A 110,677-nucleotide genomic window follows, 5' to 3' on the forward strand; every position below is an offset into this window, starting at 1 on the left:
CCACCTTGTAACACAATAATGCCGCTGCCAGTTACGGTATTATCGGAGCGATCAGTTATCACGCCAAGAGCTGTATACCCGGAACCATTTCGCACCCGGTCGCTCATCACCCCTCCCATGCTGGGAGTGACCACCGCCGATAAGCCCTCCAAGCCAAAAGGAGGGCTTATTTATGGAAATCCAAGTATTCGGCGATCTCTTGGCGGAATGGTGGGGGCGGTATCTGGCGCGAGGTTCGGCGAAATATGCCGCCGAGTGCTGGCGGCGTCTGGTGCGCGAAGTCCTGCCGACGCTGGGCGACAAGCCGCCCAAAAAAATCACGCCGCCCATGATCTTGCGCATCCTGCGCCGCATTGAGGCAAAGGGTACTTTTGCCTCGGCGCGCAAGATCAAGAGCCATATTTCGCAGGCCATGCGCTACGGTATAGCCTGCGGTGTGGTGGGCAGTGATCCCACCCGCGATCTTTCATATGCGCTCACGCCCCACAAGTCGCGCCCGCGCGCGGCCCTTACGGAGCCCGCGGCCATTGGCAGCCTCATGGCCGCTATTGAGCGCTTACGCCCGCGCAAGCGTTCCCTGTCGCTCAAGTTGCTCGCCCTGACCTTTGTACGGCCTGGAGAACTGGCTGCGGCGGAATGGGCAGAGGTCTCCTGGGATGCCGCCTTGTGGCGGATTCCGGCGGCGAGAATGAAAATGAAGCGGCCGCATATGGTTCCGCTTTCCCGCCAGGCGCTGGAGGTTTTACGCGAGCTCCACGGCCTTACTGGCGCATACGCCCATATGTTCCCAAGACGCAGGGATAAAACAATGCCCGAAAAGCCCCGTTGCCTTGGCTATGCGCTCCGCGCCCTTGGCTATGACGGCGCTACAATGACACCGCATGGCTTTCGCGCAATGGCCGCGACGACTCTTAGCGAGCTGGGCTGGCCCTCGGAAGTTATCGAGCGCCAGTTGGCCCATATTGACCGTAACCAGGTTCGCGCGGCCTACCAGCGTGGCGAGCTTATAGAGGAACGCCGCAAAATGTGCCAAGCGTGGGCCGACTGGCTCGACCTGCGCTGTGCGCGGGCCATTCTGGGCAGGTAGGCAAGACTTCGGCAGAGGCGGGGGCGCTCCCACGCCCCCACAGACGGCCCGCCGCAACGGGCCGCCACGGCCCCACGGACGGCAGTCTCACGTCCGCAGAGTATCCGCCTGCTGTTTGCCCCTTGGAGGGGCGCAAGCAGTTTAGCGGGCCGCGCATCGGGGCGCAACATGCAACGAGCCATGCGAGAGGAAACGGAGAAAGAAATCAGGTGCGGCCAGTGCCACAAGCTGCTGGCGCGAGGCTGGGCGCGCGACGCCCACATCGTTCACAAGTGCCCCCGGTGCGGGGCCTACAACACTCTGCGCGCGCTGCCGCCGCGAGCGGCGGAACCGCACAAGGCAGGATAGCCCTTTCGCCCATTGCGGGCCGCGAGCCCCAGTCCAGCAGGCCCGGAGCCTCCTCAAGGAGGTTCCGGCCGTGCGCAAGCCCTATCACCCCCCGGCCCTAAGCGCCTATTTGCCGCCCGAGGGCAACGCCCCAAGCTACCTCATGGGCGCAACAGGGCCGCAAGGTTTCGGCAGCGCCGCCCTCTATGTGGCGCAGATTCCTTTCGCGCTGGCCAGGCAGGTGATCCAGCGGCATCACTATAGCCACAGCATAGTTAATAACAGCTACCTGCACCTGGGCGTTTACCGCGAGGGGGCCTTTGAGGGCGTACTGCAATGGGGCTACGCACTTCGGCCTGCGGGGGCCGGGCGCGTGGTGGAGGGCCCCGTCCAGGGGCAATATCTCGAGCTCAACCGCATGTGGCTCTCAGACGACGCGCCACGCAATACCGAGAGCCGCGCCATAAGCTACGCTCTCAAATACATTCGCCGCGCCTGCCCCACCGTGGCCTGGGTACAGTCCTATGCGGACGAGCGTTGCAAGGGCCTGGGCGTTGTCTATCAGGCGTGCAGCTTTCTCTACTTAGGGGCGCATGTCTCGCCCTTTTACGTCCTGGACGGCGAGGTCTATCACAAGCTCAATGCCACGGCGCGCGGCCGCGGCGGCCGTGCCGCCTACCTGCGCGCCAACATAGACCGCGCCCAGGTGGTCCAGTGGCGGCAATTCCGCTATTTACGCTTTCTTAAAACGGATTGGCGGCAGCGCTTGCGCCTGCCCGTGTTGCCGTACCCCAAGCCTGGCGACTAGTGTTTACCACTGCGGGCCTTGCGCCCCAGCCGGGAGCCGCCTGACCGCCTACCGGAGCAGTTCCATGTTCAAGGTCTCACTTTCCAGCAACGTGACGCTGTTCCAGGGCGATGCCCTGGCCGTCCTTACCACTCTCCCGGATGCCAGCGTGGGCGCTATCCTTACCGACCCGCCCTATTCCAGCGGCGGCCTGACGCTTACCGAGCGGCAGGGCGACCCGGCCAAAAAGTACCGCGGCTCTTCCTTTAAACGTAGATTCCCGGCCATGCTGGGCGACGCCAAGGACCAGCATAGCTGGACCGTGTGGTGTATGCTCTGGCTTGCCGAGTGCTGGCGCATTGCCCAAGCGGGCGCGCCGCTCATGGTGTTTACGGACTGGCGGCAGCTTCCGGCCCTGGCGGACGCGGTGCAGGCCGCGGGCTGGATATGGCGGGGCATTGTTGTCTGGGACAAGCGCGTGGGGCGGCCCATGCTGGGGCGCTTCCGGCCGCAGTGCGAGTATGTGGTCTTTGCCACCAAGGGGGCTTTCGCCGCGGCCTCACGGGAGCACCTGCCGGGCGTGTTTGCGCATACCGTTAACCACGCGCGCAAGCTGCACCTGGCCAGCAAGCCCGTGCCCCTGCTGCTGGACCTTTTGGCCGTGACCTTCCCGGATGCCATAGTCCTCGACCCCTTCATGGGCGCGGGCTCGGCAGGCGAGGCGTGCGTGGCCACGGGGCGCGGCTATGTGGGCGTAGAGCTGTCCCCGGAGTATTTTGAGGTGAGCCGGGCGCGCCTTGAGGCGGCGCTTGCGGCGCGTGGCCACGCCGTCGTTTGACACGCGGCCCCGGATTGGCGAGCATCAGGCAGGAGGTGCGCCGCATGAGCGTGGACACTCTCAACAGGCAGCTTGCCAAGCTGGGGCTTGCCGGGCCGGACAATGAGCAATCCATAGGGGCCATGCAGACGGACCGCTGGGCGATTTTCGGCGACGCCAGCGGGGACAGCGTATTGATAGCGGACCGGGACGACGCGGCGCGGCAACTGCGCCAGATCATTCAGGGCGGCGCGGGCCTTTCGCGCGAGCGCTTCTGGGCAGGCGACTGGCTTGACGACGCCCCACATTTCAAGGCGCTCGATGCCCTCTGGGCGGCGCTTCCGGCGCTCCCGCGCGAGGCCACCGTGGCGATCCCGCGCAGTGCCGAGCGCCAGACCATAGGCCGCGTCAAGCGCCTGGGCAAGGATTGGCTACTGCTGGAGACGGAGACGGGCGAGTTTGCGCTGGTCCCGGCCAAGGATGCTGCCAGGTGGCGGCTGGACTAGTACAGGGCGTGCAGGCAGCCGATGACCACGCCCACAATGCGGGCATCCTCGCGCCCGGTGATATTGATGTCCGGGTACGCGGCGTTCTCGGGCCGCAGCAGCACACGGCCCGAGCGGCGATGCAGGCGCTTGACCGTGACCTCACCGCCCAGGGACGCAATGACGATCTTGCCCGAGGGCGCGTCCTCTGCCTTCTCCACCACCAGCAAGTCGCCGGGCATGATGCCAGCGCCCAGCATGGACTCGCCGGACGCGCGCAGGAAATAGGTTTTTTCCGGGTGCGGGATCACCAGATCGTCAAGGGTAAGGCATGGCAATTCAGGGGCGCTCATGGCCTCTTAAATTAAGGACGGGCTGCTCCACAAGCAAGCCCGTTTTTTTACGTTCAAAAATCGTGCCAATATCCCGCGAAACTCATTTTGAAATTTGCAAACTAAGTTTCGTTTTTTTGCAAACTAAATTTCGCTTTACAACGGGCTCGCCGTCAAACTCCGTCACATGGAAGAAGTGGAGCCGCACGCGGATGCCACGCGCAGGATACGCGTGCTCGGCCAAGCGCCAGAAGCGCGCCTCGCGCACCGTGAGGCCGAGTTCCTCCGCGAGTTCGCGGGCGAGGGCCGATTCCGCGCTTTCCCCGGCTTCGAGCTTGCCGCCCGGGAGTTCCCAGAAGCCGGCCAGCGGCTTGCCCCCGGGCCTTTGCGCGGCGAGCAGGCGCCCCCCGCGCCAGAGGATGCCCGCGGCCACGTCAATGAGCGGCAGGGCGTCGCAAGCGGGCTTTGCGGCCTCGGCCTTCATGCGTCCTTCTCCGCTCCGGCGCCATGACGGGCGCGGACTTCATCGAGCTTTGCCTCCAGCTCCGCCATTTCCTCCACCAGCGCCTCGCCACGGCCGCGGCATTCCTCGAAGCGCTTGAGCAGTTCGCCGGAGCGGGCGTGGTCGGCATAGACCTCGGGGTCGGCGAGCTGGGCTTCCGCCGCTCCCTGCTCCTCGAGCACGCGGGCGAGCTCGGCCTCCAGCTTTTCGTATTTCTCCTGCAGGGGCTTGAGCGCCTTGTGCAGGGCGTTGCGCTGGGCCGCCTCCTCGCGCTTGCGCTTTTTCTGGTCCTCACGGGAGAGGGGCGCCACGCGCGGGGCCGGCTGCGCCGCTTCCGCCGGGGCGTCCCCGCCGTCGAGGGTGAGGAGGGCGCTCGCGGAGACCCCGGCCAGCCGGGCCTTGCGCGCCGTGTCATAGGCCGCAAAATCGGGGTAGACCGTGATGCCGCGGCTATCCAGCTCCCACGCCTCGGCGCCCACCTGCGAGAGCAGCCAGCGGTCATGCGCCACCATGAGCAGGGTGCCGTCGAATTTTTGCAGCGCCCGCGCGAGGGCCTCGCGGCTTTCAAGGTCGAGATGGTTGGTGGGCTCGTCCAGAAGGAGGAAGTTGCAGCGCTTCAGGAAGAGGCTCGCCAGCACGAGGCGGCTTTTTTCGCCGCCCGAGAGCGCGCTCACCTGCCTGTCGAAATACTGCTGCCCCAGGAGGAAGAGCCCGAGCACGCTCATGAGCTCCTCCTCGGTGGTGCGCGGGTCGGCAAGGCGGCGTAGCTCGGCGAGCACCGTGGTGTCGGGCCTCAGCGTCTCCATCTGGTGCTGGGTGTAGTAGCCGAGGCGCGTGAGCGAGCCCGTGACGAGCGAGCCGCCCGTGCGCTCGAGGCTGCCGGCCAGGAGCTTGAGCAGGGTGGACTTGCCGCAGCCGTTGTGGCCCACGAGCGCGATGCGGGCCCCCCGGTACAGGGTGAAGGTGAGCGGCGGCCACATCGTCTTTCCGTCCGGGAAGTGGAAGGCCAGCTCCGCCGCCGAGAGGACGACCTTTTCCGAATGCGGGGCCTCGGGCCAGACGAAGTTGAGCTCCCGGCGCCTGGGCTCCGGGCGGTAATCCTCCAGCTCTTTTTCCAGTTTTTTCGCCATCTTCTGGCGTGACCCGGCCTGGCGGGCCTTGGTGGCCTTGGCGCGGAAGCGCTCAACGAAGGCCATTTTGCGGTCGAGCTCGTCCTGCAGGGCCTTGGCCTCGCGCTCACGCTGGGCGTTGTATTCCTCCTGGAGGCGCAAAAACTGGCTGTAGGTAGCCTTGCGGTAGACCGGCCTGGAAAGCCCGAGATAGAGGACATGGGTGCCCACATTGTCCATGAACACGCGGTCATGGGCGACAAAGACGAGGGCGCCCGAAAATTCGCGCAAAAAGCCCTCCAGCCACTCCACGGCCTCCATGTCGAGGTGGTTGGTGGGCTCGTCGAGGAGCAACACGTCCGCCCCGGCCACGAGCACGCGGGCGAGCTTGGCGCGCTCGCGCCAGCCGCCGGAAAGCTCGCGCAGGGTGCGGCCCCACTTGGCCTCGGAAAAGCCAAGGCCCGAGAGCACGGCCTTGGCGCGGTGCTCCGGGTTATAGCCGTAGACAGCCTCGAGCTCGGCCTGGCGTTCCATGAGGCGCGTGAGGCGCGCCTCGTCCCCGGCCTGGGCGGCCTGCTCCCACTGGGCCCAGAAGTCGTTCCAGTCGTGGAGCACGTCGAGCACATAGTTGAGCAGCGGCGTATCCAGCGCCTCGTCGGAAAGCTCCTGCTCCACATAGCCCAGGCGGCAGCCCTTGGGCAGCAGCACGCGGCCGCCGTCCGGCGCCTCCACGCCGGCCAAAAGCCGCAACAGGGTGGACTTGCCCGTGCCGTTGGGCCCGCAGACGCAGAGCCGTACGCCGGAATCCACCTCCAGCGAGAAATTGTTGAAGATGTCCCGGCCGCCAAAGGCCTTGGAGAGTTCCTGAACGGCGATCTTCACAGCCAGCCCTCGCGGCGGTAGCCGGCCACGGCCTCGGCCATGCCTGCTTCAAGGTCCATGCGCGGCGCGAAACCGAGATCGTCGCGGATGCGCCGGGCGTCGCAGAGCCAGCCGGGCGCCCGAGCCTCGCGGTATTTGTCAAGGTTCCAGTTTGGCGCGCGCCGGGGCGCCTGAAGGCCGCAGAGCCGCCCAAGTCGCGCGACGGCCACGCCCGCGAGGCTTGAGAGTGCCGCGGTCAGGGCCATGAGCGGCAGGGGGAGCTTCAGGATATGCACGCGCTCGCGGCCGAGCGCCACGCCCATGGCCCGGCAGAAGGAGGCCATGTCGTGGCTGGCTCCGTCATCAATATAATAGGTTCCCCGCGCGCCCTCCCCGCAGGCGAGGAGGACGGCCTGCGCCGCGTCGTCGGCATGGATGACGGAAACGGGGAAGCTGTGGAACAGTCCCGGACTCACGGCCACGCCACGGGCCACGCCCTTGAAGACCGGCAAAAGGCCCTTGTCGCCCGAGCCATAGATGATGGGCGGCCGGAGCACCACCAGCCGCTCGCCCAGCGCGCGCCCGAGGATCTCCTCGCCGAGGAGCTTGGACCAGCCATAGGCCGACACCGGGCGGCAGGGGGTGTTGGGCGCGCCGGGGCTGCCCGGGGCTTTCGCCGGGTCCGCCGCCGGGCCGGCCGCCGCGAGGCTGGAGACGAGCACGAAGCGCCTAAGCGCGGGGGAACCTTGCGCGGCCCGGGCCAGTTGGGCGGCCGCGCGGCCGTTGGCGCGCAAATAGTCCTGCCAGCCGAGCCCGAAGAGCAGGGCGGCCATGTGGATGCAGATTTCCTGGCCGGCCAGCGCGGAGGCCAAACCCTCGCCGCTGGCGCAATCGCCCCGGGCCACGGCCACGCCGGCGGGCAGCCGGCTCACGTCCGAGCCTGCGCGCGCAAGGCAGGTCACACGGGCGCCGGATTCGAGAAGCTGCGGCAAAAGATGGCCGCCAAGAAAGCCGGTGCCGCCGGTGACGAGCACGCGCTTGCCCGCGAGCTGCGCGGGGGCGGTATGGGGGGAGGGTGCCGCCGTGTCCGTCATGGCTCGTTGATCTCCCGGCGGTAGATGCGGTAGCGCTTGACGATGCGGCCGGAAAAATCCTCGATGAGGTCGTCGATGGCCACATTGTCCTCCAGCACCCACGAGCCCTCCACCCACTGGAAGTCGGGGCGCCGGCGCGCCGTCTCGAGCATGGCGTCGAGCAGCAGCAGCGGCAGGCCCAAAAGGCGGTACTCGGGCTTGATGCCGAAGAGCATGATGCGGTAGCCGCCGCGGATCTCCGCGCGCGACCGCCACCAGTGCCACGGCGCCGAAATGCCGATCTTGCCGTTCAGGCGCTTCAAGAGCGGGTTCATGTCCGGCAGGGCCACCATGCCCGCGGCCGGCTCGCCCTTGTGGAAGAAAAGCAGGAAGAAATCCGGGTCGAGGATGGTCTTGAGCTCCTTCACATGGCGCTCGGCCTCGCCGGGGGAGAGCGGCGAAAAGCCCCAGTTGTCCGCCCAGGACTCGCGGTAGATGTCGAGCATGGCGCGGATGTCCGCCGCCATGGTGGCCTTGCTCGAGGTGCGCGCCGTGAAACGGCCCTCGGCCTTGAGCCGGGCCACTTCTTCCTTGAGCCAGTCGGGCAGCTCGAGGCTCTTGCGCTCGATGAGGTAGGCGAAAAGGTCTTCCTCCTTGCGCAAGTGCCAGCTTTCCAGAAGACGGGCGTACCACGGCGGGTTCCACGGCATCATGATGGCCGGCGGCCGGTCGAAGCCGTCCACGAGCAGGCCGCAGGTGTAGTTGGTGGAGGGGTTGAGCGGGCCGCGAAGATAGGTCATGCCCTGGGCGCCCAGCCAGTCGCGCGCGGCGGCGAGCAGGCCGTGCGCGGCCCCGGGGTCGTCCTCACAGTCGAAAAAGCCGAAGGCCCCGCAGGTCTCGCCGGCGTAGGCATTGTATTTCTCGTCCACGATGGCGGCGATGCGGCCCACCGGGCGCCCGTCGCGCCACGCGAGGAAGAGCTCGCGCCGCGCCGTCTCCCAGAAAGGGTGTTTCCCGGGGGTGAGGAGGGCGCGATCCTCGCTTTTCAGCGGTGGCACCCAAAGCGGGAAGCTCCCGAGGATGCGCCAGGGCAGGTCGATAAAGGCGGAGAATTCCTCGCTCGTGCTGACGGGCCGGATGCGCGGGGCCATGCTAATCCGTCACCAGCGCGCCGGTAAGCTCGCGCGGGGATGCGGCGCCCGCGCGCTCGCAGGCGGCGGGGAGCTCCGCCACGAGGGCGAAGGCCGCGTCCGGCCGAAGGAAGTTGGCCGTGCCCACCTGAATGGCGCTCGCGCCCACGAGGAGGAATTCCAGCGCGTCGTCCGCCGTGATGATGCCGCCGAGCCCCACCACGGGGATGCGCACGGCCCGCGCCACCTGCCACACGCAGCGCAGGGCCACGGGCTTGATGGCCGGCCCGGAGAGCCCGCCCACGATGTTGGCGAGCGCCGGCCGCCGCCTCGGCAAATCAACGGCCATGCCAAGCAGGGTGTTGATGCACGAGACGCTGTCCGCCCCGGCGTCCTCCACGCTCCTGGCCATGAGGGCGATGTCCGTCACGTTGGGCGAGAGCTTGACCATGACGTGCTTGTCCGGCGCGCCCTCGCGCACGGCGCGGGTGACGGCGTGGGCGAGCTTCGGGTCCTGCCCGAAGAGGGCGCCGCCCGCGGCCACATTGGGGCAGGAGACATTGACCTCGAGGGCGGCGATGCCCGGCTCCCCGTTGAGGCGGATCGCGAGCTCGCGGAATTCCTCCGGGCTCGTGGCGTAGAGGTTGGCGACGATGGCCGTCTCGCGCCAGGGCAGATGCGGGAGCTTGAAGTTGAGGAAGGCCTCCACCCCGTCGTTCTGGAGGCCCACGGCGTTGAGCATGCCGGCCGTGGTCTCCACGATGCGCGGCCGCGGGTTGCCCTGCCTCGGCTTGAGCGACAGCCCCTTGACCACGATGCCGCCGAGGGAGGCGAGGTCGCCGTAGGGCGCGAACTCAAGGCCGCTCCCGAAGGTGCCCGAGGCCGTGAGCACGGGGTTTTTCAGGGTGAGGTCGCGGCACTGGCCCTTGAGGGTGACGGAAAGGTCCATATCAGAGCTCTACCTGGCTGGCCCAGAACACGGGCCCCTGGGTGCAGACCTGCACGGGCGTTTCGCGCGTGGCGGCCACGGGCCACGCGGCCGTGGTGCGCGTCACGCAGCCGAGGCAGGCGCCCACGCCGCAGGCCATGCGGTTTTCGAGCGAGAGCTGGGCCCGCGCGCCGAAGGTGGCGGCGAGCCGCTGCACGGTCAGGAGGAAGGGGCGCGGCCCGCAGGCGAGCACGAGGCCGTGCTGCTCCGCATTGTCGCGGATGCGCTCCTGCAGGGTGAAGATGAAATCGTCGAGGTCGCCGGATTCGGGCTCGCGCAGGGTGTCCACGGGGATGCGCTCGTTGATGCTGTCCACCGGGTAGCAGCCCAGGGGCTCGCGGTGCCCGAAGAGCATGGTGAGGTTCCACGGCTGCGGGTGCCGGTTCACATAGCCCACGAAGGGCACGATGCCCATGCCGCCGGCGAGCAGCAGGGTGGGCGTGTCCTCCTCCATGGCGAAGCCGTTGCCGAGCGGCCCCCAGACGCGCACTTCGTCGCCGGGGGCGAGCTTCGCCATGCGCTGCGTGCCCCGCCCGTGGACCTGGAAAAAGCAGATGAGGTGCCGGGCCGTCATGTGGCAGATGCCGAAAGGCCGCGCCCACGGGATCTCAAGCCCGAAGGAGAGCGGCCGCACCATGACGAACTGGCCGGGGCGCCAGCGGTTCCAGTCGGGCCAGTCGGGGCGGGAGAGGCGCAGGGCGAAGAAGCGGTGCTCCGGCCCGGTCTGGCCGAAGGGCACCAGGTCGAGGACCGTGAGCAGGCTCGAGGATGGAGTGGACATGGCGTTGCTATACTCCGGGAGGGGCGGCACGGTCAACCGAGGGCCGGCCGGCGCCTGCGGTGGCCGGGGCTTTCCCCCGCGGGCTTTGCGCGCTAGCATGCGCAAGCAGAGGAGGAGAGCATGGAAACACTGGCAGGCGAAGAAAGGGAAACGGGCGCAAGCCCCGAGGCGCGCGCGATGTATGCGGCGAGGCGCGACAGGCTGCGCGGCCTCATGGCCGAACGCGGGCTCGACGCCCTCCTGGTGAACCGGGCGCCCAACCGCTTCTATCTCTCCGGCTTCGAGCTCCATGACCCGCAATGCAACGAGAGCGCGGGCGCGCTCGTCATCACGGCGGACGGGCGCGACTGGCTGGCCACGGACGCGCGCTACACCGACGCGGCCGCGCGCCTCTGGGACGAGGACCGCATCTTCCGCTACGGCGGCGACGCCGCGCGTGACCTCGCCGGCCTGTTGCGGCGCTCGGGCGCGCGCGCGGGCTTTGAGGCCAAGGGGGTGAGCTTCGCCTTCGGGCGGGAGCTTATCACCCATGCCGGGCGCTTCCCCGCGCTTGAGGCGGCGGACGGCCTTGTGGAGCGGCTTCGGCGCCGCAAGGAGCCGGCGGAGATCGCGGCCATGGAAAAGAGTTTCGCCCTCAACCACAGGCTCATGCGCCATGTGGAGGAGGGCCTTGCCCGCGGCGAGTGGCGCGGGCGCGAGGAGCGCGAACTGGCGTGGGAGATCGAGCGCTTCTTCCGCGAGAACGGGGCCGAAGGCCTCGCCTTTGCGAGCATCGTGGCCGCGGGGCCCAACGGGGCGCTCCCGCACGCCATCCCCGGGAGAACGCGCATCCCGGCCGAGGGGCCGGTATTGGTGGATGTGGGCTGCCGGGTGGACAGCTACTGTTCTGACCAGACGCGCACCTTCTGGGCCGGGGACGCGCCGGGCAAGGAATTTTCGCGCACGCTTTCGCTGGTGCGCGAGGCGCAGGCCGCGGCCATGGCCGTGATGAAGCCGTGCGTGGCCTTCGCCGAGGTCTACGCGGCGGCGGCGGCCGTGTTCGCCGGCGCCGGGGTGGAAAAGCGCTTCACCCACGGCCTCGGGCACGGCGTGGGCCTCGAGACGCACGAGGCGCCGAGCCTGTCCCCGCGCGCCACGGGCGCGCTCCTTCCGGGCATGACCGTCACCGTGGAGCCGGGCCTGTACTATCCCGAGTGGGGCGGCGTGCGCTGGGAGCACACGGTGCTCGTCACGGAAGACGGCATCCGGGCTTTCTGAGGCCGGAGCCCCCCAACCCGGTCCCGGGGGCACCGCCCTACTGTTTCAGGCAGTGCACGGAGGCCGGGGGCAGCGGCAGCACGGGCGAGCGCAGGTCCTCGCGGAATTCGCGCCAGCTGCGGCTCACGTTGAGCGCGTCCTCGGCCACATCGCGCAGCGCCACATAACTTTCCGCCAGGGTGAGGCGGTCGGTGTCGATGACGGCGTCGGCGCGCAGCGGTTCGTCAAAGGCGTCGGCCACGCCGGTGAGGCGCTCGAGCTCGCCGCGGGCCGCGCGGGCGTAGAGGCCCTTGGTATCGCGGTCGACAAGGGTCTTGAGCGCGCAGCGCACCCAGATCTCGCGGTAAAGCGGGATCTGCTCGCGGTTTTTGCGGCGCATGCACTCATAGGGCGTGATGGCGGTCACGATGCAGACCTTGCCCTGGGCGTGCAGCTGGAGCGCGTGCTCGCGCATGGCGTCGATATTGCGGATGCGGTCGGCGGGCGTGAAGCCCGTGAACCCGAACTGCCGCCTGAAGGCGTCGCCGTCCACATGGGCCACATTGTGGCCCTGGCTTTCAAGATGCAGCCGAAGCAGGGAGCCGAGCGTGGTCTTGCCGCTGCCGGAGAGTCCAAGCAACCAGATAACGGGCATGATGCGAACCTCGTGTACGGCCGGCGGCGGGGCCGCCGGGCCATGGCTTTGCGCCGTTGATGTTTGCCTGGACATTTGCAAGAAGCCGGCCAAACCTTGAAACACAAGGCTTTTGCGCTGGCCGCGTGAGCTTTTTGACGCCGGCGCGGCTGGCGGGGTGCGCGGCTGTACAGGCGCGCCAAAGCGGGATAGGCTCGCCTTCCGCCCTGAGCCTGCGGGCGCGAGTGAAAGCCGGGAGGGACGATGCTCGCCATTGTGGATTACGGAGCCGGAAACCTGACAAGCGTGCGCCGCGCGCTCGAGCATTGCGGCATCCCCAGCGTGGTGACCGCGAGCCCGGATGAACTGCTCGCCGCGGAGGGCGTCATCTTTCCCGGGGTGGGCGCGGCCGGGCAGGCCATGCAGGCCCTTGCGGACGCCGGGCTCGAGGGGCCCCTGCGCGAGATCGTGGCGGCCGGGCGCCCCTTTCTCGGCATCTGCCTCGGCTGCCAGATATTGCTTGAGCGGAGCGAGGAGGGCGATGTGACGACCTTGGGCCTCGCGCCCGGCGTGTGCCGCCGCTTCCCCCCGGACATGCTGGAGGAGGACGGCACGCCCGCCCCGGTGCCGCACATGGGCTGGAACCGCCTCGACATGGTGCGCCCCTCGCGCCTTTTGGCGGGCATCGGCCCGGACGCGGAATTTTATTTCGTCCACAGCTATTATGTGGACACCGAGCCGGGCCTCGAGATCGCGCGCACGCGCTATGGTTGCGAGTTCTGCTCGGTCTACGGGCGCGACGGCTTCTGGGCCGTGCAGTTCCACCCCGAAAAGAGCGGGCGCCCGGGCCTTGCGCTGCTGGAAAATTTTTATGCCTATTGCCGGGAGGCCGCATGCTCTCGAAACGGGTCATAGTCTGCCTCGATGTGCGCGACGGGCGCCTCACCAAGGGCGTGCGCTTCACCGGCAACGAGGACATCGGCGACCCTGTGGAAAGCGCGCGCCGCTATTATGAGGAAGGCGCGGACGAGATCGTCTTTTACGACATCACGGCCTCGGCCGAGCGCCGGGGCATCTTTCTTGATGTGGTCAGGCGCGTGGCGCGCGAGATCTTCATCCCCTTTTCCGTGGGCGGCGGCGTGGCGAGCGTGGCCGACATGCGCGCCGTGCTGCTCGCCGGGGCGGAGAAGGTGTCGGTCAATTCCGCGGCCGTGCGCGACCCGGAGCTCGTGGCCCGCGGGGCCGAGGCCTTCGGCTCGCAGGCCATGGTGGTGGGCATGGACGTGCTCGCCGTGCCGCCCACCGAGACGGTGCCCTCGGGCTATGAGATCGTGGTCCACGGCGGGCGCAAGCGCACCGGGCTCGACGCTCTGGCCTGGGCGCGCCGCTGCGAGGCCCTGGGCGCGGGCGAACTCTGCGTCAATTCCATCGACGCCGACGGCACGCGCGACGGCTATGAACTCAGGCTCACCCGCGCCATCGCCGACGCCGTGAACATCCCGGTCATCGCCTCGGGCGGCGCCGGCGAGCCCGGGCACCTCCTCGCCGCCGTCACCGAGGGGCGGGCCTCGGCGGCGCTCGTGGCCTCCATCGTGCATTTCGGGCAGTACAGCATCCGCGCCTGCAAGAAATGCCTCGCAGAGGGCGGCGTGCGGACACGCCTCACATGGTAGGGGCTCACATGGCAGAGGCTTGCGTGCCGGGGGGGCTCGAGGCGAAGGCCGCGCGCCTCGGCGAAGTGCTTGCCCAAATCCCGCGTATGGCCGTGGCCTTTTCCGGCGGCCTCGACAGCCGCTTTCTCTGCCACGCGGCGCAAAGGGCCGGTTGCGACCTCCTGCTCATCCATGGCGCGGGGCCGCACGTGCCGGGGGAGGAAAGCGTCGGCGCGCAGGAATGGGCGCGGGCGCGGGGGCTCAGGCTCATCACCTTCGTCCATGATCCGCTTGGCCTGCCGGAAGTGGCGGTCAACAGCCGCGAGCGCTGCTATGCCTGCAAGCGGGCGCTCCTCGGCGGCATGCGCGCGGCGCTTGTGTCCTGCGGGGAGGAGGAACTCGTCCTCTGCGACGGCGGGAATCTGGACGACCAGCGCGCCTTCCGGCCCGGGCTTCGGGCGGTGGCCGAGGCCCGCGTGCGTTCGCCGCTGGCCGAGGCCGGGCTTGCCAAGGCGGATATCCGCGAGCTCGCGCGGGCCACGGGCCTTGACCGCCCTGACCAGCCGGCGCGGCCCTGCCTGCTCACGCGGCTCGCCTATGGCATGGAGCCCACGGCGGCGCTTTTGGCGCGCGTGGCCAGGGCTGAGGCCGAGCTTGGCGCGCTGGACGCCGCCGACAGGGCGGACTTCGGGGCGGCGGCCGGTTTCGGCGAATTCCGCCTGCGCCTCAAGCCTGCGCCGGTCTTTCAGTGCAGCCGCGTGCCCGCGCGGCTCACGGCAGCCCTTGAGGAAATCATGGCCGCGCACGGCTTCACGCCCTTCAGCGTAGTGACGGGCGAGAAGGTGAGCGGCTTTTTTGACGCGGAAACACGCTGATATGCGGCCTCGCGGGCTGGACTTTCCCGCGGGGATGTCCTATTCATAAGCACTTCTGCTGCGAACGCAGTGCGCGCGGCACTGAAGATCATTTCTGGAGGAGAAAAGACCCATGGCCCACAAGAAGATCGAGCGCAAGAAAGAGCTGGACCGCCGCCGCAAACGTCGCGCCGAGCGCATGAAGCTCCGTTTCCGCGAAGCGCGCAGCGGCCTCAAGGCCTGAGTGCGTCCGCGCCGCTCAGGGGTGAGCCCGGGGCGGGCGCGGCACGGGTTTTCCGCCGCGGAGGGCGGCGGTTTTGCGTCAGTGGTCAAGAAGGACGGCCGGCGCGCTTTTGCGTGCCCGGCGTTCTGTGCGTTTTTCAGGCCGCGGGCCGCGAGCGTGGCCGGCGGCGCAACCTCAAGGGAGACGGCTTCCGGCGCCCCGCCGGGCCGCAGTTCTTCGCCATGCCGATTTACGAATATCAATGCCCCAAGTGCGGCAACATCTTTGAGGAATGGGCCAAGGCCTCCGAATCGCACAAGGAGGAACCGTGCCCCCAGTGCGGCACGCCCTCGCCGCGCATCATCTCGCGCACGTCCTTCGTGCTCAAGGGCGACGGCTGGTATGTGAGCGATTACGGCTACCGCAAGGGCATCACCGAGGACGGCGGCGGCGGCGCGGCCGTGCCCGCCCCGAGCACCCCCACCACGCCGGCCAAGCAGGGCGAGAAGGCCCTTGCCAAGGCGGACGCCAAGCCCGCCAAGGCCGAAGCCGCGCCCAAGGCCGAAAAGGCCGCCAAGCCCGCCAAGGCCAAGGCCGCGGCCAACGGCGCCAAGAAGGCGTGACCCGCCCCGCGAGGAAGGCATGATCGAACGCTATACCCGGCCGGAAATGGGCCGCATCTGGACTCTGGAAAACCGCTACCGGGCATGGCTCGCCGTGGAGCTCGCCGTGTGCGAGGCCTGGGCAGAGCTCGGCCGCGTGCCGGCCGAGGCCGTGGCCGTCATCCGCGAGAAGGCGGACATCGACGTTGACCGCATCCTCGCCATCGAGGAAGTGACGCGGCATGATGTCATCGCCTTTTTGACCTCGCTGGAAGAGAAAGTCGGCCCCGAGGCGCGCTTCATCCACTTGGGCTGCACCTCGTCCGACATCGTGGATACGGCCAATGCCCTGCTCCTCCAGCAGGCCGGGGCGCTCATCCTCGAGGACATCGACGCCCTGCTCGCCACCCTCAAGGACCTCGCCGGGCGGCACAAAGGCGTGCTCTGCATGGGCCGCACCCATGGCATCCACGCCGAGCCCACCAGTTTCGGGCTCAAGATGGCCGGCTTTTACGCCGAATTTTCCCGCCATCGCCGCCGCGTGCGCGAGGCGCTCGATAATATCCGCGTGGGCAAGCTCTCCGGCGCGGTGGGCACCTACGCCTTCGTGACGCCCGAGGTGGAAAAGCTGGCCCTGGAGCGCCTAGGCCTCAGGGTGGACCCGCACTCCACCCAGATCGTCCAGCGCGACCGCTATTCGCAATTCTTCTGCGCGCTCGCCATCCTGGGCGGCGGCATCGAGCGCCTCGCCGTGGAGCTCAGGCACCTCCAGCGCACCGAGGTGCTGGAGGCGGAAGAGGGCTTCGGCAAGGGCCAGAAGGGCTCCTCGGCCATGCCACACAAGAAGAACCCCATTTCGGCCGAAAATCTCTGCGGCCTCTCGCGCCTCTTGCGCGGCAACGCCCTCGCCGCCCTGGAGGACCAGGCCTTGTGGCACGAGCGCGACATCAGCCATTCCTCGGTGGAGCGCGTCATCATGCCCGATTCCACCATCATCACCGACTACGCGCTGGCGCGCCTCACCCGGGTGCTTTCGGGCCTCGTGACGCACCCGGAGCGCATGCGGGAAAATATGGACCGCTCCTTCGGGCTCTATTTCTCGCAGCGGGTGCTCACCGCGCTCATTGCCACGGGCATGCCCCGGCAGGAGGCGTACGAGGCCGTGCAGCGCCTCGCCATGGAGAGCTGGCGGAGCCGCCGCCCCTTCCCGGAACTCGTGAAGGCGGACGCGGCCATCGCCGGGCGCCTGGGCGCGGAGCTCGACGGCCTTTTCGACCCGGCCTATTACCTGCGCCACGAGGACGCCATTTTCGCCCGCGTCTTCGGCCCGGACGCGGAAAACTAGCGGAGGCCCCATGCAGCAGGAGCAAAAGCGCCGCCTCGCCCGCATCCTCAAGGAAAAATCCTACCGGGAGGGGGATTTCGTCCTCGCTTCGGGCCGCAGGAGCGACTATTATTTCGATTGCCGCGTCACCGCGCTCTCGGCCGAGGGCTCGTGGCTCATCGGCTCGCTCTTCAACGACCTTCTTTCCGACCTCGCCATCCGCGGCGTGGGCGGCATGACCCTCGGCGCCGACCCCTTGGTCACGGCCACCACGGTCATCTCGTGGGAGCGCGGCCGCCCGTTGCACGGGCTTATCGTGCGCAAGGAGGCCAAGGGCCACGGCACCGGGCAGTTCGTGGAAGGGCTCGGCAATTTCGCGCCGGGCGACGCCGTCGCCATGCTCGAGGATGTGGTGACGACCGGCGGCTCCCTGCTCAAGGCCTGTGAGCGCGTGCGCGACGCGGGCCTCGAGATCGCGGCCGTCTGCGCCATCCTCGACCGGGAGGAGGGCGGCCGCGAGGCCATCGCCGAGGCGGGCTACAACCTGCTCTCGCTCTTCACCCGCAAGGAGCTCGTCGACCTTGCCCGCTGAACGCGCCAGAGGGCCGCGTGCGCGCATGCTCATGGCGTGCGCACTTGCGGCGTGCCTCCTTTCCGGGGGCGCCCTGACCGCGCCCCCGGCCGCGCTGGCCGACAACTGGCAGGCCACCCTGCGCAACGAGGGGCTGCCGTCCAAGCTCGTGGGCGTGGACAAGAAGCACAAGACCTTCCATTATTTTGAAAAAAAGAGCCCGCTCAAGCTCCGCTATTCCTACCCCTGCGTGACGGGCCAGCTTGACGGCGACAAGCAGCAGGTGAACGACCTGAAGACGCCCGAGGGCGTGTACTTTGTGGAATACAAGATCGCGGGCGGCCTCGACTTCCGCGAATACGGCGGCATCGCCTATACCCTGAACTACCCGAACCCGGTGGACCGCCTGCGCGGCAAGACCGGCCACGGCATCTGGATCCACAGCAAGGGCTTCGACCTCGTGCCCACCAAGGGCTGCGTGGCCATCGGCCTCAAGGACATCGCCGAAGTGGGCCCCCTGCTCACGCCGGGCACGGCCGTGGTGCTCGCCGAGGAGTTCGACGCCGCCCGCCAGCCCGCGCCGGACGACGGCACGGCCGCGGAGCTTCGCGGCCTTATGCGCGACTGGAGCGACGCCTGGGCCTCGCGCTCCGACGCGCTCTTCGATTTTTACGACGCCCCTGCCTATTCCCGCGCCACCGAGGATTTCGGCGCCTTCCGCCGCAACAAGGAACGGCTCTTCAAGATCCTGAGCTTCATCAAGATCTACAACCGCGAGATCCACGCCCTCGAAGGCCCCGGCTACTGGGTCACGTGGTCGGAGCAGTTCTACACCGCCTCCAACCTTTCCACCGAGGGTATCCGGCGCCTCTACTGGCAAAAGGGCGGCGACGGCAAGTTCCGCATCGTGGGCATGGAGTGGACGCCGCGCGACGTGGGCATGCAGGCGGATTTCAAGCAGGGGCGGCTCGTGGCCGAGGCGCCGCGCAACGTGCGCACGGACGCCGGTGGCGCGGACCCGGAAATGCCCGTGGCCCCCAGGCTCGACATGCCCGAGGCCCCGGCCGTCGGCGCCGTGGCCGCTCCGGCAAAACCCGTTGCGGCCGGCGCGGAACAGCAGCCCAAGGCCGGCCCGGCCATCGCGGCGGCTGCCGCGTCGGCTGATGCGGGGCAGCTCGTCGCCATCAGCGACCCGCTCGTGCCGCGCAAAACGCCCGTGGCGCCGCCGGCGGAGATCACCTGGGGCAGCGGCAGGAGCATGGACGCGCGCCAGGGCGCGCCCGGCGCGGAGGCGCCCCCGGCCGTTCCGGCGCCCGGGCCTGCCGAGACGCCCGCGACCCCGCCGCAGGAGCCTGCGCCCGCTGCCGCACCCCCCCAGGCCGTGACCCCGGCCCCACAAGCCGCCCCGGTCCCGGAAGCGGCGCCCGCGCAGGAGGCGGCGCCGCAAGCCTTCACCGCCGAGGACAAGGCCGCGCTCGCCCGGGACGTGCGCGCCTGGAACAAGGCCTTCGCCGAGCGCTCCGCCGACATCGCCGATTTTTACGACCGCAAGGAATATAACCGCCTGCCGCATGCGCTGGGCGTGCCGCGCGGGCCTTCCTATGACAGCGCCATGCGCGCCCTGCAGCGGGAGTTCCGCCAGCCGTGGATGCGCGTGGTGGAGCGCGAGCCCGTGCTGGAATACCACTACCCGGTGGCCGTGAGCCGCTGCGAGCAGATGGTCGTGGGCCCCGAGGGCGCGGTGCAGGGCTTGCGGACGCTCTGGTGGCGCAAGGACGCCGATGGCGAGTTCCGCATCGTGGGCTCGGAGTTCAAGCCCGGCGAGTACGGGCTCGCGGCCGATTATCTGGAGCTCGTGAGCGGCGAGGTGAGCCGCGCCGTGGAGGCCTGGCGCAAGGCCTGGGAAGGCGCCCGGGTGGACGATTACATGGCTTTTTACACGCCGGACGCCGTGCAAGGGGGCCGCGCGGGCAGCCGCACCATCCGCAGCCAGAAGGAAGGCCTCTGGGGCCGCGTCAAGCCGACCATGGTCAATCTTTCGGGCCTGCGCCTCGCCATGGACAGGCGCGGCATCCGCGCGGACATGACTCAGGCCTATGCGGACAGCGCCGGCCGCAGCGACCGCGGCGTGAAGACGCTGCTTTTGCGCTATGACGGCAAGGACTGGCGCATCCAGCGCGAGGACTGGGCCCCCGAGGCCCCGGCGAGGTAGGCCGTGCGCTACCACGAGCAGCTTGGCATCATCCTCATGCGCGACAATGGCCCGCGCCGCAGCTTCCGCTTGAGGCGGAGCAGCTTTTTCGCGCTCGTCATTTTTTTTGGCTGCATGCCCGTGGTCTGCGCCGTGCTGGCGTGGCAGTGCTGGCAGCTCTGGCAGGAAAACGCCAGCCTGCGCGCCAACATGCAGCGCTTCGAGATGGACTGCCAGATGGCCCAGGCCACGGCCGAGCGTTTGCAGAATTTTGAGGAGTTGCTGCGCGAGGAGGGCGTGCAGGGCCGGGAGCTCCTGCTCAGGCGCCTTGCGCGCGCGGGCGGCGACTCCGCCCAGGCGCAGGAGGGGGCGACCGCCGAATCCGCCCAGGCCGCGGCCGCCTCATCGCCGCTGGGCGAAGGCCCGGGGCACGAGGACTTCCCCGAAGTGGATACGGGCCGCGTGAAAGTGGCCAATGTGCAGGCGCGGGCGCTTCGGGGCAACGGCCTGCGCATCGGCCTCGACCTGCGCAACACGGAGACCCAGAAACTCCTCGCCGGCACGGTTTCCGCCACCCTCGTGACGGCATCCGGCCAGAAGTGCCCGCTCGCCTTCGACCCCGAAGACGTGGGCAATTTCCGCATCAGCCGCTTCAAGCGCGCGGTCATGGTGGCCCGCGTGCCCGACCAGTACAGCCTTGTCAACGCGCAGGTCATCCTTGAGGTCACGGAGCCGGACTCGGGCCTCATCTACCGCAACATCTTCGCCGTGGAGCGCTAGGGGCGCCCCTCCGGGCGCTCAGCGCACGGGCTCGATGACCTCCACGCCGTCCATGTAGGGCACGAGCACCTTGGGCAGCACCACGCTGCCGTCCTTCTGCTGGCCGTTTTCGAGGATTGCCGCCATGGTGCGCCCGGTGGGGAGCCCCGAGCCGTTGAGCGTGTGCACCCACGCGGCCTTGCCGCCCTTGGGTTTGAAGCGGATATTGGCGCGCCGCGCCTGGAAATCCGTGCAGTTGGAGCAGGAGGAGATCTCGCGGTAGGTGTTCTGCGAGGGCAGCCAGACCTCCACGTCATAGGTCTTGGCGGCGCTGAAGCCGAGGTCGCCCGTGCAGAGGGTGATGACGCGGTAGGGCAGTTCCAGAAGCTCCAGCAGGTGCCGCGCATGGCCGGTCATGAGCTCGAGCTGGGCCATGCTGTCGTCCGGGTGGGCGAAGCGGACCATCTCCACCTTGGTGAACTGGTGCATGCGGATCATGCCGCGCGTATCCTTGCCGGCGCTGCCCGCCTCGGAGCGGAAGCAGGGCGTGGCCGCGCAGTAGGCGAGCGGAAGCTCCGCCTCGTCCAGCGTCTCGCCGGCGTGCAGGTTGGTGAGCGGCACTTCGGCGGTGGGGATGAGGTAATAGTCCCAGTCGCGCACCTTGAAGAGGTCTTCCTCGAACTTGGGGAGCTGCCCGGTGCCGGTCATGGTCACGCGGTTGACCATGTAGGGCGGCGAGATCTCGATATAGCCCTCGTGTTTCGTGTGCTGGTCGAGGAAGAAGTTGGCCAGCGCCCGGTCGAGGCGCGCGGCCCAGGCGCGCTCCACCACGAAGCGGCTGCCCGTGAGCTTCGCCGCGCGGGCGAAGTCGAGCCCGCCGAGGCGCGTGCCGAGCTCGCCGTGCTCCTCGGGGGTGAAGTCAAAGCTGCGCGGCGTGCCCCACCGCGCGACTTCCACATTCTCCTTTTCATCCGCGCCCTGCGGCACCGAGGAATCCGGCAAGTTGGGCACGGAGAGCAGCCAGGCCTCCTCCCCGGCCTTGACCCCGGCCACTTCGGCGTCGAGCTTCTTGATGCGCTCGGAAAGCTCGCCGAGCTCGGCGAAGCGGTCGCTGGCGTCGCCACCGGCGCGCTTGATGGCGGCCACCTCGTCCGAGGCCGTGTTGCGCTGGCTCTTCAGGCCCTCCACCTCGGCGAGGAGGGCGCGGCGCCGCTCGTCAAGGGCGCGAAATTCCCGCATGTCGAGCTTGGAATGGCGCTCCTTGAGCGCTTTTTCCACCACTTCCGGCTGCTTTTGCGCCAGCTTGAGATCGATCATCGCCTGCTCCCCATGTGTGCCCGGGATCTGTTCGGCCGCCCGCACGCCGGGCGCCGCCCCGTAGGTAGCATGGCGGCCAGCGCCTTGCAAGATGCGGCCGTTGCGTGTATCTCTAAACAGATTCTAGAATCAACTCCACATCCCGTGAGGCAGCCATGCAACACCGCCGCTCAATGCCCGTCGTCCTGCTTGCCCTCCTTGGGGCGGTTTTCCTGCTTTCGGCCTGCGGGCCGAGCAATACCGTGCGCCTCCTGCCACCCCCGCCGCTGGACGCCTCGGTCCTGCCCGCTCCCAACGCGCCCAGCGTGAGCGTGGTGAATTTTGAGGACAAGCGCGTGGACACCGCGTCCATCGGCGTGCGCCGCGACGGCAGCGCCTTTACGACCAGCGGCGACGTGGCCGAGTGGATCAGCCGGGCGCTGGCCGACGAGCTCGCCCGCAGCGGGTTCCAGGTGACGTTCGCCGCCAATGTGAACCAGGCCCGAAGCGGCAACCCCGACTATCTCGTCACCGGCCAGGTGGACGAGGTGTGGCTCAAGGAGAATTCCTCCATGGAGATCTCCTCCCAGATGCGGGTCAAGTGCGCGCTCGCCAACCGCAAGGGGCGCCTCTGGAGCGAGTCCACCAACGCGAGCCAGAGCCGCAGCGGGCTGCCCTCGGGCTCCACGGCGGACAACCTTTTGCTCGACACCCTGCGCGACCTCGTGAAGCCCATGGCCCAGAAGATCGTGCAGACCATCGACGCCAAGAAGAACTAGGCCGTGGGGCTCACGCCCGCAAGCGCGGCGCCCGGGCCGTGGCGCTTCTGGGCCCTGTGCGGGGCGATCTTCTGCCTGCTCGGCGGGGGCCCGTGCCCCGCGCTGGCCGGGGCGACGGCTGCGGGCGCATCGCCGGGGCCCTGCGCCGTGACCGAGGTGATGGACCGCCCCTTTCCGCTCCTCGTGCCGCTGTCCTACCGCTGGGCCCGGGGCGCGGCGTGGATGAGCGCCCTCATCACGGCCTCGCCCGCGCTTGAGGCCGGGGCGCGCCGGGCTCTTGCCGATGCGGGCCTTGCCGACCGCGGCGGCCTGCTCGCGCTCAGCGCGCGGCTGCACAGCATCGGCCACCTCACGCCCGACGATTCGCCGGAACTGGCCGTGGCCGTGCGCCTTGTGCCCGCGCCCGACATGCCGCAGGCCCTTGCCGGCGCCCTGCGCGAGGGCGAACTGCTCGCGCTGCTCAGGGCGCTCCTGCTCGACATGGAATCGACCCTGCTCGCCGTGCAGCGGTCGTGGCCGGCCACGCTTGCCGAAGCGCGCCAACAGGCCTCCGGGCTCGACGCGGCTTCCCTGCGCCTGGAGGCGCTCTGGCGCGGCGCCATGGCCGCGCAGCCGGCAGCGGGCGGCTGGATGTGCGCGCCCGGGGCGCTCCCCGCGCTGGAGCTCGCCGTCAGGGGCGCGCCGGACAATGCGGCCCTGTGGCTCCTGCTGGCCGAGGCGCGCCTTCAGGGCGACCTGCCGCAGGCGGCGGTGGGCGCCGCCGGGGAAGCCCTCGGGCTCCTCGCCGGGCGCGCGCACCCCGCGGACGCGCGGCTGGAGGCCCGGGCGCGCTATGTGCGCGGCCTCGGGCACTGGCGGCTCGGGCAACCGGCGCTGGCCGAGGCCGACCTTGATGCCGCCCTGGGGACTATTTCCCCAGAGAGCGGCGCACAGGGGGCGGAACGGGCGCGCCGCCTGCGCGCGCGGGGGGCCGTGCGCCTCATGCGCCGCCATGTGGCCGGTATGTGCGAGGATTTTGCCGCGGCCTGCGCCCTGGGCGACTGCGAGGGGCTGGCCGCGGCCCGGGCGCGCGGGCATTGCCGCGGGGACGCCGCAAGCGCGGACGAAGCGGGTGCCACGCCATGAGCCAGCCCGTGTTGCTCAAGGTCTACGGCAATCTTTTCCCGGCGGAGGAGGCCGACCGCGAGGCGCTGGCCCAGGCCTGCGCGGGCCGCGTGCCCGCCGGGGACGGCGAAGCTGTGCTGCGCGAGGGCGACCTTGTGCGCATCTCCTTCGAGGGGCTGTATTTCCCGGTGGAGGACGTGCTGGAGGCCATCGCCGCGCGGCTTCGGCCGGCCCAGCAGGGCAAGCTCGACGTGCTCGACCTCGAGGCCTGGCGGCTCACGCGCCACCTCTTCGCCGAGGGGCGCTTCACGTCCCGCACGGCGCCGCTCAACAATGTGCTGGACTTTTCCGGGCATTAAGCATTTCTTTTGCTGACGGCCGCGGGCGCCCCGCGGACGGAAAACCTTTCACCTTCTTTAGCACGGACAGGACATCCTCATGGCGGCAACTCCCGGAAAAGGCGGCGTGGGCAACTTTCTCCTCGGCAACGGCTGCATCCTCCTGGCGACCATCTTCTGGGGCATCAACGTGCCCGCCACCAAGGTGCTCATCCCGGAATGGATGACTGCCGACGGCGTCTCGGCCGTGCGCCTCGTCGGCGGCTGCATCCTCTTCTGGCTGGCTTCGATCTTCTTCAAGTGCGAGCCCATCCAGAAGGGCGACTGGCTCAAGATCATCCTCGGCGGCGCCGTGGGCCTGTTCCTCTTCATCTTCCTCTTCGTGACCTCGCTCAAGTACGGCAACGCCATCGACATTTCCATCATCATGACCCTGCCGCCCATGTTCGTGGTGCTCATGGAAGTGATCTTCATGCACCAGCGGCCTTCGCTCGCCGAGTACCTGGGCCTCGTCATCTCCTTCGCTGGCGCGGTCATCGTCATCGTGACCGGGGCGAGCCACACCCAGTCCGGCTCCAACATCCTGCTCGGCAACGCCATCGCCGTCGCCTCCACCATTTGCTACGCCTTCTACCTCGTCATCCTGGAGAAGCCGACCCACACCTACAGGCCGCTCTCGCTCCTGCGCTGGGTCTTCCTGTTCGCGGCCATCCCGGGGCTGTGCCTCCTGCCCGGCATGCAGGACATGCCCATCGTCCACGCCGAGACCGCCCGGCCCTGGATCTGGATCGGCTTCATCCTCTTCTGCCCCACCTTCATCGCGTATTTCCTCGTGCAGCCGGCCATCAAGAAGATCGGCTCCGAGCTCGTCTCGCTCTACCAGTACCTCCTCCCCGTGTGCGCGGCCATCGCCTGCGTCATCATCGGCATCGAGGAGCTGCACTGGACGCAGTGCGCGGCCATGGTGGTCATCGTCATCGGCATGGCCGTGACCAATTTGGGCAAGCGCAAGCGCGTGAAGAAGGCCCACGAGGCCGCCAAGACCGCGTAACAGGGGAAAGCCATGCCACGCATCCTGCCCGGCGAGACCGACATCTACGCCCTGACGGACAGCCGCCTCTCCCTCGGGCGCCCGGTGGCCGAGGTGGCCCGCGCCCTGCTCGACGCGGGCGTACGCCTCCTCCAGTACCGGGAAAAGCGGCTTGCGGCGGGCGCCATGCTGGAGGAATGCCGCGCGCTTCGGCGCATGACCCGCGAGGCCGGGGCCTGCTTCATCGTCAACGACCATGTGGACATCGCCATGCTCGTGGACGCGGACGGGGTGCACGTGGGACAGGATGACCTGCCCGTGCCCGAGGTGCGCCGGCTGGTGGGGCCGGAGATGATTATCGGCCTCTCCACCCACTCGCCGGAACAGGCGCGGGCCGCGCTTGCGGCCGGGGCGGATTATATCGGCGTGGGGCCCATCTTCGCCACGCAGACCAAGGAAGACGTGGTGGCGCCCGTGGGCTTCGCCTATCTCGACTGGGTGGCCGGGAACATGCGCCTGCCCTTTGTGGCCATCGGCGGCATCAAGGCGTGGAATGCCGCCGACGTGGCGGCCCATGGCGCGGATTGCTGCGCCCTCGTGTCCGCGCTCGTGGGCGCGAAAGATATCGGCGCGGCCGTGGCCGAGGTGCGGCAGGCCATCCGGGCCGGGAAGGCCGCCCGGCACTGCTGAGGGAAAAATCGCCAGCACGAAAAAACGCCCGCCATCCTCACGGATGACGGGCGTTCTGCTTCCCTCGCGGTCAAACTTGGGGCTCATTGCAGGGCATAGCCCACCGACTGATGGTAGCCGCGCATCCGGCGCTGCTCCTGCCGGGAGTGGTTCAGGCTGCGGCGCACTTCGTCGCGCGCGCGGCCGGCCATGCCGGTGAGCTCTTCCTGGAGCCGGGCCTGCTCGGCGAGACGGCTGCGGTATTCCCCGGCCGAGGCCTCGTCGAGCATGCTCCAGGCCATGTCCGTGAGCTCGCCGCGCCGCCCGGCGAGCTCGATGGCTTCCTCATAGTTGGCATTCTCCAGCGCGGCGCGCTCCTGGCGGGCGAGCACCAGCGCCTCGTCGAGCAAGGCAATGCCCTGGCACATACAAACCTCCCGCGGCCTACTGCTGCCTGAGGCCGGCCAACTGGCGGTGGATGGTCTCGCCGGCCACGCGCCATTCCTCGCAGAGGGGCGCGAATTCAAATTCCAAAAGGTCGGCCAGGAGCACCCAGTCCTCGCTCTCCATGACTTCGCTCATCTCCGAGATGAGGCTCGAGAGTTTCTCGCCCCGCGCCAGGAACTCCTCGTCCACGCCGCCGAGATAGCGGTCGCGCAGGTGCGTCACCATGCCCATGAAGTCGCGGGTCACGTCCAGCTCGTCCTGGAGCAGTTCCAGGGCGTCGGCGTCCTGCGCCTCGCGGAACAGGCGCGCCACGTTGCGCGCGCCGCTCTCGAGCATGCGCGCCACCTTGCCGAGCTCGCCGGACATCTCCACCGCGAGATCGGCGGCGGGCTGCGAGCGCACCTCCACCGAGGTGATGGCATCGCAGCTCATGTCCTCGGCCTGGTGCGGATAGATTTCAGAAAAGCTCTCGTTGTTGACGAAAACGTCGGTCACGATGCGACCGTCCATTTTCTCGTCGTCCATCACATTGGCGAGCACTTCCTCGAGATTGGCAAAATTGGAAATGTGCTGTTCGCTCCGGCAGCCGTCAACGATGATCATATGTCCCTCCTCGTCCCCACAGGGAAGTATTTGCTTGCGCCCTACGGCGTGTCCTGAAAAATGCAATAGCCATGCCAGAAAGATGTCTCACGCGCCCGTCACCCCGAGCCGCCCCGCGAAGGCGCGCATATGGCGGCCGAGGATGGCGAGCGAAGGCAGAAGCTCGTCCATGGCGCCGCCGCGCGTCTCACGAAGCTCGCGCCAGAAAGCCCCGAGGGAGGCGAGCGGCCTGCAGCCGTCCAGCACCTGCTGGAGGCGCTCGCAGTTGCGGAGAAAAAGTTGCCCGGCCTGCGGGCTCTTGCCCGCGAGGGCGCCGGCGGCCGTGAGGGCGTCCAGCAGGGCCGCGCCCTGCGTCAATACGGCGGCGGCCTGCGGCGCGTCGGCCAAGGCTACGACCGGGGGCGGCGTTGTGGCGACTGTTCCGGCCTGAGGGGCGACTTCGACGCGGCCGAGATCGTCAAGAAGCTGACGCCAGAAGCCGCGCAATTCCGAAAGCCACAGGCTGCGTGCTTCCTCCCCGTGGCCGGAAAGGGAACGCACGGTGGCGAAACCGTCCGCGTCAAAACCCGTTTGCCAGACGCGCACCTGCGCGCAAAGTTCCGCTGAAAGGCCTGCCTCCCAACTGCCCGAAATGAGGTAGCCGAGGGCGAGCCGCGCCACCGGGCCGGCCTCTGGGAGGCTGCGGCAGCGTTCGCCCTCGGTGCAGGCGCGGCCGAAGGCGCAGGGATGGCAGGCAAGCGCCGGCTCGAGGCAGCAGCAGTCGTCGAGATAGGGCCCGGTGTCCCAGGGCTGGGCCGTGGCGAAAAAGAAGGCCAGGGAGCGCACGCCGAGGCCGGCGGCGAGGTGCATGGTGCCCGTGTCATTGGTGACGAGCAGGCGCGAGCGCCGAAGCAGCGCGGCCAGCTTCGGGATGTCCGTGGCGCCCACGGCATTGGCGAAGGGGTGCTTTGCCGCCCGGGCATAGGCCTCGGCCAGCGGCGCCTCCGCGGCCGAGCCCAAGAGCAGGGGCCGGATGCCGGCCTCGCGCCAGAGGATGTCCCCGAGGGCCGCGAAGCGTTCCGCCGGCCACTGGCGCCGCGCCTCGCTGGCGCCGAGCTGGAAGGCCACATGCCCCCCGGACGGCGTGTCGCCCGCCGCGGCAAGGAAGCTGTCGGCCCAGGCAAGAGCCTCCGGCGCGGGTTCGCGCAGGGAAAAGGGGCTCCCCGCAGGGGCCGCGCCCCGCAGCAGGGGCTGGCCGGTCATGCGGAACATGTCCACAACATTAAAAGGTGCGTTGAGGCGCTGGCGCGTGGCCACGCCAAGGAAGGTGGCCCAGAGGCCGTGGTTCACGCCGAAGCCCTCGGCGTCCAGCCCGAAGCCCAGCGTGTCTTCCGGGCGTGCTGCGAGGAGGCGCGTCAAAAGGCGCGCGGGCAGGGTGGGCGTCAGGTTGAGCACGCGGGGGGCGCCGGCCTCCTCGCGCACCGTGCGCGCGAAACCGAGCAGGTCCCCCGCGGCCGCCTGCCAGGAGCGGTCGAGGCCGGCCATGAGGCGCGCGCCCGGCAAGGTCCACACGGCGTCCACATCCCTGAGCAGCGGCGTGGCGGGCGCGAAATTTTCCAGGCACAGCAGGCCGACCCGGTGGCCGGCCGAATGAAGGGCGCTCATGAGGGGCTGGCTTTGCAGAAGATCCCCGAAGCGCGTCAGGTTGCAGACGAGAACGTCAACGCCCATGCGTCAAACCCGCTGGCCGCGCTCAGGCGAGGCTCGCGCGTTCCGAGCCGCCGTCGAGCATGTTCAGGGCGAGCTCCCGCTCCTGGCGGAAGCGGTTGCGCACGGCCTGCTGCACCTGCGCGGTGGAGGAGCCGAACTGCCCGGCGCGGATCTGGTAGACATTGCTGATGAGCTTGCGCTCGTAGCCGGCGTCCTCGGGCTTGCCGCTCACGTCGTCGGCGCGGTCGAAGATGCGCGCGGCGCCCGCGGGCCCGTGCTGCACGGCCGTGCTCCAGATGACTTCGCGCATGGCGGGCGAGAGGCTGTCGGCCTCAAGGCCGGTGCGCTTGACGATGGCCTCGAGCGCCGGCCGGTAGTGGCTTTCGCGGATAAAGGATTCCTGGAGTTCCTCGAAGCGCTCGGGCTGCTCGGCGGCAATGGCGCGCCAGGCGTCGGGCATGCCGCCCTTGCGGCTGCCGGTGTCGGCCGGGCCGGCCTTGCGCAGGCGCTGGGCGATGTCCGGCGCCTCGCCGTCAAGGAAGTTGAGAAAGCTCTTCATGCTGCCCACGCGCGAGGCGATCTGGTACTTGCCGTAGGAGGTGCCGCCCGTGCGGTCGTAGCCGATGGCCGCGATGCCGTCCCCGCCGGACTCGAAGCGCGCCGAGAGGCGCCCCATGCCGGTTTCGGCGGCGGCCGCGCTCTTGCGGCCGCGCTTCACGCCCTGCGCCCCGGCCGCGCCATCGGGCCGCGTCACGTTGCGGGTGTGGATGAAGTCGGCGGAGGTGAGGGCGAAACCGCGGCCATTGTTGGCCGCCGCGCGGGTGAGCGAGCGCAGTTGCCGGGCCGCGCCCATGTTGCGGGCCATGTCCAGCGCGCTTCCGCCGGAAAGCCCCTGCATGAGGCCGTCCATGGCGCGCGTCTGGGCGATGTCGGCCTGGGCCTTGGTGAAATTCTGCGCGCGCAAAAGGTCGCTCGGGCTGCGCCCGGCGAGCACGGTGTTGCGCAGGGGGAGGGTGGTGTTGTCCTCGGGCAGGCGCGCCACCTGCGGCTGGAACTGCGCGGAGCGCGCGGCGTTGCCGGCAGCCTTCTGGGCGGCAGTGTTTTGGGCGGCGGCAGCCTTGCCGGCAGCATTCTGGCTGGCGGCCTGGGCCTGCGCGGCGTCCTTTTCCCCGGCCATGAGCGCGGCGAAGCGGGCCTTGTCGGGGCTCGCCTGGGCCTTCTTGCCGGATATGGGGCCAGATGCGGCGCCGCTTGCCGGGGCTTGCGTCTGCTGTTCGGCCGGGGGCCGGATAAGCCATGCGGAATGTGACATCTTTCTCCTCCTGGCGGCGCAGGGCCTGCCATGCGCCGAGGAATAAGCAAGGAAGATGCCAAGCGTGAAAACAGGGCAGCGGCGCGCTCTTGCGGGCGGCGGCGAAGGGCTTTTCGCGCCTGCGCCAAAATGCCGACGGGCGCGGCCCCCGGCCGGTCAGGGACGCCCCAGGGCCTCGTCGAGCTCGTGCGCGAGGGTGCGCGCGAAGGAGGAGGGCAGCGCATTGTGCCTCGGCTCCTCGTGGGGCACGAGCAGCCCGAGGCGCATCTGGCTCGAGCCCACGGCGTTGCGGCTCGTGATGTTCTTGAGCCTGGCGCGGCTCGGCCGGGCGTGGCTCGGCACCTTGCGCTGCACGAGCAGCACGTCGGCGAGCAGCCCGTGCGCCCCGCGGCCCGAAAAGCGCGCCGGCGCGCCGTAGCCCGCGTTCACGATCTCTTCCAGCGCCTCCGGGCTCACCGTGCCTTCGTCGAGCAGGGAGACCTGCAGGATATAGCCCGCCTCGCTCGGGTTTTCCACAAGGGTGACGCGCGTGCGCTCGAGATTGCGGCCGGCGCTGGCGGGCAGGCGCAGGGCGCGGCCGGTCATGTCGCGCACGTCCACATACATCTTGTCGGGCACGTCGTCGTTTTCCACGGGCGTGAGCTCGCCCGAGCGCAGCACGCGGATCTCCGCGCTTTCGGCCTCGCGCTGGCGGATGCAGGAGCAGGAGAGGATGACCGTGAGCAGGATGAGGCAGAGGAGGGGCAGTCGCGCGTGCATGGCAGTCTCCGTTCAAGGGGGCCGTCGCCGGCGCGGACGCCGCGATACGGGAGGGCCGCCCCGCAAGGCGGCCGCGCGAGAGGCCGGGGCCGGTCGCGCCACTCCCTCCATAGCCCGGAAACGGCCCCGCTGTCCACCTGCCCGCATTTCCGGCCCGCGCACTTGACGCGGCGGGCGTTTGACGTATCTTGCCCCTGCGAGTGATGAGGAAACCGCAACCGCAAAGGGCAGCAGCATGGCCAGGCAACTGATCATCGTGGAGTCTCCCGCCAAGGTGAAGACCATCAAGAAATTCCTCGGGCCGAGCTATACGGTGCAGGCGAGCGTCGGGCATGTGCGCGACTTGCCGGCCAGTTCGCTCGGCGTGGACGAGGCCCACGATTTCGCGCCGCAATACGAGATCATCGACAAGAAGAAGGACGTGGTCAGCGCCCTGCGCGCCGCCGCCGCCAAGGCGGACACGGTCTATCTCGCGCCCGACCCCGACCGCGAGGGCGAGGCCATCGCCTGGCACGTGGCCGAGCTCATCCGCGACAAGGCCAAGGACATCAAGCGCATCCAGTTCAACGAGATCACCGAGCGCGCCGTGCGCGAGGCCCTGGCGCACCCGCGCGAGCTCAACTCCCAGCTCGTGGACGCCCAGCAGGCCCGCCGCGTGCTCGACCGCCTCGTGGGCTACAAGATCTCGCCCCTGCTTTGGAAGACCATCAAGCGCGGCATTTCGGCGGGCCGGGTGCAGTCCGTGGCCCTGCGCCTCATCGTGGAGCGCGAGGCCGAGCGCGAGGCCTTCGTGCCCGAGGAATATTGGCCCTTCCACGCGTTGCTGGCCGCGGACGAGCCGCCGCTCTTCCGCGCGGAGCTCACGAAAATTTCCGGCAAGAAGGCGCAAGTGCGCAACGCCGCCGAGGCCGAGGCGCTTACGGCCTCCATCAAGGGCAAGCCCTTCGTGGTGGAAAAGGTGGAGGAAAAGGAGCGGGAGCGCGCGCCCCAGCCGCCCTTCATCACCTCCACCCTCCAGCAGGCGGCCAACCAGCGCCTTTCCTACGGCGCCAAGCGCACCATGAGCATCGCCCAGCGCCTCTATGAAGGCGTGGAACTGGGCGATCGCGGCCTCACCGCGCTCATCACCTACATGCGCACGGACTCCACGCGCATCGCCGACGAGGCCCGGGCCGCGGCCAAGGAATTCATCACCGCCACCTTCGGCAAGGACTACCTGCCGCCCCGCGCCCGCATTTACCGGGCCAAGGGGGGCGCGCAGGACGCGCACGAGGCCATCCGGCCCGTGGACGTGAGCCTCACGCCCGAGATGGTGCGCGGCGAGCTGCCGCCCGAGCAATACAACCTCTATAGCCTCATCTGGTCGCGCTTCGTGGCCTCGCAGATGGCCTCGGCGCGCTTCCACGACACCACGGCCACCGTGGCCTGCGGCCATACGCACTGGCAGGCCAAGGGCGAGCGCCTGCTCTTCCCCGGCTATCTCGCGGCCTGGCCGCGCGGCAAGGAGGAGGGCGCGGCGCTCCTGCCGCCGCTCGCCAAGGGCCAGGCGCTCCGTCTCGAAAAGCTGGAAAAGGAGCAGAAATTCACGCAGCCCCCGGCGCGCTACAGCGAGGCCACCCTCGTCAAGGAATTGGAAGACCGGGGCATCGGCCGGCCCTCCACCTATGCGGCCATCATCTCCACCCTGCAGGACAGGGATTATGTGCGCCTCGAGGCGCGCCGCTTCGTCCCCACGGACTTGGGCCGCGTGGTCTGCAAGCAACTGGTGGAGCATTTCGGCAAGCTCATGGACGTGGGCTTCACCGCGCATATGGAGGAAGGGCTCGACAAGGTGGCCGAGGGCGGCGTGGACTGGGTGGACCTGTTGCGCGCCTTCGCCGCGGACTTCAACCCCACGCTGGACGCGGCGGCGAAGAACATGCGCAGCGTCAAGGGGGGGCTCCCCACGGACGTGCCGTGCCCTGAATGCGGCAAGCCGCTGGTCATCAAGTTCGGCAAGGCCGGAGCCTTCCTCGCCTGCACGGGTTACCCCGAGTGCCGCTACACCAGCAATTTCGCGCGCAACGTGGACGGCAAGGTGGAGGCCGTGACGCCGGAAAAGCCGCAGTATGAAAAGGTGGGCCAGTGCCCGCGCTGCGGCCGCGACCTCGTCATCAAGACCTCGCGCACCGGGAGCCGCTTCATCGCCTGCACTGGCTACCCCGAGTGCGACCACGCCGCGCCCTTCTCCACGGGCGTGGCGTGCCCCAAGTGCGGCAAGGGCACCCTGGTGGAAAAGAGCACGCGGCGCGGCAAGGTCTTTTATTCCTGCGACCAGTATCCCCAGTGCGATTTCGCCCTCTGGGACAGGCCGGTGCCCGGCCCCTGCCCGCGCTGCGGATCAAGCTACCTTGTGGAGAAAAAGCGCCGCGACGGCGTCAAGGTGCTCTGCCCGGTCAAGGGCTGCGGCTATGTGCGTCCCGCCGGGGAGGGGAACGAGGACGGCGGCGCGCCGTCAGGGGACGGGGAGGGCGAGCATGGCCTCCGCTGACCGCAAGCCCCTGCTCGACGCCGCCCCGCTCTCGCTCACGCCCGATGGGGACGCGGCCCCGGCACCGGATACGGACATGCCCGTCCTGCTCCTTCTGGGCGACGGCCCGGAGGCCCGTGCGCTCGCCCGGTTGGCCGCGGAATGCGGCTTCGCGGTGGACATGGCCGTGCGGGACGCGGACGTGGCGCCCGATGCGCCGCTCCCGGCGGAAGCGGAGGCCGGAGCCCCGGCAGACGGCGCCCCGGCGGACATCCCGGGCCTGCGCCGCCATATCCGTCTTTTGCCGGGCGAGAGCGCGGTTGAGCGTTGCGCCGTGGGGCGCAGGCACTCCATCTGCATCTTCCCCAAGGACGAAGCCATGGCCGTGGCCGCGCTGGAAGACGTGCTGGCGAGCCACGCCTTCTTTGTGGGCCTGTGGGCCACGCGCGCCGAGCGCGAGCGCGTGTGGGCCGCGCTCAGGGCGGCTGGCGTGCCCGACGCCGAGCTCGCGGCCGTGCGCTGCCCGCTGGGCCTCGGCGACCTCGCCGACATGGGGGGCCCGGTGGCCTCGGCGGTGCCCGTGCTGGCGGAACTGCTGGCCGCGCGGGCCGGCAGCCGGCAGCGCTTCCGCCTTGAGGATTGACGCGGCGCCCCGGCCGGTTTAGTGATTAAGGAATGGGCCGGAAGGGGCGCACGCCCGCAACTTCCCCGGCCCTGCGAGGTGCGGATGGAGTACGCGCTCGGCGCCATATGCGTCATCTTCCTGATTTTCCTGCTCATGGAGTCCAAGCGCAAGGCCGCGCGCATCGTGCAGGCCGTGGCCGTGGAGAAGAGCAGGATCGCCGACGATTCCGGCATGACCGCGAGCCTCGGCGTCTTCACGCCCGACACGCAGACCACGGTCATCATCGGCGCCTCGGAGGAGCTCGGCGTCTTTTATTACCGCATGCTGCGCCAGAGCAAGGTCATCATCCGAAGCCGCATCAACCTCGCCAACCTCGCCCGCGTGGAACTGCTCGTCAACAGCCAGCCCGTCGCCATCGCCTCGGGCTCGGAACAGCCCACCACTTCGCTCCGCGCCACGGAGATCGCCGACAGGACCATCTCGCTCTTTTCCACCGACGCCATCCGCAACATGCAGCGCGCGGGCCTGCGCGTGGTCTTTTTTGACGAGAGCGGCACGGAAAAGAGCCTCGAGATCACCTCCCTGCGCGCCGAGGACGAGCGCCACAAGTTCGAGCGCGTGCAACTGCTCAAGACGACCATCTGGTGGGTGGCCTTCCTCCAGATGGCGAGCCGCCAGGCCCGGCAGGTGCGGGCGCGCCTTGCGCCGGACACGCCGGCCTGAGCCGCCGGCGCCTCGCCCCCCGCGCACGGGCCCCGTCCCCCCTGGCCTCGTCCCCGCACGGACTTAAAATTTTTTCTCCAAATATTCCGCATGGTTGCCGTATCGGAATACGGTAATTTATCCTGTTGGAATCATTCATGATTTCCAGAAGCAGCTTTCTGCCCCTTGCGGCGCGCCTTTTCTTGCCTTTTCGCCCTTGATGTGGTTAGTAACGGGGGTTCGCCCCGTCGCCAGGTGCCGGCGCCGACCCCGCGGCGGCCCGGGCGCCCTCCATGCCTTTCAACGCGCCAGCGCGTTTTTTTTCGGAGTGACTCATGACCCGAACCCTCCCTGCCAAAGCCGCCTTTCTTCCCGGCCTGGTGCTCATGCTTTCATTCGCCCTCGCGGCCTGCGAGGATTCCCAAAAGGCCGGCCAGGTCCCGCTGATGCCAGTGGCCGTGTATGAGGTCACGGTGGCGGACGCGCTCTGGCCCGCCGAATACCAGGCGCAGGCCTCGGGCTCGCGCGCTGTCGAGGTGCGCTCGCGCGTGGAGGCCATCATCGAGAAGCGCCTCTATGACGAGGGCGACTATGTGAAGGAGGGGCAGCTGCTCTTCCAGCTCGAGCGCGACCAGTATGAGGCGCGGATGCAGCAGGCTCAGGCGCAGTACATCAATGCCGAGCGCGAGTGGCAGCGCGTGCGCCCGCTCTACCAGAAGAACGCCGTCTCCCAGAAGGAGCGCGACGCCGCCCGCGCCGCCTACGAGACCGCCAAGGCGGAACTTCGGCAGGCGCAGATCAATCTCGACTACTGCCAGGTGACGGCCCCGGTCTCCGGCTACAGCAGCAAGGAGAACTATACCCCGGGCAACCTGGTCAGCAACAATTCGCTCTTGACCTACGTCAACCAGACCGACCCCATGTATATCGACTTTTCCATCGCCGCGCCGGAGCGGATGCTGCGCCAGCAGCTCGCCGCGGCGGGCAAGCTGGAATTCCCGCCCGACGGCCACTATACGGCGAAGCTGCGCCTCCTCGACGGGCGCATGTATGACGGCGAGGGCGAAGTCACCTTCATCGACAGCCAGGTGCAGCCCACCACGGGCGTCATCCAGGCGCGCGCGGTGTTCACCAATGCCGACCGCTCCATCATGCCCGGCCAGTATGTGCGCATCTACATGTCGGGCGACGTGCTGAAGAACGCCATCCTCGTGCCGCAGAAGTGCGTCATGATCACCCAGAAGGGCGCCACGGTCATGGCGCTGGATAAGGACGACGTGGTCCAGGCGCGCCCGGTGACCATCGGCGTCACCGTGGGCGACCGTTACCTCATCGATTCGGGCCTCCAGGCGGGCGACCGCATCATCAGCGAGGGCCAGGTGAAGGCCAGGCCCGGCGCCAAGGTGCGCGTGATGCCCGCCGAGGAAGTGCTCCACGCCCAACAGCAGGCGAAGCAGCCCGAAGGCCAGGAACAGGGTCAGAAATAACCGGCGAACGCTCACGCCCGCCGGACATAGGTACGCGCAATGGCAGTATCAGCCAAACCGAATCTCTTTCTCCGCCGTCCCATCCTTTCTTCGGTCATTTCCATCGTCATCACGCTGGTGGGCCTGCTCGCCATGACGGCGCTGCCCATCGCGCAGTATCCCGACCTCGTGCCGCCCACGGTCAACGTGAGCGCGAGCTATCCGGGCGCCTCGGCGGCGACCATCGCCTCCACGGTGCTCGCGCCGCTGGAAGTGAACATCAACGGCGTGGAAAACATGCTCTACATGACGTCCACGGCGGCCTCGGGCTCGGGCTCCGGCACCATCAACGTGTATTTTTCGCTGGATACCGACCCGGACATGGCGCTCGTCAACGTCAACAACAAGGTCAACCTCGCGCAGACGACCCTGCCCGAGGAGGTGCGCCGCCAGGGCGTCACCGTTGTCAAGCGCTCGCCCGCCGCGCTCATGTTCTTCTCGTTCTTCTCGCCCGACGGCCGCTATGACGAGGTCTATCTGCACAACTGGATGCAGATCAACGTGGTGGACGAGCTCAAGCGCGTGGCCGGCGTGGGCGACTGCTCGGTGTTCGGCAACCGCAACTACTCCATGCGCATCTGGCTCCAGCCGGACAAGCTCGCCAAGTACGGCATCTCCACGCAGGAGGTGGCGGCCGCCATCCAGGAGCAGAATTCCCAGTTCGCGCCCGGGCGCCTCGGCGAAATGCCCGCCCCTCAAGATACCCAGCTCACCTGGCAGATCGACACCCTGGGGCGCCTCGTGACGCCCGAGCAGTTCGGCGAGATCATCGTCCGCACCGGGCCGGACAGCGCCATGCTGCGCTTGAAGGACGTGGCGGACATCAAGCTCGGCGGCCTCGACTACAGCGTGTCCTCGCGCTTCGACGGCATGCCCGCCTGCATGGGCGGCGTCTACCTGCTCCCGGGCGCCAACGCCATCGCCACCGGCGACCGCGTGTCCGCGCGCCTCGCCGAGATCGCCCAGACCATGCCCGACGGCATGGAATTCCAGCTCGTGGTGGATACCAATGACTTCGTCATGGAATCCATCCACGAGGTCATCAGCACCCTCATCGAGGCCATGATCCTCGTGTTCATCGTGGTCTTCGTCTTCCTCCAGAACTGGCGGGCCACGCTCATCCCCTGCATCGCGGTGCCCGTGTCCATCATCGGCACCTTCGCCGGCCTCTACGCGCTCGGCTTTTCCATCAACACGCTCACGCTCTTCGCCATGGTGCTCGCCATCGGCCTCGTGGTGGACGACGCCATCGTGGTGCTCGAAAACGTGGAGCGCATCATGAGCACCGAGCACTTGCCGCCCAAGGAAGCCACGGCCAAGAGCATGAACGAGATCACCGCCCCGGTCATCGCCATCGTGCTCGTGCTCTGCTCGGTGTTCATCCCCGTGGCCTTCATGGGCGGCCTCGCGGGCCAGATGTACAAGCAGTTCGCCATCACCATCGCGGTCTCGGTGACGCTCTCGGGCATCGTGGCGCTCACGCTCACGCCGTCGCTCTGCGCGCTTCTGCTCAAGCCGCACGCGGCCGACTACAAGCCGCCCAAGGCCTTCGTCTGGTTCGACTACACCTTCGGGCGCATCACCCACGCCTATTTGCGCGGCGTGCGCTACCTGAAGGACCACGGCGTCACGGCGCTCATCCTGACGGCCCTCATGTTCGTCTGCATCATCTGGCTCTTCAGGGTGGTGCCCGGCGGCCTCGTGCCCAACGAGGACCAGGGCTACACCCTCGGCATGGCCATCCTCGACGACGGCGCCTCGCTCAAGCGCACCGAGACCGTGGGCGACGTGATCAACGATTACGGCCTCAAGATCCCGGGCGTGCGCCATCTCGCCAACATCAACGGCATCGACATCACCACGGTCTCGGTGAAGAGCAACTATTCCACCTTCTTCACCACGCTGGAGCCGTGGAGCAAGCGCAAGAAAAAGTCGGAATCGGCCGGTGCCATCTCCGACAGGATGAAGGCCGTGACCATGATGCAGCCCGAGGCGGTGGTGCTGGGCTTCTTGCCGCCGCCCATCAGCGGCATGAGCACCACCGGCGGCTTCGAGGGCTATATCCAGATGCGCGGCGACGGCACGCTCAACGACCTCGAGAAGCAGGCCAACGCCTTCGTGGCCGAGGCCCTGAGCAGGAACGCCGACGGGACGCCCAAGTACCCGGCCATCGGCAGCGTGCAGAACCTCTTTTCCACGGGCTCGCCGCAGCTCTACGCCAACCTTGACCGCGACCGCTGCAAGGACATGGGCGTGAACATCAGCGACGTGTTCACCACCATGAGCGCCACGTTTGGCGGCATGTACGTCAACGACTTCAACTACATGGGCCGTACCTTTCAGGTGCGCCTCCAGTCCGAGTCGCAGTTCCGCCAGCTCCCCGAGGACCTCTCCGACGTCTATGTGCCCAACAACAAGGGCGAGATGATCCCGCTCACGGCCCTCATGACGCTGGAGCGGCGCACCGCCCCGCAGGTGGTGGAGCGCTACAACGTCTTCCCGGCGGCGCATGTCATGGGCAACCCGGCGGACGGCTATTCCTCGGGTCAGGCGCTGGCCGCCATGGAGGCCGTCGCCAGGACGCTCCCCAACGACTATTCGCTCGGCTGGGTGGGCTCGGCCCTGCAGGAAAAGCTCGCGAGCTCGGACACCACCATGATCTTCGTGCTGGCGCTCGTCATGGTCTTCCTCATCCTGGCCGCGCAGTACGAATCGTGGTCGCTGCCGCTCTCGGTGCTCACGGCCGTGCCCTTCGGCGTGTTCGGCGCCCTGGTGGCGACCTATTTCCGCGGGCTGGAGAATGACGTGTACTTCCAGGTGGCGCTCGTGACCATCATCGGCCTCGCCGCCAAGAACGCCATCCTCATCGTGGAATTCGCCGTGGACGCCTGGCACGACGGCCGCAGCCTCGACGTTGCCGCCATGCAGGCCGCGCGCCTGCGCTTCCGGCCCATCGTCATGACCTCGCTCGCCTTCATCCTCGGCGTGGTGCCGCTGGCCATCAGCACGGGCGCGGGCGCCAACAGCCGCCACTCCATCGGCACGGCGGTCATCGGCGGCATGCTGGGCGCCACCTGCATCGCCACTGTGTTCCTGCCGTATTTCTTCAAGCTCATCATGCAGATCTCGCTCAAGCTGCGCGGCAAGACAGACCCCAATGCCGGCAAGGGCAGCCTGGACGGGGAGGTGGACGACCTATGAGTTTCAGCGCATCTACGCCGCGCACAGGGGGCCATGCCCTGAAACGCCTTGCCGCGGGCATCCTTTGCGCATGCCTCGCCTGCGCCCTCGCCGCCTGCTCCTTTGCGCCGCGCTATGAAAGGCCGGTGCAGGACCTGCCCAAGGAATGGCGCTCGGTGGATCTGGGCTCCGCCCCGCTGGACACGGACTGGTGGACGCGGTTCAATGATCCCGTGCTCACGGCCCTCATTGACGACGCGCTGACCTATAATCAGGATCTCGCCCAGTCGCTGGCGCGCATCGACTCGGCCGCCGCCCAGGTGGGCGTGGCCACGGCGGCCCTCTTCCCGCAGGTGAGCGGCACGGGCGCGGCCACGGCCCAGAGCGCTTCGGAAAAGGCGCCCAACACGGTGCCCTTTGCGGTGAGCGGCATGTCGCGCTCGACCACGCAGTACCAGGGCGCGCTTTCCGCCGGCTGGGAGCTCGACCTCTGGGGCAAGGCGCGCAACCGGCGCACCATGCTGAGCGACGTGCTCATGAACAGCGTCATCGGCCACGAGGCCCTGCGCCTCTCCGTGGCGGCGCAGACGGCCCAGGGCTATTTCGCGCTGCTCGCGCTCGACATGCAGCTTGAGACGGCCAGGCGCACGCTCAAGAGCCGCGAGGAATCCTTCGGCATCTACACGAGCCGCTACGAGCAGGGGGACATCACCGAGCTCGACTGGCAGCGCGCCCGCGCCGAGGTGGAGATCGCCCGCGCGCAGGTGCATACCAGCACCGTGGCCGTGGACCAGGCCGAGGCGGCGCTGGCCGTGCTCATTGGCCGCTCGCCGCGTGACATCATCAACCGCGCCATGCCCCGCGGCCATGACATCGGGAGCCTGCCCGCGCCGCCGGTGCTGCCTTCAGGGCTCCCCTCAGAATTGCTTATGCGCCGGCCCGACATCCGCGCGGCGGAATACCTGATCATGGCCTACAACGCCAATATCGGCGTGGCCCGCGCCCAGTTCTTCCCGTCCATCTCGCTCACGGGCGCCATCGGCACCCTGAGCGCAGCGGTGGCGAACCTGTTCACCAACCCCGCCGGCACGTGGAGCTACGGGGCCAGCGGCTCCATCCCAATTCTGGATTTCGGCAACAACTGGTACAACCTCAAGGACGCCGAGGCCCAGAAGCGCGCGGCCGAGGCCGCCTACCGCAAGACCGTGCAGACGGCCTTCGAGGACATCCGCACCTCGCTCACGGCGCAACGCGAGGCCGGGGCCATCGTGCGCAGCATGCAGATCGAGGTGGAGAGCCTGCGGCGCGCCACGGAGATCGCCCGCCTCCAGTACGACAACGGCTATACCGATTACCTCACCGTGCTCGATGCCGAGCGCCAGCTCTTCGCCGCCGAGCTCCAGCTGGCCTCGGCCCTGCGCGACAGGCTCAACGCCGTGGTCAGCGTGTGCATGGCCCTTGGGGGCGGCTGGTCGGATACGGGCGCCACGCCCTCCTTCCCCATCGTGGATACGGAAGCATTGCTGGAAGAAGAAAAAGCCGTGGGCCTGCCGGCCTCCCGAAGCGGCGCGGGCGCGCGGCCATGAATATGAGGAAACCCGGCCAAGGCCGGGTTTTCTTGTCTTGCGGGCGCCCGGGTGTTTTGCGCGGGCTCCTGCTCCCGCTGCTCCTGCTCGGGGCGTTGTGCGCGTATGCTCCAGAGGCGCTGGCGGCCACGGCCGCTCACCAGCCGGCGCAGAAGGGCAAGGCGCTGCACGGCCAGTCCTGGGCTTTCGGGCAGTCCGAAGACAGGAAGGCGGCCATCTGGCGGCGCGGCGTGCCGGCGCAGAGCCTGAAGCAGAGGGCGCTCACCGGCACGGGCGCCAAGGCCCAGAGCGGAAAGGCGGCGGCAAAGGGCAGCAAGAGTGCGGCTGCCGGCACGTCGGGGGCGGCCAAGGGCGCTTCGCAAAAAAGCGCCGCCAAAAAGAGCGCCCCGGGGCATGGCGCCATGGATACGGAAAGCGGCATCGACCGCGCGCTCGCCGCGGCCCAGGCCATGGCGGACGCCGAAGCGGCGGAAGCGGCCAAGGGCCAGCACGCGAAGCCCAAGGGTTCCCTGGGCATGAGCATGAAAAACTCGACCACCACCTGGAATGTGACGCCCATGCGCGAAGCCATGCGCCCGGACGAGGTGCTGGTGCGCGACAGGCACCATGTGCTGCGCGCCTTCGCGGATGTGGAGCCCACGGAAGACCTCAGCATCCGGGTCGGGCCCGAGCTCATCCTTAAAGATGAGCAGCACGGCGCCGAAAGCGCGGGCTCAAGCCAGCCGGACTCGGCCTTGGGCCTCGGCATGCAGTTCAAGCTGGATTTTTAGGCCGGGTTCTCCGGCGCACCCCACATTCATCACGTCCGCCGGCGGACAATGTAAAGGCGCCCATGCGGGCGCCTTTTTGGGTATTCTGCCGTTTTTACTTGGTTATGTTATAGCGTGTAGTTGACGGATCTTCCTTAAATCCGTCTGGAGCGAAGCGGAAGACGGGTGCTGCGACCGGATGGCGGCGCGCAGCGCCGTGCCCGTTGGCGAGCAACGCGAGCCCTACGGGCATCGACAGCAGCGATGGTGCCGGAAGAATCCTAAAAAATAAGATTTTTCGGTGCTGGCGCGCTAGCCGTTGGCGAGTCCGCGAGCCTTACGGATAGCGACAGCGGTTTCGTTGATTGGCTGGCGCGCTAACTAATTGCTGTCTCCATCCGTAGCTTCCTGCGTCGCAACGGCTGGAGCAAGGCTGTTTTTGACGGATAATTTCGGCATTACAGATGCAGCACAGACGACCACCCACTCAAAAGTATAACAAAGCCTTTTACTTCCGCACCAGCTTGAAGGGGATGACATGGGTCTCGGCGTCCACTTCCTCCGTGGGGCCCAGCTCCCAGACGGGTTCGCCCTGCCAGCCGAGGCGTTCGGCCACGGCGCGGGCCACGCCGGCCACATCGAGAACGGGATGGCGCTTGAACACCTGCGGCAGGCCATAGGTGAGGCTGCATTTCAGGCACTTGCCCGGGCGCTGGCGAAGCTCGAAGGCGAGGCGGGCCTCCGTGTCGGTCACGCCGAGCGGGACAAGGCGGATGTCATAGGCGCCTTCCTCGGCGCCGCCGAAGAGCGCGTCAAAAAAAGCGTCCGTGCGGGCGGCGGGAAAGATCTCATCCAGAAAAGGCTGGTCCAGTTCCGGCATGGGGGCTCCTTGGGGTGATGGCGGTTGCGGGCAGGGCGCGGACGGCTCAGCCGTCGTTCGGGCTCATGAGGCGCGCCATGTCTTCCTCCATAACCCGCAAATCCTCGCGCGGCAAGGCGGTGGGGGTGAAGCGGCCCACGAGCTCACGCGGATGCACTGGGACGCCCCCGGGATTGATGCCCGCAAGGCGTCCGAGATAGCCGACGACCACTTCCGGCCTCACGCCGGCAGCCCTAAGCGCGGCAAGCGACAGGCTGGCGTGACGCTTGGCAAGCCGCTCGCCCCCGCTATCCAGCAGGAGCGGGATATGTGTGTATCTGGGCGGCCTGAGCCCCAAAAAGCGCATGACGAGCAGCTGGCGCGGCGTGGAGGGCAAGAGGTCGCGCCCGCGCACCACTTCGGTCACGCCCATGAGGCCGTCGTCCACGGCCACGGCCAGCTGGTAGGCCACCACGCCGTCGGAGCGGCGCAGGGCGAAATCACCGCCAAAGGCCTCGGGGCTGAACGCTTGCGGCCCCTGGAGCATATCGCAGAAGCGCACGGACTCGTCAGGACTGCGCAGGCGCAGGGCCGCGTGCCTCCCGGCCGCAATGAGGCGCTGCCGCTCCGGCTGCGTGAGGCTGCGGCACGGGTCGGGCGCGGCCGGCCCCTCCTCGCCGGCATGGGGCGCGGAGGCGAGCTGGCGCAGCTCCTTGCGGCTGCAAAAACAGGGATAGGTGAGGCCGGCGGCCTCCAGCTTCGCGATGGCCCCGGCATAGATGTGCCCGCGCCGGCTCTGCGCCATGGGCCCGAGCGCGGGCGCGGCATCTTCCTCTTCCGGCCCGGCGTCCCAGTCCAGCCCGAGCCAATGGAGGTCGTCCACGATGGCGGCGGCAAAGGCCGGGCGCGAGCGCTGCGGGTCCAGGTCCTCCATGCGCAGCAGGACGCGGCCCCCCTTGCTGCGCGCCGAGAGCCACGCCAGCAGGAAGGCCCAGGCGTTGCCAAGGTGGAGCAGCCCCGTGGGGCTTGGCGCGAGGCGCCCAACCACGGGCCGCGCTTCAGGAGGGCCGGGCTCTCCTGTCGATCCTCTGTCGCTCATGCTGCTGGCCTTTTAGAAGTCCGGGCAATAGTTTCGATGTGGATACGAAAAAACGCGGCCAGGCCGCGTTTTTTCGCTGCTCCCCGGGGGAGGAAATTCCGGCCGCGCAAACTCAGGAACGGTTCCGGCTGCTCTTGCCGCTGAGCGAAGAGACGGTCTTGTGGCCGCTCTTGCGGGAAGCCGTGGACTTGGCCGCGGCCGGCTTGGTTGCGGCCTTGACGGGAGCCTTGCTGGCCTGGACACGGCTCTTGAGCGCGCTCTTGCCGGAGGCGGGCTTCTGCGCGGAGGCCACGGCGCCGCCCTTGCCCGACTTTTTGGCGGACTTCACGGACTTGCCGGATTTCGCGGACTTGGCCGCGGACTTCGACACCTTGGACTTGGCCGTCTTGACGGACTTGCCCGCTTTGGCGGCCTTGCTGCCCTTGGCGGACGCCGAAGCCACGGTGGCAGCCTTGGCGCCCTTGCGGGCCTCTCTCGCGTCGGCATAAACGGCGAGGCGGCTTTCGGCCTGGGCCACGAGATTTTCGCCGCTGCCGATGGAGACGCGGCGCGCGCCGAGCAGGGTCTTGCTGAAATAGGGGTCGGAGAGGGAATTGATGCGCACGCGGGTGCGCTTGCGGGGGCTGTGGATGAACTTGCCGTCGCCCACATAAATGCCGGTATGATAGCCGCGCTTGGGGTGGCGGAAGGCCACGATGTCGCCCGCGCGCATGTCTTCGATATTGCGGATGCCCTCGCCCACCACGGACTGCTCGCGCGCCGTGCGCGGCAGCTTGACGCCCACATTCCTGTAGGCCCAGTGGACGAAGCCCGAGCAGTCAAAGCCGCCCGGATTGGAGCCGCCGAGCACATAGGGCGTGCCGATGGCCGAGCGGGCGTGCTGGAGCAGCTTCTGGCCCGCCAGTTCCTGTTCTTCATTGAGGCTGGCTTCGTAGGAATGACGGAAACGCTCCACGCGCGCCTGTTCAGCGGCCTTGCCGCTTTTTTGCGCGGCGCAGCCGATGGCCAGGCCGCAGGCGAGAATGAGCGCGCACACTTTCAATCCCTTTCCCATCCTTTTCCATCCCCCTGTAAAAAGAACAGAATGCCGCGGCCGAAGCCTGGCCGCCGCGCAAAAGGTCAATGAAGACGAAAAGCCCGGATTTTCGCACGAGGGGCGCCCCGCCGCCATGCGGCGCGGGCGGGCGCGAGCGAAAAGCAGGCTCAGGCCTTGAGATTCAGCAAGGTGCCGAGCATTTCGTCCGCCGTGCGCACGGTCTGGGCATTGGCCTCATAGGTGCGCTGGGTGACAATCATGCCGGGCATTTCTCTAGCAAGTTCCGTTCCGCTGGGGAGCGTGACGCCTGGCGGCAGGTTGGCGGCCTCCCGAAAGTCGGCCGCGGTGCCGTCCGCGCCATAGCCCGCAAGCGCGCCCCCCAGGCGCGGCTCGCGGACGACCGAATCCAGCGTGACGCCCCGGCCGCCCGGGCCGGTGGCGAACAGCGCCCGTTGCGGCGTAAAGCCGTCAGTGGAGACATTGGCCACATTATGCGCGTGGACAGCCATGCCCCAGGAATGGGCCTGCATGGCACCCGCGCCCATAAAGAGGGCCGAAGTGATGCCTCCGCTGCCGGAAACGCCGTCCATGGTCTGCTCCTCGGGGAGGGTGTAGCACAAATATTTCAGGGTTGCAAAGCCTTTTTCCGCATCCGGCGCGCCGGGCGGCGCCCCTCCCTTGCCAGTCTCATCGGCAGGCGGGGGACAACCTTAGGCCGCCACCGCAGGCTGCGAGAGCCTTTCGCCACGGCTTGGCGCACCGCGCCGGCCCAGGCTTGCCTTCAGGCTGCCGGCGCGGTACTCATGCACAGGGCGGGCTCCACCATGCGCCGGGCACATGCCGCCGCGCAGGGCCCCGCCGGCACTTCAAGCCCCGGGGGCGGCATGCAGCGTCTTCTTCTCGTGGTGGATCCGCAGCAGGATTTTATCACCGGCTCCCTGCCCGTGCCCGGCGCCCGCGAGGCCATGGACGGGCTCGCGGCGGCGCTTCGCCGGGCCGACGGCGCCTATGCCGCCAAGGTCGTCACCTGCGACTGGCACCCCTATGACCATTCCTCCTTCCGCGAAGCGGGCGGCGAGTGGCCCCGGCATTGCGTGGCTGACACCGCGGGCGCGGCCCTCTGGCCGGCGCTCGTGTCCCCGCTCTATGAAACCCCGGGCCCCTGCACGGTGCTGCACAAGGGGGAGGCGCGCGAGCGCGAGGAATATTCCATTTTCCAGAATCCCGCGGCGCGGGAGCGCATCCTCGCCCTAGTGGACGGTCTAGGCGTCACGCGCGTGGAGATTTGCGGACTCGCCGGCGACATCTGCGTGCTCTCCACCCTCAGGGACGGCGTGGAGCTGCTGGGGCCAGGGCGTTTTGCGGTGCTCGCGCCCTTCGCGCCCTCGCTGGACGGCGGCGCGAAGCTCAGAGCCTATGCGTGCGAAGCCGGCATCCCGCTTGTGGACGCGCCGGGCGCGAACTGATTTTTGCGGAAAACGCCATGCGACAGATCATCACCCATTTCACTGACGACGATCTCTACAAGTTCACCATGTGCTGCGCGGTCATCGACAATTACCCACGCGCGCAGGTGAAATACTCCTTCACGGATCGCGGGGGCACGGTCTACCCGCCCGGCTTCGCCCGCGAGCTTGAGCAGCAGCTCGCCATGCTCGAGGACGTGGTCATCACCGACGAGGAGATCGCCTTCATGAAGCGGCGCTGCCGCTACATCCCCTACTGGTTTTACAGCTTCCTGCGCGGCTTCCGCTATGACGCGAGGCTCGCGCGCGTGCGCCAGGACGCCTCCGGCCGCCTCCAGGTGGAGTTCGAGGGCTGCTGGACCAACACCATCCTCCTCGAGGTCAAGGTGCTGGCCATCATTTCCGAGCTCTACCTCATGATGACCGGGCGCGACCGCGGCCTCGACCTCGGCGCCTTTGCGGAAAAAACGCGCCTGAAGGCCCGGCGCCTCATCGAGTGCGGCTGCACCTTCAGCGATTTCGGCACGCGCCGGCGCGCCTCCTTCGCCGCGCAGGACGCGGCCATCCGCGCGCTCTGCGAGGAGGCGGCCGAAGGCGGCGGCCCGGGCCGTTTCATGGGCACGAGCAATATCTACTTCGCCATGAAGTACGACCTCCTCCCCGTGGGCACCATGGCGCACGAGATCATCGCCGCCATCGGCGGCATGTATGGCCCGCAGATGGCCAACCACATCGCCATGAAGGCCTGGTCCTCCACCTATCGCGGCTCGCTCGGGACATTCCTCTACGACACCTTCGGCTGGGAGATCTTCAGCCTCAATTTCTCCGAGGATTTCGCCAACATGTTCAAGGGCCTGCGCGTGGACAGCGGCGACAATCGCGAAGAGCTCGCCAAGATCGTCGCCAAGTACCGTTCCCTCGGCATCGAGCCCGCGACCAAGCAGGTGGTGTTCAGCAACGCGCTCACCGTGGACCAGGCCGTGGAGATCCAGGGCTTCGCCGCGCCCGTGTGCCAGCCCTCCTTCGGCATCGGCACCCACTTCACCCACGATTTCCCGGGCGCGTCGCCGCTGAACATCGTCATCAAGCTCGTGGCCGCCAAGATCACCGAGTCCTGGCCCTTCTACAACGAGACCTGCAAGCTCAGCGAGGACGCGTCCAAGCACACGGGCGACCCGGCGGTGGTGCGCCGCTTCATGGAGGCCCTGCACATGCTGCCGGAGGACGCCAAGGCCTGAGGCCGGCGCCCGGCACGCCGCTTGCAGCAGTTTCCCCATCGCCGCGCCGCGTGGCAAAATCCTGGCAGGGCCATTCCATGCTTGTATATATTCATGTGCCTTTTTGCCGTACCCGCTGTAATTATTGCGCTTTTCATTCCGTTCCCCTCGGGCGCGGGGTAGACGCCGCCGCCTCGCCCCAAGTGCGCGACTATGTGGACACCCTGCTCATGGAGCTGGCCCTGCACGCCGACACCCTGGGCGGCGCCAATATCCAGAGCGTCTTTTTCGGCGGCGGCACGCCGAGCCTGTTGCCGCCGCGCATCGTGGGCGTCATCCTCGAGCGGTTGGGGCGGCATTTCCACTTGGGCGACAAGACCGAGATCACGCTGGAGGCCAATCCCGAGTCCCTTAGGGGGCGCAACGTGGTGCCCGACCTTCTGGCCGCCGGCGTCAACCGCCTCTCCATCGGCATCCAGAGCCTCGACGAGGCCATGCTGCGCACGCTCGGGCGCCCGCACAAGGCGCAGGACAGCCTTCAGGCGGTGTTCGCCGCGCGCGAGGCCGGCTGCGCCAATATCAGCATGGATCTCATGTGGGGCTTGCCCGGCCAGAGCGTGCGCCAGTGGCTCCAGACCCTCAAGGACGCGGTGCGCATGGCGCCCGACCATATCTCGGCCTACGGCCTCACCTTGGAGCCGGGCACGCCGCTGGAGCTGGAATGCGAGGAGGGGCGGCTCGCGCTGCCGCCCGAGCGCGACCAGAACATCATGTTCATGGAGGGCGCGGCCTATCTGGAGGCCCAGGGCTACCTGCACTACGAGATTTCCAATTTCGCGCGCATGGGCTTCCAGTGCCGGCACAATCTCGGCTACTGGGAGGGCATGGATTATCTCGGCCTCGGGCCTTCGGCCACCTCCACCATCGCCGGGCGCCGCTGGACCAATCCCGCGAGCCAGCGCGCGTGGGACAACAAGGTGCGCACCGGGGCGCTCGGCCAGGCGCCGGAAGTGCTCACCCCCACGGTGCGCGTGCTCGAGCTCATCATGCTGCGCCTGCGCACGGCGCGCGGGCTGCGCCTTCGGGCCTACCGCGACCTCACCGGCCGCGACTTTCTGCGCGACCACCAGCGCCTCGTCCAGGCCCTGCACGAGAACGGCCTCATCCGCATCCGCAACGGCTACCTGAGCCTCACGAGGAGCGGCATGCTCGTTTCCAACGCCATCATGGCCAACCTGTTCGAGCGCACGGAAGCCGCGCTCACCCGCGAGCCCATCGCGGCCGAGGGCGCCCCGGAGGCGGTCGCGCCGGCCAAGGAGGAGGGCGCCCCCATCCCGCTGGCGGCCACGCCGCCGCGCAAGCCGGCCACCGGCCCGGAGATCCGGCCCGTGGTCTGGCCCACGGCCTGAAGCGTCCTCTAGCAGTTGCCCCCGAGCGAGGAGAGCAGGTCGCGCAGCTCCCTGGCGCTCGCCGAATACCGCTTTTCCCCGCTCACCGCGGAGCGCTGGAAATCGGCCATGATGCGCTCTAGGCAGTCCTGGCAGAGCACCTTGCCGGCGCCCATGAATTCCACCGCCTTGAGCGGGCAGTCGCTGTCCTGGCTGGTGCCGATATAGGTGCGCCCGCAGCACTGGCACTTGCCCGTGGTGATGACGATCTCCTTCATCAGCGGCTCCTGCCGGGCGCCGAAGCTGAAGCCCCCGGCGCGCCCGGTGTGCGCGGGGGTTGCGCCAGACAGGGCCTCGCGGAGCCTGGCGGCGATGCCCAGGAACATGGCCTTGAAGCCGGCGGCGACCGACGCGAACAGGAGGCACAAGGCGAGCACGATGCCCGCCGCCACGCCGAGAGTCATGAAAAAGCCTGCCATAGAGCCTCCGTGGATGTTCAGAAACAGGTGACGGATCGGTAATTCGCTTCCAGCCGGCGCACGAGTTTCGCCTCGGGCATGCCCGCATCCCGCAGCACGGGGATGTGCCGCAGATAGTCTTCCCCGCTCGCGCAGGCATCGCGCCCGATGGCGCGGGAGCGGCCGCGCCGGTAGCCCTCCCGCACCGCATTGGCGATGCAGAGCCGGGCCAGCAGGCCTTTCTCCGTCTCAAAGGTGGACAGGATGGCCCGCGTCTCGCGGACAAGGCCGTTGCCCCCCTGCACGAAACTTCCGCCCCATACGAGCGCGAAGAGCAGCACGGCCGCTGCCGCCATCACCGCCGGGCCCCGCTCCATCCGGCGGTGATGCAGGGTAAGGTACAGGCCCGCCAGCCCCACATAGCCGCCAAAAAGGGCATAGCCCGCCAGCAGGGAGAGGGCGAGAGTGAGTACGGCAGCCACGTGCGCGAGCGGCAGCAGCAGGGCCGACACGCCGATGCACAGCCCGAGCAGCACGGACACCTGCAGCGCGAGCAGGGCTATCCTTTGCGGCGAAACGCGGTTCATGGCGCCCGGCTAAAACAGCAGCTTCCTGAGCGCCATGAGGGCGAACTGCGCGCGCGCGGACTTCACCTCGAAGGTGCGCGTGCAGAAGTCGTTGAGCGCCTGCTCGATGCACGAGACATTGGAGCTGAAGCCGCCGAGGCTTACCTTGCTGCCGTCTTCCGCGATGTCCACCGAGGCGCACGAAATGGTGATCTCATGGTCGGCCAGGCCGTTGAGGATGAGGCTCGCCCTGATCTCCCCGTCCTGGACGAACAGGCTCTTGAGCTTGCCATACCTGGCGATGTGCTGGTTGATGAGGTTCTTGCCCGCCGAATCCGCCATCATGGACGCCAAGCCGTCAAAAAATCCCATTGGTTGCCTCTCCTTGTGTCGATGGTGTCCGGGCGCGTGCTCACGCGTCCTCGTCGTCGGGCATGCTCACCATGCTGGCGTTCTCGCCAAACTGCCGCGCCCAGCGCGCCACCTCCTGCGGCTCGGCCACCGAGAGCGTGAGCAGCAGGCTGCCGTCGGGCTGCTCCGCGAGGCGCTGGCTCTCGTGCCACCGGCATTCGCGGATATAGGGCACGGCCTCGCCGGTGAAGCGGATGGTGACGCGCCTTTGCCTGTCGCCTAGAAAGGCGAGGAAGGCATTGCGCTGGCGCTGGCAAAAGCCGCCGTCGTCGCCGGGCTGGGCCGTAAAGCGGATGCCGGTGGGGAGCACCTCGCGGATGCGGCTCAGGCGAAAGACCTTCCAGGCCGGGGGCGTTTCGTCAACGGTGCGCGCATAGAGATAGAGTGCGCGCTGCCGGAGATAGATGTGCCGCGGGTCCACCTCGCGCCAGCTTTCCGTCCACGTGCCGCTGCGGCAATAGCGCATGCGGATGCGCCGGCCCTCGCGCACGGCTTCGGTGAGCGCCTGGAAGATCTCCGGGTCTACCCCGTAGGCCTTTTCGGTGACTTCGGCGTCGAAGGTGCGCAGCAACTGCTCGCGGAAGGGGCTCTCGAGGCCGCCGGCCAGCTTGCGGCCGACTTCTATGGCCTTGGCGGCCAGAAGGCCGTCCCCCGAGGTGCTGAGATATTCGAGCGCGAAGAGCAGGATCACCCGGTCGGAAAGGCTCAGGTCCTGCAGGGGGGTGAGACGGTCCTCAATGATGCGGAAGCCGCTGCCCTTGCGGTATTCAAAGCGGAAGCCCAAGGCGGCCAGAGCCTCCCTGTCCTTGTAAAACTGGGAGCGGGAAATGCCGTGCGCTGCCAAGAGCTCGCCCATATGCTGGGCCGAATTTGCCCTGATGTCCTGCATCAGGCGCAGCAGGCGCACGGTACGGACTTTTTCAGCTTTGCGAGGGGAGTCTTCCTGTGCGGACATGGCCTTGCCTCCGTCATCAAAATAGAAGGCAGCCCCGGGCCCTGCAAGAAGAAAATGAATTTCCAGTCCACCCTGTGGTGGACTGGAAATTTATTTTCGCTGGAAAGCTTTTTGGGCGTGGCTATACCTGAATCCGGCGCGGGCGCTCGGGAACGGGGGCCCCGAAGCCGCAAGGAACAGGGCAAAGAATGGCGGCACGCCGCAGTGGAGGCGGCATCACTCCTTGACCTGTCCGTGCATGACACGTGAGGCCTGAAGGACGAGATCAATGATGGAGTTCTGCGCATCCTCGGGGAGCCCCGCCAACGCGTCAAAGATGATGGAGGCCTGGTCGGCCTGGCTTTCGGAATAGTGACGAAAAAGTGCGGGCACACTGCAATGAAGAATCTTGGCGATACTTTCAAGGCGGGAGATCTTGGGCGTGATATGCCCCTTTTCAATCGGTGTACGCCGCAGCGGCTGCACGGGCTGGTCCGTGCTCGGTGTCTGCAAATGCGTTTGCTTCCAATGTGAACTTGGGTACAATGGGAAGGGGTTGGCCCGAGTGGTGCCACGACAACCATCTGCTGAGCAAAAATCAGGAGGATCACCACATGAGTTACGAACTGACCGCGATATTGAACCGCTGCACCAAGGACGATGCAAAATTTCTGATCGAAACCATCGATTCCTATCTCAATAGTACCGATGACAAGGGCTTGAGGGAGCTCTATGCAAGCTGGGAAGGCGACGGCCCCATGCCCCGCGTCCTGAACCACAAGATAGAAACGGAAATCCGTTACCTCGGCAGCAATGACTTCGCCTATATGACGAGAAAGTTGCGCGGTTATGAGCCCGCGGGCGTGAGCGTCGATGAAATCATTGACGACCTGTGCAAGCTCCTTAAGCTGGAGATCAGCACCGCCCGCACCCTCGAGTCGCGTCTGGAAATCTTTGCCGGCAAGGTCATCGACCTGCAATTTTCCAAGCTCCCCGATGAGCGCAAGCGCGAGATCCTGAAAGGGATGGATTTTGAAAAACACCATCTGCAGGAAATCCTGGACAGGGTCATCGGCAACAAGGAAATGCTGCTCACCGTCCTCCTGCCGCTTTTGAAAGGCGCATTAGGCCCCGATATTATCCAGGCCCTGATTATGTCCATCATCGTGCCTTACATAGGAAAGGAAGCAGCCGAGAAGCTCCTGCTCATCATCGCCTCGAGATTGCCGGTGACGTGGTTCAATCCCCTGCTCTGGGTGGCGGGCACGGGCTGGGTGATCCTTGACCTCCTGGGGCCGGCCAGCCGGAAAACCATCCCCCTTATCCTGTACCTGGGCGTTTTATGCTTCAGGAATGGCGAGACCAAGGACTTTAGGGAAGACTTCCTCATGACGCGCTGACGCTCACGGCATTGCGGAGAGCGCAAAGGGGCTGGCCATGGCCGCACTAGGCTCGCGGCTGGCCTTCATGCGTTGCCGACGCGTATAAACCGCGCAACGGGTAAGGCCGGGCTTCTTTCCAAAAAGCTGAAGGTGTGTTGCTCCCCCACAAGTGAAGCAGGATGACGCCGCCGCCATCCTGCATCTCATTTTAAACCATCCTGCTTCACATTTTAAAAAGGGCGGCAACCCAAGCCACGCCCCCGGGTTCGCCCCCCTCTTGGGAAGCCCCTTGCGCAAAAAGTTAAAATTTCTTCCAACTTTCCGTTTTATGGAATTTCCCTGCGTTAAGGTGGCCCGTACGACTGGTCAGGGTGCCCATGTGGCGCGCCAGCCAGAAAGTGCGCCGTGAACGAACGCTGGAAAAAGCCCGGGCGCAACGCGCGCCACAGCGCCAGCGAAAAGCAAGGAGGAGCCGCCTATTTCCCGCATCCCCCCTTTCCCCCCTATCCCCCCTTTCCCCCCTATCCGCCCTATCCCCGTTTTCCCTTCCCGCCGCGCCTCGGCAAGGCCGGCACGGTGCTCGGCGCCGCGGCCGTGCTCGCGTATGGCGCATGGAAAGCCTGGCAGGAGCGCAAGGCCAAAAAGGCTCGCGCAGGCAAGCCGGGCGACCCGCAGCAGGAGGGCGCCGGCGAGGCGACGCAACCCGGCTGCGCGCAGGCCGGCGCCGGCGAAAGTGAGCCCGCTCCGGGCCCGAGCCCCCGGGCGCAGGAAAACCCGCTCCCTGAGGAGCCCACTCCCTTCGGCGCCATGGAATCGGCCGGCGGCGACCGCATCGCCCTCAAGTCGGTGTCCATTTTTGGCGAGGTGGAAGGGCTGCTGTTCTCGTCCACCATCCGCCAGGAATATGCCAATGACACCGGCAAGGCGCTGGAGATCATCTATACCTTCCCCCTTGGCTGGGATACGGCCCTCCTGGGCCTTCGGGCCGTCATCGGCGAAAGGCGCCTCAAGGGCGAGGTGGTAAAGACCGCCGAGGCCGAGGAGAGATATGAAAAGGCCGTAGCCGACGGCAACGCGGCCATCATGGTGCAGCAGTCGTCAAAGGGCCTCTACACGGCCAACCTCGGCAATATCGCGCCCGGGGAAAGCGTGACCGTGGAGCTGCATTGCGCGCGCCTCCTGCGTTTTGAGCAGGGTGAGGTGCGGCTCTGCATCCCCACGGTCATCGGCGAGCGCTATGGCGACCCGCATTGCCCCGGCGGCCTCGCCGCGCATGAATCCGCGCGGCCCGACGCCCGGGCGCACTATCCCTTCACGCTGGAACTGACCCTGTGGGGCGACATGGCGGAAGGCTCGGTCTCCTGCCCGAGCCATCCCGTCCAGATGCGGCGGCTTGAGGGGGGGCTCAGTATCTCGCTGGAGGCCGGCGCGGCGCTGGACAGGGATTTCATCCTCCTCATGCGGGGGCTCGAGGGCGCGTCCCACGCCCTCTGCGTGCCGGACGAGGGCGCCTGCATGGTGGCGGCCAGCTTTGCGCCGGAAATCCCGCAAGACGCTGTGGCGCCGCTGGGGCTGAAGATCCTTGTGGACTGTTCCGGCTCCATGGATGGCTCGAGCATGGCGGAAGCGCAAAAGGGCCTCGACAAGGTGCTGGGCCTGCTCGCCCCGGAAGACCATGTCTCCTACAGCCGCTTCGGCTCCGACGTGGAGCACCTGACGCGCCGCCTTTTGCCCTGCACCCGGGACAACCTCCTGAAGCTGTCGCGCGCCGTCGAGGCCACGGACGCGGACATGGGCGGCACGGAAATGGAGGCCGCTCTGGCCTCCACCTTCCGGGATATTGCGGCCGACGGGAAGCAGGAGGTGCCGCCGCTTGTGCTGCTCATCACGGACGGGGATGTGTGGGACGTGCGGAACATCGTCGCTGAGGCAAAGGCGTCCAGGCACCGCATCTTCACTGTGGGCGTGGGCTGCGCGCCGGCGGAAAGCCTGCTGCGCGACCTCGCGGACCAGACGGGGGGCGCGTGTGAATTCGTCAGCCCACAGGAGGACGTGGCCGGGGCCATCGTGCGCATGTTTCGCCGCATGCGCACGGCCATGGCCCGGCATATCCGGGTGGACTGGGGCCAGGAGCCCCTCTGGCAGTCGCTGCCGCCCCGCTGCATTTACGACGGCGAGACCGTGCATGCCTTTGCCCTGTTCAGGGAGCAGCCGGCGGCCGGCCCGACCCTCAGGTGGGACGCCGGCGGCGAGCAGCGCAGCGCGGTGTGCGGACACCTTGAGGCCACCGACAGCGAGGATCTGCTGCGCCTCGGGCGTCGCCGCCAGATGGGGGAGTCTGCCACCGATGCGGAAAAGCTGGAACTGGCGCTCCGCTACCAACTGGTGAGCGGGCTCACCTCGCTCATCCTCGTCCACGAAAGGGCCGACGGCGAGAAGGTAGGGGGCCTGCCCGTCATCCAGCAGGTGCCGCAGATGCCCGCCCACGGGCACGGCTGCGCGGACACCTTCATGGTGTGCCATCTTGTCGGGCCGGGCATGGGCATCCCCGGCGGCAAGACCGCCCGCTCCTTCCTGGGAAGGCACTTCCGGCCGCGGCGCAATTTGCAGGCCGAATATAGCGGCGCGCCGCAGGCGGACAAGGCGCAGGCATTGGCGGAACTGGTGCGCCACTGGCGGGAGCATGTCCTTGAAGTGGCTTCGGTGGCGGAAATGGAGGCCCTGCTCCGTTCGGCCTTCACGCCGGCCCAGGCGCTGCTCATGGCGGAACTGGAGAGGGAATTCCCCCTTGATGGCGTCCAGCTCGCCGGGGTATTTCTGCAATGGGCGCTGAACAGGGAGGAAGGGAGCATAGGCCGGCACTCGGGGCGCCTCATCAAGGCCGCCCTGCAGGGCGCGGCGCAGGCGGACATCGAGGCGTGCACCAGCAAGATCGAGGCCTGGTACACCGGGGCATGACCAGTGAAGGCGGGTGCCGGGGTGCCGGATGCGCTCCGGCATCCGCCAAAAATTCTGCGGGCCGGTGCGCCCGGAGTTGCCGCCGGGAGTCAGTTTTTCGGGGCCGCGCCGGTGCCGCCTGCGCGAAATTCCGGCGGCAGCTGCCGCAGTATCCAGCGCGCGCAGCCAACGGGCGTGCCGCGGCCGGCGTCGCAACGCAAGGAGGCCCAGGACGCGTAAAGCGGGGCGCGCTCGCGGTGCAGGTCGGCCACGCTCTGCCCCGGCCCGAGCGAAAGGCCGCGCTGCGGGTTGCGGGCGATGCGCCGCTCGATCTCGGGGAGCGACACGTCGAGATGCACGACAGGCCCGAGCGAGGCGAGATGGCGCATGGCCGCCTCGCGGTAGACGACGCTGCCGCCGGTGGCGATGACCGTGCGCTGCGCCCGGATGGCGCAGATGACGGCGCATTCCACATCCAGAAAGGCGTCGCGGGGGAGCGCGTCGGTGAGGTCCTGAAGGCGGCAGCCGTACAGGGCCTCCATGAGCGCGTCGCTGTCCAGCAGCGCCCAGTCCATCTCCTGCGCGAGGCGCGCGCCGATGGTGCTCTTGCCAGAACCGGCCATGCCGATGAGGATGACGCAGGGCAGGGCGTCCCTGGGCGCGGAGACGAGGCGTTGGGAGTTGGGCGATGACGCGGCGGGCATGGGCACTCCGATGGCTGCACGTGCCTGCGACTGTGCCCAAGGCGCCGGGCCCTGTCAAGCGCGCCCGGTTGTAAGGAGCGGATGCCGCTGGCAGGGAGCGGCGTGCCCTGCTAGACTGCCGGCGAAAAGACCGCAGGGGGCTTTATGGAAGCGAAAGGCGGCCGCCGCGCCATTTTTCTGGACAGGGACGGCACCCTCAACGAAGACCGGGGCTATGTGCACCGGCCGGAGGACTGGCGCTGGCTCCCCGGCGTGCCGGAGGCGCTGGCGCGCTTTCGCGCGGCGGGGTGGGGGCTCGTGGTGGTGAGCAACCAGTCTGGCCTTGCGCGGGGCTATTTTACGCCGGAAGACCTTGCCCGGCTGGAGCGCTGGGCGGACGCGGAACTGGCGTCCCTGAACGCGGCGCCGGACGCGTGGTACCACTGCCCGCATCTCCCGGAAATCACGGGCCCCTGCCTGTGCCGGAAGCCCATGCCCGGGCTTATCCTCCAAGCCTGCGCGGAGCTCGCCATCGAGCCCGCCGCCTCGTGGATGCTGGGCGACCGCGAGCGGGACGTTGCCGCGGGCCTGGCCGCGGGCTGCCGTGCCGGCCTGTTGCGGGCCGACCCTGATGACGCCGAGGCGCGCGCCACCCGCGCCGCCTTCCCGGGGACACCGGTCTGGCCCGGCCTGGCCGCGGCCTGCGACGCCATTCTGCGAGAGAATTAAAGTTCGGCCAGAGTCTGTTCGCCCTCGGCGAGGAGGGTGTCCTGCGCGGCGCAGGGGCTCACGAGAGCCGCGCTCGCCTGCGGGATGACGCGCACCTGCCCCACATGAGGCTCGGTCACGGTGAAGCCCGGAACGGCCTGCGCCAGCCGCGCGTCACGCACGGGCGCGGCGAGGAGCATGCCGTACAGGCAGGCGCAAAGGAGCAGCACGGCGCCCCAGAGCCAGTAGGGGAGCTCACGCGCGGCAAGGTGGCTGTTCATGGCTTTTCTCCTGCGGCCGGCCATTTTCGGGTACGGACGCACGGAGAAAGATGCAAGAATTGTTCCGGGAAAGCCTTGCCGCTCGCGCCTAAACCTCGCTGATGACCGGCACCACCACCGGGTCGCGCTCCAAAACGCGCCGGAAGAAGCGGCGAAGCGACGTGCGGATGTTCTCGCGCAGGCGGCTCGTGCTCCCGGGCGAGTTTTCCAGCTCGTCCAGCACGAGACACTTGGCGTCTTCGAGCACATGGCTCAACTGCTGCTCGAACACGAAGCCGCGCGAGATCATCTCCGGCCCGTGGAGCACGCTGCCCGTCTCCGCGTCCAGCACGAGGGACACGATGACCACGCCCTCGTCGCCCAAGATGCGGCGCTCGCGCAGCACCGAGGCGCCCACGTCGCCCACGCCCTTGCCGTCCACGAGGGTGCACTCCACGGGCACGGGCTCCTCGAGGCGGAAGCCGTGCTCGAGGATGGTGAGCGGCTGCCCGTCCTGGAGCAGGATGACGTTTTCCGGGCGCACGCCGCAGCTTTCGGCGAGGCGCCCGTGCATGACGAGGTGCTGGTATTCGCCGTGCACGGGCACGAAAAGCTCGGGCCGCACGGCGAGGAGCAGGTCGCGCAGTTCCTCGCGGTGGGCGTGGCCCGAGGCGTGGACGGCATGCGAGCTTTCGTAGAGCACTTCCGCGCCCTTGCGGTACATTTCATTGATCAGCCGCGAGATGGGCCGGGCATTGCCCGGGATGACGCGCGAGCTCATGACCACGGTGTCGCCCTCGCGGATCTCGAGCTGCCGGTGCCCGCCCCAGACCATGCGCGACAGGGCGGAAAGCGGCTCGCCCTGGGCGCCGGTGACGATGAGCACCACCTTGTCGTCGGGCAGGTCGGGCACGCCGTTGTGGGCGTTGTGGAACTCCGGCGGCAGGGTGAGGAAGCCGAGCTCCGAGGCGATGTCGATATTGTTGGCGAGGGATTTGCCGCTGATGATGACCGCCCGGCCGTACTGGCGCGCCAGATCGCACACTTCCTGGATGCGCTGGATGTGGCTCGAGAACAGCGTGACCACGATGCGCCCGCGCGCCGCGGCGAAAACGCGCTCCAGCGAGGCCTTGACCTCGCGCTCGGTGAGCGAGCGCCCCTCGCGCAGCACATTGGTGGAGTCGGAAAGCAGGAGCCGCGCGCCTTTCGGCCCGGCGAATTCCCGGAAGGCCGCGAGTTCCGTGCCCGAGCCCGCCAGCGGCATGGGGTCGATCTTGAAGTCCCCGCTGTGCACCGCCCGGCCCACGGGCGTCTCCACGCCGAGGCCGAAGCCGTGCGGGATGGAATGGCAGACCGGGATGAAGTGAAAAATGAGGTCGCCCAGCGGCAGCACCGTGGCGGCGTCCACCGGGCAGAGCTCCACGCGGTTGAGCAGCTCGTGCTCGCGCAGCTTGTGCTCCACGAGGGCGAGGGTGAAGCGCGAGCCGAAGATGCGGGCGTTCTTGAGCTCCGGCACGATCCACGGCAGCGCGCCGATGTGGTCCTCATGGCCGTGGGTGAGCACGATGCCGAGCAGGCGGTCGCGCACCTCCTGCACGGCCCCGAAATGCGGGATGAGCACGTCCACGCCGAGATGCGCGTCGTCCGGGAACATGAGGCCGCAGTCCACCATGACCACGCCGCCGCCGCTTTCCCACAGCTGGCAGTTGAGGCCGATTTCGCCGAGGCCCCCGAGGGGCGTGATGGTGAGGCTCGGTTCGCTCATGGGCATCCTTGTGCGCTGGAGTGGGTGGGCGGCTTGCCTAGCGGGCCTTGCCGGAAGTTTTGGCCCCGCCCCGGCCCTTTGCCGCGCCTTGCGCGGGGGCCGGCCCCGGCCTGAGGTCCGGGTGATATTCGCCCATGGCGACGTAGATCTGGGCGAGCGCCGTGAGGTAGTCGGCCCGGGCGCCGGTGAGCGAGGCCTGGGCGCGGGTGAGGTTGGCCGAGGCGTCGAGAACGTCGAAGTTGGTGCCCACCTGCTCCTGGTAGCGGGCCAGCGCCGCGTCATAGGCCTCGCGCGCCTGGATGACGCCCTTTTCCGCCACCACGATGCGCTTTTCCGCCTCGTGCACGGCGAGCAGCTTGGACTTGATGTCATAGCCCACGTTGAGCTTGAGGTCTTCCTCCTCGTGCCGGAGCCGCGTCACCTGCCAGCCGGCCTGCTGGTCGGCGTAATAGGTGAGGCCCCACTGAAACACGTTCCATACGGCGCGGGCGCCCACCTCCCAGGTGGCCGAGCGGGAGCCGTGGTCGCCGCGGCGCTGGAGGTCGGGGGTGTTGCCCGCCTGGTTGATGTTGTAATAGGCCTCGATCTGCGGGTAGTAGTCGCTCTGCACCATGCGCCGGTCCTTGCCGGCCATCTCCACGGCTTTCGCCGCGATCATGAGGTCGGGCCGCTGGCGGTAGGCTGCCTCCAGGCACTGCTCCAGCGAGCGACGGAAGGGCACGTGCTCGAGCCTGCCCACATAGCGCGCCGGCGCGGTGGCCGTGAAGCCGAGCAGGGTGTTGAGCCGGGCCTGGGCGGTGTCGCGCGTGTTCTCGGCCTGGATCAGCAGGTTCTCGGCGTTGCTCACGTCCACCTCGGCCTGGAGCACGTCGAGGCGGGGCCGCAGGCCCACCTCATAAAAGGCCGTGGTGATGCGCAGCTGGTCGCGCAGGCGCGCCAGCGAGTCCCCCTCGCTTTTGACATTTTCCTCGGCGCGCAGGTAGTTGAGAAATTCGGTCTGCACCTGCTCGGTCATGGCGAGCTCGGCGCGGCGCAGCGCCGCCTTGTCGCTGTCGGCCTGGAGCGCGGCCTTCTGGTAGGAATTGAGCAGCCTGAAGCCCTGAAAGACGGGCTGCGAGATCTCCACGCCCCAGGAATACGAGCCGAGCTCGGGCGGCCGCGTGGTGCTGGGCTGGGTCTTGCGCTCCTGCTTGACGGCCGAATAGGTCATGCCGAGCTTGGGCCCGAAGGCGCCGCGCGCGGACTTGCGGCCTTCTTCCGAGGCGCGGCTCTGCGCCTCCTGCGCGCCGAGCGAGGGGTTGCGCTCGAGCGCGCGGGCCACGGCCGCGGGCATGTCGAGGGTGCCGGCCGGCGCGGCGTCCCCGCCGGCCTTGAGCGTGCGGCCGCCCGGATGGATGGGCGCCGGCGCCTCGCGGCTGGCGGCCGGGGCTCCCTGCGGGAAGACGAGGAGGGCGCAGAGCGCCAGCGCGGCGCAGCCAAGGCGCGCCAGCGCGGGGCATGCGGCGTCTTTGCGCCGCAGCCGGAAAGCGTGGGCCATGTGCATGTCGGCATGGTATACAGGACGGGCGCCCTTGGCAAGGACGGGCGCCGGGGGGTTGCCACCGGGGGCGCAGCCACTGTTTCCCCGCGCCACTCTAAAAAATCTCTTGAAAAAGTGCCGAAGACGGTTCATCCTCCAGCCGGGGGCTTGCCATCTTGCGGCGCATCCGTGCGGCCCGATCTTTAGAGCGGAGACATCAATGGAATTCAGCATCTTCTCGATGGTCGCCCAGGCGAGCCTGGTGGCCAAGGCCGTGCTGGCCTTGCTCGTGCTCATGTCCGTGGCGAGCTGGGGCCTGATGATCCAGAAGTTCATCGCGCTCACGGCGGCCAACCGCAAGGCCGTTTCCGGCATCGAGCGCTTCGACAAGGCCGCCAACCTGCGCGACGCCGTGCAGTCCCTGGGCTCGGACCCGAGCTCGCCGCTCTACTATATCGCGCACCAGGGCGTGCAGGAGTTCAACCGCTCCCGCGAGCTCGGCAACGCGAGCGAGGTGGTGGTGGACAATGTGCGCCGCGCCCTGCGCCAGGGCGCCGCGAGCGAGATGGCGCGCCTCCAGCGTTCGCTCTCGCTGCTCGCCACCACGGCCAACACCGCGCCCTTCATCGGCCTTTTCGGCACGGTCTGGGGCATCATGAATTCCTTTCACTCCATCGGCCTCCTCAAGTCCGCGTCGCTCGCCACGGTGGCGCCCGGCATTTCCGAGGCGCTGGTGGCCACGGCCATCGGCCTCGCCGTGGCCGTGCCCGCCACCGTGGGCTTCAACCTCTTCATGGGCAAGCTCTCGCAGGTGGACACCCTGCTCGTGAATTTCGCCGGCTTCTTCCTCAACCGCGTCCAGCGCGAGCTCAACGCCCACCGCCCGGTGCAGCGCACCGGCGCCACGGAGCTCTGAAATGGGCGCGAACCTCGGCGGCGGCAAGTTCGTTTCGGAGATCAACGTCACGCCCTTCGTGGACGTGATGCTCGTCTTGCTCATCATCTTCATGGTGGCCACGCCCATGATGACCCAGGGTCTCGAGGTGGACCTGCCGCAGACCAAGCAGGTGGAGACCCTGCCCGGCGAGGTGGACCACATGATCCTCACCGTGCGCCGGGACGGCAAGATCTTCCTTGACGAATACGCGGTGGAGGATATGGCCGAGCTCGGCGGCTACCTCGAGCGCCTCGTCAAGGCCAAGAACAAGAGCCTCTTCCTCCAGGCCGACAAGGAAGTGCCCTACGGCCTCGTGGTGGAGGTCATGGGCGAGATCAAGGCCGCGGGCATCGAGAATCTCGGCGTCATGGCCGAGCAGCCCGAAGGCGTGGCCGCCGCCAAGGCCGCGGCGTCCGAGGCGGCGCCCGCGCGGGCCCGCACCCCCGGAGCGCCAAAGAAGAAGTAGGCACGCATGCAGCTCGCCTCCTATATCCTTTCGCTCTGCCTGCACGCGGCGCTCATCCTGCTTATCTGGTTCTGGCCGTCGTCTCCGCCGCTCAGGCTCGACCAGAGGCCGGTGATGATCAGCCTTGTGGAAGGCGCGCCCGGCGGCAACCGCACGCCCTCGCCCATCCTCGGGCACATGGGCGAACAGGCGGAGGGGCCGCTCGCGCCCACGCCGCCCGCCCCGCAGAGCGAGATCGCCGCGCCCGCGCGCGAGGCCGCCAGGCCCGAGCCCGTGCCCGCGCCGCCCAGGGAGGCCCAGCCGGAGCAGAAAAGGCCCGAGGCCGTGCCCATCCCGCGCAAGGATGAACCCAAGCCCGAGCCCATGCCGGAGCCGAAACCCGAGCCCAAGCCGGAACCCAGGCCCGAGCCTAAGCCCGAGCCGAAAAAGGAAGAGCCCAAGAAGCCCGAGCCCAAAAAGCCGGAACCCAAGAAGCCGGAACCCAAGAAGCAGGAAAAGCCCGCGCCGAAAAAGACCGACCCCGTGGCCGCGGCGCTCCAGCAGGCGCGCAAGGCCACGTCCCGCGCCCAGTCGGGCGACCGCGGCAACGCCATCGAGCAGGCGCTGGCTCAGGCGCAGCGCCGCGCGGGCGGCAACCGCGGCGGCGGCGGGGGCGAGGGCGACGGCCCCGGGGGCGGGGGCCTCGGCGATGTCTACATGGGGCAGGTGATGCTGGCCGTGCGGCCCAACTGGGGCTTCGCCTCGGCCGGGCGGCTCAACCTCGCCTGCGTGGTCAGGGTCAAGGTGGACATGCAGGGCAAGGTGCTCCAGGCCGTGGTGAGCCAGAGCTCGGGCAACGCGCAATTTGACGCCTCGGCGGTCAACGCCGTCATCCGCACCGGGCAGGCCGGGGAATTTCCGCCGCCGCCCTCGCAGGAATATACGGATCTTGACCTCGTCTTCACCTTCGACGAGCTCATGGGGCGCCGCTGAGCGGGTTTTTCGGGGCGGCGCGCCCCGGGCGAATGAGGCCCCGGAGCCAGCGGAAAAGGACGAGAGAGGAAGGAGGAGAAGCATGCCCCAGAATATTCGACCCATGCGCCCCTCGCGGGAGCGCCCCGGGCTGCGTCCGCTGCTCATGGCGCGCTCTCTCATGGCGGCGGTCTGCCTCATGGCTGCGATCCTGGCCGGCGCCACGGGCGCGCAGGCCGCCAGCGCGCTGGCCGTAAGCCAGAACGACGGCTATTCCGGCCACGTGATGGACAAGGTGCTCGCCGTGTGGGCGCCGCCCGCCACCACCGAGGACAGGCAGCTCCGGCTCTGCGTCTCGCTTGACGGCGAAGGCCGCGTCACGGAATGCAAGGCCGTGCGGCCCTCGGGCCTCCCCGCGCTGGACGCCTCGGGCTGCGCCGCCGTGCGCGAGGCCGCGCCCTTCGGCACGCCGCCCTACGGGATGCCGCTGGATGTCTATTTCTCCTTCTGGACCGGGCGCCCCAAGGGCAAGAGCGCGGAGACGGCCGCGCAAGTGGCTCCCGCGCCCGCACAAGCCCCGGCACAGGCTGCGCCCCCGGCGGACAGCCACGCCCAGGCCGCCGCGCTGGCCGCCGCCACGGCCACGGGCGGGGCGACCGCGACGGCTGCCGCCACCAAGCCCTCGTCCTCATCCTCCGGTGCCAAGGCGCAGGACAAGTATGACAGCCGCTTCCAGAAATATATCAGCACCGTTGTCTGGAAGCTGCGCAATTCCATGTATATCCCGGCGCAGACCAGGCCCGGCACCTATCATGCGACGGCGCGGGTGCGCCTCAACTCCGCGGGCAAGATCCTTGACGAGAGCATCCTCAAGGGCAGCGGCGACGCGCTTCTTGACAAGTACGTGCTCCAGGGCATACGCCGGGCGGGCTCCGTGGCGCCGCCGCCCGCCGGCCTCGGCGACACGCTGGACCTCACCTTTACCCTTACCCGGCAGTGACGCCCGCGGCGCCTGAGGCGCCCCGGCCTTGCCGAAAGCCAGAACGGAAGAGCGAGCCATGAAAAAACTTTCCCTTCTCCTCGCCGTGACCGCCCTTGCGGCGCTCGCCATGCTGGGGATGCGCGCGGGCGAGGCCAAGGCCGCCATGCGCGTGGACATCATGAATCCGGGCCAGAACATCGTCAACATGGCCCTGGCCGCGCCGCTCACAGGGCCGGACAGGCAGGCCACGGGCATGGGCGCGCAGCTCCAGAAACTGGTGGACCAGAACCTGAGCTTTTTGCCCTTCGCGCGCCTCACCGACCCCAAGGCCGTGCTCGGCGGCATCGTGCTCCAGGGCTGGGAGCCGCCGGCGCTGGATTTCAAGCGCTTCCAGCTCGCAGGCTCGGATATCGTCATCACCACCTACTGGCCGGACGGCGACAGCGGCACGAAACCCGTGCAGATCCGCGCCTTTGAGACCAATACCGGCGGCCGCCTCTTCGGCAAGGAATACACCAAGGTCAACAGCAAGGACCTCCCCGAGGTGGCCGACCGCTTCTGCGCCGACCTGCTCGAAGCCCTCACCGGCAACGGCGACTTTTTCCGCTCCACCCTCGCCTTTGTGAAAAAGACCGGCAAGATGAGCGCCAATGTGTGGATCGTCAAGCCCTGGGGCCGCGATCTGAGGCAGGTCACCAACATGCCCGGCGAGGCGCTGTCGCCCGCCTGGTCGCCGGACGGCCGCTTCGTGGTGTTCAGCCACATCGACCCCAAGTCGCACGCGCTCGGCGTGTGGGACCGCTCCACCGGCAAGGTGCAGCGCATCCGCTTCCCGGGGAACGTGGTCATCGGCCCCTCCTTCATGCCGGACAACAAGGTGGCCGTGGCGCTCTCGCGCGGGAAGTACCCGGTTATCTATCTCCTCAACCATGTGTTCCAGAAGGAGCGCATCCTCGAGGAGCACAATTCCATCAATGTCTCGCCCACCTTTGACAAGACGGGCAGCCGCATGGCCTTCACCTCGTCGCGCCTGGGCGGCCCGCAGATCTTCCTCAAGGACCTCGCGAGCGGCAGCGTCACCCGCGTGAGCAAGAACGGCACCTACAACACCGAGGCCAACCTCGCGCCCGACGGCACCCTCGTGGTCTACAGCCGCATGACCGAATACGGCCAGCGCATCTTCGTGCAGGACCTCGTCACCGGCGAGGAGCGCCAGATCACCTTCGGCCCGGGCAGCGACGAGCAGCCCTCCTTCTGCGCGGACAGCTACTTCATCGCCTTCAGCTCCACGCGCGGCGGCGGGCACCATATCTACCTCACCACCCGCCACGGCGGCGACGCCAAGCAGGTGCCCACTGGCGACGGGCAGGCGTTCTTCCCGCGCTGGGGCATGCCGGTGCAGCAGAAATAAGCCCGGAAACCGGGCATGGCGCGGGGGGTAAAAATACTTTTACGAAACCCCGCTTCGCGCCTTGACAAAACTGGAAGGCCGGATACCATCTGTCTGCGCCGCTTGGAGCGGTGCATGGTGCCGAAAGGAAAGGTTTTTTTGCTTGGAGCAGCTGTTCAGGAGGACACACAACATGAAACGCTACGCTCTTATTCTGACCCTGGTCATGGCCCTGGCCGCCGGCTTCGGCTGCGCGAAGAAGACCACCACCGAGCCCGGCTACGATGACGGCATGAGCCCCGAAATGCGCGCCGCCATCCAGCAGATCTCCGACTCGCGCGTGTACTTCGCCTTCAACAAGTACAACATCGAAAACCAGTACGACGCGGTCCTGAAGAAGGAAGCCGAGATCCTCAAGCAGTTCCCGGCCATCCGCGTGCGCATCGAAGGCAACTGCGACGACCGCGGCACCCAGGAATACAACCTCGCCCTCGGCGAGCGCCGCGCCCGCGCCGCGTATGAATATCTCGTGCAGAACGGCGTGAACCCGAGCCAGCTCGAGATGATCAGCTACGGCAAGGAAAACCCGGCCGTGCTCGGCACCGGCGAGGCCGTGTGGGCCAAGAACCGCCGCGACGACTTCCGCGTCATCGCCCACTAGTCTTTTTTTCGCCTTCTTCTCAAGGGCCGCTCCCGCAAGGGGGCGGCCCTTGTGCGTTGCGACGCTTGGGGAAGGGAAGGCGGGAGTTTTTCCCAAAGCCGAGTCCCCCTTGCGCTCTGCCCGGGATAGCTGCTAGTCTTGCAATGGGCGTCCCGCGGCGGGCGCTGACCCCCACACCATGCAACTGCGCCATCCAAGGGGCTGCCATGAAGATCGTTGTGCTCGACGGTGCCGTCCTCAACCCGGGAGATGTGGACTGGGGCCCCATCTCAGAGCTCGGGGAGCTCACCATCCACCCCGAGACCGGGCCGGCCGAGCTCGCCGAGCGGGTGCACGGCGCCGACATCCTCCTCACCAACAAGACCGAGCTCAGGCGCGAGCACATGGCCCACTTCCAGGCCGCGCGCCTCGTGAGCCTCTTGGCCACCGGCTACAACAATGTGGACCTCGACGCCTTCGCCGAAAAGGGGGTGCCGGTCTGCAACGTGACGGCCTACGGCGTGGCCGATGTGGCGCAGCACGCCATGTCGCTTTTGCTCGAGCTTTGCCACCATACACAGGAGCACACCGAGAGCGTGCGCGACGGCGAGTGGGAGCGCGCCCGGCGCTGGTGCTACTGGCAGCGCACGCCCATCTGCCTCACCGGGCTCACCATCGGCATCGTGGGCTTCGGTGACATCGGCCGCGAGATGGCGCGCCTCGCCCACGCCTTCGGCATGCGCGTGCTCGCGCACCAGCGCACCCCGCGCGACGCGCCCCCCTGGGAGGACTTCGCCTTCGTGCCGCTCCCGCAGCTTTTGGCCGAGTCCGACGTGGTGTCGCTGCACTGCCCGCTCACCCCGGAGACGGACAGGCTCATCAATGCCGAGCGCTTGGCGCTCATGCAGCCGGGCGCCATCCTCCTCAATACGGCCCGGGGCGCGCTCGTGGACGAGGAGGCGGCGGCCGCTGCGCTCAAGAGCGGGCGCCTGAGCGGCATGGGCACGGACGTGCTCTCGGAGGAGCCGCCCCGGCCCGGCAATCCGCTCCTCAGGGCGCCCAATGTGCTCATCACGCCGCACATGGCCTGGGCCACGGTGCGCGCGCGCCAGAACATCATCGACCTCACGGCGCAGAATATCCGCCGCTGGCTGGCCGGCGACCCCGTCAACGTGGTCAACGGCATCACCGAGGCGAGCTGCCCGCTCTTCTGAGGGCGGCGCCGCTGGACCTTGGCGGCGCTTTTGGCTATCGTGAGTGGTTGTGCGGCCGGGCGCCTTTGCGCCCCGGCCCGCAAGGGGGACGCCATGAACGAGGACGCGGAAAAGAGCGGGCTCACCCGGCGCATCCAGATGCGGCGCGCCGACAGGTCCCTCGCCGGTGCGAGGGTGGACGGCGAGCGCCAGCGCAAGGGCTATGCGGAGGCGGTCATCGCCCATCTGCGCGAGGGCGGCCGCATCATTTGCGTTTCTGACGACAAGGCCTTCGTCGACCTCTTGCGCGGCCTTATCCGCGACGAGCTCAAGATGCCCGCCTCCTGCCTCATGACCACGACGGCGGCCGACATGCTCGCGCGCCTCGCCCGGCAGGCGGCCGAGGCCAGCGTGAAGCCCCTTTTTCTGGTGGAGCGCGAACTCAAGGGCCGCGACCTCACCTTCGCCGTGCGCCTCATCAAAAACGGCTTTCCCGAGCTCAAGGTGCTCCTGCTCGCGGCCGGAAGCGACCGCCAGCGCATCGCGCTTTTGCAGGAGAGCGGCATGGACGGCTGCATCCTGAAACCCGTGGACGCGCCGGTCCTGCTCGAGCGCGTGGCGCTCACCGTGCGCCCGCAGGGGCAGGTGGAGCGTTCGCTCGACTGGGCGCGCTCCCTGCTCGGCCAGGGCGAGTACCTGCGCGCCCTCCAGGTCTGCGGGCAGGCGCTGGAGCAGAAGAGCAACGCGCCCGCCGTGCTCCTGCTCATGGGCGATATTTTCAAGGCCATGGAGGAGTTTGACAAGGCGGCCGATGCCTATGCCAAGGCCGCCGGCGCCTCGTCCATGTTCCTTGACCCCTTGCGCCGCCTCGCGGCCCTGCATGCGGAAAAAGGGGATGCCGCGCGCGAGCTGGAGTGCCTCGAAAAGCTGGACAATCTCTCGCCGCTGGACGTGGAGCGCAAATTGCGCATGGGCGAGCTCAGCCTCCGGCTCAACAGGACGGACAAGGCGCGCACGCTTTTGGGCGACGCGGTGCGCCTCTCGGCCAGGCAGGCGAAGGAGGGGTCGGCGGGCGTGGCCACGCGGGTGGCCGAGCTCTACGCCGAGTCCGACCCGGAGACGGCGGCGGGCTACTTGCGCCGCGCGCTGGACAGCCGCAAGGAATTCTGGGGCCGGGACGACATCGCGGCCTTCAACCGCCTGGGCCTTTTGCTGCGTCGCGCGGGCCGCTGGCGCGACGCGACCGAGGAATACCAGAAGGCGCTCGGCATCGCGCCCAATGACGCTGGCCTGCACTACAATCTCGGCATGGCGTGGCTGGAGGGCAAGGATACCGAGGCGGCGCGCGCGGCCGCTCTCAAGGCGCTGGCCCTCGACCCGGAGCTCCCGCGCAGCTCGGCGCGCGTGGCCATGAATCTCGCCACGGTCTTCCTGGCGACCGATGACCGCATGCACGCCCTGCCGCTTTTGCGCACCGCCCTTGAGCTGGAGCCGGGCAACGCCGAGGCGCGGGAACTTTTGGCGCGCGGGGAAAGCGGCGCCCGCTGAGGCGGGCCCCTCCGCATCCGCTCCTTACAGAAAAAACCGACTGACACAGCAGACAGATTTGAGGGAAGACCCCATGGCAGACGTTGTGACCCGTTTCGCGCCCAGCCCCACCGGGCACCTGCACATCGGCGGCGCGCGCACCGCCATTTTTTCCTGGCTGCTCGCCCGGCACTTCGGCGGCCGTTTCCACCTGCGCATCGAGGACACGGACCTTTTGCGCTCCAAGAAGGAGTATACGCAATCCATCCTCGCCTCCATGCGCTGGCTCGGCCTCGACTGGGACGACGACCTCACCTACCAGACCGAGCGCACCGACCTTTACAACAGCTATGTGGACAAGCTGCTCGAGAGCGGCCACGCCTACTGGTGTTCCTGCACGCCGGAAGAAGTGGAGGCCATGCGCGAGCGCGCGCGGGAGAAGGGCCTGAAACCCCGCTATGACGGCCATTGCCGCGAGCTCGGCCTCGGGCCCGGCGAGGGGCGTTGCGTGCGCCTCAAGGCGCCGCACACGGGCAAGATCGTCTTTGACGACATGGTGAAGGGCCGCATCGCCGTGGACGCCTCGGAACTGGACGACATGGTGCTGCGCCGCGCCGACGGCATGCCCACCTACAACATGGCCGTGGTGGTGGACGACCACGAAATGGGCGTCACCCACGTCATCCGCGGCGACGACCACGTTTCCAACACGCCGCGCCAGATCCTCATTTACGAGGCGCTGGGGCTCGCCGTGCCGCGCTTCGGGCATGTGCCCATGATCCTCGGGCCGGACCGGCAGAAGCTCTCCAAGCGGCACGGCGCGCGGGCCGTGGTGGAATACCAGCAGGACGGCCTTTTGCCGCAGGCCTTGGTGAGCTATCTCGCGCGCCTCGGCTGGTCGCACGGCGACCAGGAGCTCTTCAGCATGGAAGAGCTCATCCGCTTCTTTGACGGCAAGAACCTCAACCCCGCCGCCGCGGCCTTTGACCCGGCCAAGCTGGAATGGTGCAACGCGCGCTTCATGCGCGACCTGCCCCTGAACCAGCTCGTGGAACTGGTGGAGCCCTTCGCCAAGGCCGCGGGCCTGTGGGAACGCCTGGGGAATGATCCTTACGGCCGGCTGGAACCCTTGTGCGTCATGTTCCGCGAGCGGGCGAGCAACCTGGCGGCGCTGGCCGAAAGTTTCCGGCCGCTGCTCGTGGGCGCTTCGGAGCTGGTCTACAACATCAAGGACGCCAACAAGCACTTCACCGAGCAGGGCAAGGCCCATCTCGCGGCGCTGGCTGCCATCTTCAGCAAGGTGGAGCCTTTTGACGCCGGCGCCATCGAGGCCGCGCTCAACGCCTATGTGGCGGACAATGGCCTGAAGTTCAAGGAGGTGGCCCCGCCCCTGCGCACGGCGCTCATGGGCTTCATGGGCGGCTCGCACCTCAACGAGATCATGGCCTTTCTCGGCAAGCCGGAGACGCTGGCGCGCCTCGCCCGCGCTGAGGACTACACGCCGCCGGCCGCGGAGCAGGATGCCTGAGCGGCGGAACGGGTTTCACGAAAAGATAGGGGCGGCGAAATTTTCGCCGCCCCTTCTGCGTTCGGAGCCGGAATTTTCAGATTTGCAGGGAAATGCCCGTGCCGCCCGGGGCCAGCGCCGTGGGCATGACGCCGCGCTGCGCCATGGCGGCATAGGTCTCGGCGGCGCGCATGAGCGCGTGGGCGATGCCGCCGCGCCCTGGGGAATTTTCGCGGCCGGCGGCGCTTTCGGGGGCGGCGGCGCCTTCGATGCCGTCGGCCGGCTCACGGCGCGAAAGATTTTCAGCGGGGGAGGCGCCCTGCGCGCCCTCCGCGTTTTGGGCGTTCTCCACGCCGACGGCGGTCTGGTCGTTCTCGTCCCGCTTCTCGCGGGCCGCGCGCGCCTCCTGGGTTGCGGCCTTGGCGGCAACGGCCCTGTCCTGCGCCGAGGGCTCGCCGGGGGCCAGCGCCGCGCGGCGCACCTGCCGGGCCTTGGCCGCGCTCGCTTCGGGATCGTCGGGGATGGAGGAGGCGTCGATGGAAACATGCCCGCCGATGGCGTATTGCCGGCCGTCGGGCCCGCGCTGGTATTCGTAGCTGGGGCCGCCCGCCACATACTGGCCGCCGGCCGCCATGTGCGCCTTTTCGTGGGCGCGCACCTCGGCGTCGCGCTGCTTGAGCTCGCGCAGCTGGGCCTGGGCCTCGGGGCTCAAGCGCAGCGAATCGCCGTTTTCCCCGAAGGCGCCGGCGGCGTCCGCGCCGGCCTGCTGGCCCGCTCTGCCCCCAGCCTTATCCGGCTGCTGCGCCTGCGTGTTCCGGGCGCCGGCCGCATCCGCGTCGCCCTGCGCGGCGCGCCCGTACTCCCCCAAGCCCGGAAAGGCCGCAAAGCCGCCGGAACGGCTCCCGGTGGGGGCGCCGGCCGTAACAGGCCCCACGGGGCGGGCGGTGATGCTGTGGAGGGCGTCGAGCATGGCAAAAGCGTCAGGTTGCGGGTGAAGGGGCGCGGGACAAACTCTCTCGCTCCTCGTATCGGCCGGACAGGCAAAAACTTAAGGCCTTTTTTTCAGGAGGGAAGAGAAAAAATGCGCGCGGCCCACATGCGCCCCGGGGCCGCGTGTGCCATGGAGCTGCCGCCACCCGCCGCGTGTCTCATGGGGCCCCGGGCGCCAACCCCGTGCCCCAAACCAGATGCCGGTGCAAAAGCCCCGCGCCTGTTGACCCCGCGCTGGCATGGGTGTATCCTTGCGGACAAATGGCGCTGGCCCGCCTTGGGCCGCTTGCGGCGCGGGGGCACGCGCGTCTTGTCGCCATGCACTTTTTTGCCAGGAGTCGACTATGCGTATTTCCGTGGGTCTGGGCAAACAGAGCGGAGAGGAGCGTTTGGAACGCCATGGCGTGAGCCGCCGCGACTTCATGAAATTCTGCACCGCCGTGGCCGTCACCATGGGCATGGGGCCGGCCTTCGCCGACGACGTGGCCGCGGCCCTCACCGGGCAGCGCCCCAATGTGGTCTATCTCCACACGGCCGAATGCACGGGCTGTTCCGAGGCGCTCATGCGCATGTACAAGCCCTATATCGACAGCCTCATCCTCGACACCATCTCCCTCGACTACCAGGAGACCATCATGGCCGCCGCCGGGCAGGCCGCGGAAGATGCGCTGGAGCAGGCCGTCCATTCGCCGCAGGGCTTCATCCTCATGGTGGAAGGCGCCATTCCCACGGGCATGGGCGGCAAGTACGGCTATGTGGGCGGCAAGACCATGTATGACATCTGCAAGGACATCCTGCCCAAGTCCAAGCTCAATCTCGCCCTCGGCACCTGCGCCTCCTACGGCGGCATCCAGGCGGCGCGCCCCAACCCCACGGAAGCCGTGGGCCTCGGCGAAGCCTATGCGGACATGGGCATCAAGGTCATCAACATCCCCGGCTGCCCGCCCAACCCCATCAACATGGTGGGCACGCTCGTGGCCTACCTGAGCGGCATGGACATCGAGCTCGACGAGCTCGGCCGGCCGCTCATGTTCTACGGCCAGACCGTCCACGACCGCTGCGAGCGCCGCAAGCATTTCGACGCCGGCGAGTTCGCCCCCTCGTTCAATTCCGAAGAGGCGCGCAAGGGCTGGTGTCTCTATGACCTGGGCTGCAAGGGCCCGCAGACCTACAACAACTGTCCGGTGGTGCTCTTCAACCAGACCAACTGGCCCGTGGGCGCCGGCAGCCCCTGCATCGGCTGCAGCGAGCCGGGCTTCTGGGACGACATGACGCCATTCTACAAGAACTAGGGGGAAACCATGAGCCAGGTCATCAAAGCGCCCCAGAGCACCTATACCGGCCAGGTGGTGGTCGATCCGCTGACCCGCATCGAGGGGCATCTTCGCATCGAGGCGGAGGTGGAGAACGGCAAGATCAAGGAGGCCCGCTGCGTGGGCACCCTGTTCCGCGGCCTCGAGATCATCCTCAAGGGCCGCAACCCCTTTGACGCGCCCCACTTCACGCAGCGCACCTGCGGCGTCTGCACCTACAGCCATTCGCTCGCGTCCACGCGCGCCGTGGAAGACGCCATCAACAAGCCCATCCCGGCCAATGCCACCTATCTGCGCAATCTCGTCCTGTCCATGCTCTACCTGCATGACCATCTCGTGCATTTCTACGCCCTGCACGCGCTGGACTTCGTGGACGTGGTCAACGCCCTTCAGGGCGACCCGGTCAAGGCGGCGCAGATCGCCAATTCCATCTCCAACCGCAAGGTCACGCCCGACGATTACCGCGCCGTGCAGGCCAAGCTCAAGGCCTTTGTGGACAGCGGCCAGCTCGGCCCCTTCACCAACGCCTACTTCCTCGGCAACCACCCGGCATATCACCTGAGCCCGGAGCTCAACCTCATCGGCACGGCCGACTACCTCGCGGCCCTGCGCGTGCAGGTCAAGGCGGCGCGCGCCATGGCCGTGTTCGGCGCCAAGAACCCGCACACCCAGTTCACCGTGCCCGGCGGCGTCACCAACTATGGCGCCCTGACGCCCGAGCGCATCAAGGAATTCACGGATCTCTACAAGGAGACCCTGACCTTCATCGAGGATTACTACATCCCCGACCTGCTCGCCATCGCGAGCCAGTACAAGGAATGCGCCACCTACGGCGGCACGCGCAACTTCATGGCCTTCGGCGAATTCCCCGACCCGGGCTGCGAGCGCGATCTCCAGAAGCGCTGGCTCAGGCCCGGCGTCATCCTTGACCGCAAGATCGGCAAGGTGCGCGACATGGACCCCAACAGGATCGCCGAGGGCGTGGCCCACAGCTGGTACGTGGGCGACAAGGCCCGCCATCCCTACGAGGGCGAGACCGAGCCCTATTTCACCAAGATGGGCGACAAGGACAAGTATTCCTGGCTCAAGGCCCCGCGCTACGACGGCATCGCCGTGGAGACCGGGCCGCTCGCGCAGGTGCTCGTCTCCTACGCGCAGGAGCACAGGACCATCAAGCCCATGGTGGACAAGGTGCTGGGCGCCCTCCAGATCGGGCCCGAGGCGCTCTTCTCCACGCTCGGCCGCACGGCCGCGCGCGGCATCGAGGCACTGGCCGTGGGCCAGCAGGTCGAGACCTGGATCAAGCAGTACCAACACAACATCACGAAAGACCAGCAGATCGTGGAGAACTACGAGCCGCCCAAGAGCGCCCGTGGCGTTGGCTTTGTCAATGCCCCACGCGGCGGCCTCTCCCACTGGATCGTCACCGATGACGACGCGCGCATCGCCAACTTCCAGCTCGTGGTGCCCACCACCTGGAACCTGAGCCCGCGCGACGCCAAGAACGTGCCGAGCGCCTGCGAGGAAGCCCTCGTGGGCACGCCCGTGGCCGACCCGGCGCGCCCGGTGGAGATCCTGCGCGTGGTCCACTCCTTTGACCCCTGCATCGCCTGCGCCGTGCATGTCATCGACGGGGAGACCAACCAGGTCCACAAGTTCAAGGTGTTGTAACCGCTTTCGCACCGGCCCGCGCCGGTGCGGGGCTTCATGGAGGGGGCGGGCTCTGGCCCGCCCTTTCCGTATCCGGGCCATGGCGGAAGGCGAAAGAAAGGAACGGCAGATGGCAGAACCGCGGGTGCTCGTGCTCGGCGTGGGCAATATCCTCCTCTGTGACGAGGGCTTCGGCGTGGCCGCCGTGAACCGGCTGGAGCAGGACTACAGCTGGCCCGACAATGTGCGCCTGCTGGACGGCGGCACGCTCGGCCTTTTCCTCATGCCCGACATCATGGACGCCGACCTGCTGGTGGTGCTCGACGTGGTGCTCGGCCCCGGCGCGCCCGGGACGATCTACCTGCTGGAAGGGGAAGACCTGCGCAAGAGCCTGAGCTTCAGGGATTCCACGCACCAGACCGACCTTGTGGACACGCTCATCAGTTGCGGTCTCGCCGGCCACAGGCCGGAGACGTTCATCATCGGCATCCAGCCCGGCGACTGGCAGACCCTGTCGCCGGAGCTGACCCCGGAGCTAGCGGCGAAGCTGCCGGAATTCTGCGCCAAGGTGGTGGCAGAGTTGGCCCGGCGCGGCATCACGGCCACGCCGAGGGCGTCCGCCTGAAGGCCGGCGGCGGGGGCGGCCACGGCCGCTTGCCGGCGCAGTCCGCAAGGGAGAAGGTGCAACGGGAGGCAGCATGCGCAGCCGGGTCATCAAGACAAATCTGCTGGTGGGCGTCATCCTCCTCATCGGCTTCCTCCTCACCGCCTGGTTCAGCCACCGCGCCAATTATCGCGTTTCGCTGACCGCGCTGGAGCAGGTCTCGGCGCTCACCGCGGACAGCATCTATTTTCGGCTCTCCTCGGTGCTGAACCGGCCCGTGACCATGGCCCTGACCATGGCCGGCGACACCTTCCTCGCCGACTGGCTCCTGCGCGAGGGCGCGCATCTCGACGAGGCGGAGTTCGCGCGCGCCATCCAGTCCTATCTCACGGCCTATCAGGAGAAGGACCATTTCGATTCGGTCTTTCTGGTGTCGGCCGCGAGCCGGCGCTATTACAGTGCTGCCGGCATCGACCGCGTGCTCGCCCCGGGCGCCCCGGAAAACGCCTGGTATGCCGCGCTTATGGCCTCGAACCGCCAGTATTCGCTCAATGTGGATACGGACAAAACGGCGGGCGCGGGCAAGGCCCCGGCGGTGTTCGTGAACTGCAAGATCATGGATCCCTGGGGCGAAGTGCTCGGCGTGGTGGGCATCGGCATCCGCACCGATGTCCTCAAGCGCATCCTCAAGGAATATGAGGAGCGCTACGGGGTCGAGGTCTTCCTGCTCGACCGCGCGGGCACTGTGGAGGTCTCGCAGGGGCATACCGGCGAGGAGCACAAGGATTGGTTCACGCTCTCAGGCCGCGAACGACTCCGGGCCGCCATCCTCGACAGGCGCAACAGTGACGCCAATTTCGGTGTCTGGGCAGGCGGCGCCGGGGAGAGCGGGGAACTGGAAGGGCCGGCGGGCCCGGGATCTTCCTATCTCGTCACGCGCTACATGCCCGAGCTCTCGTGGTACCTGGTGGTGGAGCAGGACGCGGCGCCGCTCATCGCCAAGATGCGGTCGCAGATCAGCACTTCCATCCTCGTGCTCCTGCTCATCCTCGCCAGCGTCTTCACTGTCATCACCCTGGTCATCAGGGGCTTCAACAAAAAGATCACGGGCATCATCGAGCAGCGTCTCGGCCTGTTCAAGCAGGCCACGGAACAGCTCTATGACGATATTTACGAGTGGAACATCACGCATAACCGCTGCGTGGGCGCGAACACCGAAGAATATTTCGCGCGCATCGGCGCAAGCCGCCTCTCCTTTGACGAGGGCCTCACCATCATCGCCGAAAAGCAGATCAAGCCCGAGTTCCGCGAGGGCTATGTGGCGCGCTTCTGCACAAAGAACGTGCTCGCCGAGTTCCGCAAGGGCAACCATCACCTGCGCTATGACTTCATGATCACACAGGACGGCAAGTCCTACCACTGGATGCGCATCGACGCCCATGTGTTCTACTCGCCGGACGACGACTCCCTGCACATGTTCACCTACAGGAAGAACATTGACGCGGAAAAGCAGAAGGAGGCGCTGGCCAATATCGACGAGATGACGGGCTGCTCCACCAAGAAGGCCACGGAGCGCATGATCGACGACGCGCTCCTCCACCATCCCGACGCGCCGGCCGCCTTTTTCATCTTCGATATCGACGATTTCAAGCAGGCCAACGACACTTTCGGGCACGCCTTCGGCGACCGCTGCATCCGGGAATTTTCGGCCGTCATCAGGAAGCACTTTCGCGAGCAGGACATCGTGGGGCGCCTCGGGGGCGACGAATTCGCGGCCTTCATCCCCATCCCGAGCCACGCCTGGGCCCAGCAGAAGGCCCGCGAACTCGTGGAAGCACTGCATTTTGTCTGCACGGACGGCGAGGACAGCTGGCAGGTCTCGGCCAGCATCGGCGTGGCCTTCGCCCCGGAGGACGGCACCCGCTTCATCGACCTCTACCAGGGCGCGGACGCGGCCCTCTACGAGACCAAGCAGAACGGCAAAAACGGGTTTACCATCCACCGGCCGGAGAGCCGGGAGGGCCGGGGGGCAGCCGGAGCGCCGGAACAGGCCGGAGCGGGAAGAAGCGGTATCAGATAAAATAAGGGCCGGAGACTCGTGGCCGGCCTCAGGGCGTGGTGGTATCGTCGGTCATGTCCGGCGGAAGACTATCTTCAGTCCAAAGCCTGAAGCCGGCCTCGCGCAGGCGTTTTGCCCAGAGGCCGTCGCCGGGGCGGAGTGTGTGGCTGAAGCTCCCGTCATAGACCTCGCCCACGCCGCAGGAAGGGGAGCGTGCCTTGAGGATGGCCTCGCGGGCGCCGCTCGCAAGGGCCGCGGCAAGGGCGCGATCCGCGCCACGCTCAAAGGCTGCGGTCACGTCCGCGCCGTCACGGGAAAGCACGCGGACCTCGTTCTCGTCCGCGCCGGCCAGCACCTGCTCGCACGGGGGCCGGGGCACGGGCAGGCCCGAAAGGCTCTCCGGGCACACGGGCACGGCGAGGCCCGCTTCGACAAGCGCCACAACCTGCGCGCAGGGATTGCTTGCGCCGTCATAGCGGCAACAAAGCCCGGCCAGGCAGCCGCTCACCACAAAGCGGGGCCGGGGCGCCGCGCCGGCAGCATCCTTAATGGCTTTAATGGCTTTTGCCATCCGCCCCACCACCGGCCTGCGCGGCCTTGCGTTCCTCAAGGCGGCGCTGCATGCGGTTTGCCATGCCCTCGCGCACGGCCTTGCGCGTGGCCTCTTCCGATTCCTGCGTCACCGGAACGTCGCTGTAATAGATGGCGCCGCTGTGGATGTTGTGCTCTTCCTGCACGGCGTCATAGCGCTGCCACGCCGGCGAAAGCGAAAACAGCCAGGGGCCGATGACGCAGAAGAAGAGCAAAAGACCGCCTATCCAGCAGCAGAGGCGGAAGACGGTGCGCGTGACAGGCGGCATGGCGGGCTCATGAAAAAAGCCGCCGCGGCTTTGGGCCGCGGCGGCTTGTGCTGTGCGGAGCGCTAGATGCGCGCCGTGATTTCGGGGAAGACCTTGTAGAACATGATCCAGGCCATGAGCAGCGTCAGGGCCAGGTTCAGGGACTGGCCGCACACATAGAGGATGACCGGCTTGCCGCCCTTGAAGTACTTGGCAAGGGCGCGGAAGTCGGTGGTGAGGCCGATGGAGATGAAGGCCAGGCAGAAGAACCAGCCGCGCAGCGGGTTGGCGACCTTGTTGACGCCGTTGTCAACGAGCATCTTGGCAAAGTCGCCGCCGAGGTTGGCGCTGATGATGGACATGATGACCGAGACCGCGAGGAAGCCGATGACGAACTTCGGGAAGCGGTTCCAGATCTCGCCCGCGCCCACCTTCTCGCCGGTGTTGTCCACCTTGGTGGTGAAGTAGATGGCCACGCAGAAGGCGGTGACGCCGATGAGCACGTTCTGGATCATCTTGACGGTGGCGGCAACCTGGAGGGCCTTGGGGCCGATCCACGCGCCGGCGGCGGCCACGGCGCCCGTGGCGTCGACCGTGCCGCCGATCCACGCGCCGCCCAGGATCTCGGGCATGCCCACGGCCTTGATGAAGGCCGGCATGACGATCATCATGATGGCGGTGAAGGTCATGGAGAGGCCGAGGGAGAGGGTGAGCTCTTCCTTCTTGGCGCGGGCCGCGGCCGCGGTGGCGATGGCGGCGGAGGTGCCGCACACCGACATGTCGGCCGAGATGACGATGTTCAGGGTGCGCGAGGGCATCTTGAGCACCTTCTGGCCGAAGATGAAGGTGGTGATGAGCACGATGGGCGTCACCACCCAGGCCACGAAGATGCCGGGGATGCCGATGGCCATGATCTTGTGGAAGAGCACGTCAGCGCCAAGCAGAACCAGGCCGATCTTGATGTAGTACTCGACCTGCGAGCCGTCCTGAAGCCATTTCGGCGTGCCGATGGTGTTGGCGATGATCATGCCGATGGCGATGGACCAGATTTCGGCGTTGGCGCCGTAGCGGCGCATGGTCACCTGGTTGCCGAGGATGTTGGCGAGGATGCAGAGCAGATACACGACGAGGAAGGCCACGAAGAAGCGGCCCGCGTTGAAGCCCATGACCACGGCGCCGATGGTGACGAGCACGCCGAGGCAGAGCCCGAGCACGATAAGCGTGGGGATGCGGTTGAAGGGCTTGACGATCTTCTTGGAGGCGTCGGCGGTGGCCTTCTTGGCCTTCTGCCAAGAGCCGATGGCGGCGGTGGCGGCCTCGTTCAGCGAATTGTCCTGAAAGCCGGCGTCCGCGGCCATGGCCTGCGCCGTCTTGGCGGCGTCGAGGGCGGCGGCTTCGGCGGCCTTGGCCTCGTCCACCTTGGGCAGCACGGAGGCGTTCATCCTGTCGGCGTCAGCCTTGCTCAGGATGAGCGAATCCAGCGGATTGGAGCTCCAGCGGGCCGGCGTCTTGATGTAGTTGATGAGCGCGGCCACGGCGGGGAGCTTCTGGCCCTGGAGGCCCTTCTGGGCGGCGGAAGCGTCGTACCACTCGATGGTCTTGAAGGGCTTGGCGGCCTCGGCCTTGAGGGTGGCGGCGTACTGGTCGTACTTGCTTTCCAGGTCGGAGCGGCCGCCGAACACGAGGCAGACAGCCACGATGATCAGGAAGAGGCCGATCCAGATGGCCCAGTAGTCTTCCTTCTTCCAGAGATCAGAGAACTGCGATTTCCCCCGATCAATAACGATATCGGAGTTTGCCTGAGACATCCCTTTCCCTCCTGTGGAGATCCTGGTTATGACCCGGCGCGAAAACCGGGCCTGACTTCAACCATCAGCCCCCATCCTTCCCGGCGGATGGTGTATCGGATGGCACGATACACCAAAAAAAATCGGCATTCAAGCCGTCAGCGGGCGCATATGCCATTTTCTTCACAGCTTCGGGGCGGCGCGCGGCGGTCAAAAGTCTTGCGGGTGGAGCAGACTCCTTCCCGGCACGGTGCGCGCGGGCGCGCTTGGACATTTTCCAAAAAATGTGTAGAATTTTTCTTAATTGCCGGGCGCCGGCGGCAGCCGCCCCGAACACTGTCCGAACCCGGCGCCCCATCTCCAGCCAGCGAGGAAACCATGCACGCCACCCGTCCGCTTTTCCTGCTTCCCGCCGCCCTCCTGCTGGCGGCCTTCTGTCTCTCCCCGGCGCCGCTTTTCGCGGCGCAGCCCGCGGTGCCCCAGGCGGGCAAGCCCGTGCAGGACGCGCCCGAGAAAAGCGCGGACCGCACCACCGTGGTCAATGTCCAGCTCGACGGCACGGACAGCCTTGGCGCGCGCCTGTCGACGCGCCTCAAGGAGCGCTTCAACCAGAGCAGCCTCTTCCGTCTCAATGCCGATGAGGAGCGGGACGCGCCCGAGCTGCGCGTGCTGCTCAACACAGCGCCGGAATTTCCCGGGCGCCCGGCCGTGGGCTCCGTCTACGGGGTCTGCTGGGTGTTCAGCCAGGGCAAGGGCTATCTCGGCTACCTGCTCGCCCGCGAGGTGGGCACGGTCAATGCCGAAGACCTCGACGCGCTGGTGGACAAGCTCGTGGAGCGCACGGACGGCATCGCCGCCAAGTACGGCAACCTCTGGAAATAAGCGGGGGAGCGCCCATGCGACCGGGCGTCACCGTGCGCCTTGCGCCGGCCGCCGGGCTTGAAGCCCCCGGGGGCCCGGCGCCGCGCGCGGTCTCGTTCACCGCGCAGCCGGGCGAGGGGCTTGCCCGGGCCATCTGGCTTTCCGGCGCGGTCCCCCCGCGGCCGCTCTGCATGGGGCTCGGCCGCTGCGGCCGCTGCCGCGTGCGCTATGTGGGGGAGGCGCCGGCGCCCCTGCCGGAAGACGAGGCCGTGCTGCCTGCCCGGGAGGTCGCGGGCGGCTGGCGCCTTGCCTGCCGGCGCAGCGTGCCGGACATGGCCCCGGGCAGCGTGCTCGAGCTGGAGCTGCCCTCCGATGCCCTTGCCGCGCCTGTCAGGCCGGAAGCGCCTGCTGGAGCGGGGGCTTCAGGACGGGCCGGAGCGGGGGAAGCTGTCGTCCTTGGCGTGGACCTCGGCACCACCTCCCTCCAGTGGCGCGCCGTGGCCGTGGGCGCAGCCGGCGAGGCATGCACCGCCGGCCGCGTCCTTGCCGAGGGGAGCCAGCTTAATCCGCAGGCCGGCGCCGGGGCGGATGTCATGTCGCGCCTGGCCTTTGCCCGCACGCAAGCGGGGCTCGCCACGCTGGGCGCCCTCGCGCGCGCGGCCGTGGCCGGCATCGTGGGGCGCCTCGTGGCCTCGGGCCTCCCGCCCGGGCGCATCTGCCTCGCGGCCAACACCGCCATGACGGACATTTTTCTCGGACGGAGCGTGGAGGGCCTGTGCGCAGCGCCCTACCGGCGCGAGCATCCGGGCGGCGCTTTCGTGGAAGTGCCGGGCCTCCCGCCGGTGCTCGTGCCGCCGCTGCCCGCGCCCTTCGTGGGCGGGGATGTGAGCGCCGGGCTGGCCGCCCTTCTGGCCGCGGACACGCCGCGCCCCTTTGTGCTGGCGGATCTCGGCACCAATGGCGAGCTCGCCCTGCTGACGGAAGACGGGCGCCTCTTTCTTGCGAGCGTGCCCTTGGGGCCGGCGCTGGAGGGCATCGGCCCGGAGCGCGGCGCCATGGCTGGCCCCGGCGTGGTCGCCGAGTTCCGCCCCGGGCCGCAGGGTTTGCAGCCGGTGCTCTTCGGCCAAGGCCCCGGGGGAGCGGCCCCCGCCGAAGCGGCGGGCATCAGCGCCACTGGCTATCTCTCGCTTTTGGCCCTGCTGTTCCGGCTGGGCGTGCTGGATCGGGACGGCCATTTTGTGCCGCCCGAGGCTACAGCCCTGCCGCTGGCGCGCGCGCTCGCGCATGCCGTCACGCCCGCGCCCGGCGGGGCGCGCCTGCCGCTGCCGCTCGGGCTCTGGCTTTCCGCCGCCGATGTGGAGCTGCTGCTCAAGGTGAAAGCCGCCTTCGCCGTGGCGCTGGAGGCGGTCTGTGCGGCCGCGGGCGTGGCGCCAGTGCGCCTGCAAAAACTGGCGCTGGCCGGGGCGTTGGGCGAGCATGTGCGCCTCGCCGACCTGAAAGACCTTGGTTTCGCCCCGGGCGTGCCGCTCGGTCACATGGCCGCGGTGGGCAATACGGCGCTTTCCGGGGCCTGCCTTTTGGCGGCCTGCCCGGAGCGCATGAGGGCGCTGGCCGCGCTCTGCGAAGGCGCCACCGTGCTTGGGCTCACCGAAGGACCGGGATTCCAGCAGGCCTATCTTGCGCACATGCGCCTGGGAGAATGAATGTCACGCAGACCCCCTGCGGCCCCTGCCGCCACGCCGTCCCGCCCCAACGCCCAGGGCCGTACAAAAGGCGCGAAATCCACCGCAAGGGCCCCCGAAAGGCCCTCCGCAAAGCCCCGGCCACAGGGGGCGCGCGCTGACGGCAAGGCGCCCCGCCGCGCTGTGCGGCCAGCGCCCAGGCCCTCCGCAGCATGGGAAGTGACGGCCGAGCTCTTCCCGACGCTGGACGCGGCCGCGCAGGCGCTGCTCGCGCGCCTTCCCGAAGCGCTTGCGCGCGTCAGGCCGCTCACGGGCGCGCATCGCCGCTCCCTGCCGGAAGACATCGCCGCGCTTTCCCGCGCGCTCACGGCCGAAAGGGCGGAGCTGCGCCGCCCCTACTGGAGCCGCCCGGCCTTTGTGAGCGCCTACCTGCACTATTTTTTGCCGTGGAACCTCGTGCGCCTCACGCGGCTCTTCCGCGGGCTGCCCCTGCCCGCGCCCGGAGTCGGGAACGGCCCGGCCCTGCTGCTGGACGCGGGCTCCGGCCCGCTCACCGTGCCGCTGGCGCTCTGGCTGGCGCGGACCGAATGGCGCGCAGCGCCGGTGCAGGTGCTGGCGCTGGACAGCGCGAGCCAGCCGCTGGAACTGGGGCGGGCGCTGTTCGCCGCCTTGGGTGACGTGACGGGCGAGCCCGTGTGGCCGGTGCGCCTCGCGCGCGGCCCCTTGGAAAGCCTGGCCGCCCGCGCATTGCCCCTGCTGCGCCAGGGCGGGCGCCCGTGGCTCGTGACTGCTGCCAATGTGCTCAACGAGGTGCGCCCGCCGCGCCGGGGGCACGGCTCTGCCCGCGAGGATGAAGATGACCCGGATGTTGCCGGGCCGCTGGACGATCTGGAAGACGGCCCCGGGGACGCGCTGGGCGAACGCCTTGACCGCCTGCTCGCCGCCTGGGCGCCGCTGCTCGGGCCGGGCGAGGCCGGGCTGCCTCCGGGGGGGGACGCCGCAGACAGGAGCCCGGCGCCCCCGGCCCTGCTCTTTGTGGAGCCGGGCACGCGGCTTGGCGGAACGACCCTCATGCGCTTGCGCGAGTTGGCTCTGGAGGGAGGGCTTCACGCCGTCGCGCCCTGCACTGTCGACACGCCGTGTCCCCTCTCGCGCGGCGCCTGGTGTCATTTCACCTTTTCCCCGCAGGGGGCGCCCCGCTGGCTGGCCGAGCTCACGGCCGCGGCCGGCCTCACCAAGCGCAGCCTGTCGCTCTCGCCGCTCCTGCTGGCAGCGGCCCCGGAAGGTGAGGCAGGCGAAAGCCATCCGCCGCAGCCATCCGCGCGGGAAGCGCGCGTCCTCTCCTCCCCCTTTGCCGTTCCGGGCGTGGACGGGCTTGCGCGCTATGGCTGCGCCCCTTGCGGCCTCGCGCTGCTGGAGGATGCCGGGGCCGTGGCGTCCGGCTCTCTGGTGCGGCTGGGCCGTGAGGCGCCCCGCCGGGACGCTCGCAGCGGCGCGCGCATCTTCGCGCCCGGCGGCAAGCGGGCTCCCGCCGGACTCAAGAAAAAATCATAAAATTTTTCTCCGTAAATCTGCGCGGTTATCGGTAGCAAGCGGGCTTGCGGGCCTTTTGTTTCGGGCCGGCCTGGCGTATACAGCCCGCTTGGTTTCGGTTTTTTTCTCTTTTTACAGACATCAGCCAACGGATCGCGCGCCATGATCTCCATGCCCAGGAACTTGCCCCGGCCCTCCCTCAAGCCCAATACCGAAGTGGTGCTCGAAAAGCGCTACCTGCGCAAGGATCTGGACGGCACACTGGCCGAAAACCCGCGCGGGCTCTTCTGGCGCGTGGCCACGGCCGTGGCCGCGGAAGAGGCCAAGTATCCCGGATCGCCCTATGCGCCCGAGGCGCTGGCGCGCGAGTTTTACGACCTCATGACGAGCTGGAGGTTCCTGCCCAATTCGCCCACGCTCATGAACGCGGGCACGGACCTGGGCCAGCTTTCCGCCTGTTTCGTGCTGCCCGTGGGCGACTCCATCGAGGAGATCTTCGACGCCGTGAAATACGCGGCCATGATCCACAAGTCGGGCGGCGGCACGGGCTTTTCCTTCTCGCGCCTGCGCCCGAAGGAGAGCCGCGTGGGCTCCACGGGCGGCGTGGCCTCGGGGCCGGTGTCCTTTTTGCGCATCTTCAACACCGCCACCGAGCAGATCAAGCAGGGCGGCACGCGCCGTGGCGCCAACATGGGCATTTTGCGCGTGGACCATCCCGACATCGTGGACTTCATCCGCGCCAAGGAGCGCGAGGGCGAGTTCAACAACTTCAATCTTTCCGTGGGCCTCACCGAGGCCTTCATGCAGGCCGTGGAGCGCGGCGAGGAGTATGAGCTGCGCCTGCCCGGCACGGGCGAAGTGGCCGGGCGCCTGCCCGCGCGCGAGATTTTTGACCTTTTGGTGAAAAAGGCGTGGCAGTCCGGCGACCCGGGCATCGTCTTCCTCGACCGCATCAACCGCGACAACCCCACGCCGGACCAGGGCGAGATCGAGTCCACCAACCCCTGCGGCGAGCAGCCCCTGCTGCCCTTCGAGGCGTGCAACCTGGGCTCCATCAACCTTTCCTGCTTCTATGTGCATGGCCACAACGACGACGCCGACCCGGCCGAGAAGGGCGTGGACTGGGAGGGCCTCGGCCGCACCGTGCGCCTTGCCGTGCGCTTTCTCGACAATGTCATCGACGCCTCGCGCTTCCCGCTGCCCATGATCGACGAGACCGTGCGCCGCAACCGCAAGATCGGCCTCGGCGTCATGGGCTTCGCCGACCTGCTCTATGAGCTCGGCGTGGCCTATGACTCGCCCGAGGGCGTGGCCCTCGGCGAGCGGCTCATGGCCTTCGTGCAGGAGGAGGGCCACAAGGCCTCGGCCGGGCTCGCGCGCGAGCGCGGAGCCTTCCCGGCCTATCCCGCATCCGTCTACGCGCAGCGCGGCGAAGGCCCCTACCGCAACGCCACGGTCACCACCATCGCGCCCACGGGCACGCTCTCCATCATCGCCGGCTGCTCCTCCGGCGTGGAGCCGCTGTTCGCGCTCTGCTTCACGCGGAATATCCTCGACGGCGAGCGCCTGGTGGAGGTCAATCCCTATTTCGAGGCCGCGCTGGCCGACGCGGGCCTCGCCAGCGCCGAGCTCATGGAGAGCGTGGCGGCGACCGGCTCCATCCGGGACATGAAGTTCCTGCCGGAGAAGCTGCGCAAGACCTTCGTGACCGCCATGGACATCGCGCCGGTGTGGCATCTGCGCATGCAGGCGGCCTTCCAGCGGCACACGGACAACGCGGTCTCGAAAACGGTGAACCTGCCCAATTCCGCCACGGAAAAGGATATCCACGACATCTACTGGCTCGCCTACAAGGAGGGCTGCAAGGGCGTGACCGTCTACCGGGACGGCTGCAAGAGCGTGCAGGTGCTCGCCACGGGCGAGGGCCAGAAAAAGATGGACGGCGGCAACGCCACACAAGCGCCGGCCCCCGCTGCCTCGGCCGTGCGCAAGCGGCCTGACGTGGTGCAGGGCTTCACCCAGAAGGTGCAGACCGGCCTCGGCGCCATGTATCTCACGGTCAACGAGGTGGACGGCCAGCCCTTTGAGGTTTTCGCCACCATCGGCAAGTCGGGCCGCTCCATCACGGCCAAGGCCGAGGCCATCGGCCGCCTCGTCTCGCTGGCCTTGCGCTCGGGCGTGGCCGTGCGCGACGTGGTGGCGCAGATCAAGGGCATCGGCGGCGAGCACCCGGTCTTTCGCGGCAAGGGGCTTTTGCTCTCCATCCCGGACGCCATCGCCTGGGTGCTGGAAAAGCGCTACCTCAAGGACGAGCATCTCGGGCAGGTCACGGATATCGAGGCCCAAAAATGCCCGGAATGCGGCGAGGCCCTGCTCTTCCAGGAGGGCTGCCTCATCTGCCCGGCCTGCGGCTTCTCCCGCTGCGGCTAGAGCATTTTTGCCGTCCCTCGGGGCGGACGCGCCACACCCAGGCCACCTGCCTCGCGGCGGGTGGCCTGGCGGTTAATCGGCCGTCTCCAGCCAGCCGTGGACGCGCCGGCGTGCCTCCGGGGGGAGATGTGCTTCCAGCCATGGCCAGTGCGGCGCCACGGAGCAGCGCTCCCCCGGCCACGCGAGCAGGCCATGGTGGAGGAAGAAGCGCGGTGCGGCTGGCGTATATTTTTCGGCTTCCGTCGGAATGCCATACTGCGTGTCCCCGAGCAGGGGATGGCCGAGGCTTGCGGCATGGGCGCGGATCTGGTGGCGGGCCCCGCGCCGGATGCGGCAGGCCGCAAAGGTCAGCGCCGGGGGCGCTTCCGCCCTGACGACACCGAGCAGGGTAGAGAGCAGGGCGCCTGCTTCGCCCTCAAAGACATGGAGCGGCAGGAAGTCCGTCCGGCGCAAGGGCCCGGCGTCCTCGTCCAGCGGGCGCGTGGTGCGGCGGTCATTGGTGTCCAGCCGACGGCGCGCGGTCACGGGGCCTTCGAGCGCGCCCGTGAGCAGGGCGAGATAGCGCTTTTCACACTGGCCCGCGGCTTCGGCGGCGCGGAAGGCGCGGGCCGCAGCCGGCGTCAGGGCCGCGCAGACAAGGCCCGAGGTACCCAGATCGAGCCGCTGGAGGAGTTCCGGCCGCTCTCCCGGGCCGAGCACAGGCGCGCAGAGCGCGTGGAGGCGCGCTTCAAGGCTGTCCCCCGACTTGCCGGGGAGGGCCGCGCTGTGGAGGCCCGCGCCCTTAAAGAGAAAGCAAAAATCGCCCTGCCGCCCGAGCAGGCGCGCCAAATCTTGCCGGGGCTCAGGCTGGGGCGCTTGGGGCACGAGCGCGAGCGCATCGCCGGCCCTGAGGCGTCGCGCGGGCTCCCGGCAGGGCGCGCCGTTGAGGAGCACGCCGCCCTCTTCGATGCGCCGGCGCCGTCCGCGCAGGCCCTCGGGGACGAGAGCCGCCAGCGCCTTGTCCAGCCGCATGCCGGCGCTTTCGGCGTCGATGGTGAGTGCGGGGTCGGGCGCCCCTCCTTCCCCGGGGGAGCTGGGGCTCATGCCGCCCCCCGGGCGCAGATCTCGAGCAGGGCCTGTGCCACGGCCCCGGGATCATGACGGCCCGGCTCGGCTTCCATCACCATGTCCCTGTCTTCAAGGCGCACGCCCATGGACTCGAGCGCGCGCACAGTCTCGGGCCCCAGTCCGCCTTCATAGCGGCCGTGGCGGCTGTCCACGAGCACCACTTGCAGCAGTTCCTCGGTGCGCGCCCAGGGCGCGTCGGCCCGCAGGGTGCGCAAAATGGCCGCCACCTGCCCGGCCACGCCGAGGCCGGCGAGTTCCGCGTCCGTGCCGGTATTGGGGATGAAGACCTTGGGGCAGGCGCGCGTGGCCACGGCCCGGCCCACGCCGCTGGGCAAAAGATTGGCGAGCACGCTGGAATAAAAGCTGCCCATGGGATAGCAGATGGCGCTTGCCGTGCGCACATGCTCCGCCGCCACGGAGGAAAGGCGCGGGCGGCAGGGCGTCGGGGCGCCGGGGCCTGCCCCGTCGTCCGCGCCGCGGCCCGGCTCGTGCACGGTGAGCATCAGGCGCGCCACCGGGGCGGCAAGCGCCTTGAACTCGTGCTGGCCCACCACGAGGCTGCCGTCGGCGAGTTCCGCCGCGAGGTGCAGGCTTTCCTCCACGGTGGGGAGCACGGTGCCGCGCACATGGAGCAGTTGGCTGAAGAGCGCGATGGGCGGGGTGAGGTCGCGCTTGTGGCGCAGGTAGCCGCCGGCGAGGAGCAGGTTGCCGAGGGAGGCGAGGCGCGGGTCGAAGCTTGCGGGCATGCGGCGCAGGAAATGGCCGAGATGGAGCCGGAAGGCCCGGGCATAGGCTTCCGGCATGGTGCGCCAGGCGGGGTGGGCCGCCTGCCCCATGGCGCTGAGGCGGTCGCGCAGTTCTTCGGGGTCCCCATGAGGGGGGAGGCGCGCGGTGAAGAAGTCCAGCGCCGCGGGGGGCACCGCGTCGGCGTCGGCGAGGGCGATCAGGCGGTTGCGGATGTCGCCCACGGCCGGCATGGCGAAGGCCCGGCGCAGGGCCGCGGAACTTCCGCCCGAGTCAAAGGTGGTGAGCAGGTGCACGGAATGGCGCGTGCGCCCCGCAAGGGCGCGGCTCGTGGCGCGCAGGGCCGTGCCGCCGGAAAAGAAGAGCGGCCGCGCGTCGGCAGGGTCGGCGTTGGGGGCCGCGGCACGGGGAGGGGCGTCGGGCCCGGCCGCCATCACGCGCCGCCCTTCCGCTTTTTGCGCGTGGCCAGCGGCTCGTTGGGGCTGCCGTCGGTGAGGCCCAGTTCCTTGAGCTTCAGGTAGATGAGCCGGCCGATCCAGGCGTCGGTGGCGGCGTATTCGATCTGGCGCTGCGAGAGGTCCATGAGGCTCCAGTTGGAGCATTGGGAGCCCTTGGAGATGCGCCAGCCGAAGAGGCTCGCCGCGAGCGTGCGCAGGCCCTGGTTGGGCAGCCTGTGCGCCCGGGCCACCTGCCCCAGGTCCACAAGGCCCGCGGGCGTGAAGGGATGGATGCGGGCCAGCGCCAGCATGTCGTCGCCGATGCTCACGCCGGTCTTGATGATCGCGGGCGAGGCGAGCAGCTTGGCGCAGGCCTCGCCGAAGGGCAGCCAGCCGAGCTGGACGAGATAGACCGTCTTCGCCGTGGCAATTTGGATGAGCGAGGGCGCGTTGAGCTTGCCCTTGCGGAAGGTGGGCCGCGTCTCGGTGTCGAAGCCGAGGATGCCGTCGGCGCGCATGTCCGCCTCGGCGCGCTCCCAGGCCTCGGGGGTGCGCACCACCTCCACCGGCCCCTCGTAATGGCGCAGGGGCATGGCGTTGATCTCTTCGCTCGTGGGGCGGCGGGAAAGTTCCGTGAGGTCCATGTCACTTGCCGATGCAAAAATGCGCGAAAATGCGGTCCAGTACTTCCGCCGGGGTGCCCAGGCCCGTGACCTCGCCGAGGGCCGCCGCGGCCGTGTCCAGCCGGGCGAGACAGCAGTCATGGGGCTGGCCGGCCCGGATGTCGGCGGCAAGGGCCGCCAGCTCCTCAAGGGCGCGCTCGAGGGCCAGCGCCTGCCGGGCATTGGGCGCGAGAGCGCCGTCGGCCGGGGGCGCGGTGTCCAGCAGTTGCGCGCGGGCGAGCGCGGCGAGCTCTTCCACATGGGCGCCCGTGGCCGCGCTCACCATGAGCGCCGGGAGCTCGCCGGCCCAGGCAGGGGGCCACGCGCCGGCGCCCCCGGGCGCGCAGACATCGCACTTGTTCCATACGAGGAGCGCGGGCACACCTGCGGCCAAGGCGAGTATTTCCGCCGTCACCGGGTCCGGGCAGGTCGCGGCCCGGGCGCCGGCCTCGCCAAGGCGCTCGCCGTCCACGACCACGAACACAAGGTCGGCCGCGGCCAGCCGCTCGCGGGTGAGGGCCATGCCCAGGGCCTCCACCGTGTCGGCGCCAGCCTTGTCAGTGCGCAGGCCAGCGGTATCCACGAGGCGCACAGGCAGCCCGCCAAAATCGCACGGCTCTTCCAGGAAATCGCGCGTGGTTCCCGGAATGTCGGTGACGAGCGCCCTGTCGCGCCCCAAAAGCGCGTTGAGCAGGCTGGACTTGCCGGCATTGGGCGCGCCCGCGAGCACCACCTGCGCCCCGTCCTGCATGAGGCGGCCGCGGCGCTTGCCCGCGAGCAGGCGCCGCACGGACGCGGCCACCGTGTCCACGGCCGTGGCGAAGGCCGCAGGCTCAAGCGAGGGCACCTCGTCGTCCGGAAAGTCCACGCCGAGGGCCGCATGGGCGCGCAAATCCTCCAGCGCCTCGCGCAAGCTCGCTGTCTGCCGGCCGAGCTGGCCGTCGAGGCGGCTCAGGCCAAGGCGCGCGGCCTCGCGCGAGGGCGCGGCGATGAGCTCGGCCACGGCCTCGGCCTGGGAGAGGTCGAGCCGCCCGTTCTCGAAGGCGCGGCGCGAAAACTCGCCGCGTTCGGCCTGGCGCGCGCCGAGCGAGAGCACGCTCGTGAGCGCTTCCTCGAGGAGGAAGGGCCCGCCGTGGCAGTGGATTTCGGCCATGTCTTCGCCGGTGAAGGTGCGCGGGCCGGGCATGAACACGGCGAGCACGTCGTCAAGCTCTTCCCCGTGCCTGTCCAGCATGCGGCCGCGGTGCAGCCGCCAAGGCTCGAAATTCTCAAAGCCCGGCGACAGGGAAAGGAAGACGCGCGCCAGCACCTCCTTGGCCTTGGGGCCGGAAATGCGCACGATGCCGATGCCCCCGGCGCCCGGCGGCGTGGCTATGGCGGCGATGGTGCTCATGCGCCCTCCGGGAAAGGGGCCGCTAGGCGCCCTCGGGCCGGCGCCGCGAAATGACCACCCGCTTCAGGGGGCCATCCCCGGAGCTCCGGGTCTGGAGGTCGTCCGCATCCTGGAGGGCGAGATGGATGATGCGCCGATGGTAGGAGGAAAGCGGCCGCGTGGAATAGGGGCGCCCGGTGGCGCGGGCCTTTTCGGCCAGGCTCAGGGCCACGGCGCGCAATTTCTCGTCCTGGCGCAGGCGGTAATCGCCGATGTCGAGCTGCACGCGCACGGCCGCGTTCATGCCGTGCGAGACCATGCGCGAGGCCAGGTACTGCAAGGCCGCGAGCGTCTGCCCCTCGCGGCCGATGAGCAGGCCGGCCTCGCCGCTCCAGTCCACATTGGCGCGCACGCGGCCGTCCTCCACGCGCACGGTCACGGGCACGCGGCCACCGGTGATGGGCCGCACGAGCTCCTTGACCGTCTCTTCGGTGAGGCTCTGGAGGCGTTCCGCGTCCAGCTCTTCCAGCGGGGTGCGCGGCAGGCCCTCGGGCGCGTCGTCGGCGTCGAGGTCAGGCGCGGGCGCGCCCGGTGCGTGCGCCTCGGGGGAAGGGTGGGTGGCATGCGAAGGGTGGCTCGCCGGCGCGGGGGCCGGGCTCTCCTCCACCGCTTCCCCTGGTGCCGCGGCGCGGGGCGCCGGCAGGGAAGCTCCGGGGCGCCCCTGCTGGGGGCGCCCTGCGGGGCGCGCGGGGCTTGCGCTTTCCGGCTCTTCCGGCGCTGGGGCGGTCTCGGTGGCCTTGGCCTTGGGCTCAGGCTCCCTCGGCGCGGGTTCGGCTTCCGGGGCCGGCGTTTCCTTTTCCACGGCGCTCGTTTCGGGCGCATCATCCCTTTCGGCCTTGTGAGGCCGGCGCTCGGCGCGAGACTTTTTGGGCTGCCCGCGGGGGGCGCGGCCCTCCTCCTCGCTGGCGGCAGCACGCTGGCCGCCCCGGGGGCCGAGCACGCTTTCCACGGCCTCGCGCAACTGCACGCGGCGGGCGCGCACCTTGGCCTTGCGCGCGCCCACGATGCCGAAGATGCCGGTCTTGGCGTCCTGCACGATCTCGATCTCGAGCCGCTCCCGCGGCGAGTCGAAATAGGCGCAGGCTTCCGCTATGGCGCTGTCGAGGTCCTTGCCCTGGAACTCCTTGAATCCGTCCATACGTATAAGCCTCGCCGGAGCGGCCGCGCCGGCCGCCCCGTTTTCGCTATTTTGCGGCGGGCGCCTTCTGGGGCGTCTTGCCGCCGTGTTTGAGCTTCCGCATCATGAGCCACTGCTGGAAGATGGAGAGGATGTTGTTCACCAGCCAGTAGAGCACGAGGCCCGACGGGAAGTTGAGGAAGAGCACGGTGAAGATGAGCGGCAGGAAGAGCATGATCTTCTGCTGCATGGGGTCGGCCGGGGGCGGGCTCATGCGCTGCTGGAGGAACATGGTGATGCCCATGATGATGGGCGTGATGTAGAGCGGGTCCTTGGCCGAGAGGTCGGCGAGCCAGATGATGTCCGTGCCCGGCAGATAGGTGATGAAGGAGGCGTGCCGAAGCGCGATGGACGTGAGCAGTGCCTGGTACAGGCCGAAGAAGACCGGGAGCTGGATGAGGATGGGCACGCAGCCGCTGGCCGGGTTGACGCCGTAGGTCTTGTAGAGCGCCATGACCTCCTTGTTCATCTCCTCGCGGTTGCCCTTGTACTTCTCGCGGATGGCCAGCATCATGGGCTGGAGCTGCTTCATCTTTTCCATGGAGGCGTAGCTCTTGGCCGTGAGCGGCCAGAACACGGCCTTGATGAACAGCGTGAGGAAGATGATGGCCACGCCCCAGTTGTGGACGAAGCTGTGGAAGAATTCGAGCAGCCAGAGCAGGCCCTTGGCGATGATGCTGAAAAAGCCGAGCTGGATGCTCCGCGCGAGCTGGTCGGAGACGGCCTCGAGCTCCGAGCGCACCTTGGGGCCGAACCAGTAGGAATAGGCAAGCTCGCGCTCCTCGCCGGGGTTGAGCAAAAGCTCCGGCTCCTCCACGGCCGCGCGGAAGACCGTGTTCTGCGCGACGCCCTTGACCGTCACGGAATCCGGGTCCCCCGGGAGGACAGCGGCGAGGAAATAGGTGCTCATGGGGCCGGCCCACCAGATCTTGCCGGTGGCCTGCACGCCGGTGGTGCCCAGGGTCTTGCCGGAGGATTCCTCGTCCACGCTGCCGTTTTCGTCCCAGGCCACGCGCATGGAGTCGTACTGGCTGCCCGTGGCGATGCTGGAATCGAGCGCCGCCGTGGCGCCCACGCGCACGCTGCGGGGCTGGCCGCCCGTGTTGATGAGCCGGATCTTTTCCTTGATGAGGTAGGTGTCGGCGCTGAAGCTGAGCTCGCGCACGACGCGCAGGTTGTCCACCATGCCGGTGAGGCGCAGGGTGCCCTGCTGGCCCTCGGCAAGCGTGAGGCCGTCCGCGCCGTCCAGCGCCCATTGGCCGGTGCTCCACGAGGGCTGGCCGTTGATGACGAGCCCGAGCGGCGCCACGGCGGCCGTGCGCTCGTCCACCAGGTTGACGAGGGGGGAATCGGGCGCGAGGCCGGCCTGGTATTTCTTGAGCTCATAGGAGCGCAGCGGGCCGCCCCCGGAATAGAGCACCGCCTTGTACAGCGGCGAATCCACGGTCACGTCGCGCCCGGCCGAGGGGGTGAAGGTGGGCAGCGTCGCCGTGCGCTCCGCCTCGGCCTTGCGCGCCTCGGCCTTTTCGGCCTCCTTGCGGGCCGCTTCCTGCTGTTCCGCCACCTGGGCCGGGTCGGGCTTGGCCACCCAGCCCATGTATTCGGCCACATGGCCCCAGCCGAAAAGGATGACGAGGCAGAGAACGATGGCCAGGATGAGATTTTTGTTGTCCTGCATGGAAAAGTCTACTCCTCGGACGAAGGCGGGTCGCCGGGGCGACGTCTTGGGGGTGGCACCGGGTCATAGCCCGAACCGCCCCAGGGGTGGCAGCGCATGAGGCGCCGCAGGGCGAGCCAGCCGCCGCGCGCGATGCCGTGCCGGAGGATGGCCTCGGCGGCATAGGCGGAACAGGTGGGCGTGAAGCGGCAGGCCGGCGGCAGGAGCGGCGAGATGCAGCACTGGTACAGGCGGATGGGCAGGATGCAGAGCCTGCGGACTATGCCGGCCACGGCGCCTGACCCTCCGAAGCTGCCGCGCGTTGCTGGCGCGTGCCGGGGCGCCCGTGTTTCGCCCGCCCCTCAAGGAGCGGCAGAAGCTCGGCGGTGACAGCGGCAAGGTCGAGCCGGGCCTCGCCGGCCTGGCGCTTGGCCACCGCCACCACATCCCCCGGGGGGAGCGCACCGGCATGCAGGCGGAAAAATTCCCGCAACAGGCGCTTTATGCGGTTGCGCGTCACCGCGTCGCCCACCTTGCGGGAAACCGCCATGCCCGTGCGGGAGCGGGCCTCATGCCCCGGCAGCAGGAAAAGCAGAAAATGGGGGCTGTGCAGACGGCGCCCGCGCTCGTAGCAGGCGGTGAATTCCGCCCTGCGCCGAACCCGGGCCGCCTTGGGATAGGCCGCCTGGGCTCCCGGGTGGGGCATGCCCTGTGCCTCGGGCCGCAACGGGATGCTCCGCCGCGCCCGGGCCTAGGGGGCCAGGCGCTTGCGGCCCTTGGCGCGGCGGCGGCGGATGATGGCACGCCCGCCGGGCGTGGCCATGCGCGCGAGGAAGCCGTGCCTGCGGGCGCGGCGGATCTTGCTCGGCTGGTATGTCCTTTTCATGAGCTGACTCCTTGAGGCTGGGAAAAGCGCCGCCCCGGCTTGTTTCGGCAAGAGAGAGCCGCCCCCGGTGTGGAGGCGGCGCCGGGCCGCGCGCTGGCATTGTGCCGAATGTGGCTACATACACGGCGAAAGGCCCCGCGTCAAGCGCGGGTCCGTACCGGCGGGGATGCGGGGAGGGAAAACAGCCGCCGGCTCCGGGGCGGCAATCCTTTCAGGCGCCCGTTTTCGGGGCGCACTGGAGGAGTTGCGAAGCCCGGACAGGAAGGGCCGCCGGGAAGGCCGCCAAAAAACGCGGCGGGCCGCCGGCAGCCCTCAAAAATGCCCGTCTTGGCCCGAACTTACTGGAGCGGCGGGATGGGCACAGGCTCCGTCGGGGCCTGGGCCGCGGGCACCTTGGGCGCGGCCGGGGCTGTCGGCGTGGCCTGCACCGCCTTGACGGGCTCGGCCGGGGCGGCGGGCGCCGCGGGTGCGGGGCTCACGGGCGTCTGGGGGTGCGGCGTCTGGGCCACTGGCGCCTGGCCCTCGGTGAGCGGGAGGACGCCGGGCGCCGCGGGTACGCAGATAAGCGCCGTGGAGCCCACGCCCTCGGGCACCTTGACGGTGGTCACGGCCTTGGGCGCCGCCTTGCGGGGCGCACGCCAGCGCTTGCGCGGCTGCTTGGCCTGCTGCGGCGGGAAGAGCGGCGGCACCAGCGCCGGGTCCACCCAGGTGGCGCCGGCCATTTTGAGCTGGCGCGGGATGAGCAGGGTGTTCCAATAGAGGCGCGCGCCGCCGTCCTCGATCCAGGCCTCGTCGAGGTTGACGGCGCCGTTGGGCAGATAGGCCGGGAGCTGCGGCGGCAATTGCACCGGGTTTTGCCGGGTGGGCGGCGTGATGATGGCCGGCCCGGCGTCATAGCCGGTCATGTCCATGGAGGTGGCGGCCGGCGCCTGACACGCGGCAAGGCACAGGGCCAGCATGAGCAATGCGGAGAGGATGTGGGGGAATCGCGGCATGGAGGTACTCCTTCTCCGCGTCTTATCGGCGGGAACGCGCATTCCTTTAGGGGTGGGCGCAAGGGACGCGCCCGGCCTCGCGTGTCGGGGAGGCCGCCCTCGTCGCCCTAGTGCATCCCCTGTTCGCGCTCCTCCTGGCAGGCGCGGCACAAGCCCACGCCCGGCAACGCGTCGAGCCGCTTCTGCGGGATGGGCTCGCCGCATTCCCGGCAGCAGGCCACGCCGTCTATCCACTCCGGGCCGCCCCGGTCCATGGATGCGCGCGCCCGCACGAGGGCGGATTCCCTGTCCATGCGTTCCAGTTCCGTGGCCTGGTCGAAAACATCCATGCTTGCCTCGCAAAGGTTGAGGGCGCCCGGGAGCCGGGGCCCGTATTTTCTCTGGCGCAAAGCAAGCGGCAACCCCGGGGGGTTGCCGCTTGTGTGCGGAATGTCAGTGTGCTTTCCGTGAGCCCGAAGTCTAGACCATGCCGGCGGCGGCTGTAAAGCCCCGGCCCTTGGCCCGGTGCCTCAGTTGCCCGTGGCCTTGCCGATCATCTCCCGGAAGCGGTGGAAAAGGTGGTTGCCGTCGCGCGGGCCGGCCGCGGCCTCGGGGTGGTATTGCAGGCTCATGATGGGGAGCTTTTTGTGCCTGAGGCCCTCGAGGGTGTGGTCGTTGAGGTTGACGTGCGTGGCCTCCACGTCGGCCACGCCGTCCAGCACCACATGGAAGCCGTGGTTCTGGGACGAGATCTCGATCTTGCCCGTGGTCAGGTCCTTGACCGGGTGATTGCAGCCGTGGTGGCCGAACTTGAGCTTTTCCGTATGCGCGCCGAGCGCGTGGCCGATGATCTGGTGCCCGAGGCAGATGCCCGTCACCGGCATGTCGCGGCAGAGCTCGCGCACGATGCCGATCTCCTCCCCGAGGGTGGCCGGGTCGCCGGGGCCGTTGGAGAGAAAGACCGCCCGCGCCCCCGTGGCCCGCACGGCCTGGGGGCTGAAGCCCGGCGGCACGGCCAGCGGCTCGAAGCCCGCGGCCACGAGGTGCCTAAGGATGTTCCACTTGATGCCATAGTCATAGACGATGAGCGGAAGCCCCGTGCCGCGCCAGGCATAGGAGCCGTCGGCGCCGAGGCTCGCGTGCTGCGGCGCGTTGTCATACCAGGCATAAGGCCCGGTGGCGGCCACGCGGGGCACGAGGTTGCGGCCCTTCATGGTGGGCAGGCCGAGCGCCTTTTGGCGCAGGGCCTCCTTGTCTTTCTCGCGCGTGGAGATGATGCCGCGCATGGCGCCGTTGAGGCGCAGGTGCCGCGTGAGCGCGCGCGTGTCCAGCCCCTCCACGCCCGGCGTGCCGTGCTGCATGAGAAAGTCCGGCAGGGACATGGTGGAGCGCCAGTTGGAGGGCTGCTTGCAGCATTCCTTGACGAGGAAGGCCTCGGCGTGGATGCCGGCGGATTCCATGTCTTCGGCGGTGATGCCGTAATTGCCCATGAGCGGGTAAGTCATGCAGACCATCTGCCCGGTATAGGAGGGGTCGGTGAGCACCTCCTGGTAGCCGGTCATGCCCGTGGTGAAGATGACCTCACCGCCCGTCTCAAAATCGCCCGTGAAGGACTGCCCCTCCAGCGCGAAGCCGTCTTCCAGCACCAGCACCGCTTTCATTCCTGCCCCCGCGCATCCCGCGCATAGTATTCCTGAAGGGTTTCCACATGGGTCACGTCGCGCCCGGCGGCCAGCGCCGTGGCCGTGGCCCGGGCCGCGGCGAGGGTGGTGCAGTAGGGCACCTTCCACGTCAGGGCCGCGCGGCGGATGGCCTTGGAATCCTTGGCCGTGTTCTTGCCCGAGGCCGTGTTGATGACGAGCGCGACCTCATGGTTGATGATGAGGTCCACGATATTGGGCCGCCCCTCGTAGACCTTGCGCACTTCCTCCACCTCAAGGCCGCGCTCGCGCAGCACTTTCGCGGTGCCGCGCGTGGCGAGCAGGTGGAAGCCGAGGTCCGCGAACAACGCCGCCACGTCGGCCACATAGGGCTTGTCGCGGTCATTGACCGAGAGGAAGACCTTGCCCGAGCGCGGGGGCCTTTGCCCGGCCGCTATCTGGCTCTTGAGGAAGGCCTCGGCGAAGTCCGCGCCCATGCCCATGACCTCGCCCGTGGAGTGCATCTCGGGCCCGAGGATGATATCCACCCCCGGGAAGCGCTGGAAGGGCATCACCGCTTCCTTGACGCAGGTGAAGCCGCCGCGCCTGAGGCTCCAGGGGTCGAGCTCGTCCAGCGTCTTCCCGAGCATGACCTGCGTGGCGAGATAGGGGAGCGGCACGCCCGTGGCCTTGGAGACGAAGGGCGCGGTGCGCGAGGCGCGGGGATTGACCTCCAGGATATAGATGTCGTCCCCCTTGATGGCGAACTGGATGTTCATGAGGCCCACCACCTTGAGCTCCCGGGCCAGCGCCTCGGCCTGGGCGGCGATGTTGGCGACGTGGTCGTAGGAGAGCGAGAAGGAGGGGAGCACGCAGGCCGAGTCGCCCGAGTGGATGCCCGCCTCCTCGATATGCTCCATGATGCCGGCAATATAGACCTCGTTGCCGTCCGAGAGGGCGTCCACGTCCACCTCGATGGCGTGCTCGAGGAACTTGTCGATGAGGATGGGGTGCTCGGGCTTTTCCGGCACTTGCTCGCGGAAATAGTCGGTGAGCTCCGCGGCGTCGTACACCACGGCCATGGCCCGGCCGCCGAGCACATAGCTCGGCCGCACCACCACAGGGTAGGTGATGCGCTCGGCCACTTCCAGCGCCTGCTCGAGGTCCATGGCCGTGCCGTTGGGCGGCTGGAGCAGCCCGAGCTTCTCGATGAGCGCCTGGAAGCGCTCGCGGTCCTCGGCGCGGTCGATGGCGTCCGGCGAGGTGCCGAGGATGGGCACGCCCGCGCGCATGAGCGGCACGGCCAGGTTCAGCGGCGTCTGGCCGCCGAACTGGACGATGACGCCCTCGGGCTTTTCCTTCTCCACGATGTTCATCACGTCCTCGAAGGTGAGCGGCTCGAAATAGAGCCGGTCGGACGTGTCATAGTCCGTGGAGACGGTCTCGGGATTGGAATTGACCATGATGGCCATGATGCCCGCGTCGCGCAGCGCGAAAGAGGCGTGGCAGCAGCAGTAGTCGAACTCGATGCCCTGGCCGATGCGGTTGGGGCCGCCGCCGAGGATGAGCACCTTGCGGCGGTCGCTCACCTGCATCTCGTCGCCGGTCTCGTAGGTGGAGTAGAAATAGGGGGTGTAGGCCTCGAACTCGGCCGCGCAGGTGTCCACGAGATAATAGGTGGGCAGGATGCCGAATTCCTTGCGCAGGCGGCGGATGTCCGCCTCGGGGCGCTTCCACATTTCGGCGAGCTGGCGGTCGGAAAAGCCGTATTCCTTGGCGAGCCGGAGAATTTCGCCAAGTTCCGGGTTGCCCGGCGTCATGTCGTTGGCGAGGCCGAAATCGCGGATCTTGGCCTCCATGTCGACAATATCCTTGAGCTGGCGGATGAACCAGGGGTCGATGGCCGAGGCGGCGAAGATGTCCTCCTCGCTCACGCCCGCGAGGAGCGCCTGGCGCAGGTAGAAGATGCGGCGCGAATTGGGCGTGCGCAGCTTCTCCATGATTTCGTCCACCGGCGCAAGCTCGGCGCGGAAGTTCCAGCCGAGGCCCGGCGCGCCGATCTCCATGGAGCGCAGGCCCTTTTGCAGCGCCTCCTTGAAGGTGCGGCCGATGCTCATGGCCTCGCCCACGCTCTTCATGGAGGTGGTGAGCTCGTCCTTGGCGCCGGGGAATTTCTCAAAGGTGAAGCGCGGCACCTTGAGCACCACGTAGTCGATGGCCGGCTCGAAGCTCGCCACGGTCTCGCGGGTGATGTCGTTGGCGAGCTCGTCCAGCGTGTAGCCCACGGCGAGCTTGGCCGCGATCTTGGCGATGGGAAAGCCCGTGGCCTTGGAGGCCAGCGCCGAGGAGCGCGACACGCGGGGGTTCATCTCGATGACCACCATATCCCCGTCCACGGGATTGATGCCGAACTGCACGTTGCTGCCGCCCGTTTCCACGCCGATCTCGCGCATGATGGCGATGGAGGCGTCGCGCACCTTCTGGTATTCGGCGTCGGAGAGGGTCTGCACCGGGGCCACGGTGATGGAGTCGCCCGTGTGCACGCCCATGGGGTCGAAATTCTCGATGGAGCAGATGACGACGCAGTTGTCCTTCTTGTCGCGCATGACCTCCATCTCGATCTCTTTCCAGCCGAGCACGCTCTGCTCGATCATGACCTCCGAGGTGGGGCTGGCGGAAAGGCCGCGCGCCGCGATGACCTCAAGATCCTCGAGGTTGTAGGCCACGCCGCCGCCCGTGCCGCCGAGGGTGAAGGCCGGGCGCACGATGAGCGGGAAGGGCAGGGTGTTGCCGAGCTCTCGCACCTCGTCCATGTTGTGGGCGATGCCGCTCGCCGGCATCTTGAGGCCGATGTTTTCCATGGCCTTGCTGAAGAGCTCGCGGCTCTCGGCCTTTTCGATGACCTCGGCGCGCGCGCCGATGATCTCCACCCCGTATTCCGCCAAAACGCCGCTCTTGAACAGCTCAAGAGCGGCGTTCAATGCCGTCTGCCCGCCGAGGGTGGGGAGCAGCGCGTCCGGCCGTTCCTTGCGGATGACCGCGGCGAGCGTGTCGTGCTCGATGGGTTCCACATAGGTGGCGTCGGCCATTTGCGGGTCGGTCATGATGGTGGCCGGGTTGGAGTTGACGAGGACGACCTCGTACCCCTCCTCCTTGAGGGCCTTGACGGCCTGCGAGCCGGAATAGTCGAACTCGCAGCCCTGGCCGATGATGATCGGGCCCGCGCCGATGACGAGGATCTTGTGAAGGTCCGTACGCTTGGGCATGAAATCTCCTGCGATGAGGAACGCGCGGGCGCCCGAGGGCGCCGCGCAGGTGGGCAAACAGCCTTTTTTACGTTGTGGAGGCCCCGCGGTCAAGCCGCAAGTGCGCGGCCCAAGGGGAGGGGCGCAGCGCCCCCTCCGCCCTTTACAGCGGGCCGGTTTACGGGGATACTGGAAGCCGCCATCATCCCAAGGAGGCAGACATGCAGATCTATGGCATCAACGGCAGCCCGCGCAGCAACTGGAACACGGGCACCATCCTCCAGAATGTGCTCGACGGCTTTGCCGAAAGCCGGGACGACGCGCTCACGGAAAAGATCGACCTCTACAGCTTGAGTTACAAGGGCTGTGTGAGCTGCTTCGAGTGCAAGCGCCTGGGCGGGCCTTCCTATGGGCGCTGCGCCATCAAGGACCAGCTCGGGCCGCTGCTCCCCAACATCCTTGAGGCGGATGCGCTCGTCATCGCCTCGCCCATCTATTTCAGCGACATCACGGGCATGATGCGCTGCTTCCTCGAGCGCCTGCTCTTCCCGCTCTTCGTCTATGACAAGGATTACAGCTCGCTCGCGCCCAAGAAGCTGCGCACGGCCTTTGTCTACACCATGAACGTGCCGCACGACCGCATGGAGCGCATGCAGTACCCCGAGCGGCTCGCGCCCATGGAGTCCTTCGTGGGCCGCTGCTTCGGCCACGAGCCGCGCAGGCTCTATGTGTGCGACACCTACCAGTTCAAGGACTATTCCAAGTACAAGATGGAGGTCTTCTCCGAGGCGGAAAAGGCCCGCCAGCGCGAGATGGAATTCCCCATCGACTGCCGGCGCGCCCGCGAGCTTGGCGCGGCCCTTGCCGCCGACGTGGCCGGCGAGCCCTAGGCCGCAAGTACGCGTCGCAAAAGAGTTGAAAGTGAAAAAAGCCCGGCCGTCACGAAAAGGCCGGGCTTTTTTCCTGCCGGAGGGACGGCTTGCGCCGCGCCCTCAGCGGATGAAGTTGGTCGCCACCCAGGGCTCGGGCGTGGGCGGCTCCACGCCCGCCGCCTTGCCGGCGGCGATGCACTTGAGGAGCCACGCCATGTTGTCGCCGAGGGTGCGCATGGTCTGGAGGCCCTCGAGATCCTGCACGGTCTCCTCCGGCATGTTGCCGTGCACGGAGTTCCAGTATTGCGAGGCCACCACGGGCATGCGCGCGATGGTGAAATACTTGTTCAGGCGGTCGAAGGAGGCGCTGGCGCCGCCGCGGCGGCAGCTGACCACGCAGGCGGCGGGCTTGAAGGCATAGGGCGCGGACTTGAGGAAGAACACACGGTCGAGAAAGGCGCAGACCGTGGCGTTGGGCCCGGCGTAGTACACGGGCGAGCCCACCACCAGGCCGTCGGCAGCGCGCAGAAGGTCGATGCCCTCGTTCACCGGGTCGTCCTTGAAGATGCAATAGCCGGTGTCGCGGCACTTGCCGCAGGCGATACAGCCGCGCACGGCCTTGCTGCCCACCTGCATGATCGTTGTGTCGATGCCGTGCTTTTCCAGTTGCTTCGCCACTTCGTTGAGGGCGGTCCAGGTGCTGCCCTTGGGGTGCGGGCTTCCGTTGACGAGCAGGACGTTCATGGCGGTCTCCTTTGCCGGTGTGAGTGCTGTGCGGGCGCGAGTCAGGTCCCGCGCCGGTATGAGTCTATGTCAAGCGTCTTTCGCAGGCAATGCCGGCTTCTCTCCTGCCGCAGCCGCCGCGTCCTCGCCCATGCCGCGCAAGAAACCCACAAGGTTCTTGACGCCGTGCGCCCGGCAGGAGAGATAGGCGGCGGTATATTCCTGGTGCGTGAGGCTCGCGCCGAACACCGGGTAGCGGCGCTCCCGGTTTGCAAAGGCGAGCCCCAGCTGCGGACCCAGGGCCGGGTGCAGGGGCAGCCAGAATTCCGCCTGCGGGTGCGCATAGGCGGCGCGCACGCTCGCGGGCAGCGGCCCGAGGCCGAGCAGGCGCAGCAACTCCTCCGCCACATGGAAGAGCAGCGCGTTGCCCGGGTGGTTCACCGTGAGAAACAACTGCTCCTCGCGCCAGCGCTCGCGCAGGATGTGGGCCGTGCGGATGGGGGCGTCCGCTTCCTTGGCTTCTTCGCGGGCGAGGGACTCCTCGGCCACGGCCTCCACATCGCCCAGCAGCGCCGGGTCGCCCTTGAGGTAGAGGCGCAGGGCGTCCTCCGGGGAAAGGCCTGCTCCGAGCAGCTTTTCCAGCAGGCTGTCGGCGAAGTCGATGCCCTGAAAGGCGTTCGTCCAGAAGGGCCAGTAGCCCTTGAAAAAGAGGTTGGGCAGGATGATGGCCTGGGCCTGCGGCCCGAGGCGGGGCAGCAGGCGCTCGGTGGCGATTTCCCCCCAGCGCGGGGCGAGCCGCTGGTGCAGGAAGAGCCCGCAGGCGGCGAGGTCCTTGTCCGCCACTTCCTCGCGCGTGTAATTGCAAAGCTGCCGTATCTCGAACAGCCGCGCGAAGGCCGGCGTGTTCTCCAACAGCGGCCGCAACGCGTCGCCCTGGCAGTTGGCGTGGAGGATGCAGAGGGACTTCGCCATGGGAAGCTTGGCAATGCGGAGGAGGGCTTATCCATCCATATAGGTGGCGCTCTGGCTCGCGCGCTCGCTCACGCTCACGCTTACAAGGCGCACGTTGGCGGCCTGCGGGTCATCGCTTGCCGCCAGCCGCGCCGCCACGTCGCGGAAGATGTGCCGCGCCAGGTTCTCCGAGGAGGGGTTGCGCGCGTCAAAGGGCGGCGTTTCGTTGAGCATGCGGTGGTCGAGCCCGGCCAGGGACGCCCGCAGCACTCCCTTGAGCGTGCCAAAATCCAGCAATATCTCAGTGTCCGGGGCCAGTTCCGTCCCTTCCACGCACAGCTCCACGCCGAAATTGTGGCCGTGCGGGTTCTCGCACTTGCCCCGGTAGTGCCTGAGCGCGTGCGCGGCGGCGAATTCCTCGCGCACGGTGAGCCGCCAGAGGCCGCTCATCCCACTATCCACCACATGACGCAGGCCGAGATGAAGGTCACGACGATGGCCGTGACGATGCGCATGTTCTGGTTCCACTCAAAGGGCGAGTGCTGCGGCTCCAGTTCCACCGCGCCCTCGGGCTCGTTTTCCGAAGGCCGGGAGGGCACGAAGAGGCGTTCCAGCCAGGAGAGAAAGGACATGATGCCTCCGCGCGCTCACGGCGGGCGGCGCGCCCCCGGCGGGAGGACGCGCCGCCAGGAAGCGCGCTAGTTTTTCGTCAGCTCGGCCTTGAGCGGTTCGCCGTAATAGGCCTTGCGGTAGAGTTCCTTGAGCTCGGAAATGAGCGGATAGCGCGGGTTCGACACCGTGCACTGGTCGTCGAAGGCATGCTCGGACATCTCGTCGAGCTTGGCGAGGAAGTCGGCCTCGGCGATGCCCGCGTCGCGCAGCGACTTGGGGATCTTGAGGTCGCGCTTGAGCTGCTCGATGGCCCGCACGAGGCGCGCTGTCTTTTCCGCGCGGGCCTCGGGGCCGTCGCCCTCCACGTCGTCGGCGAGGTGCAGCATGTCGGCGATGCGCGCGTAGCGCCCCTTCACCCAGGGGTACTTGTACTGCGGCAGCATGCCCTGCTTGGTGGGCGTGTCCGTGGCGTTGTACTCGATGACATAGGACAGCATGATGGCGTTGGCGAGGCCGTGGGGCAGGTGGAAATACGAGCCCAGGGTGTGCGCCAGCGAATGGCAGATGCCAAGGAAGGCGTTGGCGAAGGCCATGCCGGCCATGGTGGCCGCGTAGTGGATCTTCTCGCGCGGCACCAGCCTGTCCTCCCCGCCCTCGTAGGATTTGCGCAGGTACTTGAAGACGAGGCGGATGGCCTCCATGGCCTGCCCGTCCGCGAAGTTGGTCGCGAGCGTCGAGGTATAGGCCTCGATGGCGTGGGTCAGCACGTCCAGCCCCGCGTTGGCGATGAGCGAGGGCGGGAGGTCCATGACGAATTCCGGGTCCACGATGGCCATGTCCGGCGTGAGCGCGTAGTCGGCCACCGGGTACTTGACGCCGGTCTTGTTGTCCGTGATGACCGCGAAGGGCGTGACCTCCGAGCCCGTGCCCGAAGTGGTGGGGATAGCCACCATGAGCGCCTTCTTGCCGAGCTCGGGGAAGGAGACCACGCGCTTCCTGATGTCCATGAAGCGCAGGGCGATGTCCTCGAAGCGGATGTCCGGCTTTTCGTAGAGCAGCCAGATGATCTTGGCCGCGTCCATGGGCGAGCCGCCGCCGAGGGCGATGAAGAGGTCGGGCTGGAAGGCGTTGACCATGTCGAGCGCCTTGCGCGCGGTGTCGATGTCCGGGTCTGGGAGCACGCCCGAGAACACGCGCACGTCCATGCCCATGTTTTCCAGCACTTCCTGCACCTTGTGGACGTGCCCCAGCTTGACCATGGTCTCGTCGGTGATGATGCAGGCGCGGCGGCGGTCGGAAAGCTCCTCCAGCGCCGGCTTGAGCGCCCCGAGCTTGAAGTAGATCTTGGAGGGCACGCGGAACCAGAGCATGTTTTCGCGGCGCGCGGCCACGGTCTTGACATTCATGAGGTGCTTCACCCCGATGTTTTCGCTCACGGAATTGCCGCCCCAGCTGCCGCAGCCCAAGGTGAGGGAAGGCGCCACGCGGAAATTGTAGACATCGCCGATGGCGCCCTGGGCCGCCGGCATGTTCACGAGCGTGCGGCCCGTGGTCATGGTGTCCTCGAAGGCGCGGATGCGGGCGTCATTGGTCTCGCGGGTGTAGAGCACAGAGGTATGCCCCGCGCCGCCCAGCTCCACCAGCTCCTCGGCCGTGGCGAGGCAGGCCGCGTAGTCCGGGCGGCGGTAGAAGCCGAGCACGGGCGAGAGCTTTTCATGCGCGAAGGGGTCGTCGGCGCGCACTTCGTCGCGCTCGGCCATGAGCACCTTGGTGCCCTCGGGCACGGTGATGCCCGCCATCTCGGCGATGCGCTCGGCCGACTGGCCCACGATGGCGCTGTTGAGGGCGCCGTTGACGAAGATGGTTTTCGCGAGCTTCTCGGCATCTTCCTTGTCGGCGAAAAAGGCGCCGCGGCGGATGAATTCCTCGCGCACGGCGTCGGCCACCGGGGCCTCGGCCACCACGGTCTGCTCCGAGGCGCAGATCATGCCGTTGTCAAAGGTCTTGCTGAGGAGGATGGAATTGACCGCCATCTTGATGTCGGCCGTGGCGTCGATGATGACCGGGGTGTTGCCCGCGCCCACGCCGATGGCCGGCGTGCCGGAGCTGTAGGCCGCGTGCACCATGCCCGGGCCGCCCGTGGCGAGGATGAGGTTGATGTGCGGATGGCTCATGAGCGCCTGGGTGAGCTCGGGCGTGGGCTCCTCGATGCAGTCGATGATGCCCTCGGGGGCCCCGGCCTCCACGGCGGCGCGCAGGATGGTCATGGCCGCCTCGCGGGTGCTCTTTTTGGCGCGGGGGTGCGGCGAAAAGATGATGCCGTTGCGCGTCTTCAGCGCCAGCAGGGCCTTGAAGATAGCCGTGGACGTGGGGTTGGTGGTGGGCACGATGCCGGCCACCAGCCCCAGCGGCGCCGCGATTTCGCGGTAGCCGGAGACCGGGTCGTCCTCGATGACGCCGCAGGTCTTGCTGTCCTTGTACTTGTTGTAGATGTATTCGGAAGCAAAGTGGTTCTTGATGACCTTGTCTTCCACGATGCCCATGCCGGTCTCGGCCACGGCCATCTTGGCGAGCCCGATGCGCTTGGAGGTCGCCACCGCGGCCGCGTGCTGGAAGATCTCGTCCACCTGCTTCTGGTCATACTGGGCGAACTTGGCCTGGGCGGCGCGCACGCGCTCCACCATGGCGTCGAGCTTTTCGCGGGGCGTAAGCTCGGCCGGGGCCTTGGCCTTTGCCGTTTCGGTTTTCTTGCTCATGTTTTCCTCGTTGTGCTGCCGGATGTTCAGGCGAGCTTGGTGAGGCGCGCGATGGCTTCTTCGGTATCCGAGGGCGAGCCGAAGGCGGTGAGGCGCACATAGCCCTCGCCGCTGGCGCCGAAGCCCACGCCCGGCGTGCAGACGAGCGCCGCCTCGTTGAGCAGCCGCTCGAAAAAGCCCCAGGAATCCATGCCCTTGGGCACGCCCACCCAGATGTAGGGCGCGTTCACGCCGCCGAACACGGGAAGCCCCATGCCGGCCACGGCCTCGCGCAAGAGGGCCGCGTTGCGCTGGTAGCCCCTGATCACGTCGCGCACCTCGCGCCGGCCGTTCTCGCTGTACACGGCGGCGGCGGCCTTCTGCACGATGTAGGGGCAGCCGTTGTACTTGGTGCACTGGCGGCGGTTCCAGAAGCCGTTGAGCGCCACGCGCCCGCCCTTGCCGTCGTCCACCATGAGGCTTTCGGGGATGACGGTATAGGCGCAGCGCAGGCCCGTGAAGCCGGCTGTCTTGGAGAAGCTGCGGAACTCCACGGCCACGTCGCGCGCGCCCTCGAGCTCGAAGATGCTGTGCGGCACGTCCGCGTCCTGGATATAGGCCTCGTAGGCCGAGTCGAAGAGAATGACGCAGCCGTGCTCGCGCGCGTAGTCCACCCAGCCCTGGAGCTGGGCGCGCTTGAGCACCGTGCCCGTGGGGTTGTTGGGATAGCAGAGATAGATGATGTCCGGCCGCGTCTCGGGATAGGCGGGTACAAAGTCGTTCTCGCGCGTGCAGGGCAGGTAGATGATGCGGCTCCAGTGGTGGTCCTTCCAGTCGCCCGCGCGGCCGGCCATGACGTTGGAGTCCACATAGACAGGGTAGACCGGGTCGGTCACGGCCACCACGCTGTCCGGCGCGAAAAGCTCCTGGAAATTGCCCACGTCGGACTTGGCGCCGTCGCTGACGAAGATCTCGTCCGGCTTGATGTCCACGCCATGCGCCTTGTAGTCGTATTCCATGATGAGGTCGCGCAAAAAGGCATAGCCCTGCTCGGGCCCGTAGCCGTGGAAGCGCGCGGCGTCGCCCATGTCGTCCACGGCCTCGTGCAGGGCGTTGACGACGGCGGGCACGAGGGGCCGGGTCACGTCGCCGATGCCGAGGCTGATGACGCGGGCGTCGGGATGGCTGTCCTTGTAGTCGGCCACCTTGCGCGCGATGTCGGCGAAGAGGTAGTTGCGCTGGATCTTGAGGAAGTTGGGGTTCACCCTGGTCATGGAAGCCTCGCTTGCTGCGGCGCTGCCGCGTTGGGGGAGAGTTAATGCCGCTTGGGCTGTTGTACAGACTCGTACAGATGAGAGGGGCGGCCGCCACGCGTCCGCCCATTCGGTCAGGTGCGCCCCGTGGGGGCGCTTACAGATAATACACGCCGTCAAAGACCGTCACAGCCGGGCCGGACATATAGACATGGTTGTTGGCCTCGTCCCAGTCCACATGGAGCACGCCGCCCTTGAGTTCCACATCCACGGAGCGGCCCGTGTAGCCGTTGAGGATACAGGCAACGGCCGCCGCGCAGGCGCCGGTGCCGCAGGCCAGCGTTTCGCCGGCGCCGCGCTCCCACACGCGCATGCGGATCCTGGTGGTGGAGAGCACTTCCACAAATTCGGTGTTGGTGCGTTTGGGGAAGAGGTGGTGATGCTCGAAGAGCGGCCCCAGCGCCGGCAGGTCGAGGTCGTCGATGCCGCGCATGAAGACCACGGCGTGCGGGTTGCCCATGGAGACCGCCGTCACCGCGTAGGTGCGGCCATCCACTTGGATGGGGTGGGCGATGCAGCGGCGGTCTTCCTCGTCCACGCTGAGCACCGGCGCGAGCTCCACCGGGATGCGGCTCGGCACGAGGATGGGCTCGCCCATGTCCACCTTGGCGCCGCAGACCGTGCCGCCCTCGAACTTGAGGCGGATGATCTTCTCGCCGGCCGCGGTCTCGAGGCGGATGATTTCCTTTTTAATCAGGCCGCGGTCATAGGCGAACTTGCCCACGCAGCGCGTGGCGTTGCCGCACATTTCGGCCTCGGTGCCGTCGGCGTTGAACATGCGCATCCGAAGGTCGGCAGTGGCCGAGGGCAGGATGAGCACGAGACCGTCCGAGCCCACGCCGAAGTGCCGGTCGCTTATCTGCTTCGCAAGCTCGCCGGGATTGGCGACTTCCTGCTCGAATCCATTGATATAAACATAGTCGTTGCCGATGCCCTGCATCTTGGTGAACCGCACTTCACGGGCCATGACGCCTCCTTGAGCCGCCGCGTTTTCCGCGTCGGCGTAAAAGGAAACGCTAGCCGGAAGCCGCGAAAAAGTAAAGGCGCGGACCGGCCACGGGCTCCGCGTCGGGGTCTCCAACCGGCCCCGCATTGACTTTTGTGCAGGCATGGCGGAAAGTGCGCCCACGAGAAGGAGGCGCATGCACTACCGTTCCCGCATGGCAGCCGCGGCGGTCTTTCTGGCCGTGGGCGGCGCCCTCGCCGTTGCCGGCTTCTTTTCCGGCGAGCTTGCGCTCGACTTTGCTCCCGCCGTGGCCGTGGGCTTTCTCGGGCTCGTCATCATCGCCCTCGGCGTCCTGCTGCTCCGGCGCGGCCTCGCCGAGCGCCCCAGGCCGGAGCGCCGCCCCGATGCCCCGCCCCAGCCGCTGCCCTATTATTCGCGCAACTGTCCCTTCTGCGGCCGCAGGCTCGGCCTGAAGGAAGAGAAGTGCCCCACGTGCCGCCGCAAGGTTCCGGCCGGGCTCACCTGCTCGGCGGGCGTGGCGGACGCGGAGGCCGCCCAGGGCGCCTTTGCCGCCGTGCGGGATGCCGCCCTTGCGGAGGGGAGCAGCGGCTATATCTGGCGCGCGGTGCGGGACGAAGGTACCTGCGAGCGCTGCGCCAACAATGACGGCCACGTTTTCCAGTGGGAGCGGGAGCCCATCGGCGGCCATGCCGGCGCGCGCGCCCGCTGCCGCTGCCGCCCGGAGCCGGTGTTCCCCGAGCAGAGGGGGGCGAAGGGCGCGGCGCCTTCTCCCACTCCCAAGGCATGAGGTGAGCAGGATGGAAAAATACACAGCGTCCTTTCTCGGGCGGGACTGCCCCGGCGTGGTGGCGGCGGTGAGCCGCCTCTTCGGCGACATGGGTTGTAATATCGAGGCCATGGCCCAGACCATGCTTTCGGGCGCCTTTGCGGCCATCTTTGTGGTGAGCGTGCCGGAAGGGATGGCCGCCGGCCGGGGCGAAGGCGCCTGCGGCGCGGACTGCCTGCGCCTGCGCCTCGAGGAGGGGCTTGAGCGCGGGGGCGTGGACCTCTCCGTCCTCGTGCGGCCGGCCATCGCCGAGCAGTGGGGCGATGGCCTCAACTGCGAGCCCTTCGTGGTCACGGTGGACGGCCCCGACCGCCCGGGCCTCATCGGCGAGATGAGCCGGGTCTTCGGACGGCACGGCGTGAACATCGAGAACCTCAAGGCCATCCTTGGCGAGGGTGGCGAGGGCAAGGCGCTCTTTGTTTTCGAGGTCATGGTGCCGGACACGGTGGACCTGGGGCGCCTGCGCCGCGAGCTCGCGCTGGAGGCCAACAACCTCAACCTCCGCGTCAGCGTCCAGCACCGCGACATTTTCGAGGCCGTCCACCGCGTGAGCTCATTCTAGCCTGAAAAGTTGAGGATGTGCTGGATAAGTTACTGTATAAATAGATATTCCTTAAGTCCGTCTGGAGCGAAGCGGAAGACGGGTGCTAGTGCCGGAAGAATCCTAAAAAATAAGATTTTTCGGCGCTGGCAAGGAAGATAAAAATTGCGCTAGCCGTTGGCGAGTCCACGAGCCTTACGGATAGCGACAGCGGTTCGGTTGACTGGCTGCTGCGATAACTAACTGCTGTCTTCATCCGTAGCTTCCTTCGTCGCAACGGCTGAAGCAAGGCTGTTTTTGACGGATAATTTCGGCATTATCGGCTCAGCACAGCCACAACAGCAAATTGGAAGCAAAATAAAGCCAAGAAGGGACACGAACACCATGCTTTCCGAACGCGAAGTCACCAGCACCCTGAACATGCTCCGCAACGAGCACCTTGACGTGCGCACCGTCACCTTGGGCGTGAGCCTCTTCGACTGCGTGAGCCACGACCTCGAGCTCTTCGTGGCCAACGTGCGCGCCAAGATCCGCCGCCACGCGGCGCAGCTCGTGGCCGTGTGCGACGAGGTGGGCGACCGCTACGGCATCCCGGTGGTCAACAAGCGCATCAGCGTGAGCCCCATCGCCGTGGTGGGCGCGCCCTTCGGGCCGGACGGCATGCTTACGGTCTGCGAGGCCCTGGACGAGGCCGCCAAGGACGCGGGCGTGGACTTTCTCGGCGGCTTTTCGGCGCTGGTGGAAAAGGGCTTCGCCAAGGGCGACCGCGCGCTCATCGAGGCCCTGCCCGACGCGCTCGCCCGCACGGAGCGCGTCTGCGCCTCCATCAACGTGGCCTCCTCGCGCAGCGGCATCAACATGGACGCCGTGGCCCTCATGGGCGAGCAGATCCTGCGCGTGGCCGACGCCACGGCGGAGCGCGGCGGCATCGGCTGCGCCAAGCTGGTGGTGTTCGCCAACATCCCGCAGGACGTGCCTTTCATGGCCGGCGCCTATCTCGGCGTGGGCGAGCCGGACGTGGTGATCAACGTGGGCGTCTCCGGCCCCGGCGTGGTGAAGAAGGCCATCGACCGCGCGCTGGAGCGCGGCTGCAACGCGCAGGGGCGCCCCCTCACCCTGCTGGACATGGCCGAGGTCATCAAGGCCACGGCCTACAAGGTGACGCGCGTGGGCGAGATCATCGGCTCCGAGGTGGCGAGCCGGCTCGGCATCCCCTTCGGCGTGGCCGACCTCTCGCTCGCGCCCACGCCGGCCGTGGGCGACTCCGTGGGCGAGATCTTCCAGAGCCTCGGGCTCTCCAGCATCGGCGCGCCGGGCAGCACCGCCGTGCTCGCCATGCTCAACGACGCGGTCAAGAAGGGCGGCGGCTTCGCGTCCTCCTCCGTGGGGGGCCTCTCGGGCGCCTTCATCCCGGTCTCGGAGGATTCGAGCATCGAGGCCGCGGCCCGCTCGGGCCAGCTCACCATCGAAAAGCTGGAGGCCATGACCAGCGTGTGCTCCGTGGGCCTCGACATGATCGCCATCCCCGGCGATACGCCGGCCTCCACGCTCTCGGCCATCATCGCCGACGAGATGGCCATCGGCGTCATCAACCACAAGACCACGGCCGTGCGCGTCATCCCCGTGCCCGGCAAGGGCGTGGGCGAGGAGGTCTCCTTCGGGGGCCTGCTCGGCAAGGCGGCCATCATGGCCGTACCGGGCGGGAACGCCTCCCGCTTCATCGCGCTGGGCGGCCGCATCCCCGCGCCCATCCACAGCCTGAAGAACTGAGGCCGGCGCCTTTCCGCTCTCTCGTTAGCGGCGTCCGTGCCGGGGGGCCTGGCGTTCCGCGGCCCTGTCCTCGCGCAGGCAGAAGGTGAGGGCCGTCGCGACGATGAGGCACGCGCTGAAGAAGATGTCGGAGAGCGCGTAGCTCCCGC

General features: G+C 68.2%; 105 protein-coding genes (1 of these 105 cut by a window edge). 53 read left to right on the top strand and 52 right to left on the bottom strand.

From position 1 onward, the window contains the following. The first annotated feature begins 172 nt into the window (after positions 1 to 172). The 5 genes from G7Y54_RS00005 (at position 173) to G7Y54_RS00025 (ending at position 3,524) form a co-directional block, all read left to right on the top strand. Positions 173 to 1,087, top strand: a complete 915-nt coding sequence (locus tag G7Y54_RS00005) for a site-specific integrase (RefSeq protein WP_165075023.1) — start codon at positions 173 to 175, stop codon at positions 1,085 to 1,087. Between the two features lie 180 nt (positions 1,088 to 1,267). After that, complete coding sequence (locus G7Y54_RS00010) at positions 1,268 to 1,435, top strand: Com family DNA-binding transcriptional regulator (RefSeq protein ID WP_165075025.1); 168 nt, start codon at positions 1,268 to 1,270, stop codon at positions 1,433 to 1,435. 70 nt (positions 1,436 to 1,505) lie between these two features. Then, on the top strand, positions 1,506 to 2,222 hold the full coding sequence (locus G7Y54_RS00015) for a hypothetical protein (protein WP_241159304.1): 717 nt from the start codon (positions 1,506 to 1,508) through the stop codon (positions 2,220 to 2,222). 64 nt (positions 2,223 to 2,286) lie between these two features. Continuing rightward, positions 2,287 to 3,039, top strand: coding sequence for a DNA methyltransferase (locus tag G7Y54_RS00020; protein WP_165075027.1), 753 nt, complete (start codon positions 2,287 to 2,289; stop codon positions 3,037 to 3,039). Positions 3,040 to 3,083: 44 nt separating this feature from the next. After that, a complete protein-coding gene (locus tag G7Y54_RS00025) occupies positions 3,084 to 3,524 on the top strand; it encodes a hypothetical protein (RefSeq protein ID WP_165075029.1) in 441 nt (146 codons plus the stop codon). On the opposite strand, the gene G7Y54_RS00030 is transcribed toward G7Y54_RS00025, so the two are convergent. The 7 genes from G7Y54_RS00030 to G7Y54_RS00060 all read right to left on the bottom strand — a co-directional run bounded on the left by G7Y54_RS00030 (position 3,521) and on the right by G7Y54_RS00060 (position 10,279). Then, positions 3,521 to 3,856, bottom strand: a complete 336-nt coding sequence (locus tag G7Y54_RS00030; RefSeq protein ID WP_165075031.1) for a S24 family peptidase — start codon at positions 3,854 to 3,856, stop codon at positions 3,521 to 3,523. The genes G7Y54_RS00025 and G7Y54_RS00030 overlap by 4 nt on opposite strands. Positions 3,857 to 3,938: 82 nt before the next feature. Further along, positions 3,939 to 4,319, bottom strand: a complete 381-nt coding sequence (locus G7Y54_RS00035; protein WP_165075034.1) for a (deoxy)nucleoside triphosphate pyrophosphohydrolase — start codon at positions 4,317 to 4,319, stop codon at positions 3,939 to 3,941. Beyond that, positions 4,316 to 6,328 (bottom strand): ABC-F family ATP-binding cassette domain-containing protein, encoded by a 2,013-nt coding sequence (locus G7Y54_RS00040; protein ID WP_165075036.1) that lies wholly within the window; start codon positions 6,326 to 6,328, stop codon positions 4,316 to 4,318. Before G7Y54_RS00040 ends, G7Y54_RS00035 begins: the two co-directional genes overlap by 4 nt. Continuing rightward, positions 6,325 to 7,401, bottom strand: a complete 1,077-nt coding sequence (locus tag G7Y54_RS00045) for an NAD(P)-dependent oxidoreductase (RefSeq protein ID WP_165075038.1) — start codon at positions 7,399 to 7,401, stop codon at positions 6,325 to 6,327. The genes G7Y54_RS00040 and G7Y54_RS00045 overlap by 4 nt, the downstream gene beginning before the upstream one ends. After that, entirely contained in the window at positions 7,398 to 8,531 is a 1,134-nt protein-coding gene (locus tag G7Y54_RS00050) for a hypothetical protein (RefSeq protein ID WP_165075041.1), read from the bottom strand. Before G7Y54_RS00050 ends, G7Y54_RS00045 begins: the two co-directional genes overlap by 4 nt. A 1-nt stretch (position 8,532) precedes the next feature. Next, a complete protein-coding gene (locus G7Y54_RS00055) occupies positions 8,533 to 9,459 on the bottom strand; it encodes a dihydroorotate dehydrogenase (RefSeq protein WP_165075044.1) in 927 nt (308 codons plus the stop codon). Position 9,460: 1 nt separating this feature from the next. Further along, positions 9,461 to 10,279, bottom strand: coding sequence for a dihydroorotate dehydrogenase electron transfer subunit (locus G7Y54_RS00060; protein WP_165075047.1), 819 nt, complete (start codon positions 10,277 to 10,279; stop codon positions 9,461 to 9,463). Between the two features lie 120 nt (positions 10,280 to 10,399). Here G7Y54_RS00060 and G7Y54_RS00065 point away from each other — a divergent pair, with 120 nt between their 5' ends. Then, complete coding sequence (locus G7Y54_RS00065; RefSeq protein ID WP_241159305.1) at positions 10,400 to 11,536, top strand: Xaa-Pro peptidase family protein; 1,137 nt, start codon at positions 10,400 to 10,402, stop codon at positions 11,534 to 11,536. Between the two features lie 37 nt (positions 11,537 to 11,573). On the opposite strand, the gene G7Y54_RS00070 is transcribed toward G7Y54_RS00065, so the two are convergent. Further along, complete coding sequence (locus tag G7Y54_RS00070) at positions 11,574 to 12,170, bottom strand: adenylyl-sulfate kinase (RefSeq protein WP_241159306.1); 597 nt, start codon at positions 12,168 to 12,170, stop codon at positions 11,574 to 11,576. 243 nt (positions 12,171 to 12,413) lie between these two features. Between G7Y54_RS00070 and hisH the strand changes: the two genes are divergently transcribed. From hisH to G7Y54_RS00110, 8 genes are all read left to right on the top strand, one after another. After that, positions 12,414 to 13,064, top strand: a complete 651-nt coding sequence (hisH, locus tag G7Y54_RS00075) for an imidazole glycerol phosphate synthase subunit HisH (RefSeq protein ID WP_165075050.1) — start codon at positions 12,414 to 12,416, stop codon at positions 13,062 to 13,064. Continuing rightward, a complete protein-coding gene (gene hisF / locus G7Y54_RS00080) occupies positions 13,043 to 13,822 on the top strand; it encodes an imidazole glycerol phosphate synthase subunit HisF (protein ID WP_165075053.1) in 780 nt (259 codons plus the stop codon). Before hisH ends, hisF begins: the two co-directional genes overlap by 22 nt. 8 nt (positions 13,823 to 13,830) lie before the next feature. Next, positions 13,831 to 14,676 carry a PP-loop family protein gene (locus G7Y54_RS00085; RefSeq protein WP_241159307.1) on the top strand — a complete coding sequence of 282 codons (846 nt, stop codon included), beginning with the start codon at positions 13,831 to 13,833 and terminating at the stop codon, positions 14,674 to 14,676. A gap of 336 nt (positions 14,677 to 15,012) precedes the next feature. Beyond that, a complete protein-coding gene (locus tag G7Y54_RS00090) occupies positions 15,013 to 15,501 on the top strand; it encodes a zinc ribbon domain-containing protein (protein ID WP_241159308.1) in 489 nt (162 codons plus the stop codon). Between the two features lie 19 nt (positions 15,502 to 15,520). Next, complete coding sequence (gene purB / locus G7Y54_RS00095; RefSeq protein ID WP_165075056.1) at positions 15,521 to 16,825, top strand: adenylosuccinate lyase; 1,305 nt, start codon at positions 15,521 to 15,523, stop codon at positions 16,823 to 16,825. 10 nt (positions 16,826 to 16,835) lie between these two features. Then, on the top strand, positions 16,836 to 17,396 hold the full coding sequence (gene pyrE, locus G7Y54_RS00100) for an orotate phosphoribosyltransferase (RefSeq protein ID WP_165075059.1): 561 nt from the start codon (positions 16,836 to 16,838) through the stop codon (positions 17,394 to 17,396). Between the two features lie 31 nt (positions 17,397 to 17,427). After that, the gene (locus tag G7Y54_RS00105; protein ID WP_241159309.1) at positions 17,428 to 19,587 is read left to right on the top strand and encodes a L,D-transpeptidase family protein; all 2,160 of its coding nucleotides are present in this window, start codon (positions 17,428 to 17,430) and stop codon (positions 19,585 to 19,587) included. Positions 19,588 to 19,590: 3 nt separating this feature from the next. Continuing rightward, positions 19,591 to 20,346, top strand: a complete 756-nt coding sequence (locus tag G7Y54_RS00110; protein ID WP_165075065.1) for a hypothetical protein — start codon at positions 19,591 to 19,593, stop codon at positions 20,344 to 20,346. Positions 20,347 to 20,364: 18 nt separating this feature from the next. Here G7Y54_RS00110 and serS read toward each other — a convergent pair whose 3' ends face one another. Next, positions 20,365 to 21,642 carry a serine--tRNA ligase gene (serS, locus tag G7Y54_RS00115; RefSeq protein WP_165075068.1) on the bottom strand — a complete coding sequence of 426 codons (1,278 nt, stop codon included), beginning with the start codon at positions 21,640 to 21,642 and terminating at the stop codon, positions 20,365 to 20,367. Positions 21,643 to 21,797: 155 nt separating this feature from the next. On the opposite strand from serS, the gene G7Y54_RS00120 reads away from it, so the two are divergent. The 5 genes from G7Y54_RS00120 to thiE all read left to right on the top strand — a co-directional run bounded on the left by G7Y54_RS00120 (position 21,798) and on the right by thiE (position 25,562). Then, positions 21,798 to 22,400, top strand: coding sequence for a hypothetical protein (locus G7Y54_RS00120; RefSeq protein ID WP_165075071.1), 603 nt, complete (start codon positions 21,798 to 21,800; stop codon positions 22,398 to 22,400). Positions 22,401 to 22,403: 3 nt separating this feature from the next. Continuing rightward, positions 22,404 to 23,525, top strand: a complete 1,122-nt coding sequence (locus G7Y54_RS00125; protein ID WP_165075073.1) for a translation initiation factor IF-2 — start codon at positions 22,404 to 22,406, stop codon at positions 23,523 to 23,525. Continuing rightward, positions 23,522 to 23,863, top strand: a complete 342-nt coding sequence (locus G7Y54_RS00130; RefSeq protein ID WP_165075076.1) for a hypothetical protein — start codon at positions 23,522 to 23,524, stop codon at positions 23,861 to 23,863. Before G7Y54_RS00125 ends, G7Y54_RS00130 begins: the two co-directional genes overlap by 4 nt. A gap of 79 nt (positions 23,864 to 23,942) precedes the next feature. Next, positions 23,943 to 24,893 carry an EamA family transporter gene (locus tag G7Y54_RS00135; protein WP_165075078.1) on the top strand — a complete coding sequence of 317 codons (951 nt, stop codon included), beginning with the start codon at positions 23,943 to 23,945 and terminating at the stop codon, positions 24,891 to 24,893. 12 nt (positions 24,894 to 24,905) lie between these two features. Further along, positions 24,906 to 25,562: a thiamine phosphate synthase gene (gene thiE / locus G7Y54_RS00140; protein WP_165075081.1), complete on the top strand. Its 657-nt coding sequence runs from the start codon at positions 24,906 to 24,908 to the stop codon at positions 25,560 to 25,562. Positions 25,563 to 25,645: 83 nt separating this feature from the next. Here the strand turns inward: thiE and G7Y54_RS00145 are convergent, their stop codons facing one another. From G7Y54_RS00145 to traT, 5 genes are all read right to left on the bottom strand, one after another. Further along, the gene (locus G7Y54_RS00145; protein ID WP_165075084.1) at positions 25,646 to 25,969 is read right to left on the bottom strand and encodes a hypothetical protein; all 324 of its coding nucleotides are present in this window, start codon (positions 25,967 to 25,969) and stop codon (positions 25,646 to 25,648) included. Between the two features lie 16 nt (positions 25,970 to 25,985). Beyond that, complete coding sequence (locus G7Y54_RS00150) at positions 25,986 to 26,591, bottom strand: hypothetical protein (protein WP_165075088.1); 606 nt, start codon at positions 26,589 to 26,591, stop codon at positions 25,986 to 25,988. Between the two features lie 87 nt (positions 26,592 to 26,678). After that, positions 26,679 to 28,301, bottom strand: coding sequence for a glycosyltransferase family 9 protein (locus G7Y54_RS00155; protein WP_165075091.1), 1,623 nt, complete (start codon positions 28,299 to 28,301; stop codon positions 26,679 to 26,681). 22 nt (positions 28,302 to 28,323) lie between these two features. Then, complete coding sequence (locus G7Y54_RS00160) at positions 28,324 to 29,592, bottom strand: hypothetical protein (RefSeq protein ID WP_165075094.1); 1,269 nt, start codon at positions 29,590 to 29,592, stop codon at positions 28,324 to 28,326. A gap of 156 nt (positions 29,593 to 29,748) precedes the next feature. Beyond that, positions 29,749 to 30,351 (bottom strand): complement resistance protein TraT, encoded by a 603-nt coding sequence (traT, locus tag G7Y54_RS00165; protein ID WP_165075097.1) that lies wholly within the window; start codon positions 30,349 to 30,351, stop codon positions 29,749 to 29,751. A gap of 235 nt (positions 30,352 to 30,586) precedes the next feature. On the opposite strand from traT, the gene topA reads away from it, so the two are divergent. The 7 genes from topA to G7Y54_RS00200 all read left to right on the top strand — a co-directional run bounded on the left by topA (position 30,587) and on the right by G7Y54_RS00200 (position 41,249). Continuing rightward, the gene (gene topA, locus G7Y54_RS00170; RefSeq protein WP_165075100.1) at positions 30,587 to 32,881 is read left to right on the top strand and encodes a type I DNA topoisomerase; all 2,295 of its coding nucleotides are present in this window, start codon (positions 30,587 to 30,589) and stop codon (positions 32,879 to 32,881) included. Next, entirely contained in the window at positions 32,868 to 33,503 is a 636-nt protein-coding gene (locus tag G7Y54_RS00175; RefSeq protein WP_165075103.1) for an XdhC family protein, read from the top strand. The genes topA and G7Y54_RS00175 overlap by 14 nt, the downstream gene beginning before the upstream one ends. An 84-nt stretch (positions 33,504 to 33,587) precedes the next feature. After that, positions 33,588 to 34,208 (top strand): thioredoxin, encoded by a 621-nt coding sequence (locus G7Y54_RS00180; RefSeq protein WP_165075106.1) that lies wholly within the window; start codon positions 33,588 to 33,590, stop codon positions 34,206 to 34,208. 314 nt (positions 34,209 to 34,522) lie between these two features. Continuing rightward, a complete protein-coding gene (locus tag G7Y54_RS00185) occupies positions 34,523 to 35,674 on the top strand; it encodes an efflux RND transporter periplasmic adaptor subunit (RefSeq protein WP_165075109.1) in 1,152 nt (383 codons plus the stop codon). A 39-nt stretch (positions 35,675 to 35,713) separates the two neighbouring features. Then, positions 35,714 to 38,914, top strand: coding sequence for a multidrug efflux RND transporter permease subunit (locus G7Y54_RS00190; protein ID WP_165075112.1), 3,201 nt, complete (start codon positions 35,714 to 35,716; stop codon positions 38,912 to 38,914). After that, the gene (locus tag G7Y54_RS00195; protein ID WP_165075115.1) at positions 38,911 to 40,479 is read left to right on the top strand and encodes an efflux transporter outer membrane subunit; all 1,569 of its coding nucleotides are present in this window, start codon (positions 38,911 to 38,913) and stop codon (positions 40,477 to 40,479) included. The genes G7Y54_RS00190 and G7Y54_RS00195 overlap by 4 nt, the downstream gene beginning before the upstream one ends. Next, the gene (locus tag G7Y54_RS00200) at positions 40,476 to 41,249 is read left to right on the top strand and encodes a hypothetical protein (protein WP_165075119.1); all 774 of its coding nucleotides are present in this window, start codon (positions 40,476 to 40,478) and stop codon (positions 41,247 to 41,249) included. Before G7Y54_RS00195 ends, G7Y54_RS00200 begins: the two co-directional genes overlap by 4 nt. A 487-nt stretch (positions 41,250 to 41,736) precedes the next feature. Here G7Y54_RS00200 and G7Y54_RS00205 read toward each other — a convergent pair whose 3' ends face one another. From G7Y54_RS00205 to G7Y54_RS00220, 4 genes are all read right to left on the bottom strand, one after another. Continuing rightward, positions 41,737 to 42,108, bottom strand: a complete 372-nt coding sequence (locus tag G7Y54_RS00205) for a hypothetical protein (RefSeq protein ID WP_165075122.1) — start codon at positions 42,106 to 42,108, stop codon at positions 41,737 to 41,739. A 46-nt stretch (positions 42,109 to 42,154) separates the two neighbouring features. Beyond that, positions 42,155 to 43,186, bottom strand: coding sequence for a tRNA glutamyl-Q(34) synthetase GluQRS (gene gluQRS / locus G7Y54_RS00210; RefSeq protein WP_165075125.1), 1,032 nt, complete (start codon positions 43,184 to 43,186; stop codon positions 42,155 to 42,157). 112 nt (positions 43,187 to 43,298) lie between these two features. Beyond that, the gene (locus G7Y54_RS00215) at positions 43,299 to 44,222 is read right to left on the bottom strand and encodes an NlpC/P60 family protein (protein ID WP_241159310.1); all 924 of its coding nucleotides are present in this window, start codon (positions 44,220 to 44,222) and stop codon (positions 43,299 to 43,301) included. Between the two features lie 167 nt (positions 44,223 to 44,389). Next, on the bottom strand, positions 44,390 to 44,812 hold the full coding sequence (locus tag G7Y54_RS00220; RefSeq protein ID WP_165075132.1) for a flagellar basal body rod C-terminal domain-containing protein: 423 nt from the start codon (positions 44,810 to 44,812) through the stop codon (positions 44,390 to 44,392). Between the two features lie 294 nt (positions 44,813 to 45,106). Between G7Y54_RS00220 and G7Y54_RS00225 the strand changes: the two genes are divergently transcribed. The 3 genes from G7Y54_RS00225 (at position 45,107) to hemW (ending at position 48,314) form a co-directional block, all read left to right on the top strand. Next, positions 45,107 to 45,688: an isochorismatase family protein gene (locus tag G7Y54_RS00225; RefSeq protein WP_165075135.1), complete on the top strand. Its 582-nt coding sequence runs from the start codon at positions 45,107 to 45,109 to the stop codon at positions 45,686 to 45,688. A 17-nt stretch (positions 45,689 to 45,705) separates the two neighbouring features. After that, positions 45,706 to 46,926, top strand: coding sequence for a nicotinate phosphoribosyltransferase (pncB, locus tag G7Y54_RS00230; protein ID WP_165075138.1), 1,221 nt, complete (start codon positions 45,706 to 45,708; stop codon positions 46,924 to 46,926). A 77-nt stretch (positions 46,927 to 47,003) separates the two neighbouring features. Continuing rightward, positions 47,004 to 48,314, top strand: a complete 1,311-nt coding sequence (hemW, locus tag G7Y54_RS00235) for a radical SAM family heme chaperone HemW (protein WP_165075141.1) — start codon at positions 47,004 to 47,006, stop codon at positions 48,312 to 48,314. Positions 48,315 to 48,322: 8 nt separating this feature from the next. Here hemW and G7Y54_RS00240 read toward each other — a convergent pair whose 3' ends face one another. The 5 genes from G7Y54_RS00240 to G7Y54_RS00260 form a co-directional block, all read right to left on the bottom strand. Further along, a complete protein-coding gene (locus G7Y54_RS00240) occupies positions 48,323 to 48,772 on the bottom strand; it encodes a hypothetical protein (protein ID WP_165075144.1) in 450 nt (149 codons plus the stop codon). Between the two features lie 17 nt (positions 48,773 to 48,789). After that, entirely contained in the window at positions 48,790 to 49,338 is a 549-nt protein-coding gene (locus tag G7Y54_RS00245; protein ID WP_165075147.1) for a hypothetical protein, read from the bottom strand. 9 nt (positions 49,339 to 49,347) lie between these two features. Continuing rightward, positions 49,348 to 49,689 carry a hypothetical protein gene (locus G7Y54_RS00250; protein WP_165075150.1) on the bottom strand — a complete coding sequence of 114 codons (342 nt, stop codon included), beginning with the start codon at positions 49,687 to 49,689 and terminating at the stop codon, positions 49,348 to 49,350. A gap of 40 nt (positions 49,690 to 49,729) precedes the next feature. Beyond that, positions 49,730 to 50,683: a WYL domain-containing protein gene (locus G7Y54_RS00255; protein ID WP_165075153.1), complete on the bottom strand. Its 954-nt coding sequence runs from the start codon at positions 50,681 to 50,683 to the stop codon at positions 49,730 to 49,732. A gap of 216 nt (positions 50,684 to 50,899) precedes the next feature. Next, positions 50,900 to 51,175 (bottom strand): hypothetical protein, encoded by a 276-nt coding sequence (locus tag G7Y54_RS00260; RefSeq protein ID WP_165075156.1) that lies wholly within the window; start codon positions 51,173 to 51,175, stop codon positions 50,900 to 50,902. 101 nt (positions 51,176 to 51,276) lie between these two features. Here G7Y54_RS00260 and G7Y54_RS00265 point away from each other — a divergent pair, with 101 nt between their 5' ends. After that, positions 51,277 to 52,062, top strand: coding sequence for a hypothetical protein (locus G7Y54_RS00265; RefSeq protein WP_165075159.1), 786 nt, complete (start codon positions 51,277 to 51,279; stop codon positions 52,060 to 52,062). A 387-nt stretch (positions 52,063 to 52,449) separates the two neighbouring features. Continuing rightward, positions 52,450 to 55,002 (top strand): VIT and VWA domain-containing protein, encoded by a 2,553-nt coding sequence (locus G7Y54_RS00270; protein WP_165075162.1) that lies wholly within the window; start codon positions 52,450 to 52,452, stop codon positions 55,000 to 55,002. 89 nt (positions 55,003 to 55,091) lie between these two features. Here G7Y54_RS00270 and thrB read toward each other — a convergent pair whose 3' ends face one another. Next, positions 55,092 to 55,685: a homoserine kinase gene (thrB, locus tag G7Y54_RS00275; protein WP_165075165.1), complete on the bottom strand. Its 594-nt coding sequence runs from the start codon at positions 55,683 to 55,685 to the stop codon at positions 55,092 to 55,094. Between the two features lie 144 nt (positions 55,686 to 55,829). Between thrB and G7Y54_RS00280 the strand changes: the two genes are divergently transcribed. Beyond that, a complete protein-coding gene (locus tag G7Y54_RS00280) occupies positions 55,830 to 56,393 on the top strand; it encodes an HAD family hydrolase (protein WP_165075168.1) in 564 nt (187 codons plus the stop codon). Here the strand turns inward: G7Y54_RS00280 and G7Y54_RS00285 are convergent. The 3 genes from G7Y54_RS00285 to G7Y54_RS00295 all read right to left on the bottom strand — a co-directional run bounded on the left by G7Y54_RS00285 (position 56,390) and on the right by G7Y54_RS00295 (position 59,934). After that, positions 56,390 to 56,653 carry a hypothetical protein gene (locus G7Y54_RS00285; protein ID WP_165075171.1) on the bottom strand — a complete coding sequence of 88 codons (264 nt, stop codon included), beginning with the start codon at positions 56,651 to 56,653 and terminating at the stop codon, positions 56,390 to 56,392. The genes G7Y54_RS00280 and G7Y54_RS00285 overlap by 4 nt on opposite strands. An 88-nt stretch (positions 56,654 to 56,741) precedes the next feature. Beyond that, a complete protein-coding gene (locus G7Y54_RS00290) occupies positions 56,742 to 58,397 on the bottom strand; it encodes a ribonuclease J (RefSeq protein ID WP_165075174.1) in 1,656 nt (551 codons plus the stop codon). A gap of 37 nt (positions 58,398 to 58,434) precedes the next feature. Further along, a complete protein-coding gene (locus G7Y54_RS00295) occupies positions 58,435 to 59,934 on the bottom strand; it encodes a TolC family protein (RefSeq protein ID WP_165075176.1) in 1,500 nt (499 codons plus the stop codon). Between the two features lie 202 nt (positions 59,935 to 60,136). Between G7Y54_RS00295 and tolQ the strand changes: the two genes are divergently transcribed. The 9 genes from tolQ to gltX all read left to right on the top strand — a co-directional run bounded on the left by tolQ (position 60,137) and on the right by gltX (position 69,530). Next, complete coding sequence (gene tolQ, locus G7Y54_RS00300) at positions 60,137 to 60,832, top strand: protein TolQ (RefSeq protein ID WP_165075179.1); 696 nt, start codon at positions 60,137 to 60,139, stop codon at positions 60,830 to 60,832. A 1-nt stretch (position 60,833) separates the two neighbouring features. After that, on the top strand, positions 60,834 to 61,319 hold the full coding sequence (locus tag G7Y54_RS00305; protein WP_165075182.1) for an ExbD/TolR family protein: 486 nt from the start codon (positions 60,834 to 60,836) through the stop codon (positions 61,317 to 61,319). Positions 61,320 to 61,325: 6 nt separating this feature from the next. Further along, positions 61,326 to 62,291 (top strand): energy transducer TonB, encoded by a 966-nt coding sequence (locus G7Y54_RS00310; RefSeq protein WP_165075185.1) that lies wholly within the window; start codon positions 61,326 to 61,328, stop codon positions 62,289 to 62,291. An 82-nt stretch (positions 62,292 to 62,373) separates the two neighbouring features. Next, on the top strand, positions 62,374 to 63,270 hold the full coding sequence (locus G7Y54_RS00315; protein ID WP_165075188.1) for a TonB family protein: 897 nt from the start codon (positions 62,374 to 62,376) through the stop codon (positions 63,268 to 63,270). Positions 63,271 to 63,328: 58 nt separating this feature from the next. Next, on the top strand, positions 63,329 to 64,663 hold the full coding sequence (locus G7Y54_RS00320; RefSeq protein ID WP_165075191.1) for a PD40 domain-containing protein: 1,335 nt from the start codon (positions 63,329 to 63,331) through the stop codon (positions 64,661 to 64,663). Between the two features lie 172 nt (positions 64,664 to 64,835). Continuing rightward, entirely contained in the window at positions 64,836 to 65,303 is a 468-nt protein-coding gene (gene pal, locus G7Y54_RS00325) for a peptidoglycan-associated lipoprotein Pal (protein ID WP_165075194.1), read from the top strand. 206 nt (positions 65,304 to 65,509) lie between these two features. Then, positions 65,510 to 66,496 carry a D-2-hydroxyacid dehydrogenase gene (locus G7Y54_RS00330; protein ID WP_165075197.1) on the top strand — a complete coding sequence of 329 codons (987 nt, stop codon included), beginning with the start codon at positions 65,510 to 65,512 and terminating at the stop codon, positions 66,494 to 66,496. Between the two features lie 93 nt (positions 66,497 to 66,589). Further along, the gene (locus tag G7Y54_RS00335; protein WP_165075200.1) at positions 66,590 to 68,023 is read left to right on the top strand and encodes a response regulator; all 1,434 of its coding nucleotides are present in this window, start codon (positions 66,590 to 66,592) and stop codon (positions 68,021 to 68,023) included. Positions 68,024 to 68,096: 73 nt separating this feature from the next. Next, on the top strand, positions 68,097 to 69,530 hold the full coding sequence (gene gltX, locus G7Y54_RS00340) for a glutamate--tRNA ligase (protein ID WP_165075203.1): 1,434 nt from the start codon (positions 68,097 to 68,099) through the stop codon (positions 69,528 to 69,530). 76 nt (positions 69,531 to 69,606) lie between these two features. Here the strand turns inward: gltX and G7Y54_RS00345 are convergent, their stop codons facing one another. Then, a complete protein-coding gene (locus G7Y54_RS00345; protein WP_165075206.1) occupies positions 69,607 to 70,479 on the bottom strand; it encodes a putative metalloprotease CJM1_0395 family protein in 873 nt (290 codons plus the stop codon). 364 nt (positions 70,480 to 70,843) lie between these two features. On the opposite strand from G7Y54_RS00345, the gene G7Y54_RS00350 reads away from it, so the two are divergent. The 4 genes from G7Y54_RS00350 (at position 70,844) to G7Y54_RS00365 (ending at position 76,146) form a co-directional block, all read left to right on the top strand. Next, on the top strand, positions 70,844 to 71,791 hold the full coding sequence (locus tag G7Y54_RS00350) for a hydrogenase small subunit (protein WP_165075209.1): 948 nt from the start codon (positions 70,844 to 70,846) through the stop codon (positions 71,789 to 71,791). A 9-nt stretch (positions 71,792 to 71,800) separates the two neighbouring features. Beyond that, positions 71,801 to 73,483 (top strand): nickel-dependent hydrogenase large subunit, encoded by a 1,683-nt coding sequence (locus G7Y54_RS00355; RefSeq protein ID WP_165075212.1) that lies wholly within the window; start codon positions 71,801 to 71,803, stop codon positions 73,481 to 73,483. Between the two features lie 109 nt (positions 73,484 to 73,592). Then, the gene (locus G7Y54_RS00360; RefSeq protein ID WP_165075215.1) at positions 73,593 to 74,087 is read left to right on the top strand and encodes a HyaD/HybD family hydrogenase maturation endopeptidase; all 495 of its coding nucleotides are present in this window, start codon (positions 73,593 to 73,595) and stop codon (positions 74,085 to 74,087) included. 73 nt (positions 74,088 to 74,160) lie between these two features. Then, positions 74,161 to 76,146 carry a sensor domain-containing diguanylate cyclase gene (locus G7Y54_RS00365; protein WP_165075256.1) on the top strand — a complete coding sequence of 662 codons (1,986 nt, stop codon included), beginning with the start codon at positions 74,161 to 74,163 and terminating at the stop codon, positions 76,144 to 76,146. 28 nt (positions 76,147 to 76,174) lie between these two features. Here G7Y54_RS00365 and G7Y54_RS00370 read toward each other — a convergent pair whose 3' ends face one another. The 3 genes from G7Y54_RS00370 to G7Y54_RS00380 all read right to left on the bottom strand — a co-directional run bounded on the left by G7Y54_RS00370 (position 76,175) and on the right by G7Y54_RS00380 (position 78,772). Then, positions 76,175 to 76,696 carry a DUF523 domain-containing protein gene (locus G7Y54_RS00370; protein ID WP_165075259.1) on the bottom strand — a complete coding sequence of 174 codons (522 nt, stop codon included), beginning with the start codon at positions 76,694 to 76,696 and terminating at the stop codon, positions 76,175 to 76,177. After that, positions 76,680 to 76,985: a hypothetical protein gene (locus tag G7Y54_RS00375; protein WP_206214867.1), complete on the bottom strand. Its 306-nt coding sequence runs from the start codon at positions 76,983 to 76,985 to the stop codon at positions 76,680 to 76,682. Before G7Y54_RS00375 ends, G7Y54_RS00370 begins: the two co-directional genes overlap by 17 nt. 62 nt (positions 76,986 to 77,047) lie before the next feature. Beyond that, positions 77,048 to 78,772: a putative sulfate exporter family transporter gene (locus tag G7Y54_RS00380; protein ID WP_165075262.1), complete on the bottom strand. Its 1,725-nt coding sequence runs from the start codon at positions 78,770 to 78,772 to the stop codon at positions 77,048 to 77,050. A gap of 357 nt (positions 78,773 to 79,129) precedes the next feature. Here G7Y54_RS00380 and G7Y54_RS00385 point away from each other — a divergent pair, with 357 nt between their 5' ends. The 4 genes from G7Y54_RS00385 (at position 79,130) to G7Y54_RS00400 (ending at position 85,257) form a co-directional block, all read left to right on the top strand. Then, positions 79,130 to 79,633 (top strand): hypothetical protein, encoded by a 504-nt coding sequence (locus tag G7Y54_RS00385; protein ID WP_241159311.1) that lies wholly within the window; start codon positions 79,130 to 79,132, stop codon positions 79,631 to 79,633. A gap of 14 nt (positions 79,634 to 79,647) precedes the next feature. Next, entirely contained in the window at positions 79,648 to 81,315 is a 1,668-nt protein-coding gene (locus tag G7Y54_RS00390; RefSeq protein ID WP_165075265.1) for an ASKHA domain-containing protein, read from the top strand. A 198-nt stretch (positions 81,316 to 81,513) separates the two neighbouring features. Then, positions 81,514 to 82,848 (top strand): small ribosomal subunit Rsm22 family protein, encoded by a 1,335-nt coding sequence (locus tag G7Y54_RS00395; RefSeq protein WP_165075268.1) that lies wholly within the window; start codon positions 81,514 to 81,516, stop codon positions 82,846 to 82,848. Positions 82,849 to 82,989: 141 nt separating this feature from the next. Next, positions 82,990 to 85,257 carry a vitamin B12-dependent ribonucleotide reductase gene (locus G7Y54_RS00400; protein WP_165075272.1) on the top strand — a complete coding sequence of 756 codons (2,268 nt, stop codon included), beginning with the start codon at positions 82,990 to 82,992 and terminating at the stop codon, positions 85,255 to 85,257. 72 nt (positions 85,258 to 85,329) lie between these two features. Here the strand turns inward: G7Y54_RS00400 and G7Y54_RS00405 are convergent, their stop codons facing one another. From G7Y54_RS00405 to carB, 13 genes are all read right to left on the bottom strand, one after another. After that, a complete protein-coding gene (locus G7Y54_RS00405; RefSeq protein ID WP_165075276.1) occupies positions 85,330 to 86,340 on the bottom strand; it encodes a pseudouridine synthase in 1,011 nt (336 codons plus the stop codon). Next, complete coding sequence (locus tag G7Y54_RS00410) at positions 86,337 to 87,542, bottom strand: GAK system CofD-like protein (protein WP_165075279.1); 1,206 nt, start codon at positions 87,540 to 87,542, stop codon at positions 86,337 to 86,339. The genes G7Y54_RS00405 and G7Y54_RS00410 overlap by 4 nt, the downstream gene beginning before the upstream one ends. Then, entirely contained in the window at positions 87,542 to 88,189 is a 648-nt protein-coding gene (locus tag G7Y54_RS00415) for a 3'-5' exonuclease (protein ID WP_165075283.1), read from the bottom strand. The genes G7Y54_RS00410 and G7Y54_RS00415 overlap by 1 nt, the downstream gene beginning before the upstream one ends. Before the next feature lies 1 nt (position 88,190). Further along, on the bottom strand, positions 88,191 to 89,600 hold the full coding sequence (gene mnmE / locus G7Y54_RS00420; protein ID WP_165075287.1) for a tRNA uridine-5-carboxymethylaminomethyl(34) synthesis GTPase MnmE: 1,410 nt from the start codon (positions 89,598 to 89,600) through the stop codon (positions 88,191 to 88,193). Positions 89,601 to 89,622: 22 nt separating this feature from the next. After that, positions 89,623 to 90,777 (bottom strand): protein jag, encoded by a 1,155-nt coding sequence (locus G7Y54_RS00425; protein ID WP_165075290.1) that lies wholly within the window; start codon positions 90,775 to 90,777, stop codon positions 89,623 to 89,625. A gap of 46 nt (positions 90,778 to 90,823) precedes the next feature. Continuing rightward, positions 90,824 to 92,494, bottom strand: a complete 1,671-nt coding sequence (gene yidC / locus G7Y54_RS00430) for a membrane protein insertase YidC (RefSeq protein ID WP_165075294.1) — start codon at positions 92,492 to 92,494, stop codon at positions 90,824 to 90,826. A gap of 8 nt (positions 92,495 to 92,502) precedes the next feature. Continuing rightward, positions 92,503 to 92,766 carry a membrane protein insertion efficiency factor YidD gene (yidD, locus tag G7Y54_RS00435; protein ID WP_165075298.1) on the bottom strand — a complete coding sequence of 88 codons (264 nt, stop codon included), beginning with the start codon at positions 92,764 to 92,766 and terminating at the stop codon, positions 92,503 to 92,505. Further along, positions 92,754 to 93,179, bottom strand: coding sequence for a ribonuclease P protein component (rnpA, locus tag G7Y54_RS00440; protein ID WP_165075302.1), 426 nt, complete (start codon positions 93,177 to 93,179; stop codon positions 92,754 to 92,756). Before rnpA ends, yidD begins: the two co-directional genes overlap by 13 nt. Positions 93,180 to 93,224: 45 nt before the next feature. After that, a complete protein-coding gene (gene rpmH, locus G7Y54_RS00445) occupies positions 93,225 to 93,359 on the bottom strand; it encodes a 50S ribosomal protein L34 (RefSeq protein ID WP_165075306.1) in 135 nt (44 codons plus the stop codon). Between the two features lie 338 nt (positions 93,360 to 93,697). After that, positions 93,698 to 94,354 carry a hypothetical protein gene (locus tag G7Y54_RS00450; RefSeq protein ID WP_165075311.1) on the bottom strand — a complete coding sequence of 219 codons (657 nt, stop codon included), beginning with the start codon at positions 94,352 to 94,354 and terminating at the stop codon, positions 93,698 to 93,700. Between the two features lie 107 nt (positions 94,355 to 94,461). Then, on the bottom strand, positions 94,462 to 94,683 hold the full coding sequence (locus G7Y54_RS00455; RefSeq protein WP_165075315.1) for a TraR/DksA family transcriptional regulator: 222 nt from the start codon (positions 94,681 to 94,683) through the stop codon (positions 94,462 to 94,464). Positions 94,684 to 94,863: 180 nt separating this feature from the next. Continuing rightward, a complete protein-coding gene (carA, locus tag G7Y54_RS00460) occupies positions 94,864 to 95,994 on the bottom strand; it encodes a glutamine-hydrolyzing carbamoyl-phosphate synthase small subunit (protein WP_165075343.1) in 1,131 nt (376 codons plus the stop codon). Further along, a complete protein-coding gene (carB, locus tag G7Y54_RS00465) occupies positions 95,991 to 99,239 on the bottom strand; it encodes a carbamoyl-phosphate synthase large subunit (protein ID WP_165075368.1) in 3,249 nt (1,082 codons plus the stop codon). Before carB ends, carA begins: the two co-directional genes overlap by 4 nt. A 200-nt stretch (positions 99,240 to 99,439) precedes the next feature. Here carB and G7Y54_RS00470 point away from each other — a divergent pair, with 200 nt between their 5' ends. Beyond that, complete coding sequence (locus G7Y54_RS00470; protein WP_165075372.1) at positions 99,440 to 100,108, top strand: NAD(P)H-dependent oxidoreductase; 669 nt, start codon at positions 99,440 to 99,442, stop codon at positions 100,106 to 100,108. A gap of 102 nt (positions 100,109 to 100,210) precedes the next feature. Here G7Y54_RS00470 and G7Y54_RS00475 read toward each other — a convergent pair whose 3' ends face one another. The 7 genes from G7Y54_RS00475 to dapF form a co-directional block, all read right to left on the bottom strand. Continuing rightward, positions 100,211 to 100,834 (bottom strand): flavodoxin family protein, encoded by a 624-nt coding sequence (locus tag G7Y54_RS00475; protein ID WP_165075376.1) that lies wholly within the window; start codon positions 100,832 to 100,834, stop codon positions 100,211 to 100,213. 69 nt (positions 100,835 to 100,903) lie between these two features. After that, a complete protein-coding gene (locus G7Y54_RS00480; protein WP_165075379.1) occupies positions 100,904 to 101,785 on the bottom strand; it encodes a WcbI family polysaccharide biosynthesis putative acetyltransferase in 882 nt (293 codons plus the stop codon). A gap of 27 nt (positions 101,786 to 101,812) precedes the next feature. Continuing rightward, positions 101,813 to 102,214: a 6-carboxytetrahydropterin synthase gene (locus G7Y54_RS00485; RefSeq protein ID WP_165075382.1), complete on the bottom strand. Its 402-nt coding sequence runs from the start codon at positions 102,212 to 102,214 to the stop codon at positions 101,813 to 101,815. Then, positions 102,211 to 102,396 (bottom strand): hypothetical protein, encoded by a 186-nt coding sequence (locus tag G7Y54_RS00490; protein ID WP_165075385.1) that lies wholly within the window; start codon positions 102,394 to 102,396, stop codon positions 102,211 to 102,213. The genes G7Y54_RS00485 and G7Y54_RS00490 overlap by 4 nt, the downstream gene beginning before the upstream one ends. A gap of 66 nt (positions 102,397 to 102,462) precedes the next feature. Beyond that, a complete protein-coding gene (gene adhE / locus G7Y54_RS00495) occupies positions 102,463 to 105,132 on the bottom strand; it encodes a bifunctional acetaldehyde-CoA/alcohol dehydrogenase (RefSeq protein ID WP_165075388.1) in 2,670 nt (889 codons plus the stop codon). 26 nt (positions 105,133 to 105,158) lie between these two features. Further along, a complete protein-coding gene (locus G7Y54_RS00500; RefSeq protein WP_165075392.1) occupies positions 105,159 to 106,385 on the bottom strand; it encodes an LL-diaminopimelate aminotransferase in 1,227 nt (408 codons plus the stop codon). A gap of 136 nt (positions 106,386 to 106,521) precedes the next feature. Next, positions 106,522 to 107,391 (bottom strand): diaminopimelate epimerase, encoded by an 870-nt coding sequence (dapF, locus tag G7Y54_RS00505; RefSeq protein ID WP_165075395.1) that lies wholly within the window; start codon positions 107,389 to 107,391, stop codon positions 106,522 to 106,524. Positions 107,392 to 107,566: 175 nt separating this feature from the next. On the opposite strand from dapF, the gene G7Y54_RS00510 reads away from it, so the two are divergent. The 3 genes from G7Y54_RS00510 to G7Y54_RS00520 all read left to right on the top strand — a co-directional run bounded on the left by G7Y54_RS00510 (position 107,567) and on the right by G7Y54_RS00520 (position 110,528). Next, on the top strand, positions 107,567 to 108,178 hold the full coding sequence (locus tag G7Y54_RS00510) for a phage minor head protein (RefSeq protein ID WP_165075398.1): 612 nt from the start codon (positions 107,567 to 107,569) through the stop codon (positions 108,176 to 108,178). Between the two features lie 10 nt (positions 108,179 to 108,188). Then, a complete protein-coding gene (locus G7Y54_RS00515) occupies positions 108,189 to 108,779 on the top strand; it encodes an ACT domain-containing protein (protein ID WP_165075401.1) in 591 nt (196 codons plus the stop codon). Positions 108,780 to 109,142: 363 nt separating this feature from the next. Next, entirely contained in the window at positions 109,143 to 110,528 is a 1,386-nt protein-coding gene (locus G7Y54_RS00520; RefSeq protein WP_165075405.1) for a PFL family protein, read from the top strand. Between the two features lie 24 nt (positions 110,529 to 110,552). Here the strand turns inward: G7Y54_RS00520 and G7Y54_RS00525 are convergent, their stop codons facing one another. Next, positions 110,553 to 110,677: the final stretch of an MFS transporter gene (locus G7Y54_RS00525; RefSeq protein ID WP_165075408.1), read on the bottom strand. Its footprint extends 1,105 nt past the window's final position; the window shows 125 of its 1,230 coding nt (coding positions 1,106-1,230); its start codon lies beyond the right edge, outside the window — the gene reads right to left on this strand; it ends in the stop codon at positions 110,553 to 110,555.

It is taken from the genome of Desulfovibrio sp. ZJ746 (genome assembly GCF_011039155.1).
Lineage (GTDB): Bacteria > Desulfobacterota > Desulfovibrionia > Desulfovibrionales > Desulfovibrionaceae > Desulfovibrio.

Bases quoted from the DNA above. Each gene is read 5' to 3' on its own strand.
- G7Y54_RS00240 (WP_165075144.1), bottom strand. From the start codon at position 48,772: ATGGCAGGCTTTTTCATGACTCTCGGCGTGGCGGCGGGCATCGTGCTC.
- G7Y54_RS00005 (WP_165075023.1), top strand. From the start codon at position 173: ATGGAAATCCAAGTATTCGGCGATCTCTTGGCGGAATGGTGGGGGCGG.
- gluQRS (WP_165075125.1), bottom strand. From the start codon at position 43,186: ATGAGCGACAGAGGATCGACAGGAGAGCCCGGCCCTCCTGAAGCGCGG.
- G7Y54_RS00310 (WP_165075185.1), top strand. From the start codon at position 61,326: ATGCAGCTCGCCTCCTATATCCTTTCGCTCTGCCTGCACGCGGCGCTC.
- G7Y54_RS00225 (WP_165075135.1), top strand. From the start codon at position 45,107: ATGCAGCGTCTTCTTCTCGTGGTGGATCCGCAGCAGGATTTTATCACC.
- G7Y54_RS00060 (WP_165075047.1), bottom strand. From the start codon at position 10,279: ATGTCCACTCCATCCTCGAGCCTGCTCACGGTCCTCGACCTGGTGCCC.
- G7Y54_RS00510 (WP_165075398.1), top strand. From the start codon at position 107,567: ATGCACTACCGTTCCCGCATGGCAGCCGCGGCGGTCTTTCTGGCCGTG.
- rnpA (WP_165075302.1), bottom strand. From the start codon at position 93,179: ATGCCCCACCCGGGAGCCCAGGCGGCCTATCCCAAGGCGGCCCGGGTT.
- G7Y54_RS00065 (WP_241159305.1), top strand. From the start codon at position 10,400: ATGGAAACACTGGCAGGCGAAGAAAGGGAAACGGGCGCAAGCCCCGAG.
- G7Y54_RS00220 (WP_165075132.1), bottom strand. From the start codon at position 44,812: ATGGACGGCGTTTCCGGCAGCGGAGGCATCACTTCGGCCCTCTTTATG.
- G7Y54_RS00205 (WP_165075122.1), bottom strand. From the start codon at position 42,108: ATGCCGGAACTGGACCAGCCTTTTCTGGATGAGATCTTTCCCGCCGCC.
- G7Y54_RS00105 (WP_241159309.1), top strand. From the start codon at position 17,428: ATGGCGTGCGCACTTGCGGCGTGCCTCCTTTCCGGGGGCGCCCTGACC.
- G7Y54_RS00185 (WP_165075109.1), top strand. From the start codon at position 34,523: ATGACCCGAACCCTCCCTGCCAAAGCCGCCTTTCTTCCCGGCCTGGTG.
- G7Y54_RS00320 (WP_165075191.1), top strand. From the start codon at position 63,329: ATGAAAAAACTTTCCCTTCTCCTCGCCGTGACCGCCCTTGCGGCGCTC.
- G7Y54_RS00355 (WP_165075212.1), top strand. From the start codon at position 71,801: ATGAGCCAGGTCATCAAAGCGCCCCAGAGCACCTATACCGGCCAGGTG.
- thiE (WP_165075081.1), top strand. From the start codon at position 24,906: ATGCCACGCATCCTGCCCGGCGAGACCGACATCTACGCCCTGACGGAC.
- G7Y54_RS00160 (WP_165075094.1), bottom strand. From the start codon at position 29,592: ATGTCACATTCCGCATGGCTTATCCGGCCCCCGGCCGAACAGCAGACG.
- G7Y54_RS00180 (WP_165075106.1), top strand. From the start codon at position 33,588: ATGGAGTACGCGCTCGGCGCCATATGCGTCATCTTCCTGATTTTCCTG.
- G7Y54_RS00345 (WP_165075206.1), bottom strand. From the start codon at position 70,479: ATGCTCGACGCCCTCCACAGCATCACCGCCCGCCCCGTGGGGCCTGTT.
- serS (WP_165075068.1), bottom strand. From the start codon at position 21,642: ATGATCGATCTCAAGCTGGCGCAAAAGCAGCCGGAAGTGGTGGAAAAA.
- G7Y54_RS00405 (WP_165075276.1), bottom strand. From the start codon at position 86,340: ATGAGCCCCAGCTCCCCCGGGGAAGGAGGGGCGCCCGACCCCGCACTC.
- purB (WP_165075056.1), top strand. From the start codon at position 15,521: ATGATCGAACGCTATACCCGGCCGGAAATGGGCCGCATCTGGACTCTG.
- gltX (WP_165075203.1), top strand. From the start codon at position 68,097: ATGGCAGACGTTGTGACCCGTTTCGCGCCCAGCCCCACCGGGCACCTG.
- G7Y54_RS00500 (WP_165075392.1), bottom strand. From the start codon at position 106,385: ATGACCAGGGTGAACCCCAACTTCCTCAAGATCCAGCGCAACTACCTC.
- G7Y54_RS00360 (WP_165075215.1), top strand. From the start codon at position 73,593: ATGGCAGAACCGCGGGTGCTCGTGCTCGGCGTGGGCAATATCCTCCTC.
- G7Y54_RS00375 (WP_206214867.1), bottom strand. From the start codon at position 76,985: ATGCCGCCTGTCACGCGCACCGTCTTCCGCCTCTGCTGCTGGATAGGC.
- carB (WP_165075368.1), bottom strand. From the start codon at position 99,239: ATGCCCAAGCGTACGGACCTTCACAAGATCCTCGTCATCGGCGCGGGC.
- G7Y54_RS00370 (WP_165075259.1), bottom strand. From the start codon at position 76,696: ATGGCAAAAGCCATTAAAGCCATTAAGGATGCTGCCGGCGCGGCGCCC.
- traT (WP_165075097.1), bottom strand. From the start codon at position 30,351: ATGCACGCGCGACTGCCCCTCCTCTGCCTCATCCTGCTCACGGTCATC.
- G7Y54_RS00425 (WP_165075290.1), bottom strand. From the start codon at position 90,777: ATGGACGGATTCAAGGAGTTCCAGGGCAAGGACCTCGACAGCGCCATA.
- G7Y54_RS00010 (WP_165075025.1), top strand. From the start codon at position 1,268: ATGCGAGAGGAAACGGAGAAAGAAATCAGGTGCGGCCAGTGCCACAAG.
- pncB (WP_165075138.1), top strand. From the start codon at position 45,706: ATGCGACAGATCATCACCCATTTCACTGACGACGATCTCTACAAGTTC.
- G7Y54_RS00520 (WP_165075405.1), top strand. From the start codon at position 109,143: ATGCTTTCCGAACGCGAAGTCACCAGCACCCTGAACATGCTCCGCAAC.
- G7Y54_RS00150 (WP_165075088.1), bottom strand. From the start codon at position 26,591: ATGATCATCGTTGACGGCTGCCGGAGCGAACAGCACATTTCCAATTTT.
- G7Y54_RS00055 (WP_165075044.1), bottom strand. From the start codon at position 9,459: ATGGACCTTTCCGTCACCCTCAAGGGCCAGTGCCGCGACCTCACCCTG.
- G7Y54_RS00315 (WP_165075188.1), top strand. From the start codon at position 62,374: ATGCCCCAGAATATTCGACCCATGCGCCCCTCGCGGGAGCGCCCCGGG.
- G7Y54_RS00455 (WP_165075315.1), bottom strand. From the start codon at position 94,683: ATGGATGTTTTCGACCAGGCCACGGAACTGGAACGCATGGACAGGGAA.
- G7Y54_RS00480 (WP_165075379.1), bottom strand. From the start codon at position 101,785: ATGGCGAAGTCCCTCTGCATCCTCCACGCCAACTGCCAGGGCGACGCG.
- G7Y54_RS00285 (WP_165075171.1), bottom strand. From the start codon at position 56,653: ATGAACAGCCACCTTGCCGCGCGTGAGCTCCCCTACTGGCTCTGGGGC.
- G7Y54_RS00070 (WP_241159306.1), bottom strand. From the start codon at position 12,170: ATGCCCGTTATCTGGTTGCTTGGACTCTCCGGCAGCGGCAAGACCACG.
- G7Y54_RS00245 (WP_165075147.1), bottom strand. From the start codon at position 49,338: ATGAACCGCGTTTCGCCGCAAAGGATAGCCCTGCTCGCGCTGCAGGTG.
- yidC (WP_165075294.1), bottom strand. From the start codon at position 92,494: ATGCAGGACAACAAAAATCTCATCCTGGCCATCGTTCTCTGCCTCGTC.
- G7Y54_RS00490 (WP_165075385.1), bottom strand. From the start codon at position 102,396: ATGTCCTTTCTCTCCTGGCTGGAACGCCTCTTCGTGCCCTCCCGGCCT.
- G7Y54_RS00305 (WP_165075182.1), top strand. From the start codon at position 60,834: ATGGGCGCGAACCTCGGCGGCGGCAAGTTCGTTTCGGAGATCAACGTC.
- G7Y54_RS00330 (WP_165075197.1), top strand. From the start codon at position 65,510: ATGAAGATCGTTGTGCTCGACGGTGCCGTCCTCAACCCGGGAGATGTG.
- G7Y54_RS00415 (WP_165075283.1), bottom strand. From the start codon at position 88,189: ATGGACCTCACGGAACTTTCCCGCCGCCCCACGAGCGAAGAGATCAAC.
- G7Y54_RS00030 (WP_165075031.1), bottom strand. From the start codon at position 3,856: ATGAGCGCCCCTGAATTGCCATGCCTTACCCTTGACGATCTGGTGATC.
- G7Y54_RS00485 (WP_165075382.1), bottom strand. From the start codon at position 102,214: ATGAGCGGCCTCTGGCGGCTCACCGTGCGCGAGGAATTCGCCGCCGCG.
- hisF (WP_165075053.1), top strand. From the start codon at position 13,043: ATGCTCTCGAAACGGGTCATAGTCTGCCTCGATGTGCGCGACGGGCGC.
- G7Y54_RS00295 (WP_165075176.1), bottom strand. From the start codon at position 59,934: ATGGCCCACGCTTTCCGGCTGCGGCGCAAAGACGCCGCATGCCCCGCG.
- G7Y54_RS00410 (WP_165075279.1), bottom strand. From the start codon at position 87,542: ATGGCGGCCGGGCCCGACGCCCCTCCCCGTGCCGCGGCCCCCAACGCC.
- rpmH (WP_165075306.1), bottom strand. From the start codon at position 93,359: ATGAAAAGGACATACCAGCCGAGCAAGATCCGCCGCGCCCGCAGGCAC.
- G7Y54_RS00450 (WP_165075311.1), bottom strand. From the start codon at position 94,354: ATGCCGCGATTCCCCCACATCCTCTCCGCATTGCTCATGCTGGCCCTG.
- G7Y54_RS00045 (WP_165075038.1), bottom strand. From the start codon at position 7,401: ATGACGGACACGGCGGCACCCTCCCCCCATACCGCCCCCGCGCAGCTC.
- G7Y54_RS00200 (WP_165075119.1), top strand. From the start codon at position 40,476: ATGAATATGAGGAAACCCGGCCAAGGCCGGGTTTTCTTGTCTTGCGGG.
- G7Y54_RS00145 (WP_165075084.1), bottom strand. From the start codon at position 25,969: ATGTGCCAGGGCATTGCCTTGCTCGACGAGGCGCTGGTGCTCGCCCGC.
- G7Y54_RS00250 (WP_165075150.1), bottom strand. From the start codon at position 49,689: ATGGGATTTTTTGACGGCTTGGCGTCCATGATGGCGGATTCGGCGGGC.
- G7Y54_RS00155 (WP_165075091.1), bottom strand. From the start codon at position 28,301: ATGGGCGTTGACGTTCTCGTCTGCAACCTGACGCGCTTCGGGGATCTT.
- pyrE (WP_165075059.1), top strand. From the start codon at position 16,836: ATGCAGCAGGAGCAAAAGCGCCGCCTCGCCCGCATCCTCAAGGAAAAA.
- hemW (WP_165075141.1), top strand. From the start codon at position 47,004: ATGCTTGTATATATTCATGTGCCTTTTTGCCGTACCCGCTGTAATTAT.
- G7Y54_RS00135 (WP_165075078.1), top strand. From the start codon at position 23,943: ATGGCGGCAACTCCCGGAAAAGGCGGCGTGGGCAACTTTCTCCTCGGC.
- mnmE (WP_165075287.1), bottom strand. From the start codon at position 89,600: ATGAGCACCATCGCCGCCATAGCCACGCCGCCGGGCGCCGGGGGCATC.
- topA (WP_165075100.1), top strand. From the start codon at position 30,587: ATGGCCAGGCAACTGATCATCGTGGAGTCTCCCGCCAAGGTGAAGACC.
- G7Y54_RS00190 (WP_165075112.1), top strand. From the start codon at position 35,714: ATGGCAGTATCAGCCAAACCGAATCTCTTTCTCCGCCGTCCCATCCTT.
- G7Y54_RS00195 (WP_165075115.1), top strand. From the start codon at position 38,911: ATGAGTTTCAGCGCATCTACGCCGCGCACAGGGGGCCATGCCCTGAAA.
- G7Y54_RS00335 (WP_165075200.1), top strand. From the start codon at position 66,590: ATGAACGAGGACGCGGAAAAGAGCGGGCTCACCCGGCGCATCCAGATG.
- carA (WP_165075343.1), bottom strand. From the start codon at position 95,994: ATGAAAGCGGTGCTGGTGCTGGAAGACGGCTTCGCGCTGGAGGGGCAG.
- G7Y54_RS00400 (WP_165075272.1), top strand. From the start codon at position 82,990: ATGATCTCCATGCCCAGGAACTTGCCCCGGCCCTCCCTCAAGCCCAAT.
- G7Y54_RS00290 (WP_165075174.1), bottom strand. From the start codon at position 58,397: ATGAGCGAACCGAGCCTCACCATCACGCCCCTCGGGGGCCTCGGCGAA.
- G7Y54_RS00365 (WP_165075256.1), top strand. From the start codon at position 74,161: ATGCGCAGCCGGGTCATCAAGACAAATCTGCTGGTGGGCGTCATCCTC.
- G7Y54_RS00385 (WP_241159311.1), top strand. From the start codon at position 79,130: ATGCACGCCACCCGTCCGCTTTTCCTGCTTCCCGCCGCCCTCCTGCTG.
- G7Y54_RS00025 (WP_165075029.1), top strand. From the start codon at position 3,084: ATGAGCGTGGACACTCTCAACAGGCAGCTTGCCAAGCTGGGGCTTGCC.
- G7Y54_RS00470 (WP_165075372.1), top strand. From the start codon at position 99,440: ATGCAGATCTATGGCATCAACGGCAGCCCGCGCAGCAACTGGAACACG.
- tolQ (WP_165075179.1), top strand. From the start codon at position 60,137: ATGGAATTCAGCATCTTCTCGATGGTCGCCCAGGCGAGCCTGGTGGCC.
- G7Y54_RS00050 (WP_165075041.1), bottom strand. From the start codon at position 8,531: ATGGCCCCGCGCATCCGGCCCGTCAGCACGAGCGAGGAATTCTCCGCC.
- G7Y54_RS00380 (WP_165075262.1), bottom strand. From the start codon at position 78,772: ATGTCTCAGGCAAACTCCGATATCGTTATTGATCGGGGGAAATCGCAG.
- G7Y54_RS00515 (WP_165075401.1), top strand. From the start codon at position 108,189: ATGGAAAAATACACAGCGTCCTTTCTCGGGCGGGACTGCCCCGGCGTG.
- dapF (WP_165075395.1), bottom strand. From the start codon at position 107,391: ATGGCCCGTGAAGTGCGGTTCACCAAGATGCAGGGCATCGGCAACGAC.
- G7Y54_RS00020 (WP_165075027.1), top strand. From the start codon at position 2,287: ATGTTCAAGGTCTCACTTTCCAGCAACGTGACGCTGTTCCAGGGCGAT.
- pal (WP_165075194.1), top strand. From the start codon at position 64,836: ATGAAACGCTACGCTCTTATTCTGACCCTGGTCATGGCCCTGGCCGCC.
- G7Y54_RS00175 (WP_165075103.1), top strand. From the start codon at position 32,868: ATGGCCTCCGCTGACCGCAAGCCCCTGCTCGACGCCGCCCCGCTCTCG.
- hisH (WP_165075050.1), top strand. From the start codon at position 12,414: ATGCTCGCCATTGTGGATTACGGAGCCGGAAACCTGACAAGCGTGCGC.
- G7Y54_RS00120 (WP_165075071.1), top strand. From the start codon at position 21,798: ATGCAACACCGCCGCTCAATGCCCGTCGTCCTGCTTGCCCTCCTTGGG.
- thrB (WP_165075165.1), bottom strand. From the start codon at position 55,685: ATGCCCGCCGCGTCATCGCCCAACTCCCAACGCCTCGTCTCCGCGCCC.
- G7Y54_RS00265 (WP_165075159.1), top strand. From the start codon at position 51,277: ATGAGTTACGAACTGACCGCGATATTGAACCGCTGCACCAAGGACGAT.
- G7Y54_RS00390 (WP_165075265.1), top strand. From the start codon at position 79,648: ATGCGACCGGGCGTCACCGTGCGCCTTGCGCCGGCCGCCGGGCTTGAA.
- G7Y54_RS00350 (WP_165075209.1), top strand. From the start codon at position 70,844: ATGCGTATTTCCGTGGGTCTGGGCAAACAGAGCGGAGAGGAGCGTTTG.
- adhE (WP_165075388.1), bottom strand. From the start codon at position 105,132: ATGAGCAAGAAAACCGAAACGGCAAAGGCCAAGGCCCCGGCCGAGCTT.
- G7Y54_RS00475 (WP_165075376.1), bottom strand. From the start codon at position 100,834: ATGAACGTCCTGCTCGTCAACGGAAGCCCGCACCCCAAGGGCAGCACC.
- G7Y54_RS00085 (WP_241159307.1), top strand. From the start codon at position 13,831: ATGGCAGAGGCTTGCGTGCCGGGGGGGCTCGAGGCGAAGGCCGCGCGC.
- G7Y54_RS00130 (WP_165075076.1), top strand. From the start codon at position 23,522: ATGAGCCAGCCCGTGTTGCTCAAGGTCTACGGCAATCTTTTCCCGGCG.
- G7Y54_RS00255 (WP_165075153.1), bottom strand. From the start codon at position 50,683: ATGTCCGCACAGGAAGACTCCCCTCGCAAAGCTGAAAAAGTCCGTACC.
- G7Y54_RS00280 (WP_165075168.1), top strand. From the start codon at position 55,830: ATGGAAGCGAAAGGCGGCCGCCGCGCCATTTTTCTGGACAGGGACGGC.
- G7Y54_RS00035 (WP_165075034.1), bottom strand. From the start codon at position 4,319: ATGAAGGCCGAGGCCGCAAAGCCCGCTTGCGACGCCCTGCCGCTCATT.